Below are 115,343 nucleotides of genomic sequence, written 5' to 3' on the forward strand. Positions count from 1 at the left end.
GCGGCGGTGCCACTGGGGTGTACGAGGTCGCCGTGTGCGTAAGGAAGTTGTACCGGCACTCCTCGCAGAACGGCGCCATGGCCTCGCGCGGGGTGCGGCACTGCGGGCACAGCTCGGCCTGCGCCGTCGTGTTCGGATCGGACGGGCCCGGATAGCCGTAACCGGGCGGCGGTGGCGGCGGCGGTACGGCACCCGAGGGAGCGCCGGGAGGAGCCATGCGGTGGCCGCAGACCTCGCACCAGTCGTCGGAACCCGACTGGTGTCCGTTCGGGCAGGTCGGCATGTCGGCGCGTCCCCCTCTCCTTCATCCGGCCCCAGGGCCGTTTCACTGCGTGCTCTTGCGTGCTTACTTCTTGACGCGAACCGTCTTGGTGGAGCGCGTTTCGAGAGTCATCTCGTCCGCGTCCGCGACCTTCGCCTTCAGTCGCACAGTACCTGTCGCCGCATCGACGACGTCCACCACCTTCGAAAGCAGTTTCGCAGTGTCCTGGTTTCCGGAACGCGCCGCCAGCTGCACCGCGCGTCCCAGTTTTGCCGTCGCCCCGTCGAAATCGCCCGACTTGCGGGCCTCGAGTCCCTGCTGGATCACCTCCGCCAGCTCGGCCTGACCTGTGTAATGCGCCACTTGCCGATTGATCGCCGTCGAGGCCGCCATGTCATCGGTCCACACCGCACGGACGAGTCCGTGCGACAGCGCCTCGGGAGCGCCGCCGTCCGCCGCCGGGACGATCAGCGAGGCCCTGGCCGCCAGCATCTCCTGGCCGATTCCGGCCTGCGGCACCTGCACACAGATGTGGTAGTCGCGGGACTCGTCGCCCCAGGAGCCGGTCGGATAGTCGCCGGCCCGCGGTCCTGCCTCGGTGCGCCTCCCGCTGAGGTCCTCGACGGTCGGCGCGACCTGCTTGACGTACGTGATCTCCACACCGACCGGGGTCCACAGCCGCAGCGCCACGTCCGCGACCTCCTTGCCCATCGCGTTCTCCATCATCTGCGTGAAGTCCGCCGCCAGGCCGCTGGGATCGGCCACGATGTCGGCCGTACCGAGCAGCGCGGACGCGATGCCGGTGACCTCCTTGACCTCCCAGTCCGTGCCGACCCCGCGGGCGTCGCAGGTGAAGCGGCCGACGCAGTCGTCGAGTGCGGCCCGTAGATCCTGCGGGGACTCGTGCTCGTTGCGGCCGTCGGTGAGCAGGATGCCGTGCCGTATCGCCGCGTCGGAGGAGGAGAGCAGCCGGTCGGCGAGACGCAGCCAGGTTCCGATGGCGGTGCCACCGCCGGCCGTGAGCGCCCGCAGCGCGTCCTTGGCCCGGGCGCGGGTCGTCGGATCCGCGACGGCGAGCCGCCCGCCGCCCGGATAGACCTCGAGCGCCTTGTGCGTGCCCGCGACCACGGCGAAGGCGACGCCGTCGCGCAGGGTGTCGATCGCGGCGGCCGTGGCCTCCCGCGCGTTGCGCAGCTTCGTCGGCGGGTAGTCCATCGAACCGGAGCAGTCGACCATGATCACCACGCCGGCGCCGGACTGCAGGTCCGGCACGGCGGAAGGGGACGCGCCGGCGCCGTGCAGGGGCGCCCCACCGGTGGTGCCGCCGCCGGTGGAGGTGACCGTGACGATCGCGTTCACCTCACGGCCGCCCTCCGGGAGGTATTCGTTCTGGTACACCTCGACGGAGAACTGCGGCACCTGGGACTTCGAGAAAACGGCCATCTGATCGGCTCCTTGTGGCTCCGCCCGGCTCCGCGGGCGGAGCGAGGTGACAGCACGGGCGGGGGTGGGCAGGGGCTGACAAGAGCGGGCAGCGGCGGACAGCAGTGGTCGGTTCAAGCCGTGTCTAGGCCGATCCTGCCCCTTGCTCAGGAACGGCGAACGGCAGTACCGCCACTGTTACGTTGTCGTGGCCGCCGCCGTCGAGCGCGTGGCCGACCAGCATCTGCGCGCTGTGCAGGGGCCGTTCCGCGGCGTCGGGGGGGATGGCACGGGCCATGTCCTGCGCGCCCTCCGCGTAGTTCCACAGCCCGTCCGTGCAGACCACGACCACACCGGGTCGGTCCGGCTTGAATGCCGCGGTGTGCGGCTCCAGTTCGTACGCGTCGGCGCCGAGCCAGCCGGTGATGGCGTGGGCGCGCTCGTCCGCGTACGCCTCCGCCTCGTTCATCAGACCGGCGGCCACCATCTGCGCGGCCCAGGAGTCGTCCTCCGTCAGCCGCGCGGGCGGTCCGGATCGGTCGTCGGGCACCCAGTAGGCGCGGCTGTCGCCGACCCAGCCGACGACCAGCAGTCCGCCCGCCGCCACCGCGCCGACGATCGTGCAGGCCGGCGCGTTCTGGTGGCGGTGCGGATCGTCGCCCTCCCTCGAAGGGGTCTGTTCGGCCAGGGAGTTGACCGCCTCCGAGGCGGCGACGATCGCCTCGTGCATGGCCTGCTGGGGGTGGGTGCCGCGAGGCAGCGCCGCCAGCAGCCGCTCGTTGGCCGTGCTCGCGGCCGCCGCCGAGGCCTCGTCGGGGCGGGTCGCCGAGGAGACGCCGTCGCAGACGACGGCGACGACGGCCGGCGAGCCGTCCGGCAGGGCGGTGGAGGAGACGGCGAACGCGTCCTCGTTGCGGTGGTGCCGCAGACCGCGGTCGCTGACCGCGGCGACCGAGCCGAGCTCCTGCTCCATGTGGTCGCGTTCGCGGGGCTGGGCGTGGCCGCAGTTCTCGCAGTAGCCGTCGTCGTCCACCCGGCCGGCGCGGCATGCCACGCAGACCTTGGCCTGCGGCGCCGGGGGAGGAGCAGGCTGCGCGGCCGCGCGAGGGTCGGGGGCGCCCGGGACGGGCGCGGCGAGCTCGAAGTCGCCGGGGGGCGGGTTGTCGAACCGCACGCCGGATACGGGCGGTTGGCTGCCGCTGCCGCTGCCGCTGCCGCTGCCGCCGCCGGGGACGGGGTCGGGGCCTGCGGCCGCGGCCGGGCTCATGCCGTCGCCGGCGCGCTCGTGGTCCTCACGGCCGGTGGCCCCTTGCGGCTGCGATCCCGCTGCCGGTCCCGCGCTCGGTCCTGCGGCCGCCGGTACGGCTGACGGTCCTGCGGCCGGGACCGGGGGTCCTTCGGCCGCAGGTCGTTCGTGTCCGTGGTGGTCCGGGGCGTAGCCGGGTGCGGCCCCCGGCCCGGAGAATGTGCCGTGGCCGGTGCCGCCGTGGCCCGCCGGTCCCCCGGCGGCCGCTGCGCCGGCGGCGCGGGCCGGCCCATCTGCCTGTCCCGAGGCCGTGCCCGGTTCGCCCGCGGGCCGATGATCCCCGCCACCGGATGCGCCGACCGGGGCGTGCGAGGGCTGCGGCGGTACGCCGGGAGCCGCGTCCGGCGGTGACAGCTCGCCGCCGTCGGAGTCGGTGCCCCGCACATCGGCGGCGCGCTGGGTCGGGGTGGGTGTGCCCATGGTGTCGGTGCCGGTCGCGGCCGGCCACTCGACTCGGGTGCCGATGGCCACGGTGGGGCGGTCCGGCGACGCGGCGGGCACGGCCGACAGGTCGTACCCGCACGCCCCGCAGAACCGGTCACCGGGCTCCAGAGGTTCGTCGCAGCCCGGGCAGGTCGACCCGGCAGCCGGCTGGTGCTTCTGCGCCATCAATCACACCCACGTCCGGGGGCGGTAGCGGTTCGCCCGCTCCACCAGCTCTATCCGCTCCTCGCCGCGCTGGGCGAGCCGGGCGAGCACCCGGAAGGAGCGTTCCAGTCCGAAGCGCAGGCCGCGTTCGTCCAGCGCGCTGCCGAGAAGCATGGTAGGTGCACTCGGCGCGGTCGGAACGGACGGCCCGCTTCCGGGACTTCCGGAGAGTACCCAGTCGAGCGCTGTGCCGAGTACCTCTGTGGACAACTGCTCGCGCCGCACCGCGTCCAGGCCGAAGTCCGCGAGTGCTGTCACCTGCGCGGCGGCGGCCGACAGGTCCTCCAGCAGCGGCTCGTGCGCGGCGCGCCGCCGCAGCCTCGCCCGTACGGCGGCCACCCGTGCCGCCGTGTAGTGGATCGACGACTCGGGCACCGACTCCAGGGTCCGTACCGCTCCGGCCCGGTCGCCCGAGGCGAGCTGCACCCGGGCCAGCCCGAACGCCGCGCTCACATGGCTCGGATCGGTCGTCCACACGAGCCGGTAGTAGTCCGCCGCGTTGTCCAGCTGGCCGAGCACCTCCGCGCACAGTCCGAGCGCCAGCTTGGGCGCGGGCTCGCCGGGGAACGCGTCGTAGATCGCGTCGAAGGACAGCGCCGCGGCCTCGTGGTCGCCGGTCACCAGCGACGTGACACCGCGGTACCAGACCACCCGCCAGTCGTCCGGCTGCTGCTGCTCCATCGTGGCGAGCGCTCTCGCCGCGGCGGTCAGGTCGCGCATCTCGAGACGCGCCCGCAGTTCCCGCAGCCGGGTCTCCGGCGAGCTCGCGGCCGCCGCGTGCAGTGCCGCGACCAGCTCGGCGGGAGCCGAGGCCATCAGTCCGGCCAGGAAGCCCGCGTTGGGGTCGGTCGGGTCGACGCGCGGCACCGGCAGGGCGAGCGAGGTCGCCCGGGTGTCGAGAACGGCGAGATGCGGGGCGAGCGCCAGGGCTGCCGGCGCCGGGTCGGTGAGGGGCCCTGCGGGCGAACGGGGCGCGGGGACGGCGGCCTGTGGCGCGGACCCGGCGGGGCCCGGCAGTCCCGGCGGGGCCGCGCCGGCCGGCTGCGGTGCGGTGGCCTGCGCCGGGACGCGCCCCGCCGCACCGCGCTTGCCGCGCGCGGCGGCCCGAACGCCCAGGCTCGAGACGTCATCGGCCAGCTCGGCGAACAACTCCGTGTCCGTCACGCGCAGTTCCGGGCCGAACAGCGTCGACAGGGCGGGCCGAGGGCGGCCCGTCTGCATGGCGACGACCTCCCTGAGCACGCCCGTCAGCTGCTCGGCCATCTCCTGCGCGGAGGCGAACCGCCGGGCGGGGTCCGGGTCCGTGGCCCGCACCAGCAGCCGGTAGAACGACTCGTAGGTCGCGAAGACCTCGATGTTCTCCGGGTTCGGAAGACTGTCCACGAAGACGTTCGTGTAGCCCTGGAAGTCGAAGGTCAGCACGGCCAGCGTCCGCGCCACCGTGTAGAGGTCGGAGGCGACGGACGGGCCGACCTCCGCGACCTCCGGGGCCTGGTAGCCGACCGTGCCGTAGATCGCGGACTCGTCGTCGTCCATCCTGCGGACCGCGCCCATGTCGATCAGCTTCAGCTGGTCCTGCTGCTGGATGGCGTTGTCGACCTTGAAGTCGCAGTACAGAAGGTTTCTGCTGTGCAGATGGCCGAGTGCTTCCAGCGCTTCGATGCCGTACGCGCAAGCCTGATCGACCGGCAGCGGGTCGCGCCGTCCGTCCGGCCCGCGCCGCTCGTTGGCGATCTCCTTGAGCGACTTGCCGCCCACGTACTCCATGACGATGTACCCGTCGAGGGAGCCGGTGCGCTGGTCGAGGTGCTCGACGAAGTTGTAGATCCGGACGATGTTGGAGTGCTCGATCTCGGCGAGGAAACGGCGCTCGGAGATCGCGGCGGCCATCGCGTCCTGGTCGCCGGTGTCCAGCAGGCCCTTGAGCACCACCCACCGGTCGGAGACCGCCCGGTCCACGGCGAGGTACACCCAGCCCAGTCCGCCGTGCGCGAGACAGCCCACGACCTCGTACTGGCCGTGCACGATGTCGCCGCCGTTCAGCTTCGGCACGAACGAGTACGGGTGGCCGCACTTGGTGCAGAAGCCCTCCGTGCGGCCCGGCCGGTCGCCACGCGCCCGCCCGACGGGCGCGCCGCAGTCGGAGCGCGAGCAGAACCGCTTGCGCTCCGGCACCTGCGGGTTCGCCATGACCGCGGAGCGCGGGTCGGGGCGCGGAACGTCCGGCACGGCCACCAGTCCCGCACCGAGCCGGTTGCGGGCCGACGAGGCCGTCGAGGAACCCGAGCTGCGGACCGAGACCGACCGCGCGGAGGTGCTGCTGCCGGAGAGCGTGCGCGACAGCCGCCCCGACACCGAGCGGCGCGACGACGCCGAACGCGACGAGGCCCGCGAGGAGCGGGAACTGCCGCGCGCCGACGAGGAGCCCCGGCTGCCGACCGCGATGCCGGTGGGCGGCGACGAGACCAGGCCGGTGGACGACACCACCGGCGCCAGACCGCAGGTGTCGCAGTACAGCTCGCCGCTGCCCATGTCCTCGTACGAGCCCTCGCAACCGGGGCGCTGGCAGTTCTTGTTCCCGCTCATGAATCCCCCCTGCGGTCGGTGGGCCCCGACTCCGGTCCGGCCGCTCTGGGCACCAGGACCTCCGCCGCGGCGTGCTGGTAGCGAAGGACCGCCTGCTCGGCGGCGCGCAGATCGCACGGCGCGCTCCACAGCATGCGGCGTGCCGCGTCGTACCGCTCGATCAGCAGTGGGTCCTCCCCCATGCCGTGCCGGGCGACCTTCGCCTTGTACGCGTCCAGCCGGCCGCGCAGCTCGGCGCGGACCGCGAGCGGCGCGGTGACGGCCGTCAACGACTCCCGGGCCCGCAACAGTTCGTCCTCGGCCTCCCGTTCCAGCGATTCGAGCAGGGGCGACAGCCTGTGCCACCGCGCGTGACGGCGGTGCTCTGCGGCCGTGGCGAGGCGCTCCTGCAACGCGGTCGGCGGTCCGCTGACGGCGGGCACCTCGGACGCGGCGATCTTCGCGAGGACCTCGCCGCGCGCCGCCCGGGCCTCCGTCAGCGTCCGGTCGGCGCGCGAGAGCACGTCCCGCAGCCGCAGCAGCCGCTCCTCCGAGTCCTGCCGGACCTGGAGGACGGCCTCGATCTCGCGGCGCACGTCCTCCAGGGCGCGCGCCGCCCGGTCGTAGCGCTCGGTGTCGGGGTGTCCGCCGCCGGGCGCGGAACTGCCCGCCGCCGGCTGCCAGAAGGCGAGCGGGTCCGACACGACCTGGGCGCGCAGCGCGGACAGATCGTGGGTGATGGACTCCAGCTCGTCACCGGACGGGTGCTCGCCCGGTCGTACCCCGACGGAGTGCGCGAGTGAACGGGTGCGCTGCAGCTCGGCGGAGAGCAGATCGATACGGGCGGGCAGCGCCGACCACACCACGTCCGCGGCGACCACCACGTCCAGCGAGGACGCGTACAGCTCGTTCATCCGGGCGACGAGCTCCTCGAGGCTGAACTCCTCCGAGAGCTTCGCGGGTCCGGTGATCTGCGGCGCGGCGTGGGCAGCCGCGCTCGCCACGGTGACGCTGCGCCCACGCAGCCGCTCGGTCAGCTCGGCCAGGTCCTCGCGGCTGGACCATCGCCGGCGGGCGCGCAGCTCGCGGATGTCGGTCAGGGCGGCGGTGTAGGCGTCGAAGTAGCCCCACAGCAGGGTGATCTGCTGGTCGGTGGTGGCCCAGCGGTCCTTGGTGACACCGGTCAGCTCGGCGCCTTCGAGCAGCCTGCGGCCCGCGTGGTCCTGCAGCGCCAGCAGCGAGGTCTCGACCGCCTCGTGCTCGGCGTCGAGCCGTGCCAGCGCACGGTCCACCTCGTCCCGGTCCATCACCGGCCCGTGCGGTCTCCCCGCCGAGCCGGGGAGGGGTCCCGCGACGCCCATCGATCACCTCTCCGTTCCGCTTGGCTGCCTGTAGTGCCTGTGATGCCTGTAGTGCCTGTGTGCGGCGCTCGCCCGAGGGCCCTTCGGCCTACCCGTCCCGGTACTTGGGCTGCGGCGGGCCGGCTGTGCCCGGCAGGTCGGCGGCGAGCCACTTGTCGTACGCCTTCTTCCAGGCGTCCTTGCGGTAGTCGACCAGGACCTGGTTCACCCGCCGCACCAGGTCGTCGTTGCCGAGCTTGGTGGCCACGCCGTAGTACTCGGTGGTGAAGGGCGCATCGCCCTTCAGTTCGACCGCCGGGTCCTGCGCCGCCTGGCCGGCCGCCAGGGCGTTGTCCGTCACGATCGCGTCGACCAGGCCCTGCTGGAGCCTGACCAGGCAGTCCAGCTGGTTGGGCACCGTGTACACGTCCTCGTCCGCGCTCTGCCCGTCGAACGTGTCCTTGAAGGTCGCGCCGAAGCTGTTCTTCTCCAGCACCTCGTATGCGGTCGAGCCCTCCGCGGAGCAGATCCGCTTGCCGGTGAGGGACTTGTCGTATCCCGTGATCCTCGAGCTCTTCGGGGCGAGCACCTGCTGGCCCGCCTGGAAGTAGGCCGTGGAGAACGCGACCTGCTTGATACGGCTGCAACTGATCGTCATCGTGCGCACCACGATGTCGACCGTGCCGTTCTCCAGGGCGGCGATGCGCTGGTTGGTGGGGATGGCGCGGAAGATGACGGCGTCCGGGCTGCCGAGGATGTCCTCGGCGATGGCACGGGCGAGGTCGATGTCGAAGCCCTCCAGGCCGCGGTCGGCGGGATTGCGGTAGCCCCAGCGGTAGCTGTTCTGGTCGACACCGACGACCAGCTTGCCCCGCTCCTTGATCGCGTCGATGTTCGGCCCGTCGTCGGTGGACGGCGTCAGGGAGGCCTCGGGGTCCTCGCAGGTGTCCGCCTTGGCGGGCACAGCCGAGGCCACACCCTGGCCGTGGTGCTCCGGCAGTGCGTCGGCGCCGTCGTGGGACAGCGGCAGCAGGGTGACGGCGGCGGTCAGCGCGCATGCGGCGGCCATCCCCGCGACGCCGCCCCAGCCGCGCAGCCTGCGCGGAGTGCGCCGGCCGCCGGGACGAGTCCTGGTGTCCGTCATCGCTCCCCCTCTCACCGGTACTCCGAAAGCCTGCGGTTGATCCCGACGATCGCGCCCACGGCGCCCAGCACGCCCAGGGCGGCCGCGCCGATCGGTAGCGCGGCCAGCGCCCCGCGCCCGTCCTTCGCGGCCTGAGTGAACTCGCGCTGCTCGTGCGCCAGTGCCTTCTCCAGAGCCGCGTCCACCCTGTCGAACGACTCGCCCGTGGAGCCCTTGGCCCCGATGACCTTCCGGACCGCGCCGTCGTAGTCACCCGACCTGTCGGTCGCGGTGACGTCTTTGTGGCGCTCCTGCCACTCGGTCACACCTTCGGCGGCGTCCTGGACCGGCTCGCGGCCCTCGCCGTCGTCGGCCAGCCGCTCCGCCCGGTGCAGCTGCTCGCCGAGTTCCTTCATGCCGGTCGCGTAGTCCGTCTCGTACTTGTCGCTCTTGCCGTCGTTGGTCAGCACGGCGCCTCGCGCCACGAGGGTCAGGTTCTCGTTGGCGCGTGCCTTCAGGGAGTTGATCCGCGCGTCGTTGAGGACCTTGAGGGACTGCTGGCCGTGCACCTCGGCGTCGTTCAGCTGCGCGCGCGCCACCGTGTGTCCCACGGCGAGCCACAGCAGCACCACCGTGGTCGCCGCCGTCGCCGCGACCAGGCCATGGTTGAACACGCGGTTCGTACGGCGGTAGTTGCGCCGCTGCGCCCACACCAGGGCCGCGACGGCCACCGCACCTGCCGCGAGCGAGAGGACTGGCCAGAACCGTGCGTCATCGTCGTCCTCGACGAGTCGCGCCGTCTCCGCGTCGTACAGCTTCTGGGCGGCGGGCAGCAGATCCTTGGTCATCTGCTCGTTCGCGAAGCGGAGATACGCGCCGCCCAGCGGCCGGCCGAGCCGGTTGTTGGCCCGAGCGGTCTCCATCAGGCCCGTGTAGCGCGGCAGCGCCTCGTTCAGCCGGGCGATCTGCCGGCCCGACTCGCTCGAACTCTCGGTGTTCGTGGCGGCCTTGACGAGCAGACGGGACGCGCGCGCGATGTCCCTGTCGTACCTCTCGGCGACCTCGCGCGGCTCCTCCGTACCCGCCAGGAAGCCGCTGGAAGCCGTCGTGTCCGCGTCCGCGAGCGAACGGTAGATCGAGGCGGCGTCGGCGCTGAGCGGCTGGCTGCGGCTCACCACGTCGTCCGCCGCGCCGGCGCGGGCCGAGATCTCGAAGGCCGCCACCGTGCCGAACGCCAGCACCAGCGCCGCCAGCACGGCGCCGATGATCTGCAGCCGCCCCGGTTCCGTCGTCGCCGCGACACGCAGCCGCCGCCGGCCCTCGGCCCAGGCGCCGCGACCCGCGGTCGGCCGGCCCGGCGGCTGTACGGACGCGTGCCCCTGAGCCGACGGAGGCGTCGCTGTGCGCACGTTCGGCGGGTGTGTCACGTGACCTCCCCCTTGGTCGCTGACGTCGGCCCGCCTCCCCCGGCGGGTCGTGGGACTACTCCCGGCCAGCAGTATGGCCGCAGGGGACCTTCTCACACCACAATTGACCCGATCTTGCCGTCCCCACCATGTATACGCTCCCCGACCTGGATCGGTTCCCTCGGCGGAACCCTCTCCGCGGGTGCGGAGCGTGCTCCCTCGTCGGCGCTCCGCCCCGAACTCCCCACGGCCCGTCGGCCCGTGGCAGCCTCCGCCGGGCCCGCCAACGTTCGGTGGCGCCGCGCGGAGCGTCTTGCGGGCCCGGGGCTTGCTCCCCACGCGCCGGAGCCGCACATCGGTACAGCGCGAAGAGGAGGGGGGATCCCCCCCGCGGCGGTCCCGCCTCCCCACGTCTACCCGTAATGGGCCCGTAGCGTCGCCCGTGACGTCGACGGCGCTCCGATGTGGTCCAGTCCCAGCAGCGCCGCCCCCAGTACCGGCGCTGCCGTCACCACCTCGACCACGGCCTTCGGTGCCACGGCCGCCAGCAGTTCGCGGATGCGCCCGTCCAGGTCCGGGTGGCGTGCGGCCAGCACGCTGCCGCCGAGCAGTACCGGCACCTCCTCGTCGAGGAGTTCGAGGCGGCGCAGCGCCACCGTCGCCATGGCCACGACCTCCTCGGCCTGCCGGTGCACCAGCGAGCGGGCCACCGGGTCGCCTTCCGCGCTCGTCGCGAACAGCACGGGGGTCAGTTCGTGCTTGCGCGACGCGGCGACGCGGCCCAGGTGCAGTGCCTCGATCAGCTCGTACACCGAGCCCAGGCCGAAGTGCGCGGGCAGCGTGGCGGCCAGGGCCGTCGGGGCGCCGCGGCCGTCCTCGGCGCGTGCCGCGGACCACAGTGCCTCCTCTGCGAGGCCCGCGCCGCCGCCCCAGTCCCCGGAGATCTTCCCGATCGCGGGGAAACGGGCCGTGCGGCCGTCGGGCAGCATGCCCACGCAGTTGATGCCCGCGCCGCACACGACGGCCACGCCACGCGGCTCGTCCACACCGGCGCGCAGGATCGCGAAGGTGTCGTTGCGCACCTGGGTCGTGCGCCCCCAGTCACGGTTGTGCAGTGCGGTCGTCAAGTCCCGTTCCTCGACGGGCAGATCAGCGTTGGCGAGACACGCGGAGACATGCTCGACCGTGCCGGTGACGCCGGCCTCGGCCCTGGCCTCCTCGACCGTCGAGGCGAGGATGTCGACGGCCACCGCGACACCGACCCGCGGCGGCTGGAATCCGGGCCCCCGGCTCGAGGCGAGCACGGAGCCGTCCGAGCCGACGAAGGCCACGTCGGTCTTGCTGTTTCCCGCGTCGACGGCGAGTACCACCGGGGGCACCACGGGCGGTCCGGGGCGGCTCCCCGCGGGAACTTCGGTCACGCCCACGCGAGGTGCTCCTGGTTGTGCGCGATCAGCTGATCGGTGAGCTTCTCGGCGTACTCGTACTGGCCGATCAGCGGATGCGAGAGCAGCGCCTTGAAGACCCGGTCGCGTCCGCCGCGCAGGGCGGCCTCCAGCGCCAGGTCCTCGTACGCGGTCACTCCCGCGAGCAGCCCGGTGTACAGCGGGTCGAGTTCGTCCACCGGCAGCGGTGTCGCCCCCTTGGTGCCGACCGCCGCCTGCACCTCGATGACGGCGTCGTCCGGCAGGAAGGGAAGCGTGCCGTTGTTGTACGTGTTCACCACCTGGTACGGAGATCCGGCGCCGCCGAGCAGCGAGGCGGCGAGGTCCACGGCCGCCTCCGAGTAGTACGCGCCGCCGCGCTTGGCGAGCAGCTCCGGCTTCTCGTCGAGTGCCGGGTCGCCGTACATCTCCAGCAGCTGCTTCTCCATCTCCGCGACCTGTGCCGCCCGCGACGGCTTGGTGCGCAGCTCCCGTACGACCTCGTCGTGGCCGTAGTAGTAGCGCAGGTAGTACGAGGGCACGACGCCGAGGCGGTCGATCAGATCCCTCGGCATGTGCAGATCGGCGGCGACGGCGTCGCCGTGCTCGGCGAGCAGCCGCGGCAGTACGTTCTCGCCTTCCGGCCCGCCCAGCCGCACCGCCCTCTCCCAGGTGAGGTGGTTGAGCCCCACGTGGTCCAGATGGACGTCGGCGGGGGCCACGTCCAGCAGCCGGGCGAACTTCCGCTGGAAGCCGATGGCGACGTTGCACAGGCCGACGGCCTTGTGTCCGGCCTGCAGCAGTGCGCGGGTGACGATGCCCACCGGGTTGGTGAAGTCGATGATCCACGCGTCGGGGTTGGTGCGGCGCACGCGTTCGGCGATGTCCAGGACGACGGGCACGGTGCGCAGCGCCTTGGCGAGACCGCCCGCGCCGGTGGTCTCCTGGCCGACACAGCCGCACTCGAGCGGCCAGGTCTCGTCCTGGTTGCGCGCGGCCTGCCCGCCGACGCGCAGTTGCAGCAGGACGGCGTCGGCGCCGGCGACACCCGTGTCGACGTCCGAGGTGGTGACGATCCCGCCGTCATGGCCCTGCTTGGCGAAGATGCGCCGGGCGAGGCCGCCGACCAGTTCGAGCCTTTCGGCAGCGGGGTCGATCAGGACGAGTTCCTCGATGGGCAGCGTGTCGCGCATCCGCGCGAATCCGTCGATGAGTTCGGGGGTGTAGGTTGAACCACCCCCCACGACAGCGAGCTTCATGTCTGACTAGCCCTTCACTCCGGTCAGTGTGACGCCCTCGATGAAGGCCTTTTGTGCGAAGAAGAAGACCACGATCACCGGTGCCATGATCATCACCGTGGCGGCCATGGTCAGGTTCCAGTCGGTCTGGTGGGCGCCCTTGAAGGACTCCAGGCCGTAGCTCAGGGTCCAGGCGGCCGGGTTCTCCGAGGCGTAGATCTGCGGTCCGAAGTAGTCGTTCCAGCAGTAGAAGAAGTGGAACAGCGCCACCGCCGCGACGGCCGGCCTGGCCATCGGCAGCACGATCCGCACCATCGTGCGGAACTCGCCGCAGCCGTCGATCCTGGCCGCCTCCGTGTACTCCTTCGGGATGGTCAGCAGGAACTGCCGCAGCAGGAAGATGGTGAAGGCGTTGCCGAAGGCGAACGGGATGATCAGCGGCCACAGGGTGCCGGCCAGGTCCAGCTGCTTCGCCCAGAAGAGGTACATCGGCACGACGACGACCTGAGGCGGCAGCATCATCATCGCGATGACCATCATCATCGCCAGATTGCGGCCGCGGAAGCGGAACTTGGCCAGCGCGTACGCCACGGGGATGCTGGAGCCGACGGCGAGCACGGTGCCGAGCCCCGCGTACAGCAGCGTGTTGCGCCACCAGGTCAGGAATCCGGGTGTGTTCCAGACGGTGGCGAAGTTGCCCCACTCCCATGTGCGCGGCCACAGATCGCGGGTGAGGGCCTGGTCGTCGCTCATCACGGCGGTCAGGAACACGAAGACGAACGGCAGCAGGAAGAACAGTGAGGCGGCGATCGCCAGCGAGTGGATCGCGATCCACTCCAGCGCCGCCCGGCGCCGCGCGGAGCGCCGCGCGGCGGTGCTCCTGGGGCGCTGCGCCGCCGAGGGGTACGCGGTCGGTGTCATGGTGGTCATGATTCAGTCCTCCGCCGACATGAAGCCGGAACGCCGCCGCATCAAGAACGCCGTGAAGGCCATGGCCAGGACGAACAGCACCAGGGCGACCACACAGGCCGCGCCGGTGTCGAAGCGCTGGAAGCCGAGGTTGTACACGGTCTGCGGCACGGTGAGCGTGCTCTTGTCGGGGTAGCCGGGCTCGAACTGCTGTCCGGAGCCGCCGATCACCCCGCTCGCCACCTTCGCCGCCACCAGCGGTTCGGTGTAGTACTGCATCGTCGCGATCACACCGGTGATCACGGCGAACAGCACGATGGGCGAGATGTTCGGGAGCGTGACGTAGCGGAACCGCTGCCAGACTCGGGCCCCGTCCAGCTCCGCCGCCTCGTACTGCTCCTTCGGTACGTCGAGCAGCGCCGCCATGAAGATCACCATCAGGTCGCCGATGCCCCACAGGGCCAGGATCGTCAGCGACGGTTTGGACCAGGCCGGGTCGGTGAACCAGCCGGGGGCCGGCAGCCCGATCCCCTCGAGGATCGTGTTCGCCGGTCCCGTGCCGGGGTTGAGCAGGAAGACGAAGGACATGGTCGCGGCGACCGGCGGGGCCAGGTAGGGCAGGTAGAAGAACGTCCGGAAGACCCCCGCCCCCGTCTTGATCTTCGTGATCAGCAGTCCGATGCCGACCCCGAACACCACCCGCAGCGACACCATGACGACGACCAGCCACAGGGTGTTGCGCAGGGCGGGCCAGAAGAAGGGGTAGTCGGTGAAGACGTACGACCAGTTCTTCAGTCCCACCCATGTCGGTGGGGCGAACCCGTCGTACTTCATGAAGGAGAAGTAGACGGTCGAGACCAGCGGGTAGACGAAGAAGACCGCGAATCCGATCAGCCACGGGGAGAGGAAACCGAGTGTGCGCAGTGCCGACCTGCGCCGCCTCGTCCGCAGGGCGCGGCCGGCGTCGAGGGCGGTGGCGGCCATCAGCGGGCCTGCTCGTTGTCCTTGTCGACCTGGGCGTCGGTCTTCCGCAGGCCCGCGTCGAGGTCCTTCTCCCGCCCCGCCTCGTAGCGCACACCCAGGTCCTGCGCGGTGAGCAGGAACGCACCGCCGTTGACGGACGACGGTGCGTGAGCGCTCTTGGGGTGCTGCGCGATGTCCACGAACGTGCGGTACAGCGGATCGTCGTTCAGCTCGGGCGACTTCAGGGCCGCCACGGTCGAGGGCACGTTGTGTATCGCGTTGGCGAAGGAGACGACCGCGTCGGTGTCCGTGGAGAGGTGTTTCACCAGCTCCCAGGCGGCGTTCTGTTTCTTGCTCACGTTCGCGATGCCGAGGATGGTGCCGGAGAGGTAGCCCTTGCCGTAGTCGGCCGCCCGGTCGTCCGGGACGGGGAAGGGCGCCGCGCCGATCTCGAACTTCAGGTCGGCGTCCGTGGCCATCTTCCCGCGCCACTCCCCGTCGAGTTGCATGGCCACCTGGCCGGTGTGGAACGGGTGCTTGGGGCCCCACTCGTCGCCCAGGCCGGTGCGGTACTTCTCCAGTTTCCTGTATCCGCCGAGCTTCTCGGCGAGGTTCTTCTGCCAGACGAACAGTTCCTTGGCGGCCGGGTCCTCGGCCAGGTTGGACTTCCCCTCGGCGTCGAAGTACTCCACGCCGAACTGCGAGGCGTAGTGCTCGAACGTCGTCTCATAGCCCTGGAAGTTGGGCATGAAGCCGAGCTGCTCGTAGCTGTCGCCCTTGGCCTTGGTGAGCTTCTTCGCGACCTCGTCGAACTCGGAGAGGGTCTTCGGAGGGGCGGCGATCCCAGCCTCCTCGAACGCCTTCTTGTTGTAGTAGAGGCCGTACGCGTCGCCCAGCAGCGGGACCGCGCACCGCTTGCCGTCGTGCTCGGTGTATTTGGCCATCTGGGGCAGGAAGGTCTTCGCCGGGTCGATCTTCGACTTCTCCAGGAACGGCTTCAGATCGGCGAGCGCGTTGGTGGTGCAGAACCTGCCCACGTTGTCGGTGGTGAAGGAGGAGACCACATCCGGCGCGTTCGAACCGCCCGCGCGCAGCGCCTGGTTCAGCTTGTCGTCGGTGATGCCCTTGACGGTCTTCACCTTGATGTGGGGGTGCGCCTTCTCGAACGACCTGATGTTCGCCTCGATGGCGGCGACCTCGCTCGGCGCCGACCAGCCGTGCCAGAAGGTGAGCGTCGTCTCGGCGTTCGGATCGTCGGAGGCAGTGTTCTGCGCCTGGCCGGTACAGGCCGTTGCGAGCAGCGATATCGCGGCGGTCGCGGCGAGTGCGGCGGCCGTGGTCCGGGGGTTTCGGGGCATGACGGTGCCTCCCTGTGACAAGGACGGGTCGGGGGAAGGGGCGTAGGGGGTGGTGCGGTCAGCGGGAGGTGTCGAAGACCTCGTCGCGGGTGGTGGCCAGCGCGCTCTCCAGCGCCCCGCGCAGCACCGGGTGCTTGCGTACGGCCCCGAGCACGAGGCGCGGCCGGGAGGCGGCCAGCTCGGCCAGCTCGGCATGGACGCGCGTCCGCAGCGGTTCCCCGCCCGCTGCGATGACTTCTCCGGACAGGACGACCAACTCGGGGTCGAGCACGGCCACCATGGACGCCAGACCGGTCGCGAGCCCGGTCGCGTACGCGTCGAGCAGCTGCCCGTACGGCCCCGAGTCCGTCTCCGCGGCCCTGGCGACCAGCGCGGTCGCGACCTCGGCATGCGGGCCGCTGCCCAGGTCCTCGAGGCCGAGCTCGCGTGCCAGCCGGGGGAGCGCCTGCGCGCCGGCCAGTTCCTGGAAGCCGCCGCTGTTGGCCTTGGTCACCTGGCGGACCAGCGGCGTGCCGGGCACGGGCAGGAAGCCGACCTCGCCGGCGCCGCCGGTGAATCCGCGGTGCAGCCGGCCGCCGATGACGACGGCGGCGCCGAGGCCCTCCTCGTTCCACAGGAGCACGAAGTCGTCGTGGCCGTGGGCCGCGCCGACGCGCTGCTCGGCGACCGCGGCGAGGTTGACGTCGTTCTCGTACTCGACGGGCATCGGCAGCGCCGCCGCGAGCTCGTCGAGCAGCGTGGGCGAGTGCCAGCCGGGCAGGTGGGACGCGTACCGCAGCCGGCCGGTGGACGGGTCGAAGGCGCCCGGCGTGCCGATGACCAGGCGGTGCAGGTCCGAGCGGGTGAGGCCGGCGGCCTTCACGGCCCCGTCGAGGGCGTCGGTGACCTGCCGTACGACGCTGTCGGAGCGCCGCCCGGGGGTGGCGAGCTCGAACTCTCCGACGGTCGTGCCGGTGATGTCGGCGACGGCGGCACGGATGCGCTCCGGGGTGACGTCCAGGCCCGCGGCGTGGGCCACGCGCCCGTTGAGCGCGTACAGCTGGGCGCTCGGGCCCGGCCGCCCCTCGGTGGTGCCGGTGACGACGACCAGCCCCGCGGCCTCCAGACGGGCCAGCAGCTGGGACGCGGTGGGCTTGGACAGGCCCGTGAGCTTGCCGATCCTGGTCCGGGAGAGGGGGCCGTGCTCCAGCAGCAGATCGAGCGCGGCACGGTCGTTCATGGCGCGCAGGACGCGCGGGGTACCGGGCGTGGTTCCGGCCACGGCGGATGCACCTGCCTCTCGGCTCCGGCCTTGCGACCTGGACTGTTAGGAAAGTTTCCTATTCCGTAGGAGGAAAGTAGGCCGCCCGCGGACACCCGTCAATGGCAAACGCCCCCTGGGCAACCAAAGCGTTACCGAGGGGGCGTTGCGTGAGAGTGGCGACGGCGCCGATGGCCGCTCGCGGTCAGCGGCCGGCGCTCGCGGCCGTCACTTCGAAAGATTCGCCGGCGGCGGTATCGGCGAGGCGGCCACCGACTGCGGCGACACGGACGAGGCGAACGCCGACGGGGCCGCCATGCCGGCGGTCGGGTCGGCCGCGGCCTCGTCGGCCTGCTGCGGCAGCCCGCCGACGATGCGGATGCCCGCCGCGTCGAAAGCGCGCTTGATGCGCCGGCGCAGCTCCCGCTCCACCCCGAGCGACTTGCCCGGCATCGTCTTCGCGGAGACCCGGAGCGTCATCGAGTCCAGGAGCACCTCGGTCAGCCCCAGTGCCTCGACCGGGCCCCACAGCTGCTCGTTCCACGGCTCGGCCTTCGCGAGGTCGTCGGCGACCTCGCCGATGACCGCGTTGACGTGGTCCAGGTCCTCGCAGGAGCGGACGGTGACATCGACGGCCGCCGTCGCCCAGCCCTGGCTGAGGTTGCCGATCCGCTTGATCTCGCCGTTGCGCACGTACCAGATCTCGCCGTTGTCGCCGCGCAGCTTCGTGACCCGCAGCCCCACCTCGATGACCTCGCCGGAGGCGACGCCCGCGTCGATGGAGTCACCTACGCCGTACTGGTCTTCCATGATCATGAAGACGCCGGACAGGAAGTCGGTGACCAGGTTGCGCGCTCCGAAACCGATCGCGACACCCGCCACACCCGCGGACGCGAGCAGGGGCGCCAGATCGATCTTGAAGGCGCCGAGGACCATCAGGCCCGCCGTGCCCAGAATTACGAACGAGGCGATCGAGCGCAGTACGGAACCTATGGCCTCCGAGCGCTGGCGGCGCCGCTCGGCGTTGACCAGGAGGCCGCCGAGCGCCGTGCCCTCCACGGCCTGCGCGGAGCGGTTCATCCGGGCGATCAGCTTCGTCAGCGCCCGGCGCACCAGCATCCGCAGCACCAGCGCCACGACGAGGATCAGCGCGATACGCAGTCCCGTGTTCAGCCAGGTGGACCAGTTCTGCTCGACCCATCCCGCCGCGTCCTCGGCTCGCCTGGCGGCCTCGTCGAGGGTGACGGGAGTGGGCGAGGGCGCGGTTTCCAGCAGGGCCGACGACCAGAAGGCGGTCACGAAATGAACCTCCAGGCTTGCGAGGGGAGACCAATAACCCTAACCGGGCATCCGGCCCGATCCGGCTTCCTCGGCGCCCAAGAGACAAGGTTCACCGGCCCGCCCGGAAGGCCCGCCGCGGTCGTCCGAGGCCCGCGCGGGGGCACGCCGGACACCCTGTGGCGGAAAACACCTCGAGCCCGTTACGCGTACGTGGTGGCGCCAGGAGCGGCCATGAGGCGAAACTGATGACAGATCGTCCCGGCGCGAGCCACGCGCCGCCGGCGTACAAGGAGGCATCCACCGTGCCGCACGTCCTGGTCCTCAACGCGTCGTACGAGCCCCTCGGCGTCGTACCGCTCCGCCGCGCGCTCGTCCTCGTCCTGGAGAACAAGGCTCTCTGTCTCGAGGAGTCCGGCGCCTTCATGCATAGTGCGACCCGTGTCATCGCCGCGCCCAGCGTCGTGCGACTCAAGCGGTTCGTGCGGGTCCCCTACCGGGGGCCCGTTCCTCTTACCCGCAAAGCGCTCTTCGCCCGCGACGGCGGGCGCTGCATGTACTGCGGTGGCGTCGCAACCAGCGTCGACCACGTCGTTCCGCGCAGCCGCGGGGGTCAGCACGCCTGGGACAACGTGGTGGCCGCGTGCCGCCGCTGCAACCACGTCAAGGCCGACCGGCACCTGCGGGAGCTGGGCTGGCGGCTGCGCCACCAGCCGGCACCGCCGAGCGGGCTCGCCTGGCGCATCATCGGCACCGGCCACAGGGATCCGCGGTGGCTGCCGTACCTGCAGCCGTACGGCGCGGACGACGCGATCACCCGCATCGACGGCATCTCGGTCGACGGCATCTCCGCGTGACGGACGTGCGCCTCGATCACCGGACGGGTCGGAGCCGCCGGGCAGCTCCGGCGGCCCGGGCGCGGGCACCGCGGCAGCGCCCTCGGCACGGCCGCGCGCCCTGAGCCCCGAGGCAGCAGGCCGCGCGCCCTGAGTGCCGAGGCAGCAGGCCGCCGCTCTCAGTCCTCCGCCACCGCGTACGCCTCCACCGAGAACAGGGAGTATCCGAAGTCGGTCACCCGCTCGTCTCCCTGCACGCGGATGAAGCGGGTGTCCTTCGCGTCCATGCCCACGAGCTCACGTCCGCCGCCGCCGTCATTCACCGTCGCCGCGGTGCGCCAGACCTTGCCGTCCGCGGAGACCTGGATGCGGTACCGCGTCGCGTACGCCTCCTGCCAGTGCAGCACCACCTCGCCCACCCGGGCGGGGCGGTCCAGTTCCACCTGCCACCATGCGCTCGGCCCCAGCGGTGAGGCCCAGCGGGTCGTGGCGTCGCCGTCGACCGCGGCGGCCGCCGGATAGTCGGGCGTCTCGTCTCCCGACGACGAGGCCTTCGCCCCTTCGGCACGTGCCAGGTCCGCCCCGGCGGTGCGGGGGAAGGCCCGCACGGTGAGCGTGCGCTCCTGCCCGGCGAAGGAGACCGGCACGCGGTACTCACCGGCCGGTGTGTCCTCGGGGACCGACACCTCCACGGGGACGGTCGTGCGCAGCCCGCGCGGCACTGTCGTCTCCTTCGGGACGCTCACCTGGATGCCCGCCGGGGCCTTCGCGGTGAGGGCGCCGCGCACCTCCGCCGGGCGCTGCGCGGTCAGCCGGACCTGAGCACGCTGCGGACGGCCGCCGATCTGGGCGCTGGTCGTCTCGCGAACGAGATCGAGCCCGGCCGCCGGTTCGTCCGCGAACCACGGCACCAGGGACTTCACGGCCACGTCGCCGCCGTCGGCGGTCGTCACGCGCACGGCGTCGGCCCGCAGGCCCTTCGCGTCGGCCTGTGTCCAGCCGCCCGCCGCCAGCGGTCCCAGCGAACGCCAGCCCTCGCCGGGCACATGGGCCTCGAGCCGGCCCGCGGACTCGGCGGAGCGGGGCGCGCCGGTCGCGGGGGCGGTCATCGCGGTCACGGCTGTGAGCGGCCGGGGCCGTTCCAGGCGTACGACGTCCTCGCCGGGCTGTCCGGCGGCGGCCTGGTCGGCTCCCGTCCAGGCCCGCGACTCATTCGCCGCCCGGTCCAGGAACGGGGTCAGTACGCCCTTGCCGACCGTGGCCCGGCTCGCTCCCACGGCCGTGCGCAGCGGCTCCAGGGCCAGTGAGGCGCGCCATGCCGCCTCGCCGTCGCCGCGGGCCTGGGCCTGCAGCATGTCCACCGCCAGTTCACCGGCCTGCCCGTAGCGGGCCAACTGGGTGAGCCACGGCCGTACTTCGCCGGCCAGCCGGCCGTCGGCGGTCCCCGAGAGCCGCTCCGGCGACCGGCGCATCACCGTGAACGCCGCGCGCAGGGAGGCCGCGGTGCGGTCCCTCGCCTTGGTGTCCGAGGTGGTGCGCGAGCGCCAGAACTCGTCCAGCAGCGGCCGCAGATACGCCGACTCGGAGTCGGGGCTCAGTATCGAGGACGTGTCGTTGCCGGCGAGGGCGTGCAGCGCCTCACGGGCCTTCGCGTCACCGCCCGCCAGGTCGTCCAGCGCGGCCTGCCACGACTGCTCGGGCCGGTAACCCTTCGGGTTCCAGGCGTAGTCGGCGGCGGTGAACAGGGGGATGCGGGAGGCAGAGGCCTGCTCCATTGCGTTGGCCAGGAGCGCCGCCGAACCGGTCGCCACGGCGGGCTCACGGCCCGTGTACGGGCCGAGGAAGATCCGGTCCTGGGCGTAGTCGTTGACGGGGTAGTTGTCCATGGTGACCAGCGGATGCTCGAAGGCCTCCCGTGCGCCAGCGAGTTCACGGCCGGTGATGGTGCGCGGCACCACGCCGACCCCTGTCCAGGCCACGCGGACCCTGTTGTCCAACTGCTCCGCGAGCGCACGCCGGTAGTCGGTGGCGCCCTCCTGGTAGAACTCCGTCGGCATCACGGACAGCGGCTCCGCGCCCGGATGGCGCTCGGCCAGGTGACGCGCCAGCTGTCCGGCGACCCGCGCGTGCGCCTTCGCCGCCGCCTCAGGGCCGGAGCCGAAGGTCGCCGCGTCCCTGGAGCAGTGCCACTCGCTGTAGCTGACGTCCTGGAACTGCAGCTGGAAGGAGCGGAACCCCAGCGCCCACATGGCGTCGATCTTCCGCGTCAGCGCCTTCACGTCGGCGTTGTCGGCCAGGCACATCGACTGCGCGGGCGCGACGGCCCAGGCGAGGGTGACGTGGTTGCGGCGCGCCCGCTCGGCCAGCTCGCGGAACTCGGCGCGCTGCGCCGCCGGATAGGGGTCGCGCCAGCGGGCCTGACGGAAGAGGTCGTCGCCTGGGGCGTAGAGGTAGCGGTTCTGCTTGGTCCGACCCATGAAGTCGAGCTGTGCCAGGCGCTGCTCGCGGTCCCAGGGCTGCCCGTAGAAGCCCTCCGTCATGCCGCGCACGGCGGTCCCCGGCCAGTCGCGCACGACGACGCCCGCGACGGTCCCGTCGTCCGCGCCCGCCGCCACGAGTTGGCGCAGCGTCTGCACACCGTGGAACAGGCCGTCCTCGCCGACGCCGTCGATGGCGACCGTGTAACGGTCCGCGACGCGTCCGACGGCGAGACGGTAGCCGCCCGAGGGCAGGTCTGCGCGCTCGGGCGCGCGCAGTGCGCGCAGTGCCGACTGGGCTTCGCCGCCGCCGAGATGCACCACGGGGCCGCGTCCGGGCAGTGCGGTGTGCACGGTCCGTACGCCGGCGGCGCGAAGCGTCTCCTTCAGGAGTTCGACCGCGTACGGGTCGGCGGAGGGGTCGGCGACGACGGTCGCCTCGTCGCCGAGCCGTACGGCCTCGCCCTGTGCCCGCAGCGACTGGGGGCGCGGCCACACGGCGGGGGGCGCGGAGTCGGTTTTCGGGTCCTGTGCGCTGCCTGCGGGGGAACCGGGTTCCTGCGGCTGTGCGGGCGCGCCGTACGCCCCGCCCGCCCCGCCCAGCAGGCTGCCGATGACGGCGACCGCGACTGCTGCCGCCGTACGCCTCCTCGCCCCGAGCCGCACGGCTGTCTCCCCTCGATGTTCCCCGTCATTCCGGTCGGTTTCGAGCCCACCACCACCACCGTCGGGGTGTCAATGTGCGTGGCCGTTGTGCACCTTTTGCCTGCGGTGGTGAATGATCGGAGACAATTGGCGGACGGGGAACGGAATGTGACACGGAACACGTTGACGGATCGAGTACGTCTGCGGTCGCGCCCGCTGGGTAGGGCTGCTGTAACCCCTCACATCCCATTGGAGTGATCGACGTGGCCGCATCCGCGCACCTGCTGCTCTCCGCCCTGTCCAAACAGGTCCCGGGCCAGATTCCCGGCCGGGTTCCGAGCCGCCGCAAACCGGCTCAGGCCGCCTGCCTGCTCGCCTCCGAGGTCCCGCTGACCAGTGAGCCGCCGCTCGCCTACGACGCCCCCCTCACGAGCGAGCCGCCGCTCGCTCACGCCGCCCCCCTCACGAGCGAGCCGCCGCTCGCCGACATCGCGCCCCTCACGAGCGAGCCGACCGCCCACGGCACGGCGGGCGGTACGGAGTCGCCAGGGGTCTAAGGAGTCCGCATGGCCCTTGCCCGGCTTGCCGAGCTGCACGGAGTCGCCACCACGTTCGCGCCTTCCCAGGGCGTCACCGTCGCAGTCCCGGACGCCACTGTCGTGGCCGTACTCGCCGCGCTGGATGTCGACGCGTCCACGCCGCAGGCGGTACGCGCCGCGGTCGACCGCGCCGAGCGGGCCGCCGCGGAGCGGCTGCTGCCGCGGACGGTGGTTCTGTGGCGGGGCCCCGCCGGCGACGGCCCTGCCCTCCCGCCGCCCCTCGCCGCCCTCCCGGCCGGCACCGCGCTGCGGGTGACCACGGAGTCGGGCGACGCCCTCACCTGGACGACCCCGCCACCGGCCGCCCCCACCACCGCGGGCCGCCGCCGCCCGGGCGCGAGACCGGAGCCCTCGAGAGGTGCCCCGGACCAGCCAGGCGCGGCCGAGCGGCCCGCGGCGGCCGGCGGCCCGAAGACGCTCTGGTCGCGACTGCCCCTGGGCGTGCACCGGCTGCGCGCAGAGGCGGCCGACGGGCGCACCGCAGACGTCGCCCTGGTCGTAGCGCCTGCAGAGGCGCCCTTGCCCGAGGGGCGTGCCTACGGCTTCCTGGTCCAGCTCTACTCCCTTCTCTCCGCCCGGTCCTGGGGAATGGGCGACCTCGGTGATCTCGCGGAGCTCGCCACCTGGTCGGGGCGGTCGCTCGGCGCATCCTTCGTACAGGTGAATCCGCTGCACGCCGCCGTGCCGGGCGCCCCCAGCGACCCCTCCCCGTACCGCCCCTCCTCCCGCCGTTTCCCCGACCCCGTCCATCTGCGGATCGAGGACGTCCCCGAGTACGCGTACGCGGACCCGGCCGCCCGGCAACGGCTGGAGGAACTGCGTGAGGAGGCGGCCCGGCTGCGTGAATCGGTGCTGGCGAAAGGTGCGTTGATCGACCGGGACGCGGTCTGGGAGCTCAAGCGCGAGGCGCTGGAGATCATCCACCGCATCCCGCTCGGCCCCGGACGCCGCGCCGCCTACGACGCCTTCCTCGCCGAGCAGGGCCGGGCGCTGGAGGACCACGCCACCTGGTGCGCGCTCGCCGAGGTCCACGGCTCCGAATGGCACGGCTGGCCTGCCGGGCTGCGCGACCCGCGCTCGCCGGAGACGGCGGCGGCTCGGAGTGAGCTGAAGGACAGGATCGACTTCCACAGCCGACTGGTCTGGCTGGTCGACGAGCAACTGGCCGCCGCCGGGCGCGCGGCGCGCGAGGCCGGCATGGCCGTCGGCATCGTCCACGACCTCGCCGTCGGCGTGCACCCGGGCGGGGCCGACGCCTGGGCGCAGCAGGACGCGTTCGCCGCGGGGATGTCGGTCGGCGCCCCGCCCGACGCGTTCAACGCACACGGCCAGGACTGGGGCCTGCCGCCGTTGCGTCCCGACGCGCTCGCAGCGTCCGGCTTCGCTCCGTTCCGCGGACTGCTGCGCGGCATCCTGCGCAACTCGGGCGCGCTGCGCATCGACCATGTGATGGGCCTGTCCCGGCTCTGGTGGGTGCCGGTCGGCAGCCCTCCCACCGAGGGCGCGTACGTGCGCTACGACGCCGAGGCGATGCTCGCCGTCCTCGTGCTCGAGGCGCACCGCGCGGGCGCCGTCGTCATAGGAGAGGACCTCGGGACGGTCGAGCCGGGCGTACGGGTTGCCCTCGCGCGGCGGCGCGTGCTCGGCACCTCGGTGCTCTGGTTCGAAAGGGACTGGGGCGGCGACGGACTGCCGCTGCCGCCGGAGAAGTGGCGTGAGGGGTGCGTGGCCACCGCCACCACGCACGATCTGCCGTCCACGGCGGCCCGGCTGACCGGCGGGCATGTGGAACTGCGCCACCGGCTGGGCCTGCTGGCCCGCCCCCTGGAGGAGGAGCGCACGGAGGAGACGGCCGATGTCACCGAGTGGCTCGGCGTGCTCGCCCGCCTCGGTCTGCTGCCGGAGGGGGCGGGCGACGAGGAGGGCGGCATCCGGGCGGTGTACCGCTTTCTGCTGCGCACGCCCGCGCGCGTGGTCGGCATCTGGCTGCCGGACGCCGTGGGCGACCGCCGCCCGCAGAACCTGCCGGGCACGTGGGACCAGTATCCGAACTGGCGGCTGCCCGTCTCCGACGCCGAAGGTCGCCCCATGAGCCTGGAGGAGCTGGCCGCCTCGCCCCGTTTGCACCGGTTGATGGCGGTCTTCGGCGCCCGTACGGCACCCCCGGACGCGCGGCCGTCGTAGCCGTTCGCTACGTTGGGGCCCGTGGACAAGAAGAACGCCTTGCGCGCCGGCGCCGTCGCGGCCGGTACGACGCTGATGATGCTGCTCATGTCGTCCCCGGCGCTTGCGCTCACGCCGGACGACGGCGACGACCCGGGTCCCGGCCTGAGCGTGGCCGAGACCCTCGGGCTCTACGTGGTGGCGCCGATCGTCCTTTTCCTGGTGATCGCCGGCCTGGTGATGGTGCTCGACAAGTCCAGGAAGCAGAGCTGACGCAGGGCTGATCCGGCCTTCGGGCGCCCCGGGTGCGTGACGCACCCGGGGCGCCTTTGTCATGCTCCGACCGCATGCGGCCGGCGGACCTGTCCGGCGAGCCGTGGATCTTCGGCGGCAGCGGGCCGTGGTCCGAGATCACGCTCACGGCGTGCGAGGCCGCCGGCTTCGTGCCGGAACAGGCGCACTCCGCGGCCTGCTGGACGGCGATCCTGGCGATGGTGGAGGCGGGGATGGGAGTGGCGCTGGTTCCCCGCATGGCGGCGGAGCGCCGGGACGGGGGCGTGATGCGCGCCCTCGGGACCGGCGGCGGCACGGACCGGCCGCGGCGGCATGTGATCGCCGCCGTACGCCGCGGATCGCAGGCCGCGCCGGGCGTGGCCAGGGTGCTGGACGCCCTGCGGGACGCGGCGGCCGCACGGCGGCCGGACCGACACGAGGTCCGCCCGGACACCCTTGCGGTGGCGTTGACTTCGTCCACTCACGTGCCACCGCAGAGCCCTCCCAGGCGGAGCGCCGAGCCCTAGGCGGAACGCTGGGACGGCACGGGTCCGCGGGCGGCTGAGGTGCCGTCGGCGAGGAGATCCCACCACCAGGAGATGGCCGGGATGTCCAGCGGGTCTGTACGGTCGTCGGTCGGGACGTCCGTGAACACCGACGGCATGCTCGCCGGGTCGTCGGGTGTGGTGTAGCGCACCGAGCTGATGCCCCAGTCCTGGGCGCCGCGTATGAAGCAGCGCAGGCTGTGCAGGTACTGCCGAAGCTGGGGGCTGCCCTGCGCCTCCAGGTGCTCGCTCACCCTCGTGAACAGGCACATCACCCGGTCGCGCTGGGAGATCGCGAGGTCCAGCGCCCGGGCCGGGGTCAGGCCGCGTTCCTGTTCCAGTACCCGTAGCGCGTTGAGGTAGTAGCCCGACCCCCTCCGCTCCTTGTGGTGGGAGAAGATGTCGTTGTCCCACGTGATGACGAAGGAGGCCATTTCGGCCACCGCGCGTACCGCGGTGTGGTCCCGCTCGTGCGGCTGCAGTTCGTAACCGTGGCCCATCTCGAGCATGGGGAGGACCACCGACGTGGCGCCGTCGTAGAGGCGCATCAGGGTGTAGTCGTTGAGGTCGGGAACGGTGCCCGCGCGCCGGTGCGCGGCCTCCCACACCACGGAGAAGAAGTACTCCCGCAGCGCGTCCACCCAGCGGGCCGTCTGGCCGGCCGTTCCGTAGCGGTCCACCCGCAGCCGCAGGTCCCGCAGGCCCGCGGCCAGCGGGTCGTCCTTCATCATCGGCGCCTCCGGGTTCTGCGCCACCCGGATCAGGCGGTGCAGAAGACCGGCAAGGTCGCCCGGCCGGTGCCCGAGCTCGCCTTCCTCGCAGTGGCCGTCGTCGACGCCGAAGAGCCAGAGGATGAAGTCGGCGAGCAGGGAGACGACCTCCTCACGGCCCTCGGGCAGTATGCGGGCGGAGAACGTACCGATGTCCTGCATGACCAACTTGCCACGCAGTTCCTCGGATCCGATGCGAAACGTTTCCGCCCAGGCCGCCGTCTGGACGTCTATGTCCGCGTGCCGAGGGTGGATCGCCTGGGGGATGGGAGAGAAGAGCGGTGGAACGGTCAGCTCGGGCTCCACTGCGGGCCTGCCTCTCGATGCCGGGTGCCGTGCGTCAACGCCTTGGCCACACACGCAACTTGCAGCTCAGATGATCAACTACGGGGCATCGTACTCAGCCACTGTGGCCGATCCAATAGGACGATCTCCGTGCAAAACCGGTCAGGTTTGAACTTTCAGCGGCCGGAACGGAGCATGGACCTCCATGTACCGCCGGGGCGGCGGGCAGTGGTCATGACGCCTCCTGCGTCGTGGCGAGGGTCTGGAGATAGCGCATCAGCGTCATCAGGACGTCACGGCTGGAGCCGCGCTGCCGCGCGTCGCACAGCACGATCGGCACCGACTCCGGCAGGTCCAGCGCGCCGCGCAGCTCCTCGAGGGGGTGATCGGGCGCGTCCGGGAAGGAGTTGACGGCGACCACGAACGGCACGCCGCGCTCCTCGAGCCGGCCGATGACGTCGAAGCTGACCTCGAGCCGGCGGGTGTCGACGAGCACCACGGCACCCAGCGCGCCCTCGAACAGGCCGCGCCACAGGAACCAGAAGCGCTCCTGGCCGGGGGTGCCGAACAGATACAGCACCAGTTCCTCGTTGATGCTGATGCGGCCGAAGTCCATCGCGACGGTCGTGGATGTCTTGCGCTCCACGCCCTGGGTGTCGTCGACGCCGACCCCGGCCTGGGTCATCGTCTCCTCGGTCGTCAGCGGCCTGATCTCGCTCACCGAGCCGACCAGTGTCGTCTTGCCGACGCCGAAGCCACCGACGATGACCACCTTGACGGCGGCCGTGGCCGTCTCCGGCAGCACGTCCTCGCTCCGCGGGCCCACGGCCTGCTCAGAGCTTCTGAAGTCCATCGATCACTGCCTCAATCAAAGCGCGGTCGGGGAGACGGGCGGCCTGGACGGGTGCGCGGGCCAGCACCTTGTCCTCGGCCATGAGGTCGCTGAGCAGCACGGTCACGACGCTCACCGGCAGGCCCAGATAGGCGGAGATCTCCGCCACGGAGAGCGGCGCGTTGCAGAGGCGGACGATCGCCGCGTGCTCCGGCTGCATACCGGGTTTGGGCCCCGACCTGGCCACGATCAGCGTGACCAGGTCCAGGGCACTGGGTGCGGAGGAGCCGCTGCGGCCGCCGGTGATGACGTAGAGCCGCTCGGGACTGCTCTCTTCCCAGTCCGCGCCCGCGTCGCTCACGCGGTCTGTCCTTCGTGCCGCGGCGGCGTGCTCAGGTGCTCTCCGATCCGCAGCACGAGATCCCGCATCCGCTGGCCCATCAGCCCGGCGTCGACTCCCTCGTCGGCGAGCACCGCGAGATACGCGCCGGCGCCGGCCGCCATCAGATAGAAGAAGCCACCGTTCATCTCGATGACGACCAGTCGCATCTGCCCGTCGCCGTGCGGCAGTTCGGAGGCGACGGCGGCGGCCAGAGACTGCAGGCCCGCGCAGGCGGCGGCCAGCCGGTCGGCGGTGTCGGTGTCCGCCCCGTACTGGGCCATGCGCAGACCGTCGGCGGACAGGACGACGACGTTACGGGTCTGCGGAACGCCCTCCGCCAGGTCCTTGAGCATCCAGTCCATATTGGTCTGGTTGGACTGCCGCTGAATCATGGCTGCTGGTTCCCCTTGCTTGGCTGGGTGGTGTCACCGGACAGGCCGTTCTGGAACGCGGCCAGCCACATGCCGGGCTGCACCGCCGGAGCGGGCTCGGACTCCGAAGCGGCCGAGGGCGCGCCGGAGCCGGACACGGACGCTGTCGCACCGGCGGCGGCAGGCGCGGCGGCGGAGGGTGCGGTGGGCTCGGCGGGTGCGGTCGCGCGGGCCTTGCGGCGCCGCTGCGGCAGACCGTTCGAGGTCCGCTCGGTCACGACCGGCAGGTCGTCGGCCGGTACCGAGGCCGTCGGGCCGGTGGCGGGCCTGGGCAGCTGCTCGTGGGTGTCCGGGTCGGCCGGCCGGGGGCCGGAGGTCGTGCCGATGCCGTGCGCGAGCCCGGTCGCGGAGGACGCCGTGGTGATCAGGTCCTGCGGCACGACGAGTACGGCACGCACACCGCCGTACGCCGACGAGCGCAGCGAGACCTGGAATCCGTACGCCTGGGACAGCCTGCCGACCACTGCGAGGCCGAGCCGAGGGGTTTCGCCGAGGTCGTTGACATCGATCCCCTGCTGCGCCTGGCGGAGCATGCGTTCGGCCCGCAGACGGGCCTCCTCGCTCATGCTGACGCCACCGTCCTCGATCTCGATGGCGATGCCCGACTGCACGTCGACGGCGGTCAGATGGACCTTGGTCTGCGGCGGCGAGTAGCGGGTGGCGTTGTCGAGCAGCTCGGACAGCGCGTGGATCAGCGGCTCGACGGCGGTGCCGACGACGGCGACCTCGGAGACCGAGTGCAGTTCCACCCGCTGGTAGTCGATGATCCGCGACATCGCGCCACGCATCACGCTGTACAGCGGCACGGCCCTGCTCCACTGGCGGCCCGGGCTGGCGCCGCCGAGGACGGCGATGGAGTCGGCGAGCCGGCCGATCAGCGCGGTGCCGTGGTCGATGCGGAGCAGGTCGCCGAAGACGCTGGGGACCTGGCCGTGCCGGTCCTCCATCTCCCGCAGTTCCTGCGCCTGCTGGTGGACGATGGCCTGCACACGCCGGGCGATGTTCACGAAGGCCCGCTGGGCGGACTCGCGCAGGTCCTCCTCGGCGCTGACCGCCTCCACGACCGAGCGGAGCACCGCCTGGTGCTCGGCGGAGGCGTCGAGCGAGGCGAGCACGTCCTCCGGGAACTCGCCCTTGCGCAGCTGCTCCACCACGTGGGGCAGCAGCTCGCCGGCGAGGCGGGTGGTCTGTGCGGCCTGCTGCGCGAGCGCCGCGTCCTGCTGTGCGACCGTGTGCCTGAGCTGGGCCACGAGTCTGCCGCGCCGCATGACCTCGGCGCAGGCGACGGCGATCGCGACGACCGCGACGGCGCAGATCACGACCACGGGAGTGCGGGCCGAAGCGGGGACCAGGGACACGGCCGCGATCGCGGCCGCGACGGTCGCGGCGACGGGCAGCTGCCAGACAAGACTGGCCGGGGGCCGCGGACTTCCGGTCGACGTTCCCTGTCGAACCATCAGCATCCTCAGAATCGAACGTGGAAGATCATATGACGACGGGCGGGAGCATATCCCGGTCCACACACGGGGTTTGACGCAGGGTCACCGCTTGTCGGGTATGTCTGCGACGCAAAAAGCAAAGAGGCGCGCCGGGCGCTCGCCCGGCGCGCCCCCAGGGCCTGTTCGGCTACTCCGCGGCCGCGTCCGCTGCCTGCGCCTTCAATGCACGCTCCACGCCGGCCCGCGACTCGGAGACCAGGCGGCGCAGGGCCGCGTTCGGCTCGGCCGACGCCAGCCAGGCGTCCGTCGCGTCCAGCGTGGCCTGCGAGATCTGCAGCGACGGGTAGAGCCCGACCGCCACCTGCTGTGCCATCTCGTGGCTGCGGGACTCCCACACGCCCTTGACCGCCTCGAAGTACTTCTCCGTGTACGGGGCGAGCAGTTCGCGCTGGTCGGTCTGGACGAAGCCGGCGATCGCCGACTCCTGCATCGAGTTGGGGAGCTTGTCGCTCTCCACCACCGCGGCCCAGGTCTCGGCCTTGGCCTCCGGGGTCGGCCGCGCGGCGCGCGCGGTCGCGGCGTGCCGCTCACCGGCGGACGTCTTGTCCCGCTCGTACTCCCCGGCGATGTCGTCCTCGTCGTACACACCCACCGCGGCCAGCCGCTCCACGAACGCCCAGCGCAGCTCGGTGTCGACGGCCAGGCCCTCGATGGTCTCCGTGCCGTGCAGCAGCGACTGGAGCAGGTCCAGCTGCTGCGGCGTGCGCGCCGTGGCGGCGAACGCCCGCGCCCACGCCAGCTGGTGGTCGCTGCCCGGCTCCGCCGCACGCAGATGCGCCAGCGTCGCGTCCGTCCACTGCGTCAGACCGGCCTCGCGCCATGCCGGCGCCGCGTACAGGTCGAGGGCCAGCTTGACCTGGCGGTGCAGCGACTGGACCACACCGATGTCGGACTCCTTGCCGATCCCGGACAGAACCAGCGACAGGTAGTCGCGGGCGGCGAGCTCGCCGTCGCGGGTCATGTCCCAGGCGGAGGCCCAGCACAGGGCACGCGGCAGGGACTCGGTGAAGTCGCCCAGGTGCTCGGTGACGTTCTTCAGGGACTCCTCGTCGAGGCGGACCTTGGCGTAGGACAGGTCGTCGTCGTTGAGCAGGACGACGGCGGGACGCTGCTTGCCCACCAGCTCGGGCACCTCGGTCAGCTCGCCGTCGACGTCCAGCTCGACGCGCTCGCGGCGCACCAGCTTGCCGGCGTCGTCCAGGTCGTAGAGGCCGATCGCGATCCGGTGGGGGCGCAGCACAGGCTCGCCCTTGGCGCCGGCGGGGAGCGCCGGCGCCTCCTGCTTCACCGCGAACGCGGTGACGGCGCCGGAGCCGTCCGTGGTGATCTGCGGACGCAGGACGTTGATGCCGGCCGTCTCCAGCCACGCCTTCGACCAGGTCTTCAGGTCCCGGCCGCTGGTCTCCTCCAGCGCGCCCAGCAGGTCCGACAGGCGTGTGTTCCCGTACGCGTGCGCCTTGAAGTACGCCTGCACGCCCTGGAAGAACTCGTCCATGCCCACATAGGCGACGAGCTGCTTCAGGACCGACGCGCCCTTGGCATAGGTGATGCCGTCGAAGTTCACGAGAACGTCGTCGAGGTCGCGGATCTCGGCCATGATCGGGTGGGTCGAGGGCAGCTGGTCCTGCCGGTACGCCCAGGTCTTCATGGAGTTCGCGAAGGTGGTCCACGAGTGCGGCCACTTGGAGCCCGGCGCGTACGCCTGGCAGGCGATCGAGGTGTAGGTGGCGAACGACTCGTTCAGCCACAGGTCGTTCCACCACTCCATGGTGACGAGGTCGCCGAACCACATGTGGGCGAGTTCGTGCAGGATCGTCTCGGCCCGCACCTCGTACGCCGCGTCCGTCACCTTCGAGCGGAAGACGTACTGGTCGCGGATGGTGACGGCGCCGGCGTTCTCCATCGCCCCGGCGTTGAACTCCGGCACGAACAGCTGGTCGTACTTGGGGAACGGGTAGGGGTAGTCGAACTTCTCCTGGAACCAGTCGAAGCCCTGCCGGGTGACGTCGAAGATCGCGTCGGCGTCCAGGAACTCCGCCAGCGACGGACGGCAGTAGATCCCGAGCGGGACGGACTGCCCGTCCTTCTCGTACGAACTGTGGACGCTGTGGTACGGACCGGCGATGAGCGCCGTGATGTACGTCGAGATCCGCGGCGTGGGCTCGAAGACCCAGACGTTGTCCTTCGGCTCCGGTGTCGGCGAGTTGGAGATCACCGTCCAGCCCTCGGGGGCCTTCACCGTGAACTGGAACGTGGCCTTGAGGTCGGGCTGCTCGAAGCTCGCGAACACCCGGCGCGCGTCAGGGACCTCGAACTGCGTGTAGAGGTACGCCTGCTGGTCCACCGGGTCGACGAAGCGGTGGAGTCCCTCGCCGGTGTTGGTGTACGAGCAGTCGGCGACGACCTTCAGCTCGTTCGCGCCCTCGTGCAGGTGCTTCAGCGCGATCCGCGAGTCCCGGAAGGCCGCGGCCACGTCCAGCGACTTGCCGTTCAGCACGACGTCGTGCACGGCGGGCGCCACCAGGTCGATGAACGTCTCCGCGTTCGCCTCGGCGGACGAGAAGCGCACGGTGGTCACGGACCGGTAGGAACCGCCTTCCTGCGCCCCGGAGAGATCGAGGTCGATCTCGTACGAGTCAACGGTGAGCAGGCGCGCACGCTGCTGCGCCTCTTCACGGGTCAGGTTTGTGCCAGGCACCCGGTCATCTCCTCGGTATGTGATGTTTGCGCTCATCCTTCCACGGGCCGGCCGCCCTTCGCCCAGGAGAATCGGCCCGGCGACGGGTGCCGCCGCGCGGTGGTGTCAGCCGCCGGCGGTGATCCGCCAGCGACCGCCGCCACGCACCTGGATCGGACCCGGCTGGATCTCGTGCCGGCCGGGGCCGGTGGCAATCCTCCGGTCCGGCGCGAAGTGCTTGTCCAGCAGCCACAGTTCGACCGGGTGGTCCTCGCCGCAGTCGACGCGGACCTCGCCGGGGCGGCCCGTGTAGTGGACGACGTCGTACCCGTGGCCCTCGATCGACTCGGCGAAAGGCCGCGGCCCGTCCGCCCCTGTCAGCCCCAGTGTCCAGCCCACGCCCTCGCAGCGGACGGTGACGTACGCGGGAACGCCCGGCTCGCCCGGGACCGGGCCGCGCGCGGGACGACTGCCGGACGCCTCCAGCACCGGCGCCGGGCGATGGCGTCGGCGGCCCCCGCCTCGACCCGGTAGGAGGGGGCGCGCCCCGCGCTGCCCGTCAGGGAGACGACGGACGCGCCGCCCCGGTGCACCAGCACGTCCGTGCCCTTGCCGCGGACGCCTTCCACCAGTGGCCGGGCAGACTCCAGCGGCAGCAGCCGCAGTGCCCAACGCGCCACGGACCGGATACGCACCCGGGTGGCGGCCCGGCCGTCGGTGAACAGCAGCACTCGTCCGCGCATGCCGTCCCGGCGCGCGAACAACAGGGCGCGCTCCTCCCCGTACTCGTCGGTCTCGGTCGCCTCGTAGAATCGCGATGTCAGGCCCGCGACCAGGTGGTACTCGAGGATCACCGGCGAGCCCGGAAGCGGGTTCACGATCTCCACGGGAGCGCCGGCGCGCCGGCCGCTGCCGTACTCGGCGAGCGCCGGCGGACCGGACGCGGCGTTCAGCGACCAGAAGGCGCGGCCGCGGACCTGGAGCAGTGCGGGGCCGGGCAGGCGTACGACCCCCGTCGCAGTGTTGCCGGCGGCCTCGGGGGCCGGGGCGTCGTCGGGTCCTCGCCGGGGAAGACGGCACCGAGCGAGAACGCGGTGTCGGCTCCGTCGGTGGCGTCGACGCGGTAGTGCAGGTCGTCGGCCGGGCCGTCGTAGCGCAGCACGTCGAGGTCGTGGCCGTGGGCGTGGCCCGTGAACGGCTCGGCGTGCGAGACCGGCATCAGCTTCACCGCCCACCGGCGGCTCGCCCGGACGCCGATGCGCAGCGGCCGGTCCTCCGGCACCTGTACGAGGAATCGGGCCCTGCTCCAGTTCCGGTCACCGCGCCACAGCTCATCGCCCCGGGCACCGGTCTCCCCGAGCAGCTTGACCTGCACCCGCCCGCCGTCGTCCTCGAGCTCCACCTGCAACAGCGCGGGCTCCGCCGGCACGGTCCGGGGTACGGCGAAGGTCTTGTGCGCATGGCCTTTGAGGACGAAGGGCACGAAGTCGGGGCCGAAGCCGGCGCCGGCCTCGCCGCCCGCACCGTGCGGGCCGTCGGCCACGACGGGGGCGCTGCCGCCGGGCGGCGGCGCCGTCCGCTGTGGCCCCGCCGGCCCGGGGTGGGGTGAGGGCAGGGCGGGACCGGGGACGGCGGCGGGGGCGCCGTTCGGGGGTGGGTCCGTGTCCGCGACCCCGACGCCGAAGTCCGTCGCGAGACCGTGCAGGCCCGTCGTCCAGCCCTGGCCCACCGCCCGGAACTTCCACCCGCCCCGGTGCCGGTAGAACTCGCCCAGCACGAACGCCGTCTCCGTCGTCGCGTCGTCGACGCCGAAGTACGCGACCGGCGCGCCCGTCATCGTCGTCACCCGGATGTCCAGGCCCGGCACCCGGCCGAACGGGCCGCCGTCCGCCGATGCCGCGACGACCACGCGATCGAGCCCCGGCTCGACTCCCGCCAGGTCCAGCCACAGCCAGTCCGCCAAGAGCGGTCCGCCGTCGTCCGGGGCCGTGCCCAGGTGGCGTACCGCGCCGCTCGGGTGGTGCGGCCGGCCGGCGAAGACGAGGTCGGCGTCACCCCGCACTCTGCCGTCCGCGGCGACGAGCAGCGCGGAGACGTCCACGGCGGGAGCGCCGGGGGACTTGCTCCGGCACACGGCGATCTGGAGCGGCTCGACCGGCGCGGACACGTTGGCGCCCTTGACCATGCGTGTCATGCCCGGCAGCTTGCCATGTCACGCACAAGGGGGCGATCACCTTCCGGTGATCGCCCCCCAGGCACTGATCGGGTGTGTCAGCCGCGCAGCTCGTCCGCGACCAGCTCCGCGATCTGCACCGCGTTCAGCGCGGCGCCCTTGCGCAGGTTGTCGCCCGAGACGAAAAGCGACAGGCCGTTGTCGACGGTCTCGTCCACCCGGATACGGCCGACGTAGGAGGCGTCCTTGCCCGCCGCCTGGAGCGGCGTGGGGATCTCGGAGAGCTCCACGCCCGGGGCGTCCTTCAGCAGCTCGTAGGCGCGCTCGACACCGAGCTCGTTGGCGAATCGGGCGTTGACCTGGAGCGAGTGGCCGGAGAAGACCGGGACGCGCACGCAGGTGCCGGAGACCTTGAGCTCGGGGATCTCGAGGATCTTGCGGGACTCGTTGCGGAGCTTCTGCTCCTCGTCGGTCTCGTGGGAGCCGTCGTCGACGAGGTTGCCCGCCAGCGGGATCACGTTGAAGGCGATGGTGCGCTTGTAGACGCCGGGCTCGGGGAAGGCGACCGCCTCACCGTCGTGGGTGAGCTCCTTGGCACGGTCCGCGGCCGCTCTGACCTGGTCGTCCAGCTCGGCGACGCCCGCGAGGCCGGAGCCGGAGACCGCCTGGTAGGTGGTGGCGACCAGCGATACCAGCCCCGCCTCCTGGTGCAGCGGCTTGAGGACCGGCATGGCGGCCATCGTGGTGCAGTTCGGGTTGGCGATGATCCCCTTGGGGCGGTCCTTGACCGCGTGCGGGTTGACCTCGGAGACCACGAGCGGCACCTCGGGGTCACGGCGCCAGGCGGAGGAGTTGTCGATCACGACGACGCCCTGCGCGGCGACCTTCTCGGCGAGCGCCCTCGACGTCGCGCCGCCGGCGGAGAACAGGGCGATGTCCAGGCCCGTGAAGTCGGCGGTGGAGGCGTCCTCGACCGTGATCTCCCGGCCTTCCCACTCGATCGTGGAACCGGCGGACCGGGCCGAGGCGAACAGGCGCAGCTCGTCCACCGGGAACTTCCGCTCGGCGAGGATGTTGCGCATGACCGTGCCGACCTGCCCGGTGGCTCCGACGATTCCGACCTTCACGGGGACTCCTCCGTACGTACTTGCGGCCCTGATGCCGTTCCATGATGCGTATGTCCGGGTCCGCCTTGTCCAATCGATTGTCCGAGTGGCGGGACGTGTGACAAGGAACATGCGGGCGGGGCGGGTGCTCGAAGAGCGCCCGCCCCGCCGTCCTACTGCCTTCTACGGCTACTCGGTGACCTTGGCGATCACCACGCTGCCGGCGCCCGCGACCGTGCCGCGTGCGTTCAGCAGCTGGACCTCACCGAAGAACTGACGTCCCTCGGGAGCCGCACCGGCCACCACGACCTCGGCGCCGACCTGCGCCGACGCCCCGTTGTCGAGCGTGACCGGCTTGCCGGAGTCGACCTTCAGCGAGCCGAGCGCCGGGGAGAAGAACACATCGCGGTAGTCGTACTCGGTGGTGCCGGCCGGGACCGAGTAGCCGTCGACCACGATGGTGTAGGTGCCGGCGGCCGGCTTGACGAGGCTCACGGCCTCCTCGGAGTCGCCGTCCGCGGCCTGGCCGACCTGCACGCCGTCCTTGAGGACCGTGAGGTCCAGGTCGGCGCCGTTGTCGGAGGGTGAACCGATGGCGACGTCGAGTCGCTCCACGCCCTCACCGATGGTGACCGTGGACCGCTGCTGCTCGCCGTCCTTGATCGACGGGCGGGCGACCTTCGCCGAGCCCAGGGAGCCGCCGGCCAGCTTGCCGTCGATGGCGGCGAAGGCGTTGGTGACGTTCCACTCGACGGGGGTCGGCGTGCCGATCTTCGCCTCGGGAAGTGTCCTGACCGCCGGGTCGAAGTCGGCGCCCAGCACCGTCACGTCCAGCTCGAACGGGTTGTCGAGCAGCGGAGACGTACGGCGGGACTCGACCTCGATCTCCCAGACGCCCGGCGCCGGCTCCGGGTAGGAGCGCACGTCGGGACGGCAGGTGTTGGCCGGGTTGTCGTAGTTCGGGTAGCAGTTGATCGTCGAGCTGTCGTCGACCGGCAGACCGTACGGGTGGATGCCGATGAACCGGGTCTGGCTGCCCTTGTCCAGCCCGCCGAGCGCGACCTCGAGGTTCTTGGCGCCCTCGGGGACGGTGACGAAGTACGACTTGTGGCTGTTGCGCTGCACCGTGTCGGACGTGGAGACCGTGAAGCCGGGCTTCGCGAGAGCGTCGGAGACGACCACGGTGGCCAGGATCTGCTTGTCCACGCCCACTGTGCGCCGGTCATCGGCCTCGAGAATGGCGCTGTGCACGCCGGCCGTCTTGGGCCGTGCCTGGACGGTGACGGTGACCGGCTGGTTCAGCGGGAGCCGGACCTTGGAACCGCCGAGGAGGCGGAAAGTGCCGTCGTTGTTCTTCCAGCGCAGTTTGTGCTCGACCGCCCTGTCCGGGCCGGTCGTGCGGGTGACGGTGACGTCGTAGGTCCGGCTCTTGCCGGCCTGCAGGCCGCCCTCGCGGTCGTACAGGCCGGTGCCGAAGCCCGGCGTCTTCAGCGCGAAATCTATGGCCGTGTCGACCGGCGCCTTGACGCTGTACTCGTGGGCGTCGGCGCCGTGCGTGATCGCCTTCCACGCGTCCACGACGTTGATCAGGCCCGCGCCCTGCTCGTGCGCCTTCACACCGCTGATGTGGTGAGCGGTGCTGGTCAGCGCGGTGCGCAGCTTCGCCGGGGTGAGCTCGATGTCACGCTGCTTGGCCGCGGAGAGCAGCAGCGCGGCAGCACCAGCGGCCTGCGGCGAGGACATCGAGGTGCCCTGCATCATCGAGTAGCCGGCGGGCAGCGCGTAGCCGGCCTCCTTGACCGGGCCGCCCGGCGACCAGGTCTGGGTGGTGTTGACGGCGGCGCCGGGCGCGGTGAGGGTCGGCGTGAAGCCGCCGTCCTCACGCGGACCGCGGGAGGAGAAGGGCAGCATCGCGTACTTCTTCTCGACACCGGAGCCGTAGTTGGACGCCCAGGTCTCCCTGGAGATGGACGCGCCGACCGAGATCACCTTGTCGGCGACTGCCGGGTCGCCGAGCGTGTTGGTGCCCGGCCCCTCGTTGCCGGCCGAGATGACAAGCTGGACGCCGTAGGTGTCGATGAGCCGGTTGTAGAGCTCGGCACGCGCGTTGTTGCCGTCGTTCAGCGGGGGCAGACCGCCGATGGACATGTTGACGATGTCCACGCCGCGGTTGATGACCAGGTCGGCCATGCCCTCGGTGAGCGCGATGTTGGTGCAGCCGCCGCTCCAGGTGCAGGCACGCGAGGAGACGATCTTGGCACCGGGGGCGGCGCCGTTCATCCGGCCGCCGAAGAGGCTGTTGGCGGCGGTGATGCCGGCCACGTGGGTGCCGTGCGAGCCCTCGATGACGCCGATGCTGACGTAGTCGGCCGTGGCGCCCGCCGCGTTGTACACGACGTCCTTGCGGACCTCGATGACGAACGGGATGCGCTCGACGACGTCGGTCGCCGGGTTGTCCTTGCCGAAGTAGCCGACCTGGAAGCCGTTCTTGTACGGCTTCATCAGGGTGTCGTTGCGGAAGTCGGCGTCGTTGTCCAGATCGACGCGCGCGGTCCGGGTGCCCTCGTCGTAGAGCACGCCCCAGACGTCGGTGGTGTCGCCGTCCCGGTTGAGGTCGCCCGCCATGTCGCCGCCCTTGGTGGCGGACTCCTTGAACAGGCTGAACCGGTGCGCGCCGGCCGGGGCGGAGTACGTGCGGCCGCCCGACACGAAGGTCGGACCGCTGACGGCCGTGTTCATCCGCAGCCAGGTGCCGTCGCCGTCCGCGACGGGGTCCGTGGCCGTGACCCAGTCGACGATCTTGCGCTCGCCGGTGGTGGTCTTCTGCAGCGCCGGGTGGGCGACGTCCACGCCGGAGTCGAGAACGCCGATGGTCACCCCGCGGCCGTCCGCCGTGGGGTTCTTCTTGACGAAGTCGACCGCGCCGGTCTCGAAGGACGGGTTGTACGGGTTCTTCGCCGGCGTGTGCTTGCCGGGCGCGGGGTACTGCTCGACCTGGGCCTGAGCGGTGCCCGCGGCGCGGGTGGTGTCACCGGCAGGCGTCGGGTCGTCGAGCTCGACCTCGTGCTTCAGATCGATGCCGTGGACGCTGGAGAGCTTGGCCGCCGCCTTGAGCGCGGCTTCGGCCTTCTCAGTGGGAAGGGTGGCCCGCACATAGCCGAGCTCGTCGAAGGTCCTGCCGACGACCGAGCCCTTCACGGCGTCCAGCTGGTCCGCGACCTGCTCGGTCGCGCCGGGCGCCGTGGCCACCATGACGGTGACGGTCTTCTCGCCCGTGGCCTCCGCCTCGGCGAGCAGTTCGGCGTCGGCCGAACCCAGCTTGTCAGCGGGCGCCTTGGCAGCCTTGACTTCCGTGCTTCCCGCCGGGTCGTCGGCGGGGGTCGCCGCGACGACTGGAGCGACGCCGGCGGCGACGAGTGCGGCCACCATGGAGGCGGCTGCCGCGACGCGCGCCACGCGTCTGTGACCGGGCGTCGAGCGTCCTGTTGTGGAGCTCTCGGTTTCGGGGGTCATCACTATCCCTGTTTGTGAAAGAGAGGGTCCGGAATACGGTGCCGGATGACCGCTCAGCCTTTCGTAAATGACAGGGGTTTGTGGAGGGTTGATTAAGTCGTGATGCACTCATGGCGTACATCCGCCACCGCGCGACTTGCGCCATGCGGCACGAATGGGTGCGTTTCACCCGGCCGGCCGCGTCGGCCGTCTCAGCCGTACCGGTCGTCTCACTCTTCTCATTCGCCTCAACTGCCTCAGTGACCTCGCCGGTCTCAGAGGTGCCTACGAGTGGCTTCGAGTGGCTCCGGGTTGCCGCTCGCCTGCACCGGAGAAGCCTCGTCGGTAACCTCACCGAATGAACAAGGAGTTGAGGGTCGCGGCGTACGCCGTGTGCATACAGGATGAACAGGTCCTGCTGGCCCGCTGGGTCGCGCGCGACGGCGCGAAGAAGTGGACGCTGCCGGGCGGCGGCATGGACCACGGCGAGGATCCCCTCGACACCGTCGTCCGCGAGGTCGAGGAAGAGACCGGCTACCTCGCCGAAATGACCGCGCTGCTCGGTCTCGACTCGGTACGCCGCCGCTACCCGCGCAAACTCGGCTCGTTCGCGGACTTCCAGGCGCTGCGCATCGTCTATGAGGGCCGGATCACCGGCGGCGAACTGCGCAACGAGACCAACGGCTCCACGGACCTGGCAGCCTGGCACCCGCTCGACGCGGTACCGGGACTCGACCGGGTCGAACTCGTCGACATCGGCCTGGAACTGTGGAGCTCCAGGCCCGTGCTCGGGCGGGCCGCTCAGCGGGGCAGCACCACCACGTAGGCGGCCGGCTCACGGTCCGCCGCGGCCATCAGGGCCGTACGCACCACGGTCGCCTGCTGCTCGGGCGCCTCGCGCAGCTTGCGGGGCGTCAGATGCACGACGGTGATGCCGAGGCGCTCGAGATGCTCCCGCTTGCGGGCGTACTGCGTCCACTCGGCGTCCTCGTCCTGACGGGGCGCCCGGGTGTCCAGCTCCACGGCGACGGCCTGCTCCGGCCAGTACGCGTCCACGCCGCCGAGGTGAGGGCCGCCGGGCATCCGCAGATCCACGTTCCACAGGGGGTCGGGGAGCCCGCCGTCCCGCACCAGGTCGTACAGCCGCCCCTCGGCCAGCGCCCGGCCCTCCGCGAGCAGATCGTCGACGGCGCTCACGACGTGCGGCCGGTCCAGCAGCCGGGCGTCGTTCAGCTCGCGGACCAGAGCGGCCGGTTCGCAGTGGTCGCCCCGCACCGCCTCCGTCAGCAGCCGGCCGATCAGCTGCGGGTCGTCGAGCTGCGCCACGGCGTCGGCGACCGCACGGGGCGCCGGGGCGACGGGCACGCCGGTGATCTCCTGCGCCCGCGGCAGCGCGTGCCCCCGCACCAGCCGGGCGCACCCAGCCGACCGCAGCCGCCTGGTCCGTGGCACAAGGACGTCGATCAGCTCGAGCGCCATCAGTGGCGGCGCGGCGGAGAATCCGTGCAGCGCGAGGGCGGCGAGCCCGGTGATCATGGCTTCGCCGTACGGCGCGGACTCCTGCCGCGGGGCCGGCAGCACGGGGCGGCCGGCGTACAGGAGGGCGGCGTGCAGCCGCTCCTCGCTGGTGGGCGGGCCCGAGTGCAGGAGGTACACCCCCGGCAGCAGCAACTGCCAGGCCCCGCCTGGCCTGCACTGCTCCGCGACCCGCGCGGGCGCGACGCCCTGCGTCCGCAACTGTGCACCGGACACGACCCGGCGGCGGACGTCGGCGAGCCGGACGAGGGGGAGGGGGGAGGGGGAGAGGGGAGTGTTGCGCTGTGTCATGCGAAGGGGATGCCCGCGGGGCGGGACCGGGCTAACCGCTGTTACAAGCCTGTCGTCATTTCAGGACAAGCCTGCACTAAAGTACGCACGTTCGACTGCCGATCAGGACCCCTGCGTCGGGCCCGCTCGTGGGCCCGTCTCGTGCTCCGCGCGCTGGTGCCCCGAGGGGGCTGAACTCAGGTTCGCGAAACGGCCCGCCGACGGGGCCAACTCAAGCCCCGCTGGGGCTGCTTCCCACGGCCGCCGGGCCGTAGGGGGAGATCGAGGCGCGGGGGTTCGGGGCGGGGCCCTGGCAGGATCGGCCGGTCAGGCTCCCGCTGGGGCGGCCGGGGGCGGCCGGGGGCGTTCGGCCCCCACGACTGCCGACGCCGGCGGGGACAGCTCAAGGCCCGCCGGCAACGGAGGCGCCGGCATTCGGTGGCAGAGCCCCGACAGGACCGGCCGCGCCCGCTCGGGCAGCCGCGGGTCCCGGGGGCGGCGCCCCGGGACCCGAAACGTCATCGCGCGTCGCGCTCCTGCGCGCGAGCCGCCCTCGCGAGGTCGTCGCGGGACTCCGCGACCAGCCGCCGCAGCGCCGGCGCCGCCGCCTCGTGCGCGGCCAGCCAGGCGTCCGTCGCGGCGAGCGCCGAGGACGGGTCCTGAAGCGACGGGTACAGGCCCCGCACCACGTCCATACCGATCTGGATGGACCGCTCCGACCACACCCGTTCGATCGCCTCGAAGTACTTCGGCGCGTAAGGGGCCACCAACTCCCGCTGCGACGGCTGCACGAAGCCCGAGATCGTCGCCTCGACCAGCGCGTTGGACAGGGCGTCCGACTCGACGACCGCCGCCCACGCCTGGTCCTTGACCGCCGCCGACGGGCGGGAGGCCAGGCACCGCACCTCGTGCCGCTTGCCGGACGCGGTGTCGTCCCGTGCCAGTTCCGCCGCGATCGCTGACTCGTCGGCCACCCCGTGCGCGGCGAGCGGCTCCAGGAACGACCAGCGCAGCTCTTGGTCGACGTCCAGGCCGTCGATCTTCGCCGTGCCGTCGAGCAGCCCCGTCAGCAGCTCGAAGTCCGTGTCGGACGCGGCGACCGACGCGAAGAAGCGGGCCCACGTCAGCTGGTGCTGGCTGCCCGGCTCCGCGGCCCGGAGTTCGCGCAGGGCCCCGGCGGCCAGCAGCCGGCCGCCTTCCTCGCGCCAGGCGGGGGCCGCGTAGTGGACGAGCGCCGACCGGGTCCACGTGTGCAACATCTGCAGCACACCGATGTCGGATTCGCGTCCGGCGAACCGCAGTACCAGGCCGATGAAGTCCCGCGCCGGCATCAGCGCGTCCCGTGTGAGGTTCCACAGCGCCGACCAGCAGAGCGCCCGCGCCAGGGGGTCCGTGACGGACCCGAGCGACGACCGCAGCGTCTCCAGCGACGCCTCGTCGAAGCGGATCTTGCAGTAGGTGAGGTCCTCGTCGTTGACCAGGACCAGGCCCGGCCGCTCGGCGCCGGCCAGCTCGGACACGACGGTCCGCGCCCCCGTGACGTCCACCTCGGCGCGCGCGTACCGCACGAGCTCCGAGCCCTCGGTCCGGTACAGGCCGACGGCGATCCGGTGCGGCCGCAGGGTGTCGCCGTCCTGGAGCACGGCCAGTTCCGCGAGCCGGCCGTCGTCGCCGTACGAGACCTCCGGTGTCAGCGAGTTGACGCCCGACGTCTCGAGCCAGGACCGCGACCAGGTCTTCATGTCCCGCCCGGAGGTCTCCTCCAGCACGGACAGCAGGTCGCCGAGCCGGGTGTTGCCGTACGCGTGCCTCTTGAAGTAGCGCCGCGCGCCTTCCAGGAACGCGTCCCGACCCACGTACCCCACCAGCTGCTTCAGCACCGAGGCGCCCTTGGCGTAGGTGATGCCGTCGAAGTTGAGCTTGGCGTCCTCCAGGTCACGGATGTCGGCCGTGATGGGGTGGGTGGACGGCAGCTGGTCGGCGCGGTACGCCCACGCCTTGCGGTTGTTGGCGAAGGTGACCCATCCATTGGTGAAGCGCGTCGCCTCCACCAGCGAGAGGGAGCCCATGAAGTCGGCGAAGGACTCCTTCAGCCACAGGTCGTCCCACCACTGCATGGTGACCAGGTCGCCGAACCACATGTGCGCCATCTCGTGCAGGATGACGTTGGCCCTGCGCTCGTACGACGCCTGCGTCACCTTGCCGCGGAAGACGAGCTCCTCGCGGAAGGTCACACAACCCGGGTTCTCCATCGCGCCGATGTTGTACTCGGGCACGAACGCCTGGTCGTACTTGCCGAACGGGTACGGGTAGTCGAAGTGCTCGTGGAAGAAGTCCAGACCCTGCTTGGTGACGAGGAAGATGTCGTCCGCGTCGAAGTGCCTGGCCAGCCCCTTGCGGCACATCGCGCCGAGCGGGATCCGCAGCGTCGTCCCTCCCCCAGAGCCTTCGGCCTGGGAGGTACCCCCGGGCAGCTCGCGCTCGTACACGTCGGTGACGTAGTGGTACGGCCCGGCGACGACCGCCGTGATGTACGTCGAGATCGGCGCGGTCTCCGCGAAGCGCCACACCCCGTCCTCGGTGCGCGCCCCCTCGCGGTTGCTCCAGACCGTCCAGCCCTCCGGGGCCGTCACCTCGAAGCGGAACGGTGCCTTCAGGTCGGGCTGCTCGAAGTTGGCGAAGACCCGGCGCGCGTCGGCCGGCTCGTACTGGGTGTAGAGGTACACCTCGCCGTCCTCGGGATCGACGAAGCGGTGCAGGCCCTCGCCGGTGCGGCTGTACGCGCACTGGGCGTCCACGACCAGCACGTTCTCCGCGGACAGACCGTCGAGCGCGATCCGCGAACCGTCGAAGACGACGGCCGGGTCCAGCTCCTCGCCGTTGAGGGTGACGGCCGACACGGCAGGGGCCAGCAGGTCCACGAACGTCGACGCGCCGGGCTCGGACGTGCGGAAGCGGATCGTGGTCACCGATCGGAACGTGCGCGGCCCGGCCAGATCCTCGGGCTCCCCGACGGCGGAACGCACATCGAGGGCCACCTCGTACCCGTCGACGGACAGGAGTCCGGCCCGGGTGCGGGCCTCGTCGCGGGACAGATTCTCACCGGGCACAAGCACTCCTTCGTGTCTCGTTCGAACAGAGGCGATCCTCCCACGGGAATCGCGGGGACCGACGGCGGCGTTGCCTCCTACGAGGCGCGCAGGGCGCCGCACCCCTTCTTGAGGAGTGATATGTCGCACAACGGCAAGACGCCCGTCGACTTCTGGTTCGACCCGCTGTGCCCGTGGGCCTGGATGACCTCCCGCTGGATGCTCGAGGTCGAGAAGGTCCGCGACGTGGAGGTGCGCTGGCATGTGATGAGCCTCGCCGTGCTCAACGAGGACAAGCTGGACGAGCTCCCCGAGGAGTACCGCGACATGCTGGAGAACAGGGCGTGGGGCCCGGTGCGGGTCGTCGTCGCCGCCCAGCAGGAGCACGGCGACGAGGTGGTCGGCAAGCTCTACACCGCGCTCGGCACCCGCTTCCACAACGAGGGCCAGGGCCCCGTCCGCGAGGCCGTCGTCGCGGCGCTCAAGGACGTCGGCCTGCCCACCTCCCTCGCCGACTTCGCGGACAAGGGCACCTACGACGCCGAGCTGCGCGCCTCCCACAAGGAGGGCATCGAGAAGGTCGGCCAGGAGGTCGGCACACCGGTCATCGCCGTGCCCGGCGCCGACGGCGAGCAGATCGCCTTCTTCGGCCCGGTCGTCACTCCCGCCCCCAAGGGCGAGGAGGCGGCCAAGCTCTGGGACGGCACGCTGATGGTCGCGTCGATCCCCGGCTTCTACGAGATCAAGCGCACGCGTACCCAGGGGCCGATTTTCGACTGACCCGCCCGTGTGCGAAACCGAGTGCCCCCGCGAGTCATGTCCTCGCGGGGGCACTCCTTCTTCCGCCTGCCCGGTGAAGGTTGAGAAGACGATCACGAGCAGGACGTCTCCCGGATGTCGGGGTCAGGGGGCGATCAGTGGCGTGCGGTCCTTCGCCTCGGCGTAGCGCTTCGCCACGTCCTGCCAGTTCACGACCTGCCACATGGCGTCGATGAAGTCGACCTTCTGGTTCTTGTACTGGAGGTAGAAGGCGTGCTCCCAGGCGTCGAACACCAGGATCGGCACCGTGCCCTGGCCGACGTTGCCCTGGTGGTCGTAGACCTGCTCGACGATCAGCCGGCCGCTGACAGGCTCGTACGCCAGCACGCCCCAGCCGGAACCCTGCGTCGTGGCCGACGCCTTGGTCAGCTGGGCCTTGAACTTGGCGAACGAGCCGAACGACTCGGCGATGGCGTCCGCGAGGTCGCCCACGCCGTCCTTCTCCAGCGGCTCGCCGCCGCCTTCGCCGGTCATGTTGTGCCAGTAGATGCTGTGCAGGATGTGGCCGGAGAGATGGAACGCGAGGTTCTTCTCCAGTCCGTTGATCGAGCCCCAGGCTTCCTTGTCGCGCGCCTCCTCGAGCTGCTCGAGGGTGTCGTTGGCGCCCTTCACGTACGCGGCGTGGTGCTTGTCGTGGTGGAGCTCGATGATCTCCGGGTTGATGACCGGCTCGAGCGCCGCGTAGTCGTACGGAAGTTCAGGAAGCGTGTAGATGGCCATGGTCCGGTGGTCCCTCCGACTGCCAACTGCTTATTGCAAACCTTATGCAACTGCACATTAGCAGCAGAAGGTCCGAGGTTGATCAGGCGTTGGTCCTAGGTCCTGGCCTCGGCCCTACGCCCTGCCCAGGTGCTCACGGCGCGCGATCACCGCCAGGTCCGGGAAGTCGGTGACCACCGCGTCCACGCCGAGCCCGTACTGCAGTGCGTGTCAGGTGTCAGGTCAGGCGCGCCCGCGAGCGCGCCGTCGCCAGCCGGTCGAGGTGCTCCTCGTAGGCCTTGGCGTAGAACGCGGCCCGCTTGGGGTCCGGCGCGACCACGGCCGTGGGGGCCGTCCAGGCAGCGGCGTCCAGCTCGACCCCGTGCCGCCGGGCGGAGGCCAGCACCGCGCCGCGGGCGCCCACTTCGCCCTCCACGATGCGCAGTTCACGGCCGACGGCGTCGGCGAACAGTCGCATCCAGGCGGGGGAGCGGGTGCCGCCGCCGCAGATCGCGAGGGAACCGGTCAGGCCCGCCGCCTCAAGGCAGTGCCGGGCGGCGAAGGCGATGCCCTCGCAGGTCGCGCGGATCAGGTCGGCCTTGGTCGACTCAAGGCTGACGCCGGAGAGTTCGGCGCGCAGACGGGGTTCGACGAAGGGGGCCCGTTCGCCGGACGGGGCGAAGTACGGCAGCACCCGCACGCCGTGCGCCCCGGGCGGGGTTTCGGCCAGCAGCGCGTCGACGTCCGCGTGCCGTACGCCGGTGGTGGTGAGCACCCAGTCGAGGGCGGCCGTGCCCACCATGGCGGGCATCGCGCGCAGGAAGTGCTCCGGACGGTCGGTCGAGATGTAGAGGCCCGCGGGCTCGCCGTCCAGATCCACCTCACGGGTCGCGACGAGCGAGGCCAGGCAGGTGCCGACGATCAGCAGGCCGTCGCCGGGCTCGGCCACCCCCGCGCCGAGCGCGCAGGCGGGCAGGTCGTAGGGGCCGTTGGCGATCGGGGCCCCCGACGGCAGAGTGCCGGTGGCGAGCGGGTCGCTGACGGGGGCGAGCAGCGAGCGCCGGTGGGCGAGGCCGAGCGTGTCGACGACATCGTCCGCGTAGCGACGGGAATGCGGCTCGAGGAACGGCATCGACGCGTCGGAGACATCCGTGGCGCGGACGCCGGTCAGCCGCTGGAACACCATGTCCTTGCAGTACAGGGCGGTGGCGGCGGCATCCAGCGACTGCGGCTCGTGGCGCTCCAGCCAGGCCAGCACAGGGCCGGGACAACCGGGGAACATCGCGCTGCCGGTACGCCGGAAGACCGTCTCGAACACACCCGACGCGAGCCATTCGTCGACGAGTTCATGGGCGCGGCCGTCCATCCAGGAGATCGCCGGGCGTACGGGGCGGCCTTCGGCGTCGACCAGCCACACTCCGTCGCCCTGGCCGGTGAGCCCCACCAGTTCGACGGGGCGCCCGTCGGACGTCAGGGCGTTCAGGACCTCCTCGACCGCTCCGAACACCTCGTCCATGTCCTGCTCGACATGACCGCCGCGGATCTCCAGGCCCACCGGCCGTGACTCGACGGCCAGCGCCGCACCGGTGGTGTCGAAGGCCGCGGCCTTCACCATGGACGTGCCCACATCGATGCCGATGAACATGCCGCAGTTCTCCTCACGTCAAGCTCGCGTGCGGGCCCGGCCGGCCTCGGGGCCCGGCCGGGGTCGGTTCAGGTCAGGCAGTGCGCGAGCGGCTCTCCTCGCGCATAGCGCTCCACCTCCGCCGCTGCGATCGCCGCAGCCTTGTGGGCCACGGCCCTGCTCGCGCCGCCCAGATGCGGCGTGAGCACCAGGTTCGGTGTCTTCAGGAGCCGGGAACCGGGCGCCGGCGGCTCCTGCTCGTAGGTGTCCAGCGCGGCGGCCGCCAGCTGCCCGCTGTCCAGGGCGTCGCACAGGGCGTCGGTGCGTACCAGCCCGCCGCGCGCCGCGTTCACCAGCACGGAACCCTTCGGCATCAGCGCCAGTTCGCGGGCGCCGATCAGCCCGCGGGTCTCGGGTGTCAGCCGTGCGTGCAGCGTCACGACACGGGAGCGGGCCAGCAGCGCGTCCAGGGAGGCCGCGCGCATGCCGTGCACATCGCCGCGCACATACGGGTCGTACACCTCCACCTCCGCGCCGAACGCGGACAGCACCCGGGCGACCCGGCTGCCGACCGCGCCGTAGCCGATCAGCCCGACGGGGGTGTCCTCCAGCTCGGGTCCGCACCGGTCGTACGTGTAGTACGAGGCGTCCCACAGGCCCTGCCGGGCCAGGGAGTCGTGGGCATCCGGGATGCCGCGCAGGGCCGCCAGCATCAGGCCGATCGTGAACTCGGCGGTCGCCGCGGCATTGCGCCCCGGCGCGAAGCAGACGCGTACATCCCTGGCCTGCGCCGCCGAGAGGTTCACATTGACCGGCCCGCCGCGGCACACGGCGATCATCCGCAGGGCGGGCGCGGCGGCGAGCACCCGCTCGGTGAACGGTGCCATCTGGGTCACGCACACCTCGACGCCGTCGAGGGCCTCGATCAGCGTGTCCTCGGCGTCGCTCGCCTCGTCGACCTCGGCGACCTTGCCGAACGGCTCCAGCGGCCAGGGCAGGGAGAGCTCGGACAACTGCAGGGGCGTGTCGTCGAGCCTGCGGCGCAGGGCCTCGGCGATGAGCGTGTTGAGGACGAAGTGGTCACCGGCAGCAAGGACCTTCATTGCAGGGCGTCTCCCGTCTCGGCGTCGAAGACATGCGTGAGCCGGCGGTCGGCGGTCACATGGACGGCCGCGCCGCGTTCGAGGCGGACCTCGGGTCCGGTCTGCACCACGAGCGGCGGGTCCACACCCGCCAGGGCGAGCGTGGCGAGGCCCGCCTCCAGCAGCGGCTCATGGGCGCTGACGGTGGCCCGCACTCCGTCGTCCGTCAGACGCAGATCCTCGGGCCGCACGCCGAGCACCACGGAGCGGCCGGCCGGCAGCGGCCGTGGCAGCGGCATGCGCACCGCGTCGGAGAGCCGCAGCCTGTCCTCCTCGACGACGCCCGGCAGCAGGTTCATCGCCGGCTCGCCGACGAAGTCCGCGACGAACAGGTTCGCTGGCGCGTCGTAGATCTCCTGCGGGGTGCCCAGCTGCTGGATCACCCCGTCGTTCATCACCGCGATCCGGTCGGCCAACGACAACGCCTCCTCCTGGTCGTGGGTGACCAGGATCGTCGTGTGCCCCAGGTCTTTCTGGATCCGCTTGAGTTCGCGGCGGGTCGTGTCGCGCTGCCCGGCGTCCAGATGGGACAGCGGCTCGTCGAGCAGGAGCACGTCCGGCTCCCTGATCAGCGCCCGGGCCAGTGCGACCCGCTGCTTCTGTCCGCTGGAGAGCCCGGCGGGGCGGGCGGCCAGCAGAGCGGAGATGCCGATGCGTTCCGCCATGGCGGTCACCCGGCGCCCGATCTCGTCCCGACCGAAGCGGCGTCGCGCGGACAGGCCGAAGGCGAGGTTCTCCGCGACCGTCAGCGGCGGGTAGAGCGCGTAGTTCTCGAACGCGACCCCGATGTTGCGCCGCCTGGCGGGGAGGTGGACCACGGACGTGCCGCCCACACGGATGTCGCCGGCGGTGACCTGCTCGAGGCCCGCGATCATCCGCAGTGTCGTGGACTTGCCGCAGCCCGACGGGCCGAGCAGTCCCAGCAGTTCGCCGGAGCGCAGCCGCAGATCGATGCCGCGCACCGCGTCGACCGACGGCCGCCCTCTGGCGGCGTACGTCTTGCGCAGCTCGTGCAGGGCCAGTTCAGTCATGTCCGGTCACCGCCCACCTCGCACACCTGGTAGGGAACCTTGTGCTCGTCGAGCTCGCGCAGGGCGTCGGCCGGCGCGCCGCCGTCGACGAGCACCAGGTCGAACCGGGAGAGCGGGGCGAGCCGGTGCAGTGCCACCCGGCCCAGCTTGGAGTGGTCGAGGAGCAGTACGTTCTTCGCGGCCGAGTCGAGCATGGCGCGCTTCACGGACACGATGTGCTGCTCCTGGTGGTAGGCGAAGCCTCCGGAGACGGCGGAGGTGGAGGTGAAGCAGATGTCGACCTGCAGCGACTGGACGGCCTCCACGCAGGACACGCCGAGGAAGGACGAGTGCAGCGGGTCGTAGTCGCCGCCGAGCGCCATCAGATGGATGCCGCGTTCGGTGGAGAGCAGGGTCAGCGCCTCGAGGAAGTTGGTGACGACGGTCAGCGGGGTGATCGCGCCGAGCAGGCGGGCGATCTCCAGAGTGGAGGTCGAGTCGTCGAGCATCACGGCCATGCCGGGTTCGATGAGGGTGAGGGCGTGCGCGGCGACGGCCGCCTTCTCCTCGCGCATCGTCTTCAGCCGGTAGGCGACGTTCGACTCGAAGACGCCGGACGGCTGAGCGGTCACGCCGCCGCGGAACTTCCGTACGATACCCTGCCGTTCGAGCTCGTCCAGGTCGCGGTGGATGGTCATCAGACTGACGTCGAACCGTTCCGCGAGCTCGGCCGCGGTCCCCTCGCCCTGGGCGAGGACGTACTCGGCTATGGCCGCCTGGCGGGGAGCGGGGCCGCGCTGCGCTTGGGTGCTCATGAGATGTTTCCTTCGATCCTTCGTCCTGGTCCCTGCGGCCCGTCGGCCTCGAACAGCAGCAGGTTCTCAGGCCGTGCGGCCGGCCGGACAGGATCGTCGGGTCGCAGTCCCACGGCCTCGGACCGCGGCACGACGAGCGACACGTGCTGCGCGCCGACGCGCACGGTGACCTCGACGGCCCGGCCGAGCGTCTCGGTGACGTAGACGGTGCCGGTGAGCCGGAAGTCGGAGCCGGAGCCGTCGAGCGTGAGGTCACGCGGCCGTACGCCGAGCTGTACGGGGGTGCCGGGCGGTGCCGCCACCAGCGGCGCGCCCTCGCAGTCGCCGTCCACCGCCCGGAACCGTCCGTCGCCGCCCACCGTGCCCGGCAGCAGATTGATCCGCGGCCGGCCGAACGACCGGGCGACGAAGGTGTCGTGGGGCCGGTGCCAGATGTCCTCGCGTGTCCCGCTCTGCACGATCCGCCCGTCCCTGATCACCCCGATCCTGTCGCCGAGCGCCAGCGCCTCCACCGAGTCGTGGGTGACGTACAGGGTGGTCGTGCGCTGCACGGCGCCGATCGCCCTGAGCTCGGCGCGCATCGCCTGGCGCAGCTTGGCGTCCAGGTGGGAGAGCGGTTCGTCGAGCAGGAACGCCCGGGCGGGCCGGACCAGCACCCGGCCGAGGGCCACCCGCTGGCGCTGCCCGTTCGACAGTTCGCCCACCGGGCGGTCCAGCAGCGCGGCGATGCCGAGCAGTCCGGCGATCTCCCCGATCCGCTCGCGGGCCTGGGTCGCGGGCAGGCGGTGGCGCGGCGAGCGGAGCGGGGAGGCGAGATTGTCGTAGGCGGTCCGGTGCGGGTACAGGGCGTACGACTCGAAACACATTGCCACGCCCCGGTCGTACGGCTCGACGCCCGTCATGTCCTCGCCGTCGAGCTCGACCCGGCCGGCCGTGGGCTGCTCGAGACCCGCGACGGTCTTGAGGGTGGTCGTCTTGCCCGCGCCCGACGGGCCGAGCAGGCAGTAGAACTCGCCGGGCGCGACGTCGAGTTCGAGACCGTCCAGGGCTTTCGTACGCCCGTACGTCTTGCTGACGCCTCTCAGCGCGATCGCGGGCGGGGTCCCCGTCCCTGCGGATGCCGTCATGACTTCACCGCCCCGAAGGACAGCCCGCGCACCAGATAGCGCTGGATGGTGAGGGCGAGCAGCAGCGGCGGGACGACCGAGACGAGCGCGGCGGCGGCCGTCAGGTTGTACTTGGGGCGGTCGCCGCCGAGGAAGGACAGCGCTCCGACCGTCACGGTCTGCGCCTGTGACGAGGTGAGGATCAGCGGGAAGACGAAGTTGTTCCAGGCGAAGATGAACGCGAGCAGTGACACGGCCGCGATCCCCGGCTTCACCAGTGGTAGCGCCACCTTGAAGAACGCCTGCTTGCGGGTGTAGCCGTCGAGCAGCGCGGCCTGCTCCAGTTCGGGGGAGAGGTCGGAGAAGTAAGAGCGCATGATCCAGACGATCAGCGGCAGGGTGACCAGCTGGAGCACCCACACCATGCCGACGTACGTGTCGAAGAGCCCGAGCTGCTGATAGAGCACGAACAGCGGGATGATCACGGTGAGTTCGGGGGCGAAGCGGAACGAGAGCAGCGTGAACATCAGGTTCTCGGAGCCCTTGAAACGCCAGCGGGCGGCGGCGTACGCGGCAGGCAGCCCGATCGCCAGGGACAGCAGCACCGCGCCCAGCGACACCACGAGGCTGTTGACGAAGAACCGCACGAACGGCACGCCCTGGTCGTCGCCCGCCCCCAGCACCGTGCGGTACGAGTCGAGCGTCGGGGTGAAGGAGAAGTAGGTGCTGAACAGCTCTTCCGCCGGCTTCAGCGACAGGATCACCATCCAGGCGACCGGGAACAGCGCGAAGACGAAGTAGAGGATCAGCGCGCCGTCCGCGGCCACGGCGACGAGCCTGCGTTTCAGGGTTCCCCGATCGGTGCTCACTCGGTCACCTCCGCGGCGCGGCTGTTGATCCGGCCGAGATAGCGCACCAGCACCATGGCCGCGATGTAGACCACGGCCCACAGCACGATCGTGTAGCTGATGCCGAAGGAGTAGCGCTGGAAGCGGATCGCCTCCAGGTACGCGCGGATCTGCAGGACCACCGTCGAGTCGCCGGGACCGCCCTCGGTGAGCGCGTAGATGATGTCGAAGACCTTCAGCGAGTCCATGAACCGGAAGATCACCGCGACCAGGACGTACGGCCACAGCATCGGCAGGGTCAGCTTGCGGAAGGTGAACCACCAGGTGGCGCCGTCGACGGCGGCGGCCTCGAACGGAGAACTCGGCAGCGAGCGCAGCCCGGCGAGCGCCAGGATCGCCACGAACGGCGTGTACACCCAGGTGTCGACGGCGATCGAGGTCAGCAGCGCGCCGGTCGGGGTGTCCGTCCACTGCACCCCGCCGAGCCCGAAGGGCTTCAGCAGGTAGTTGATGACACCGACGGACGGCTGGAGCATCAGCTTCCACATGATCGCGGCGATGACGGGCGCGATCATCAGCGGCAGGATGAGGATCTTCTCCAGTACCCGGCCCACCAGGGTGGAGCGGTGCAGCAGCAGCGCCACCCCGACCCCGAGCACCGTCTCGACGGCCGCCGCGCCCACCGCGTACAGCAGGGTGACCCGCGCCGAGTCCCAGAAGGCGCTCTGGGCGAAGATCCGCCGGTAGTTCTCGAGGCCGACCACGTCGGGCACCGGCTTGCTCGCCGAGAAGTCGAAGACCGTGTAGTAGAGGCCGAGTCCGAACGGGTAGAGGATGCCGCCGGTCACCAGCAGCGCGGGCACGATCAGCAGATACGGACGCAGCGAGCGGCGCCAGCCGGGCACGCTGCGCGCCGCTCGCTTCACCTCCTCGCGCGAGGCCGCCCCGTGGCCGGTCTCCGACAGCGAGGACACCTGTCAGCCCACCTTCGACGCCAGGTCGCCGGCGAGGCCGTTCAGTACGGAGGCGGCGTTCTTGCCGCCGTAGATCTCCTGGAGGGCGGCGGCCCAGCTGGTCGTCGCGTCGAAGAACTGTTGCTGAGGAGTGAACTGGATCTTGGTCTGGTCCACGACCGTCTCGAAGGTCTCGATGAAGCCGGGGATCGCCTTCATCTTGTCCTTGTAGGCGGCGTCCTGACTGACCGACTGCCGCACCGGGTCGATGTGGTTGTACCGCACGGCGCCCTTGAGTAGATGCTCTTTGCCGGTTGCCCACTGCAGGAAGAGCCAGGCCGGCACCTTGTTCTTCGACTTGGCGTTCATGCCGAGCGACCAGATCCACATGTTGGTGGCGAGCGAACCGCCGGGGCCCTTCGGGCCGGGGTGAAAGGCGATCTTCCCGGAGGCGGGGGAGGCGCCCTTCACGGCCTGGAAGTAGGCGGCGGTGTCGGCGTCGAACAGCATCCCCGCCTTCTTGGCCCCGAGGTCGCTGGAGCACTGGTACCAGGTGTACGAGGTCCAGGACGGCGGGCCGCCCTTCTTGACCATCTCGGCCCAGTCCCGGGTGAAGGCGATCGCCTCCGGCGAGTTCATCGCGGGCTTCACCTTGCCGCCTTCGACCGTGAAGTCCTTGAGGCCGTTGCGGGCGTACATCGTCATGAAACCCGGGTGGATGGTGGCCCAGCTGCGCGACCCGCGCACCGCGACCCCGTACATCCCGTCGAAGCCCGCGCCCGGAGCCTTGCGCTTGATGGTCCCCGCCAGCTCGCGCAGTTCGTCGAACGATTCGGCGGGCTTCAGGCCGAGCTTGTCGAACACCTCGGTGTTGTAGGCGACGACATTGGTCTCCCAGCCCCACGGCAGCGCGTACTGTCCGCCCTGGCCGAGCGGGGCGCCGGCCTGCAGGGACCACTGGTCGGCCTGGAGCAGGTTGGGGAAGAAGTCTGCCTGGTCCCATTCGGCGCCGGTCGCGGACGCGTTGCGCATCCACGGCCCGAGGTCCTCCAGCCATCCGGGCGGGCCGTACTGCCACACCATGTACGCACCGAGCATGAAGACGTCGTAGGACGCGCGGCCGCTGGAGAGGTCGACGGTCAGCTTGTCGAAGTAGTTGTCCTCCGGGAAGACGTCGTACTCGACCTTGATGCCGGTCTTCTCGGTGAACGACTTGAGGTCCGCGATCAGCGCGTCCGTGTACGGGTGCTTGTTGAGCAGCGCCTTGACCGTCTTGCCGTCGGACCGCTTCCAGTCGAAGGACCCCGTGACGTCGTCGGCCGCCGAGCCGTCGCTCTTCTTCCTGTCCTCGCCGAATCCGGCACCGCACGCGGTGAGCAGCGGCGCCGCGGAAGCCGCAGCCGTCAGGGCGAGGAACCGCCGCCGGTCGTGTCCGCGCATGTCCATCCCGACCTCCGCAGTGTCTTCTGGGGCGCTCCCGGCCCCTGGCAGGGGAGCTTCAAACACGTTCAGCCGACTGGTTAACAGAGCTTGTAACAGCGCCAGTTGGGCGTCAATCCCTCGCGCAACGGAAATTCTCGGTGCACAGTGAGAACTTCACAGAAGGAGTCGGTATGTGGATGGGAATCGATCTCGGCACACAGGGCGCCCGCGCGGTGCTCGCCACCGACGACGGGGACGTCCTCGGCAGCGGGTCCGCCCCGCTGACCGGCAGACGCGACGGCGTGTGCCACGAACAGTCGCCGGAGGACTGGTGGGCCGCCGTCTGCGCCGCCACCCGCGAGGCCCTGCGCGACCGGCCGTGCCCTCGCGCCCTGGCCGTCTGCTCCACCTCGGGGACGGTGCTGCTCTGCGACGCCGCCGGCCGGCCCCTCACCCCGGCCCTGATGTACGACGACGGCCGCGCACCCGGGCGCGGCCCGGGCAAGGCGCAATGGCTCCTGCGGCGCTACGGCGCCGGGGAAGACGCCCGCGTCACCCACCAGGCCGACCTGATCGTCTCCCGGCTGGCCGGGCGCCCGCTGCCCACGGACTCGAGCCATGCCCTGAAGACCGGCTACGACCCCGAGTCCGGCGCCTTCGGCGACGGCGACCTGCCGGACGGGGTGCTGCCCGACGTGGTCCGTTCTGGCAGCGGCCTCGGCCAGGTGTGCCGGGCGGCAGAGGAGGAGACCGGCATCCCCGAGGGCACCCTGATCGTGGCGGGCATGACCGACGGCTGCGCCGCGCAGATCGCCTCCGGCTCGCTCGCCGTCGGCTCCTGGAACTCGGTCCTCGGCACCACGCTCGTCCTCAAGGGGGTCACCGCCGAGCCCCTGCGCGACCCCGCAGGGGTGGTGTACAACCACCTCTCGCCCGACGGCAGTTGGCTGCCGGGCGGAGCGTCCGGCGTCGGCGGCGGCGCGCTGCGCACCGCCTTCCCCGACGCGGACCCGGCCCGTCTCGACCTCCTCGCCCGGGCCCATGAGCCGGCGGGCGCGGTCGCCTATCCGCTGGCGTCGCGCGGCGAGCGCTTCCCGTTCCTCGCACCAGAAGCCGAGGCCTTCCTGCTCGGCAGCCCCGCGTCCGAGGCCGACCACTGGGCGTCCCTCCTGCAGGGCGTGGGCCTCGCCGAACGGCTCTGCCTGGACTACCTCGACCACCTCGGCGCGCCCCTGCACGGGCGGCTGACCTTCACCGGCGGGGCGGTGCGCAGCGACTACTGGACCCGGCTGCGCGCCGACATCCTGGGCCGAGCCGTGCACATCCCCCGCTCGGCGGAACCGGCGCTGGGCATGGCCGTCCTGGCGGCCTACGGGGCGGGCGCCGCCCCCACGCTGGCCGCGGCCGCCAAGCGGATGGTCCGGCTGGACCACGTGGTGACCCCGCGCCGCAGTCACCGCTTCACCGAGCCGTATCTGACGATGGTGAGTGAACTGGAGCGGCGCGGCTGGCTTCCCGAGCCGGTCGCCGCGCACGCCCGCGCCCGTACGGAGGAGATCTCGTGACCGCCACCCTGCTGCTCGCACGCCACGGCCGGACCGTCTGGCACGCGGAGAACCGCTACGCGGGCGTCAGCGACATCGCCCTGACCGACGAGGGACGACGCCAGGCCGAAGCCCTCGGCGCCTGGGCCGGCCGGTACCCGGTGGCCGCGATCTGGACGTCCACCGTCTCCCGCGCGATCGAGACCGCGGAACCCGCCTGCCGGGCCCTCGGCCTCCTGCCGCGGCGCGAGCACGAGCTGCGTGAATGCGACTTCGGGGTCGTCGAGGGGCGCACGCTGGCCGAGTTCGCGGCCGAGGACCCCAAGGCGGCCGAGGACTTCCGTACGGACCCCGTGGCCCACCCGTTCCCGGACGCGGAGGACCCCCGGGCCGCTGCGGCCCGGGGGTCCGGTGCACTGCGTCGTATTGCCGGCGCGCACGAGGGGGAGCGGGTGCTGGTGGTCGCCCACAACACCCTGCTGCGGCTGGTGCTGTGCGAGCTGCTGGGCATCCCGCTCCGCGACTACCGCAGGGTCTTCCCGCAGCTGCGCAACGTCGCGGTCACCGAGATCCGGCTGGCCGGCGACGGTGGGCCGGCCGCGCTGCTCGGACTCAATCTGCCGTGCTGACCTCAGCCGCGGCCCGGGACTCGCGCACCTTCTGGAGCGCGAAGCCGGCAACGGCCAGCAGCAGGGTCAGACCGCCGGTCCACACCAGCTGGACCCGGGTGCCCGGTTCCCGCGCCATCAGGACGAACACCGCGGCCATGCCCAGCAGCGCCACCCAGGTCAGACCGGGGTACAGCCACATCTTCACGACCAGCTTCTCGGGCGCCTCGCGCTCGGTGCGGCGGCGCAGCAGCAGCTGGGAGGCGGCGATGAAGATCCAGACGACCAGGATGATCGCGCCGATCGTGTTGAGCAGCCACTGGAAGATGTCGTTCGGCCGCCAGTAGCTGAGCAGTACGCACAGGAAGCCGAAGACGGAGGAGGACAGCACGGCGATGCGCGGCACGCCGCCGAAGATCCGTCCGAGCGCCTTCGGTCCCTGCCTGCGGGCCACCAGCGAGCAGGCCATGCGGGACGCGCCGTAGATGTTCGCGTTCATCGCGGAGAGCAGGGCGACGAAGACGACGACCTGGAGCACCGTGGCGGCGCCGGGGATGTCGAGGTGGTCGAGCGTGGTGACGTACGGGCCCTTGTCCGGGTTGGCGACGTCCGGGTCGTTCCACGGCACCAGCGTCACGATGACCGCCATCGAGCCGATGTAGAAGACGGCGATACGCCACATCGCGGTGCGCACCGCCTTGGCGACGCCCTGCACCGGGTGCTCGGACTCGGCGGCGGCGATGGTGACCGTCTCCAGACCGCCGTAGGCGAAGACGGAGGCGAGCAGTCCGACGACCAGTCCCTCCGTGCCGTTCGGCATGAAACCGCCGTCGCCCGTGAGGTTGGCGGTCCCAGGGGCCTCCGTGCCCGGCAGCACACCCACGATGGCGAGCACGCCGATGCCCAGGAAGACCACGATCGCGCCGACCTTGAGGGCGGCGAACCAGAACTCGAACTCGCCGAAGTTCTTCACCGCGGCCAGGTTCGTGCCGCAGAAGACCAGCATGAACAGCGCGACCCAGGCCCATTCCGGAGTCCCCGGCAGCCAGCCCGTCATGATCTTGGCGGCGCCGATGCCCTCGAGGCCGACCGCCACGCAGAGCAGGAACCAGAACGCCCAGCCTGCCGTGAAGCCCGCCCACGGGCCGATGGCCCGCTCCGCGTGCACGGAGAAGGAACCGGAGGCCGGGTTCGCCGCCGACATCTCGCCGAGCATGCGCATCACCAGCATGACGAGCAGACCGGAGATGGCGTAGGCGACGACGATCGAGGGGCCGGCCGCGGCGATGCCCGCGCCGGAGCCGACGAAGAGCCCGGCGCCGATGACACCTCCGAGGGCGATCATCGACAGATGGCGTTGTTTGAGCCCGTGCGTGAGCGTGGCGTCGGCCTGCTGGTCGACGGGCGCTGGCGCGGTGGTCCGAGACATGGGCATGCCCTGTTCATGAGCCGAGACGGGGGAGCGGCCCAGTCTGGTCACGTGACCGCTTACGTGGAACAGATGTCCGCTATACGGTCACGATGTTCACACAAGGTCAACAGCCGCACACAATCAGCCCACGACTCGGTGGCGCCGTGTACGCATCTCCCGCCCGGCCGAAACCAGGAGGACGAGGGCGGTCGCGCCACCCGACCACAGCACCTGCGGCCGGGCCTGGGCGTCCGTCAGCATCAGCACCAGAACGGCCGCCATCGCCACCAGAGCCGCCCAGGTCAGCCACGGGAACGCCCACATCCTGAGGGTCAGCAGCTCCGGTGCCTCCCTCTCGAGGCGTCGGCGCAGCCGCAGTTGGGCCACGGCGATGAAAGCCCACACGAACAGCAGCACCGCGCCGACCGAGTTGAGCATGTAGAGGAAGACGGAATCAGGCCAGCGCAGATTGAGCAGCACGGAGACGAAGCCGAACGCGACAGAGGCGAGCACCGCCCGGCGGGGCACGCCGCCGCCGGTGACCTTCAGCAGTCCCTTCGGCGCCTCACCGCGCTCCGCGAGCGAGAAGACCATGCGGGAGGAGCCGTACAGATTGGCGTTGAGCGCGGACAGCAGCGCCACGAAGATGACGATCTCCATGATCCGGCCGGCGCTCGGCACGCCGATCGAGTCCAGCACCGCGACATACGGGCTCAGGCCCGCCTTCTGCGCGGTCCACGGCAGCACGGTCACGATGACCAGCATCGAGCCCACATAGAAGAAGAGGATGCGGACCACCGCGCTGCGCACGGCGCGCCCGACCGCGTGGGCGGGGTCCTCGGTCTCCGCGGCGGCGATCGTGACGACCTCCAGGCCGCCGAAGGCGAAGACGACGACGAGCACGCCGGAGACCACCCCGGACCAGCCGTTCGGCAGGAAGCCGCCGTCGCCCGTCAGATGGGTCAGGCCGACCGGTTCCGTGTCGGGGAGCAGCCCGAAGATCGCAAGCGTTCCCAGCGCCAGGAAGAGGACGATCGCGCCGACCTTGAGGGCTGCGAACCAGAACTCGAACTCGCCGAAGTTCTTCACGGCCGCGAGGTTGGCGACGGTGAAGGCCACCATGAAGACCAGCACCCAGCCCCACTGGGGAACAGCAGGCACCCAGCCGTGCGCGATCCCCGCCGCCCCCGTGGCCTCCACCGCGAGCACGACCACCAGCAGGAACCAGTAGAGCCAGCCGACGCTGAACCCGGCCCAGCGGCCGAGCGCCCGCTCCGCGTGCACGGAAAAGGAGCCCGAGGCGGGCATCGCCGACGACATCTCGCCGAGCATCCGCATCACCAGCATCGCGATGGTGCCCGAGATCAGATACGACAGCACGATGCCGGGACCGGCGACGGAGATGCCCGCGCCGGACCCCACGAACAGTCCGGCACCGATCACCCCGCCGAGTCCCAGCATGGTCAGATGGCGCTGCTTGAGCCCGTGGCTCAGGGGTTCGGCCTCTGCGGCCAGCGGCGGGGGCGGTGCGTCGCGCATGTGCTGGAGAACTCTCGGCTCACTCTGTACGAGTCATGGGGCGAGTTATGGGGTCTCCACAGTCTCCCCGAGCAAGGCTCGCCGACGCAAAACGGGCCTCGGGCCCCGGACCTCAGTGACGAGTGTCACGTCAACGTCGGCGTGATTCCTGCCCTTTGTGAAAACCCCACCAAGCCGTCAGCCGCCGCTTTGTGGGCGGCTGCTGGTGATCGAGCGATTCTCTGTGGGCTACGGTCAGCCTGTTCCGAACTGCCCTCACCTTTTTGCGGAGTCCCGATGAGCACTGCTGCCGCCCCCGTCCGAACCGGAGCGGTCCTCGCCGACCTGCTGCCCGCATCCCGAGTCCGGGACATCACCCTCGTCGTCGGCGGTGCCGCCCTCACCGGCATCGCGGCCCAGATCGCCGTTCCGGTCCCCGGCTCCCCGGTCCCGGTCTCCGGCCAGACCTTCGCCGCCCTGCTCGTCGGCACCGCCCTCGGCGCCCGCCGCGGCTTCCTCGCCCTCGGCCTGTACGCGGTCGTCGGCATGGCGGGCGTGCCCTGGTTCGCCCAGGCGACCTCCGGCTACGCGATGCCGTCCTTCGGCTACATCCTGGGCATGCTGCTTGCCGCCACCGTCGTGGGCGCCCTCGCCCGCCGCGGCGCCGACCGCTCCGTGCTGCGCATGGCGGGCGCGATGGCCGCCGGCTCCGCGATCATCTACGCGGTGGGCGTGCCATACCTGGCCCTCGCCACCGGTATGTCCCTGGGTGAGGCGGTCGCCGCGGGCCTGGTCCCGTTCCTCATAGGTGACGCGCTGAAGGCCGCCCTGGCGATGGGCGCGGTGCCCACCGCCTGGAAGCTCATCGGCCGCCGCGGCTGACGCCGGGCCCTCGGCCCTCAGCTCTCATCCGCAGAAGAGGCTCGCCGGGTCGTACAGCGACCTGAGACCGGCGAGCCTCTTCTGCGTTTCCGGCTCGTGCAGCCCCCTACGCTCGCCGCCGCCGAACGCGCAGTGGGCAGAGCGGCCCGACATCCGCGGCTCCCTCACCTCGAACGCCCGGGCGTGCAGGGTGCGGACGGCGTCCATGCCGGTGCCGTCCGGCGGATTGAGCACCCGCACCAGATGCCGGGCCGAACGGAACGGCACCGCGTTCGCCTGCTCCTTCGCCGGCGCCCCACCCAGGTGGTCGATCTGCACCACCGACATCGTCGGATCGTCCGGACCGGTAAGGGCCGCCAACTCCCGCGCGCGGGCAGGCTCCAGGTCGTCCGGCACCAAGCTGTCGCCGTAGTACGCGTGCGGGAAGTCCGGGTCGCTGTGGATCGTGTGGCTCTGCGTGAACCCGGCCGGTCAGCCGGCGTACCCCTCGTCGCAGGTCAGGACGGTGGGGGGAGTGGGAAACATGAAGGAGGCTCTCCGTTCGTTCCTTGTGGGACGTACGGAGAGCCTCCCCGGATTACCTGACATGCGCCGCGAGGTATCCCCCCGGCATGGGCATGCGGCTTCGATCAGGCGCCGGACACCGGTGCCTGATCACGATCCTCCGCCGCGACAGCGGCCTTGGCGGCAGGCTGCGGGAAGAACTTCTGGCGGACCAGCGCGATGGCGAGGACGACGGCCGCGACGGCGATCGACAGCAGTGCCACCTGGCGGTTGGCGTCGTCATAGACCATGTAGCCAAGCACGAAGATGATCATGGCCGCGGTCGCCCAGGTGAGATACGGGAAGAGCCACATCCTCACCGTCAGCTTCTCCGGCGCCTCGCGCAGCAGGATCCCGCGCATCCGCAGCTGGGTGAAGCAGATCACCAGCCAGACGAACAACGCCACCGCACCCGAGGAGTTCAGCAGGAACAGGAAGACCGTGTCCTTGAACACGTAGTTGAAGTACACGGCGACGAAGCCGAAGACCACGGAGGCCAGGATGGCGGCGGTCGGGACGCCCTTGGCGTTGGCCTTGGCGAACGCCTTGGGCGCGTCACCGCGCTCACCCAGCGAGAAGGCCATGCGGGAGGCGGTGTAGAGGCCCGAGTTGAGACAGGACAGGACGGCGGTCAGGATGATGACGTTCATGATCTGGCCCGCGTGCGCGATGCCGATCGAGTCCAGGGCCGCGACGTAGGAGCCCTTGTCGGTGATCGACTTGTCGTTCCACGGCAGCAGTGTCAGGACCACGAAGATCGAGCCGAGGTAGAAGAAGCCCACCCGCCAGATCACGCTGTTGGTGGCCTTGGTGACCGCGCGCCTCGGGTTCTCGGACTCGCCCGCGGCCAGCGTGACGATCTCGCTGCCCATGAAGGAGAAGACGACCAGCAGCACACCGGCGAGGATCGCGCCCGCGCCGTTGGGCATGAAGCCGCCCGCGTCGGTCAGATGGGAGAAACCGGCGCCAGGGTTCTCGGAGCCCGGCAGCACGCCGAACACGGCGAGCAGGCCGATGATCACGAACGCGCCGATGGCGACGACCTTGATGCCCGCGAACCAGAACTCGAACTCGCCGTACGACGAGACCGACACCAGGTTGGTGGCCGTCAGCACGACCATGACGATCAGCGCCCAGCCCCACTGCGGTACGGCCGGTATCCAGCCCTCCAGGATCTCGGCGCCGGCGGTCGCCTCGACGGCCAGCACGACCACCCAGAAGAACCAGTACAGCCAGCCGATGGAGAAGCCGGCCCAGCGGCCGAGCGCACGGTCGGCGTAGGCGGAGAAGGAACCGGAGTTCGGGCTGGCGGCGGCCATTTCGCCCAGCATCCGCATCACGAAGACGACCAGCATGCCGACGAGGGCGTACGACACGAGGATCGCGGGGCCCGCGGCAGCGATGCCGGAGCTGGATCCGACGAAGAGGCCGGCGCCGATGACACCGCCAATCGCGATCATGGAAAGGTGGCGGTTCTTGAGACCGGCCTTGAGACCTTCGGGGGAATTCGGCTGCCCGGGGGTTTCGGACTGGCCGCCTTCCTTTGTGAGGGTCGTCTGCGACGTCATGGACGAATCCTTATGTCTCGGTGTCGCTCGGGTTACGAACCTGGGCATTCAAGCCCAGTACCTTCCGGTACGGAAGAGGCGACTCCGTTTCGTTGTACTCATCACGCCGAAACGCTGGGAGCCGGGCCCGGGACCGGGTGCGCCTTCCCCGCATGCCACACTCGAACCATGCGCGTGTACCTCGGCTCGGACCATGCCGGCTTCGAACTCAAGAACCACCTCGTCGAGTGGCTCAAGGCCCACGGCCACGAGCCTGTGGACTGCGGTCCCCACATCTACGACGCACAGGACGACTACCCGCCGTTCTGCCTGCGCGCCGCCGAGCGGACGGTCACGGACGAGGGCAGCCTCGGCATCGTGATCGGCGGCTCCGGCAACGGCGAGCAGATCGCCGCCAACAAGGTCAAGGGCGTGCGGGCCGCGCTGGCGTGGAGCGAGCAGACCGCCGCGCTCGGCCGTGAGCACAACAACGCCAACGTCATCGCGATCGGCGGCCGGATGCACACCGTGGAGGAGTCGACGAAGTTCGTCGAGATCTTCCTGAACACTCCGTACTCGGGTGAGGCGCGTCACACCCGCCGTATCGAGATGCTCTCCGCGTACGAGGCCACCGGCGAACTCCCGCCGATCCCGGCCCACCACCCGCAGCAGGACTGACCCCACATCCCTCGTGCCGCCGGGTTTCCCCGGCGGCACAGCCATGCCGTCCAGGAGCCGCCGCCCATGCCCGAGGGGCACACGATCCACCGCCTCGCCGAGGACTACCTCCACCGGTTCGCGGGGTGGAGCGCGCGCGTCAGCAGCCCGCAGGGCAAGTTCGCGGACAGCGCCGCCCTCCTCGACGGCCGGGTCCTGGACGCCGCCGACGCCCACGGCAAGCACCTCTTCCTCGGCTTCGAGGACATCGGATGGGTCCACATCCACCTCGGGCTCTTCGGCAAGCTGGGCTTCGGCGAGACGCCCGCCCCGCCGCCGACCGACACCGTCCGGCTGCGGGTCCTGAACGAGGACCACTATGCCGACCTGCGCGGTCCCACCACCTGCACGCTCATCACCGAGCCCGAGAAGCGGGCGATACACGACCGCCTCGGCCCCGACCCGCTGCGCCCCGCCGACGACCCGGACCGGGCCTGGGTACGCGTCTCGCGCTCACGCACGACGATCGCCGCGCTGCTCATGGACCAGAAGATCATCGCGGGCGTGGGCAACGTCTACCGCGCAGAGGTCCTCTTCCGCCACGGCATCGACCCGTACCGGTCGGGCCGGGACCTCACCCGCAGGCAGTGGGACGCGATCTGGCACGACCTGGTCGGCCTGATGCGCGAGGGCGTACGCAACAACCGCATCGACACCGTCCGCCCCGAGCACATGCCCGAGGCGATGGGCCGCGCGCCACGTGTCGACGACCACGGAGGCGAGGTCTACGTCTACCGGCGGGCGAACATGCCGTGTCACGTCTGCGAGTCCGAGATCCGCACGGCCCCCATGGCGGCGCGCAACCTCTTCTGGTGCCCCGGCTGCCAGATCCCGTCCTGACCGGGGCGTCCCCGGCCCCGGCACGACGCCCGGCTCAGAACCCGTGCGGCAACCACGGCGCGACGTCCGACCCGAACGCCACCGACGCCTCCGCCAGCGCCCCCTTGCGCAGCTCCCGTACCCGGCCCGCCGCCGCCAGCGACGACAGCGACACGCCCCCGAGGTACGCCGCGCCCAACTCCCGTACGGAGACTGCCAGATCCGCCGCGTCCCGGGTCCGCTCGCACGACGCGCCCTTCGCGTCGCCCGTCAGGCGCCAACGTCCCTCATTCCAGGGGCAGAACGCGTCCTCGACGTCGAGCACCACATCGACCGGCGCCGTGTAGCGGCGCGCTGCCAGCGCGGCCCCCACGTCGACGAGACGTACATGCAGCGAGTCCCGTACGCGCACGCCGCAGCGCCGGATGTCCGTGACCAGGTGAAGCAGCGGGTCGTCGACCGGACGGTTGTGGGACCGGACCGTCGACGTCAGGTCGATCTCGCACAGGAACCGCCACAGCACCGCGTACGCCGCCGGGTCCAGCGCCTCGACGTGCCGGACCGAGATCGAGCCGTCCGCTCCGGCCGCCGCCCATGCGGGCTTGTTGTGGAAGCGGGCGTAACCCACGACCCGGCCGTCCCGTTCGGCGAGTACGCACTGCATCGGGGACGCGCCATCGCGCTCGCTCGTCGGGTCGAGCAGCGGCAGCCGCTCCCACCCCGTGCCGCGCGCGAGCATCCCGGGCCGCGACCCGATGGTGCGCCGGTACACCTGCTCGCACGCCTCTGCGCCCTCGGCGACCGGCACGAACCGCAGCCGTACGTCCTCGGCGCCGGGCGGCACGGCGACACGCACCCGCGACGAGTCGATCTCCAGGGACATCTGGTGGGTGGCGATGCCGTAGCCGAAGCGGCCGTAGATCACCGGCTCCGAGGCCGTCAGCACCGCGAGCGGTTCACCCCACGAGCGGACGTCGTCCAGCTGACGCCGCATCATCGACCTCAGGATTCCGCGCCGCCGGTGGGTCGCCGCGACACTCACCATGGTCACGCCTGCCGCGGGTACGAACGTGCCGCCCGGCGCGGACACGGAAAACGTGAACGCCCCGGCGGTGCCGACGCATTCGTCACCGTCCCAGACGCCGATGGAGCGCTCGATCTCCGCCAGCTCTTCCCAGAGCTTCCGTTCCGCCGGGGACTCGTCGACGCCGCCGAACGCGAGCTCGAGCCTTCCGTACCAGTGGTCCCACTCGGACTGCTGCAGCACCCGTAGTTCTGTCGCCATGTGCCATCCCTACCAGGCGCGCACGGCCCGTCGCGACCCGATTTCGAACACAATGTCATGGGGTCCCCCTGCACGCCGGGTCGGCGGGTGGATAGGGTCCACGACAATGGCCCGCGGCTCTGCAGCAGACTCGTTCACGGCCCGGTTGCGCAAGGCGATGCACCGGGCGCGCATCGCGCTGCGCAAGTCCGCGGTCGACTACTTCCGCGGCGACGGCTCCGACTGGCTTGCACTGGCGGCTCTGTTGTTCACCGTCCCGGCGATCACCTGGGGCACCGTCGTCGCGCCCGTGTGGTGTTCACCGGTGGCGCTGGTCCTGCCGATCGTCGCGGGCGGACTGCTGCTTCGGCCCGCGAGCCTGCTCGGTCTCTACGCGGCGGCCGCGGCTGCCCTGATCGTCGAGACCATAGCGCTCGGCCCGTACGCCGAGGGTCCGGCCAGGGTCACTCCCGGAACGGTGCTCGTGGTCGCGGCGTGCGGCCTGTTCGGTCTGCTGATCGCCCAGTTCCGTGCCCGGGTCGGCGTGCCGTGGCGGCGCGGCGGCACAATGCTCTTCGACCTGCGGGAACGCATCAGGGTGCAGAGCGCCCTGCCGCGGCTGCCGCAGGGCTGGCACCGGGAGATGGCGCTGCGCCCGGCCGGGGGCCAGTCGTTCTCCGGCGACTTCGTGGTCGCCGCCCGTACGAGTGGCGGCCGCACCCTGGAGGTCGTCCTCACCGACGTCTCCGGCAAGGGCATGGACGCGGCCTCGCGTGCGCTGCTGCTGTCCGGCGCCTTCGGCGGGCTGCTGGGCTCGCTGCCGCCGCACGCCTTCCTGCCGGCGGCCAACGGCTATCTGCTGCGGCAGGACTGGGACGAGGGCTTCGCGACGTCGATCCATCTTGTGCTCGACCTCGACTCCGGGGACTACGAGCTCCTGTCCGCCGGCCATCTGCCCGCGCTCCAGCTCCACGCGGGCAGCGGCCGCTGGGAGGAGAAGGCCGCGGAGGGCCCGCTCCTCGGTGTCTACGACGGGGCGCAGTTCGACCCGGTGAAGGGTTCCCTGCGCCCCGGCGACGTGCTGATGCTGTTCACCGACGGCTTGGTGGAGGCGTCGGGCCGGGACATCAGCGAGGGCATCGACCGCCTCACCGGCGAGGCCGACCGCTATGTGCCCTCCGGTTTCGAGGGCGCGGCCTGGCATCTGATCGAGGCGGTCGCCAAGGACGTCAACGACGACCGGGCGCTGCTCCTGCTGTGCCGTCAGGCGTGAGGGGTACGAGCCCTTCCGCGTCCGGGCCCCAGCCGCGGCCTCAAGTCAAGAGATGGTCAAGAAAGCGCCAGTAATTAGTTTACCAAACGATTACTTGCGCAACTTTTCGACACCGCTCGAGGCGGGTCCGGTGCGCGTAGAGTCGTGCCATGCCGCAGCAGATGCTGACCCTGGACGAGATCGAGGCGATCGCCCGCGAGGCCCACTCCGGCCAGAAGGACAAGGCGGGGCGCCCCTACGCCGAACACATCGCCGCCGTGGCCGAGGGGGTGCGCTCACGGGGCGGGAGTGACGACCAGATCGCCGCGGGCTGGCTCCACGACACCGTCGAGGACGACGTGTTGAGCCGCGAATGGCTGGAAGAGGCCGCGCTGCCGCGGTCCGTGAAAGACATGGTTCTCGCCCTCACCAGAGGTGAGGACGAGGACCTGGAGGTCTACACGCAGCGCATTCTGGCCACTCCCGGCGCGCTGCTCGTCAAACAGGCCGACCTGGCCCACAACGCCGACCCCGCGCGCCTGGCTGTACTGGACGAGGCGACACGGGACAGGCTGGCCGCCAAGTACGCGAAGATCCGTCGGCTGCTCGGCCTGACGCAGGACGAGAGCTGACCGGCGGGCCCCCTGGGCCCGCCACGCCCGCCCGGTTCCCCGAAGTCACCGGTCCATGAAGCCGCCGGTCTGTGAGTCACCGTGCAATGAAGCCACCGGCCTGTGGGTCACCGGTGCACGAAGCCACCGGTGCACGAAGTCACCGGGCCGCGAAGTCACCGGCGCGGGCCCAGCTCCGAGACGTCCCGGTGGAAGGCCCACTTCATCTCCGGCTCCGTCACGCACTTCAGCGCCCGGCGCACCGGTGGCGTGCACAGCAGCGTCACCGCGCCCGCCGCGCCCACCGTCACCACGATCAGGCCGAGCGGACTGCCCAGCCACGGGTTGCTCTCGAACAGGCCCCAGTAGTCACCGGCCTTGACCAGGAAACCGTGCAGCAGGTAGCCGCAGATGGTTCCGGTGCCCAGCACCGTGAACCAGCTCCTGCGACTCGGCACCCAGGCGAGGAACGCCACGGTCAGCAGCACCGCGCACCCGAAGAAGGCGAAGGTCATCACGGCCCCCGACCACCACGGCACACCGAGCTCCTGCACGCTGCTGGAACGGTAGAACCAGCCCAGCTTCATCCGCGGCGCCGCCCAGTACCCGACGAGCAGGGCGGCCGCGACCACCGGCAGCGACAGCAGCCGTACCTCGCGCCGCCTGACGAGCTGGAAGTGCTCCGGCTTCAGGCACAGACCGAGCACGAAGAACGGCAGGAACTGCAGCACACGCTGAAGGTTCAGGTCTGCCCCGATGTCCGGCGTCAATGTGGCCAGAACCGCCAGCACCAGCGAGATCGTCAGCGGCCACCGCACCGTCCGCCACAGCGGGGTAGTCAGCCGCCAGATGAACAGCGCCGCCAGGAACCACGTCAGATAGAACGGGTCGAGCAGGCTGATCGGTTGCCCCGGATCGTCGTTCGCGTATCGGGCGAACAGCGAGTAGGCCACCTCGAAGACCACGTACGGCAGGGCGATGCCGGTCAGCAGTCGTCTGAGCTGATGCGGTTTGCCCTGGTAACTCCGGGAGAAGTAGCCGGAGATGAGGATGAAGGCCGGCATGTGGAAGGTGTAGATCACCATGTAGAGGGCACGCGTGGCCCGGCTGCCGTCCATCACCGGCTCCCAGGCGTGCGCCATGGCCACCAGCACGATGGCCAGATACTTCGCGTTGTCGAAGTAGGCGTCGCGTCCGGTGGCCTTGGGGGCCGGCTGCGGGGCGGACTTCAAGCCACTCGTGGCAGGGGCGAGAGCGGTCGCCGCCTGCGTCGTAGGGGTGGGCTTCGGCTCCTCGGCCTCGGGCCGCCGGGCCGTCTCGTATCCATGCGCAGCGTGGAACATTCAAGGCACCCTAGCCGGGCCTATTCAATTTCGTAAAACACGCCGGGCAACTGGGCTATTCGAATCTGACACCGCCCCCAACCGACCGATATGCCCTAGTTAATCCGCCTTAAATAGGGCATATCGGCCCGTGCGGTGGGAGTCGTGAATTGCCTCACGCCACCCCTTCGAATTTCTCGTGACCAAAGTGTGGGGACAGTGAAACGATCAAGTCGAATTGACGCCCGCATTTCACTCCGCTGGACCACCCGCCGCGCCGGTGCCGGGTGCGTCGCGGGCCGCGGTTGGCGTGATCTTGTCCAGAACGGTTCGTCACCCGGCAACAGGGGCAGAGGGGTTGGTGGCACGATGGTGCAGGCGGGAGTGTGCTGGGCCGTGCGCTCCCGGGCCGGCAAGGCGGACCGACCGAGGGTGTGATCAGTTGTGGCCATTTCACTGTCAGTGGTGCTTCTGTTGGCGATCGTCCTCGTGGTGCTGATCCGCGGCGGCTCCATCAAGGCCGGACCCGCCATCGTGGCGGTGCTCTTCGGCTTCTTCCTCGCCTCGACGGGCATGGCGCCGTCGATCAGCAGATTCATGAACTCGATAGCGGAGACGATCAATCAGATCAGTTTCTGACGCCGCGCCCGGCGCGGCCGCCCGCTGGACGACCCTGAATGCCTCTGAACGACCTCGGGCCCGGTCCGGTGAGTGATCACCGGACCGGGCCCGAGGTCGTTCAGAGAGCGGGCGACGGGAATCGAACCCGCGTAGCTAGTTTGGAAGACTAGGGCTCTACCATTGAGCTACGCCCGCAAGCTCGCACCGCAGGTCACGAGGGCCGCGGCACGAGAAGCATCGTAGCGGGTCCGGGGCGCTCGACGCACACCCCATTCCGTACCCCGGTAAAGGGGCAGGGTCACGCCCCGCGGGCATGTACCCTACGGTTCGCACCGACGGGGTGTGGCGCAGCTTGGTAGCGCGTCCGCTTTGGGAGCGGAAGGTCGTCGGTTCGAATCCGGCCACCCCGACCAGCAAGATCGCGTTGTGAGGGTCCTCCTGCTTGCCGTTACTATGCAAGCTGCGTGCCCGTGTGTCTGATGTGCCGGGCCCCATCCGCTGGATTGCTGAATCACAGCGCCAGCGAACCCAAAGAAGTCAGCCACCAAGGAGACCGAACCGTGAAGAGCGCCGTGGAGACCCTGAACCCGACCCGGGTTCGGCTCACTGTCGAGGTGCCCTTCGAGGAGCTCAAGGACAGCCTCGACGCGGCGTACAAGAAGATCAACCAGCAGGTCACGGTCAAGGGCTTCCGTAAGGGCAAGATCCCTGCCCGAGTGATCGACCAGCGGTTCGGCCGTGGTGCGGTGCTGGAGGAGGCGGTCAACGACGCGCTTCCCAAGCTCTACACCGAGGCGGTCAACGAGGCCGAGCTGAACCCGCTCGGCCAGCCCGAGGTGGACATCACCGAGCTGAAGGACGGCGAGACGCTGGCCTTCACCGCCGAGGTCGACATCCGCCCCGAGATCGAGATCCCGGACTACTCCGGCATCGAGGTCACCGTCGACGCCATCGAGGTCACCGACGAGGACGTCGAGAAGTCGGTGGAGCAGCTCCGTGAGCGCTTCGCCTCCACCAACCCGGTCGAGCGCGCCGCCGCCGACGGCGACGTCGTGACGATCGACCTCGAGGCCAAGGTCGACGGCGAGGTCCTGCCCGACGGTGTCGCGGACGGCGTGTCGTACACCATCGGTTCCGGCGAGCTCCTCGACGGCATCGACGAGGCCGTCACCGGCCTGGAGGCCGGCAGCGAGGCCACCTTCACCTCGCAGCTGAAGGGCGGCACCGCCGAGGGCAAGGACGCCGAGGTCACCGTCAAGGTCACCGCGGTCGCCGCCAAGGAGCTTCCCGAGCTCGACGACGACTTCGCGCAGATGGCCAGCGAGTTCGACACCCTCGAGGAGCTGAAGGCGGACAGCCGCAAGCGCCTCGAGGACATGAAGCAGTACGACCAGGCCACCCAGGCCCAGGAGCGCGTCCTCGACGAGCTGCTGAAGCTGGCGGAGGTCCCGATCCCCGAGAAGCTCCTCGAGGACGAGGTCAAGACCCGCAAGCACAACCTTGAGCACCACCAGCTCGGCCAGATGGGCCTCGACCTGGGCAAGTACCTGGAGATCCAGGGCAAGACCGAGGAAGAGTTCGACGCCGAGACCAAGGAGCAGGCGGTCAAGGGCATCAAGACCCAGTTCATCCTGGACGAGCTCGTCAACAAGGAGAAGCTGAACGTCAACCAGGAGGAGCTCACCGAGCACCTCATGCGGCGTGCCCAGTCCTCCGGCATGAGCCCCGACCAGTTCGCCCAGGCCGTCGTCGAGGGCGGCCAGGTGCCGATGCTCGTCGGCGAGGTCGCCCGCGGCAAGGCGCTGGCCCTGGTCGTCGAGGCCGCCAAGGTCGTCGACACCAACGGCGAGGTCGTCGACCTCGAGGACGACGAGGAAGAGGCCGAGTCCGCCGCGGACGCGGCCGAGGCCGCCGTCGACGGTGAGGCCGAGGAGAAGAACGAGGCCTGAGCCTCGCGCTGACCCCGTACGGGCTCCGGACGCCACTACGCGACCGGAGCCCGTACGCGTACTCCCGGCAGTCCCCACAGGCCGTTCAGGGCCCGTGCGCGCGCAGCGACGGACGCCGGCCCCCGCGCCCCGACCTTGCGCTCCCAGCGAACAGTTCGGGAAGCGGGATGGCTCTGTCCGACCTGCGCGTTAGGGTCCATGAGTACGAGGGCAGGGGAGTCCCCGCCCCCAGTTACAAGACGCTGAGACGGTCGAAGCCGTCAGAGACGAGCAGGTGGACACGTGACGAATCTGATGCCTTATGCCGCCGGCGAGCCGTCCTTCGGTGGTGGCCTCGGCGACCAGGTCTACAGCCGGCTGCTCGGCGAGCGCATCATCTTCCTGGGCCAGCAGGTCGACGACGACATCGCCAACAAGATCACCGCGCAGATGCTGCTCCTTGCCGCCGACCCGGACAAGGACATCTACCTCTACATCAACAGCCCCGGTGGCTCGGTGACGGCCGGCATGGCGGTCTACGACACCATGCAGTACATCCCGAACGATGTCGTGACCATCGGTATGGGCATGGCGGCGTCCATGGGTCAGTTCCTGCTGACCGGCGGCGCCTCGGGCAAGCGCTTCGCGCTCCCCAACACCGACATCCTCATGCACCAGGGTTCGGCCGGCCTCGGCGGCACCGCGTCGGACATCAAGATCCAGGCCGAGTATCTGCTCCGTACGAAGAAGCGCATGGCGGAGATCACCGCCCGGCACTCGGGTCAGACCGTCGAGGCGATCATCCGCGACGGTGACCGCGACCGCTGGTTCACCTCCGAGGAGGCCAAGGAGTACGGCCTCATCGACGAGATCATCTCCGCCGCATCGGGCGTCCCGGGCGGCGGCGGCACCGGCGCCTGAGCCGTACCGCACCGAGCCCCAGCCCGCCGAACGCCACCAGGATGGTGAACACCCACATGAGCAACTTCTCCGCGAGCGGCCTCTACACAGGCCCCCAGCCGGACAACCGCTACGTCGTCCCCCGCTTCGTCGAGCGCACCTCCCAGGGTGTGCGCGAGTACGACCCTTACGCGAAGCTCTTCGAGGAGCGCGTGATCTTCCTCGGCGTTCAGATCGACGACGCCTCCGCCAACGACGTGATGGCTCAGCTGCTGTGCCTGGAGTCGATGGACCCGGACCGCGACATCTCGATCTACATCAACAGCCCCGGTGGCTCCTTCACCGCGCTGACCGCCATCTACGACACGATGCAGTTCGTGAAGCCGGACATCCAGACGGTCTGCATGGGCCAGGCGGCCTCCGCCGCGGCCGTGCTGCTGGCCGCGGGAACGCCCGGCAAGCGGATGGCCCTGCCGCACGCCCGCGTCCTGATCCACCAGCCGTCCTCGCAGACCGGCCGGGAGCAGCTCTCCGACCTGGAGATCGCGGCCAACGAGATCCTGCGCATGCGTGAGCAGCTGGAGGAGATGCTGGCCAAGCACTCCACCACGCCGCTCGAGAAGATCCGCGACGACATCGAGCGCGACAAGATCCTCACCGCCGACGGCGCACTCGCGTACGGCCTCGTCGACCAGATCGTCTCCACCCGCAAGAGCACGGCCGCAACGGCCGCCTGACCGATCCCGGCGGCCCTTGGCGCGGTACACGTCAATGTGAACCGCGCCAAGGGGGGCCCGAACGGGGGGCTCGGCAAGGTACCGTCGAATATGAGGCACCAGGAGCCGGCTGAACCAAGCCGCTCCCAGGCGAAGGGGAAGCACCTCGTGGCACGCATCGGTGATGGCGGCGACCTGCTCAAGTGCTCGTTCTGTGGCAAGAGCCAGAAGCAGGTGAAGAAGCTCATCGCAGGCCCCGGGGTGTACATCTGCGACGAGTGCATCGACCTCTGCAACGAGATCATCGAGGAGGAACTCGCAGAGACCTCCGAGGTGCGGTGGGAGGAACTCCCCAAGCCGCGCGAGATCTACGAGTTTCTGGAGAGCTACGTGGTCGGCCAGGAGCCGGCCAAGAAGGCCCTCTCGGTCGCGGTGTACAACCACTACAAGCGCGTCCAGGCCGGCGAGAACGGCGGCGCGCAGGGCCGGGACGACGCGATCGAGCTCGCCAAGTCCAACATCCTGCTGCTCGGCCCCACCGGGTCAGGCAAGACGCTGCTCGCCCAGACCCTGGCCCGCATGCTGAACGTCCCGTTCGCCATCGCCGACGCGACGGCGCTCACGGAGGCGGGGTATGTCGGCGAGGACGTCGAGAACATCCTGCTCAAGCTGATCCAGGCGGCCGACTACGACGTCAAGAAGGCCGAAACCGGAATCATCTACATCGACGAGATCGACAAGGTCGCCCGTAAGAGCGAAAACCCGTCGATCACCCGCGATGTCTCCGGCGAGGGCGTCCAGCAGGCCCTCCTCAAGATCCTTGAAGGCACCACCGCTTCGGTCCCGCCGCAGGGCGGCCGCAAGCACCCGCACCAGGAGTTCATTCAGATCGACACGACGAACGTGCTCTTCATCGTGGGCGGCGCGTTCGCCGGCCTCGAGAAGATCATCGAGTCGCGCGCCGGCGCCAAGGGCATCGGCTTCGGCGCGACGATCCGCTCCAAGCGCGAGATCGAGGCGAGCGACCAGTTCCAGGAGGTCATGCCGGAGGACCTGGTCAAGTTCGGCATGATTCCCGAGTTCATCGGCCGCCTCCCCGTCATCACCTCGGTCCACAACCTGGACCGCGAAGCGCTCCTCAAGATCCTCGTCGAGCCGCGCAACGCGCTGGTGAAGCAGTACCAGCGCCTCTTCGAACTCGACGGCGTCGAGCTGGACTTCGACCTCCCGGCCCTCGAGGCCATCGCCGACCAGGCCATCCTCCGCGGCACGGGCGCGCGCGGCCTGCGCGCGATCATGGAGGAGGTCCTGATGTCGGTGATGTACGAGGTCCCGTCCCGCAAGGACGTGGCCCGCGTGGTCATCACGGAGGACGTGGTCCACAACAACGTCAACCCGACGCTGGTCCCGCGGATCGTCAAGGACGACAACGGCCGCCACGAGAAGTCGGCGTAGCCGCACCCGAACGTGGAAGGGGCGCCCGGTCATTGACCGGGCGCCCCTTCCGTGTGGCGGTGGGTGTCACGCCTTGACGCGGACCTCGTTGCGGACCTTCGCAGCAAGTGCCGCGGTCTCGTCGATTCCCAGGCCCTTGCCCTTGTCCTGCGCCAGCACGAGGGCGATCGTGCTGTAGTCGGACCAGACGCACATCGCCTGGGAGACCATCTGCTTGGACTGGGCGTTCTTGCCCTCGATCATCTGGCACTTCATGAGCGCGCCATCGAGCCCGTCCGGTTCGACGGACTGCGGTGAGCCGACGAACTTCGCGTCGTCGTCGCCGGAGCTGTCCTTCTCGGCCTCCGCCTTCATCCCGGCGAAGAAGGTGTCCAGGGCCTTCTCCGGGTCGGAGATCTTGCCGAACACTCCGTTGAACGAAAGGGACTTGGCCGTCTGCATCTTGGCGGCGGAGGCCGGGTCCGTGAGGTCCAGCTCGCTGATGTCGATGTTCGTGTAGCCCGAGCCCACCGACTTGGTACCGGTCACGCCCACGGTGGCGAGCTGCTTGTCCAGGTCGCCGTCGGCCGCCTTGGGGGCCTGGTCCGGCCCCGCGCGCTTGTACTCCTTGAGCACCGTCGCCGGCGTCGTCAGCTTGTGCGGGCCGTCGTCCTCCAGGCCCCCGCCACCGCCCAGCAGCAAGTAACCGCCGCCGCCGAGGACCGCGAGCGTCACGACCACGGCGCCGATGATGAGGCCGGTCTTCTTGCCGCTGCCACCCTGGGCCGGCGGCTGGGGCGGGTAGCCGCCGGGCTGCTGGCCGTAAGGGCCGGGCTGCTGGGGCTGGCTGTACTGGCCGGGCTGCTGCTGCGGGTAGCCGTACGGCTGCTGCGGCGGGACGCCCTGGGGGGCCTGCTGCGGGTACCCGTAGCCGGGCTGCGGGGCCTGCGGCTGCTGGCCGTAAGGGCCCGGCTGGCCCTGCGGCTGACCGTAGGGCCCCGGCTGTCCGTACGGTCCGGGCTGCTGCGGCTGCTGCGGCTGCTGCCCGCCGTACGGGCCCGGCTGGTTGTAGCTCATTACGGGATTTCCCCTCGTGATGTTTATGTGTTCCGAACATCCTGGCCCAAGCCACGACCCCCCGGGGCGGCGGGGTCACACCGTTACGCAAGAATCGCGTTTCAGGACGACCCTGTGACACCCCAAAACTGGGCCCGTGACCGAGAAGACTCAACAGCCCACAGCGCCCACTTCCGAACTGCCGACCCAGTACGCGCCGGCCGAGGTAGAGGGGCCGTTGTACGAGCGCTGGGTAGAGCGCGGGTACTTCGAGGCGGACGCGAAGAGCGAGAAGCCTCCGTTCACGGTTGTCATCCCGCCGCCGAACGTCACCGGAAGTCTCCACCTGGGCCACGCCTTCGAGCACACGCTGATCGACGCCCTCACCCGCCGCAAGCGGATGCAGGGTTACGAGACGCTGTGGCAGCCGGACATGGACCACGCCGGCATCGCCACGCAGAACGTCGTCGAGCGCGAGCTCGGCAAGGAGAGCAAGTCCCGCCACGACCTGGGCCGTGAGGAGTTCATCGAGCGCGTCTGGCAGTGGAAGGGCGAGTCCGGTGGCCAGATCTCCGGTCAGATGCGCCGCCTCGGCGACGGCGTCGCATGGTCGCGTGAGCGCTTCACCATGGACGAGGGTCTGTCCCGGGCCGTCCAGACCATCTTCAAGAAGCTCTTCGACGACGAGCTGATCTACCGCGCCGAGCGCATCATCAACTGGTGCCCGCGCTGTCTGACCGCGATCTCGGACATCGAGGTCGAGTACCAGGACGACGACGGCGAGCTAGTCTCCATGAAGTACGGCGAGGGCGAGGACACCATCGTCGTCGCCACGACTCGCGCCGAGACGATGCTCGGTGACACCGCGGTCGCCGTCCACCCCGACGACGAGCGCTACGCGCATCTCATCGGCAAGCAGATCAAGCTGCCGCTGACCGACCGTACGATCCCCGTCGTCGCCGACACGCACGTCGACCCCGAGTTCGGCACGGGCGCGGTCAAGGTGACGCCGGCTCACGACCCGAACGACTTCGAGATCGGGCAGCGGCACAACCTGCCTGCCCTCGCGGTCATGGACGAGCGCGCGGTCATCACCGCCCATGGCCCCTTCCAGGGGCTGGACCGTCTGGAGGCGCGCAGCGCCATCGTCGGCGCGCTGCGCGCGGAAGGCCGGATCGTCGCCGAGAAGCGACCGTACGTCCACTCCGTCGGGCACTGCTCGCGCTGCAAGACGACCGTCGAGCCGCGGCTGTCCATGCAGTGGTGGGTCAAGGTCGGTCCGCTGGCGAAGGCCGCCGGTGACGCGGTCCGCGACGGGCGGGTCAAGATCCACCCGCAGGAGATGGAGAAGCGCTACTTCGACTGGGTCGACAACCTCCACGACTGGTGCATCTCCCGCCAGTTGTGGTGGGGCCACCGCATCCCGATCTGGCACGGCCCGAACGGTGAGATCGTCTGCGTCGGCCCGGACGAGGAGCCGCCGACCGGGGAAGGCTGGACCCAGGAGACCGACGTCCTGGACACCTGGTTCTCCTCCGGCCTGTGGCCGTTCTCCACGCTCGGCTGGCCCGAGCAGACCGAGAGCCTCGCGAAGTTCTATCCGAACTCCGTCCTCGTCACCGGCTACGACATCCTCTTCTTCTGGGTCGCCCGGATGATGATGTTCGGCCTGTACGCGATGGACGGCACGCCGCCGTTCCACACCATCGTCCTGCACGGCATGGTCCGCGACCAGTTCGGCAAGAAGATGTCGAAGTCCTTCGGCAACGCGGTCAACCCGCTGGACTGGATGGACAAGTACGGCTCCGACGCCCTGCGCTTCACGCTCGCGCGCGGCGCCAACCCGGGCGTCGACGTCCCGATCGGCGAGGACTGGGTCCAGGGTTCGCGCAACTTCGCCAACAAGATCTGGAACGCCACCCGCTTCGCGCTGATGAACGGCGCCACGGTGGAAGGCCCGCTCCCCGCACCCGAGGAGATGTCCTCCACGGACCGGTGGATCCTGTCACGGCTGAACAAGACGGTCGCCGAAGTGGACGCCTTCTACGAGGACTACCAGTTCGCGAAGCTCTCCGAGGCCCTCTTCCACTTCGCCTGGGACGAGGTGTTCGACTGGTACGTCGAGCTGTCGAAGACGACATTCTTCGCGGGCGGCGAGCAGGCCAAGGTGTCCGGCCGGGTCCTCGGTGAGGTTCTGGACGTCACGCTGCGGCTGCTGCACCCGTTCGTCACGGACACCCTGTGGACGACGCTGACCGGAGTGGGGTCTCCCCAGCGCGAAGCGCGAGGGGAGGAGTCGCTCGTCGTCGCCGACTGGCCGACCGACAGCGGCTTCCGCGACGACGCCGCGGAGCGGGAGATCGAGCTCGTCCAGCGGGTCGTCACCGAAGTCCGCCGGTTCCGTTCCGACCAGGGCCTCCAGCCCGGCCAGAAGGTCCCGGCCAAGCTCACCCTCGACGGCACCGCGCTCGCGCCGCACGAGCCCGCGATCCGGCAGCTGCTGAGGCTGCAGCCGGAGGGCGAGGGATTCCACGCGACGGCGTCCCTCCCGGTCGCCGGGGCGACGGTCGCCATCGACCTGTCGGGCACGATCGACGTCGAGGCCGAGCGCAAGCGTCTGACGAAGGACCTGGGCGCGGCGCAGAAGGAGGTCGCGCAGGCGACGGCCAAGCTCGGCAACGAGGCGTTCCTCGCCAAGGCGCCGGACAACGTGGTCGACAAGATCCGCACTCGGCTCGCCAAGGCCGAGGAGGGCATCGCCCGGATCAACACCCAGCTGGCGAATCTGCCGCAGGGCTGATCGCGGCGGGCAGACCGAGGCCCCGGGGATGCCCCCGGGGCCTCGGCCGTTCTTGTCGGCGCCCGTCCGTAGACTGGACCCGTGAGTGAGCACCCCGAGCCGTTCGACGAGTCCGATCCCTCCGACGAGCCCGATCGTTTCGAAGAGATCGTCGACGCCGAGACCGACCGTGACCCCGACCTGGCGGTGATCGAGGCCGGAAGCCGCACCCTGCGCGCCCAGGCCGGGTCGCCGCAGAGCGACGTGCCGGCCCGCCCGTCGGACCCGGAGGTGGACCGGGCGCTGCGGGCGGTCGAGGCCGACCTGGCGACGCGGTGGGGAGAGACCAAGCTGGAGCCCTCCGTCGCCCGTATCGAGGCGCTGATGGACGTGTTGGGCGAGCCCCAGCGCGCCTACCCCTCCATCCACATCACGGGCACGAACGGCAAGACGTCGACGGCCCGCATGATCGAGGCCCTGCTCTGCGCGTTCGAGCTGCGCACCGGCCGGTACACCTCGCCGCACGTGCAGTCGATCACCGAGCGGATCAGCCTGGACGGCGCGCCGATCGAGGCGGAGCGGTTCATCGAGACGTACAACGACATCAAGCCGTACGTCGAGATGGTCGACACGAGCCAGGACTTCCGGCTGTCCTTCTTCGAGGTGCTCACCGGTATGGCCTACGCGGCCTTCGCCGACGCGCCCGTCGACGTGGCGGTCGTCGAGGTCGGCATGGGCGGCAGCTGGGACGCGACGAACGTGATCGACGGCTCGGTCGCCGTCGTCACCCCCATCGACCTGGATCACACCGACCGGCTGGGCGACACGCCCGCTGCGATCGCCGGTGAGAAGGCCGGAATCATCAAGCAGGGCGCGACCGTGATCCTGGCGCAGCAGCCGGTGGACGCCGCGCAGGTGATGCTGAAGAAGGCCGTCGAGGTGGACGCGACGGTCGCCCGCGAGGGCATGGAATTCGGCGTCGTCTCGCGCGAGATCGCGGTGGGCGGGCAGTTGCTGACGCTGCGCGGTCTGGGCGGCGAGTACGAGCAGATCTTCCTCCCGCTGTACGGCGCGCACCAGGCGCACAACGCGGCGGTGGCGCTCGCCGCGGTCGAGGCGTTCTTCGGTGTGGGCGCGGGCGAGGCCCGCACACTCGACATCGACACCATTCGCAAGGCGTTCGCCTCCGTGGCCTCGCCCGGCCGTCTGGAGGTCGTGCGCCGCAGCCCCACTGTCGTGCTGGACGCCGCGCACAACCCGGCGGGGGCGCGGGCGGCGGCCGCCGGTGTCACGGAGTCGTTCGGCTTCTCCCGGCTGATCGGTGTCGTGGGCGCCAGTGACGACAAGGACGTGCGGGGCTTCCTTGAAGCGTTCGAGCCGATCTTCCACGAGATCGTGGTGACGCAGAATTCCAGCCACCGCGCGATGAACGCGGACGAGCTGGCCGCGGTCGCGGTGGAGGTCTTCGGCGACGAGCGGGTGGTCGTCGAGCCGCGGCTCGACGACGCACTGGAGGCGGCGATCACGCTCGCCGAGGAGGAGTCCGAGTTCGCCGGCGCGGGTGTGCTGGTGACGGGTTCCGTGATCACGGTCGGCGAGGCCCGGCTGCTGCTGGGGAAGGGCTGAGATCCCGTGCGTACGCTCTGTGCATCGACGCTGATCGGCGAGTTCTTCGTCATCGGCTTCGCCGGTCTGGTCGCCATGAAGTCGGACGACGCCTCGATGGCGGTGGTCTGGACGGTCTGCGGTGTCGCGATGCTGCTGTCGCTACTGCTGTGCGGCATGATCAGCCGTCCCGGCGGGATACAGCTCGGCTGGGCGCTGCAGATCGCCCTGGTCGCCAGTGGGTTCGTGGTGCCGGCGATGTTCTTCCTCGGCGTCCTCTTCGCCGGTCTGTGGTGGGCGTCGGTCCACTACGGTCGCAAGATCGACGAGGCGAAGGCGAAGTGGGCGGCGCAGGCGGAGACGGCCGAGCGTTGAGGACCCGCGGCGTCCGCGTCGCGGGAGGTCTGCCGGGTCTGCCGCCCGTGGCGGCCGGGGCGGGTGACGCCCTGTACGTCACACCCGGTAATGTCGGCCCAACCGCACACACCTGGCCTGCAAGGAGCCGCACACCATGACTCAGCGCACCCTCGTCCTGCTCAAGCCGGACGCCGTCCGTCGTGGACTCGTGGGCGAGGTCATCGGCCGCATCGAGCGCAAGGCCGACTGGAAGATCGCCGCGCTGGAGCTGCGCACGCTCGACCGCGCCACCCTGGAGCAGCACTACGCCGAGCACGTCGGCCGGCCGTTCTATGAGCCGCTCGTGGAGTTCATGCTCTCCGGCCCGGTCGTCGTGATGGTCGTCGACGGCGAGCGCGTCATCGAGGGTGTACGCCGCCTGGCGGGTCCGACCGACCCGATTGCCGCCGAGCCGGGATCCATTCGGGGCGACTTCGGCACGATCGTCCGGGAGAACCTCATCCACGCCTCGGACTCCGAGGAGTCCGCCATTCGGGAACTGAAGATTTTTTTCCCGGGTCTTTCCTGACAGCGCGTCAGCCGAACAGCGCTCTTGTCCTGGGGCGACCGATGGAATTTCGGTCGCCCTTCGGCATAGGCATGGGTATTGCGGGAACGCATCGCTCCGACGCATCGTCACCATAAACAGAGGTGGACCACCGCGCGGTGTCCGTGCAGGCGGCACTACGATGTAAGCCACCACGCCACAGCACCCACCTCGCCATCCTGAAAAGCCATCAATGCTCGATTTGGGAAGGCCAGACGCATCCTCATGGGGAACAACATGTCGTTCATCGGCCGTGACATGGCTGTCGACCTCGGGACCGCCAACACGCTGGTGTACGTCAGAGGCCGGGGGATCGTTCTCAACGAGCCGTCCGTCGTCGCCATCAACACCAACACGGGCGGCATTCTCGCGGTCGGCGCCGAGGCGAAGAAAATGATCGGCAGGACACCGGGCAACATCGTTGCCGTCCGGCCGCTGAAGGACGGCGTGATCGCCGACTTCGAGATCACCGAGCGGATGCTCCGCTACTTCATCCTGAAGATCCACAAGCGTCGGTACCTCGCCCGGCCCCGCGTTGTCGTCTGTGTGCCCTCCGGCATCACGGGAGTCGAGCGCCGCGCGGTCATCGAGGCGTCGACGCAGGCCGGCGCCCGGCAGGTGCACATCATCGAGGAGCCCATGGCCGCCGCCATCGGCTCCGGTCTCCCCGTCCACGAGGCCACCGGCAACATGGTGGTCGACATCGGCGGCGGCACCACTGAAGTCGCCGTGATCTCGCTCGGCGGAATCGTCACAGCACAGTCCATCCGCGTCGCCGGCGACGAACTGGACAACGCGATCATCCAGCACATCAAGAAGGAGTACTCGCTCCTCCTCGGGGAGCGGACCGCCGAAAGCATCAAGATCACCATCGGCTCCGCGTACGAGATGGAGAAGGACGAGCACACCGAGATCCGCGGCCGTGACCTCGTCTCCGGTCTGCCCAAGACCGTCGTCATCTCGGCCGCGGAGGTCCGCAAGGCCATCGAGGAACCGGTCAACGCGATCGTCGACGCCGTGAAGACGACGCTCGACAAGTGCCCGCCCGAGCTCTCCGGCGACGTCATGGACCGCGGAATCGTCCTCACCGGCGGTGGGGCGCTGCTGCGCGGCCTCGACGAGCGGCTGCGCCGCGAGACGGGCATGCCGATCCACATCGCGGAGGACCCGCTGGACTCGGTCGCGCTCGGATCCGGCAAGTGCGTCGAGGAGTTCGAGGCGCTCCAGCAGGTTCTGGACGCCCAGCCGCGTCGTTAGACGGTCGGACAATACGCCGAACGGGGGCTCTGACGCCCCCACATGGGGTCCTCCCCGCCCCCGACACGGGGGAAGGACCGTTGCTCTACCGATACGACCATTCCTACGAGGAAGGCACGGCCGCCGCACGTGAGGGACACAAAGGAGAGCCGGCTGCTCCTGGTGCTGCTGATCGCCATCGCGTTCGCCTTGATCACGGTGGACATCCGCGGCGGTGAGGAGTCACCGGTCGACGGCGCCCGGCAGGCCGCGGCCTCGGTCTTCGGGCCCGTCGAGAACGGCGTCGCGGCCGCCGTCGACCCGATCGGCAACGCGATCGGCGCGGTCCGGGACTCCGGTGACCGCCACGACCGCATCAAGCAGCTCCAGCTGGAGAACGCCGAGATGAAGCAGCGCCTCGGCAGCGACGACCGCAACCGCAGCCGACTGCGCCAGCTCGACGGCATGATCAGGACCGCGGCGGCCGGCCAGTACGGCATCAAAGGGGCCGAGGTCATCGCCATAGGAGCCGCCCAGGGCTTCTCCTGGACGGTGACCATCGACATCGGTGCCGAGGACGGCATCAAGCGCGACATGACGGTCATCAACAACGAAGGGCTCGTCGGCCGGGTCACCACCGTCGGCTCCCGCACGTCGACCGTCCTGCTCGCCAGCGACCCGGACTTCACCGTCGGTACCCGCATGGAGAAGACGGACGAGCTGGGCTTCGCGACCGGCCAGGGCGACCGGCCGCTGCTGGTCCAGCTCCTCAACGGCAAGTCGAAGGTCAAGAAGGGCGACCGGCTGGTGACCTTCGGCTCGCAGGCCAACAAGCCGTTCGTGCCGGGCGTCCCGGTCGGCGAGATCGTGCGGGTGGACCCGGCCCGGGGCGACCTCACCCGGAACGTCTATGTGCGCCCCTACGTCGCCTTCAGCAAGCTCGACGTCGTCGGTGTCGTCGTCCAGGCGCCCCGCGACGATCCCCGCGACACCGTGCTGCCGCCCAAGCCCGAGGCCCCCAAGCCCACCCCCACCGTCACGGTGACGGTCACCCCCGGGGCGTCGCCCGACGGCGACGAGGCGCAGGGCGAGAACAACGGCCAGGCGGAGGAAGACAGCCAGGCGCAGGAAGACGGTCAGGCGCAGGACGAGCAGGATCCCGGCGCCGGCGACGGTGACGCCACAGGCCAGAACGACGACAACTAGGAGCTGATCCGTCATGCGTTTCAACCGGATGCTGCTCTCGACGGCGCTCGTCGTGGTCGCCCTCGTCCTCCAGGTCTCCGTCCTCTCCCGCCTCCAACTGCCGGGCGCCGTCCCCGACCTCATGCTCCTCGTCGTCCTCGGACTCGCGATGGTCTACGGACACATGGCCGGCGCCTTCATCGGATTCGGAGCCGGCCTGCTCGCCGACCTCGCCCCGCCCGCCGACCACGCGGCCGGACGCTACGCGCTCGTCCTGTGCGTCATCGGCTACCTGGCCGGTCTGGTCCGCCCCGAGAACGGCCAGCCGCTGCGGTCCGCCACCGGCCCGATGGCCGTCGTCGTCGTCGCCGCTGTCGGCTCGACGCTGCTGTACGCCATGGTCGGCGCTCTCGTCGGTGACACCGCCGCCCGCCATGTGGGTCTGACGAGCCTGCTGCTCACCGCCGTCGTCTACGACCTGCTGCTCGCACCCTTCACCGTGCCGCTGATCATGTGGCTCGCCAGACGCAGCGACAACGATCCGCTCGCCGACAGCCAGAGTTCCCACGGCACCGATGTCGCGGCCGGCTGGCTCGCCTCCGGTACGGGGCTGCGCATCGGCGGCCCCCGCGGGGGACTGCGCCTCAAGGCGGCGAAGACACGGGCCGCCCGCGCCGGGCGCATCAAGGGAGTGAAGCGACTGTGACCGAGGGGCCAGCGGTATGAGCAACATCCCGGAGACCGGGCGGACCCCCCGGGTCCAGATCCGTCTTGTCATCATCCAGGTACTCGTCTTCTCCCTCCTCCTCACCCTCGGCGGCCGGCTCTGGTATCTCCAGATCCGCAACGGCGAGGAGTACACCGACGAAGCGAAGAGCAACCACGTGCAGCGGGTCGTCCAGCCCGCCGTCCGCGGCTCGATCCTCGACGCCCGCGGTGTGCCACTGGCCGACAACGAGACCCGCCTCGTGGTCTCCGCCTCCCGCACCGCGCTGATGAAGATGAAGGACGACGGCAAGGCCGTCCTCACCCGGCTCGCCGGCGTTCTCGGCATGAAGCCGCAGGAGGTCATGGACAAGGTCCGGCTCTGTGACTCCGAGACGCCTCAGCCCTGCTGGAACGGCTCCCCGTACCAGCCGATCCCGGTCACCGACGAGGCCACCACCCAACAGGCCCTGCAGATCCGCGAACGGACGGAGGACTTCCCCGGCATCACCGCGGAGCCCGCCGCGGTCCGCCGCTACCCGGCGCCCCTCAAGGCGCGGAGCTCGCAGGTGCTCGGCTATCTGTCCCCCGTCACCGACGAGGAGATCCAGAAGGCCAAGGACAGCGACTCGCCGTTCCTGCGCTCCGACCAGGTCGGCCGTTCGGGCCTGGAGCGCAGCTACGACGAACAGCTGCGCGGCAAGGCGGGCGTCACGTCGTACGAGGTGGACAAGCTCGGCCGGGTCATGGGCCAGGCCGAGGCGGACCCGGGTGTCCCCGGCTCCCACCTCGTGACCAGCATCGACGCCCGTGTCCAGGCCGTCGCCGAACGCGAGCTCCACCAGGCGATGAAGACGGTCCGGCGGGAGACCGACAAGGTCACCGGCCGCAGGTACGAGGCCGACGCGGGCGCCGTCGTCGTCATGGAGTCCAAGACCGGCCGTGTGGTCGCCATGGCCTCCCAGCCCGACTACGACCCCAACGCCTGGGTCGGCGGCATCTCCGCCAAGGACTACGCCAAGCTCACCGGCAAGAGCTCCAACTACCCTCTGCTCAACCGGGCCATCCAGGGCCAGTCACCCGCCGGCTCCGTCTTCAAGGTCGTGTCGGCGAGCGCGGCCGTGCGCGCCGGCCACCCCTTCGACGGCCGGTACAACTGCACCAGTTCCTACAGCATGGGCAACCGGAGTTTCGCGAACTTCGAGTCCAAGGGGCACGGCCCGATCTCCCTCGGTGACGCCCTCAAGTTCTCCTGCAACACGGTCTTCTACCGTCTCGGCCACGAGGAGTGGAAGCGCGACGGCGGCCTCAAGCCCAAGAAGAACGCCCACGACTGGTTCTACCGGACCGCCCACGACTTCGGATTCGGCGCCGAGACCGGCGTCGACCTGCCGAACGAGGTCACCGGGCGTATCCCCGACCGGCAGTGGAAGAGGAGCTTCTGGGAGGCCAACAAGGACGCCTGGTGCAAGCAGGGTAAGAAGGGCGGCTCCTATGTCGAGCAGATCGCCTACGAGAGCTGCCTCGAAGGCAATCAGCTGAAGGCCTTCGACAGCATCAACTTCGCGATCGGCCAGGGCGACGTTCTCATCACCCCCATCCAGCTGGCCACCGCCTACGCCGCCATCAGCAACGGCGGGACCCTCCACGACCCGACCATCGGCAAGGCCGTGATCAGCCCCGACGGCAAGAAGATCGACGAGATCAAGCCCAAGGCCCACGGCAAGCTGCCGGTCGACGCCGAAACCGTCAAGGACCTCGACAAGGGCCTGCGCTCGGTCGTCGAGCCCGGCGGCACCGCCGCCTGGAGGTTCGGCGGCTGGCCCCAGGACAAGATCCCGATGCGGGCCAAGACCGGTACCGCCCAGGTCTACGGCAAGCAGACCACCTCGTGGTTCGCCACCTACACCGACGACTACACCATCGTCATGACGATCTCCCAGGGTGGTACGGGCTCCGGCGCCTCCGGCCCCGCGGTGCGCAACATCTACGACGCGATGTACGGGCTGGACAAGGAAGGCAACCAGGACCTGAAGAGGGCCCTGCTCCCGAAGCCGCAGCAGACACTGCCCAAGATCTCCCCCGACGGCTCGATCGAGGCCCCGGAGGTCAAGCCCTACGTGCCTCCGAAGCCGAAGGACACCGAAGAATTGCTCGCGGGCCCGCCCGCGTGGAGGGACTGAGCCATGGCCACAGGCGGCTTCACCGTCTCCGGTTACGGCCCCGAGCGCGGCGGGCTCTGGAGCAGACTCACCGCCCGCGACTCCGTCGTACGCAGGCTCGACTGGCCGATCCTGCTCTCCTCGATCGCGCTGTCGCTGCTCGGGGCGCTGCTCGTGTGGTCCGCGACGCGCGGCCGCACCGAGCTCAACCACGGCGATCCGTACTACTTCCTCGTCCGGCACCTCCTCAACACCGGTATCGGCCTGTTGCTGATGATCGGGACGATCTGGCTCGGACACCGGACCCTGCGCGGCGCGGTCCCGTTCCTGTACGGGCTCTCCGTGGTGCTCGTGGTGCTCGTGCTCACCCCGCTGGGCGCCACCATCAACGGTGCGCACGCCTGGATCCAGCTGGGTGGCGGCTTCTCCCTCCAGCCCTCGGAATTCGTGAAGATCACGATCATTCTGGGGATGGCGATGATGCTCGCCGCCCGGGTCGACGCCGGCGACCAGGTCCATCCCGACCACCGCACCGTCGCCAAGTCGCTGTGCCTGGCCGTGCTGCCGATGGTCATCGTCATGTTGATGCCGGACCTCGGCTCGGTCATGGTGATGGTGGTGATCGTCCTCGGCGTGCTGCTGGCCTCCGGGGCGTCCAACCGCTGGGTCTTCGGGATCATGGGAGCGGGAGCGGTCGGGGCGGTCCTCGTCACGTTCCTCGGGCTCCTCGACGAGTACCAGCTCAACCGCTTCGCCGCGTTCGCCAACCCCGAGTTGGACCCGGCGGGCGTCGGCTACAACACCAACCAGGCGCGGATCGCGATCGGCTCGGGCGGACTGTACGGCGAAGGCCTGTTCAACGGCCACCAGACCACGGGCCAGTTCGTGCCGGAACAGCAGACCGACTTCATTTTCACCGTCGCCGGAGAGGAACTCGGCTTCCTGGGAGCCGGACTGATTCTCGCGCTGCTGGGCGTCGTGCTCTGGCGCGCATGCCGCATCGCCCGCGAAACGACCGAGCTGTACGGCACGATCGTCGCCGCCGGGATAATCGCCTGGTTCGCCTTCCAGTCCTTCGAGAACATCGGCATGACCCTCGGCATCATGCCCGTGGCTGGTCTGCCGCTGCCGTTCGTCTCGTACGGAGGCACCTCGATGTTCGCGGTCTGGATCGCGATCGGACTGCTCCAGTCGATCCGCGTCCAACGCCCGATAAGCGCATGACGCCCGGTCCCGCCCGGGGCGGGACCGGGATTCGGTCGTACCGGTCGACCATGTGGGCTGCCGCGGAGTCGATTCAGCGACTAAATTCGGGTCATGGCGGACACCAAGCGCGAGATCGAGCGTAAGTACGAAGCCACCCCCGGCACGCCCCTGCCGGATCTGAGAAAGGTCTCGGGGGTCTCGGACGTCGTCGGCAAGGGCGTTGCCGAGCTGGACGCGGTGTACTACGACACGGCCGACCTGAGGCTCGCCGCCGCTGCGATCACGCTTCGGAGGCGGACCGGCGGCGCCGACGCCGGATGGCACCTCAAACTGCCGGTCGCCCGCGGCGTGCGCGACGAGATCACAGCGCCCCTCTCCGACCTGCTGCCCGACCGTCTCGCCGCCCTCGTGCGTGCGCACACCCGCAACGCCGATGTCGTGCCCGTCGTACGGCTGTTGTCCTCCCGCGACGTGCTCCACCTCGTCGACGCCGACGGTGCTCTCCTCGCGGAACTCAGCAGGGACGCGGTCGTCGCGAAGCGCCTCACCGACGGCAATCGCACGGCCCAGTGGGACGAGATCGAGGTCGAGCTCGCCGACGGAGGAGACCCGGCCTTCCTCGACGCGGTCGACAAGAAGCTCCGCAAGGCAGGCGTCCTGCCGGCCGACTCGCCGTCCAAGCTCGCCCGAGCGCTCGCGGAGACGGGCTCCGTGCCCGAGGAACGCCCGGCGGCCCGAGCGCCGAAGGCCGCCGGCGACCACGTGCTCGCCTACCTCCGCGACAAGCGGGACGCCCTCGTCGCCAACGACCCCGGTGTGCGCCGGGACCTGCCCGACGCGGTGCACCAGATGCGCGTGGCGACCCGCCGCCTGCGCAGCGCCTTCCGCAGCTACGGGAAAGTAGTCGACCGTGCGGTCACGGACCCCCTGGCCGACGAGCTCAAGTGGCTGGCCGCGGAGCTGGGGGTCGCCCGCGACCACGAAGTGCTCAGCGAGCGGCTGCGTTCCCGAGTGGACGCACTACCCGACACTCTCGTCCTCGGCCCCGTGCACGCCCGGCTGCGCATCCGCTCGGCCGGAGGCGGCGCGGAAGCGCAGAAGCGAGCCGTCGCCGCCCTGGACAGCGAGCGCTACCTTGCGCTGCTCGACGCCCTCGACACGCTGCTCGCCGACCCCCCGCTGCGGAAAGCAGCCTCCCGGCCCCCCGAGGACGTGATGGCGAAGGCCGTCCTGAAGGACTACGCCCGCCTGTCCACCCGGGTCGAGCACGCTCTCGACCTGCCCCCCGGCAGGGAGCGGGACCTGGCCATGCACGACGCCCGCAAGGCCGCGAAACGCGCCCGCTACGCGGCCGAGGCCGCCAGGCCCGCGCTGGGAAAGGCGGCGAAGCGGTTCGCGAAGCGCATGAAGGCAGTGCAGAACCTCCTCGGCGAGCACCAGGACAGCGTCGTCGCACGCGAAGTGCTGCGGGACCTGGCGATCCAGGCACACGCGGCGGGGGAGACGGCCTTCACCTGGGGCCTGCTGTACGGGCAGGAGCAGGCGGGCGCCGCGGACAGCGAGCGCGAGCTTCCGGAGGTCTGGCAGCGGGCGTCCCGCCCGAAAATGCGGGCGGCCCTGGCAGGCTGAGCACCAAGGTACGCTTGAGGGTCACCCCTGCCAGCTCATGAAAGTCGCGTAGATGTCTGCCGAGTCGGTCTTCCCACAGCTCGAAGCGCTGCTCCCGCATGTGCAGAAGCCCATCCAGTACGTCGGCGGTGAGCTGAACTCCACCGTCAAATCCTGGGAGTCCTGCGATGTCCGCTGGGCGCTCATGTACCCGGACGCCTACGAGGTCGGTCTGCCCAATCAGGGCGTCATGATCCTCTACGAGGTACTGAACGAGCGGGAGGGCGTGCTGGCCGAGCGTACGTACAGCGTCTGGCCCGACCTCGAGGAGCTGATGCGCGAGCACAAGGTCCCGCAGTTCACCGTGGACAGCCACCGTCCCGTCGGCGCCTTCGACGTCTTCGGGCTCAGCTTCTCCACCGAACTCGGCTACACCAACATGCTCACGGCCCTCGACCTCGCGGGCATCCCGCTCGAATCGAAGGACCGCACGGTCGACCACCCGATCGTCCTGGCCGGCGGCCACGCCGCCTTCAATCCGGAACCGATCGCAGACTTCATCGACTGCGCCGTCATCGGCGACGGCGAGCAGGCCGTCCTCGACATGACGGAGATCATCCGCGCCTGGAAGGCCGAGGGCCGTCCGGGCGGGCGCGAGGAGGTTCTCTTCCGCCTCGCGAAGACCGGCAACGTCTACGTCCCCGGCTTCTACGACGTCGAGTACCTGCCCGACGGCCGCATCGGCCGGGTCGTGCCCAACAAGTCCGGTGTGCCGTGGCGGGTGTCCAAGCACACGGTCATGGACCTCGACGAGTGGCCGTACCCGAAGCAGCCGCTGGTCCCGCTCGCCGAGACCGTCCACGAGCGGATGTCCGTCGAGATCTTCCGCGGCTGTACCCGCGGCTGCCGTTTCTGCCAGGCCGGCATGATCACGCGCCCCGTGCGGGAGCGGAGCATCACCGGCATCGGCGACATGGTCGAGAAGGGTCTCAAGGCGACCGGCTTCGAGGAGGTAGGCCTGCTGTCGCTGTCCTCCGCGGACCACAGCGAGATCGGCGACATCGCCAAGGGCCTCGCCGACCGGTACGAGGAAGACAAGATCGGCCTGTCGCTGCCGTCGACCCGTGTCGACGCGTTCAACGTCGACCTGGCCAACGAGCTGACCCGCAACGGCCGCCGCTCCGGTCTCACCTTCGCCCCCGAGGGCGGCTCCGAGCGCATGCGTAAGGTCATCAACAAGATGGTCTCCGAGGAGGACCTGATCCGTACGGTCTCCACCGCGTACGGCAACGGCTGGCGGCAGGTGAAGCTGTACTTCATGTGCGGTCTGCCGACGGAGACCGACGAGGACGTGCTGCAGATCGGCGACATGGCGGTCAAGGTCATCGCCGAGGGCCGGAAGGTCTCCGGGCAGAACGACATCCGCTGCACGGTGTCCATCGGCGGGTTCGTGCCCAAGCCGCACACGCCGTTCCAGTGGGCGCCGCAGCTGAGCGCCGAGGAGACGGACGCGCGCCTGGAGAAGCTGCGCGACAAGATCCGTGGCGACAAGAAGTACGGCCGCTCGATCGGATTCCGGTACCACGACGGCAAGCCCGGCATCGTCGAGGGCCTGCTCTCGCGCGGTGACCGCCGCGTCGGAGCCGTCATCCGCGCGGTCTACGAGGACGGCGGCCGCTTCGACGGCTGGCGCGAGCACTTCTCGTACGACCGCTGGATGGCCTGCGCCGACAAGACGCTGCCGGACTTCGGCGTCGACGTCGACTGGTACACGACGCGAGAGCGCGCCTACGAGGAGGTCCTGCCCTGGGACCACCTGGACTCCGGTCTCGACAAGGACTGGCTCTGGGAGGACTGGCAGGACGCGCTCGACGAGACCGAGGTCGAGGACTGCCGCTGGACGCCGTGCTTCGACTGCGGTGTGTGTCCTCAGATGGACACGCACATCCAGATCGGCCCGACGGGCAAGAAGCTGCTGCCTCTGACGGTCGTCAAGTAGCGCAGCAACGCTCGGGGGGAGGGCCCGGCCATGGGGAGACCCCTGGCCGGGCCCTCCTCCGTTCGCGAGAACCTCGGGCGAAAAGCGCAGGTGGTGGATCCGTACGGGCCCGGGCTGCGTCATTGCTGACATGGACTTGGAAAAGCCGTCGCAGACACCCGCCGACCAGCGCTACGGCGCGCCCGTGGCCCCGCGGGACTACGAGCCGGGCGACGGCTGCCTCGCCGAGGTCATCAGGATTCCGGTACGGATCGTGGTGGTCCTCGTCGTCCTCCCGGTGCGGATGCTCTGGGACGTACTGATGATCTGCGGGCGGGCCGTGCAGAACGTCCTGCTGCGCCCGCTCGGTCGGGCCATCGGCTGGTTCTTCGAGAGGGTGGTCGCCCCGATCGCGCTCGGCGTCGCCTGGCTGGCCGGCCTCATCGGCAAGCTGCTGTTCGTCTGGCCATGGGTCGGTCTCTGGCGGTACGTGGTGGTGCCGGTGGTGAAGTACGGGCTGGTCGTCCCGGTGGTGTGGGTGTACCGGCAGCTGCTGACTCCACTCGGCCACGGCATCGCCTGGCTCGTCGAGCACCTGCTCGTCGCACCGGCGCGATGGACCTACCGCGCGCTGCTCGCCCCGCTCGGCCACGGCATCGCGGTCGTGCTGAGCTGGCTGGGCAAGGCGCTGTTCGTGTGGCCCTGGGTGGCACTGTGGCTCTACGTGGTGGTGCCGGTGGTGAAGTACGGGCTGGTCGTCCCGGCGGTGTGGGTGTACCGGCAGCTGCTGACCCCGCTCGGCCACGGCATCGCCTGGCTGGCACGCGGCATCGGGTACGGCATCACCACCGTCCTGCGCGGGCTGTGGGCAGCAACCGTGTGGCTGGTCACGACCCTGCTCGTCACCCCCGCGGCCTGGCTGTACCGGTACGTCCTCGCCCCCTGCGGCCGGGAGATCACCGCGGCCGTCGGCATCGCCTGGCGCGTCGCGGGCTACATCTCCCGCGCCGTCGGCCGGGGCCTGAAGTGGCTCGCCCGGAACCTGGTCGGCCGGCCCGCCCGCTGGTTCTACCTCGACGTGCTCACCCCCGTCGGCCACTTCGTGCGTGACACCGTCTGGCGGCCCGCCAGGAAGGCCGCCGTCGAGACCGGCCGGGCGACGCGCGCGGCGCTGCACCGGGCCGGCGAAACCGTGCGCCAGGCGCGGCGCGACGTATGGCGTGCGCTGGGCGGCACGCCCCGCGAGCCCCGGTCCGTGGCGGGCTTCGGGGGCCAGGCGCGTAACCTGGGTGGCGGACAACAAACACAGACCGTTCCCGGCGTGGCGGCCGAACCCGAGATCTCCCTGCACAAGCGGGGGTGAACCGGTCGGCCCCCGGGGAGCACCCCGCACTTGAGGACGGCGCGCCACCCGCGCCCGTCCCGCACCGAGGAGAAGAACCACTGGGCAAGCGACAGCCCGAAGGCCCGCCGCCCGCACCTGCGGTGCAGCGCATCCGACTGCGCTACACCAAGCGCGGCCGCCTCCGGTTCACCAGCCACCGTGACTTCCAGCGCGCCTTCGAGCGGGCTCTGAGGCGTGCCGAGGTGCCCATGGCGTACTCGGCGGGTTTCACCCCGCATCCCAAGGTGTCGTATGCCAATGCCGCACCCACCGGTACGGGCAGCGAGGCTGAGTATCTGGAGATCGCCCTCACCGAGCACCGCGACCCGGACAAGCTGCGTGAGCTGCTCGACGAGTCGCTGCCGGGCGGGCTCGACATCACCGACGCGGTCGAGGCACGTACCTCGGGCCTCGCCGACCGGCTCACCGCCTCCGTGTGGGAGCTGCGCCTGGACGGTGTCGGGATCGAGGAGCTCAAGAGCGCCGTTGCCGCCTTCCTCGCCGCAGAGACCGTGGAGGTCCAGCGGAAGACGAAGAACGGCATGCGGACCTTCGACGCCCGAGGCGCCGTCGCCGCCCTCGAAGCGGCTCCGGCGGCGTCCGATAGGCCCGGGGACAGCCCCTGTGCGATACTGCGCCTGGTTGTTCGGCACGTAACACCTGCCGTGCGACCCGACGACGTCCTGTCCGGTCTCCGAGCTGTGGCCGACCTGGCGCCGCCGGTCCCCGCAGCGGTGACCAGGCTGGCGCAGGGGCTCTTCGACGAGGAGTCCGGCACGGTGACCGACCCGCTCGCGCCCGACCGCGAGGCAGTCCTGGCCGCACCATCCACGGCCGCCGGGACCGCCCCTGCGACGGCGCCGGAAGGTCCCGCCGCGTAAGGACGGTCGTCGAGCGCAGCCCTGGCACTCGGGAGCCACCTGGGTCGGGCAGCGCAATGACACAGGAGACTTTCGCCAGGCCGTACGTACATCGCGTACGGAACCGGCGAGCCAGACATCAGCTCCCGTGCGGCGCCCGCGCCCCGGACGGCGGCACCGCGCACATCACGCGGGCCGCGGCCGGACCGGAAACAGGCGCGGCGCCCGGGAGCGCGACGGGAGAACCGCCCGCATGCTCGAGCCGAACGAATCCGGCACCGCCGGAAACAACGACAACGAACAACACAACGACTCGCCCAGCGACACGCTGCCGCCGCGCCGTAGGCGCCGCGCCGCGTCGCGCCCCGCGGGCGCGCCGAAGACGGCAGAGGCCGCCAGGACCGGAGAGGCCACGCAGGCGCAGGCCGCGGAGGCCGCCATCCCGGCAGTCGCCGATGTTGGCGCCGTGGTGGCCGGATCGGCCGAGGCGTCCGACGCGCAGCCCGCGGCCGACGCCGCGGCCGCTGAGGAGGCGCAGGTCGCCCAGGCCGTGACCGCCGCGCCGCGAGCGCGCCGTCGTGCCACACGCAAGGCGACGGCCCCGGCGGGCGCGCCGCAGGCCGCCGAAGAGGCTGCCGCTCCGGCCGAGGCTGCCCCTCCGGCCGAGGCCGCCGCGGCCGAGGCGCCCGCTCCGCGCGCCCGCCGCCGGGCCACCCGCAAGGCCACCGCTCCCGCCGGGAGCCCGCAGGCCGCTGAGGCTGTGACGGTCGCATCGGACTCCGGTGCCGCAGACGTTGCAGAGCCGGTCGTCGCAGAGCCGGTGGCCGAAGAGGCAGCACCGGCCCCGCGCCGTACCCGCCGTCGCGCATCCGCTCCCGCGGGTGCGCCGGAGGTCGTCGAGCCCGCCGAGGAGACCGCCGCTCCGGCCGAGGTCACCGAGGCCGTCGCCGCGGCCGAGGCGCCCGCTCCGCGGACCCGCCGCCGAGCCACCCGCAAGGCCACCGCTCCCGCCGGCGCTCCGCAGACGGCCGCACCGACCGCCGACGAGGCCGTCGAGACGCAGCCCGCGGTGGCCGCCGAACCGGAGAGGACCGAGGCCCCCGCGGCGACGGAAACCGCAGCCCCGCGCCGGGCGCGTCGCCGCGCGTCCGCGCCGGCCGGTGCGCCGAAGGCCGTCCAGGTGTCGGAAGACACCACTGCGCACGAGGCCGTGCAGACCGCGGCCCACGTCGCAGAGTCCGACGAAGAGGAGACCGCCGTGGCCGCTGTGAACGAGGAGCCCGCGCCGCGCCGTACCCGCCGCCGCGCATCAGCACCCGCCGGCACGCCCAAGGCCGAGGCCGAGGCCGCCGGGACCACCGAAGAGGTCCCGGCCGCCGAGACCGAGGAGCCGGCACCGCGCAGCCGCCGCCGGGCGACCCGTAAGGCGACTGCTCCCGCCGGTGCGCCGAAGGCGGCCGAGGAGGAGACCGCGGAGGCCGGCGAGAGCCTGCCCGAGAGCGCCGTCGCCCAGATCGCCGCCGACGAGGCCGAGGTGGCCGCCGCGGGGAAGGCGGCGACCCGCGGGCGTACGCGCCGCCGCGCGGTCTCGCCCGAGTTCACCGCGCAGCCGGCCGCCAAGGCGGAGCAGGCCGAGGAGGTAGAGGAAGCGCCCGCCCGTGGCCGTCGTGCCGGGCGGCCCGCGGTGCCCACCTTCCGGGCGCCGGTCTTCACCGAGCCGATGTTCCAGACTCCGGAGACGGCTGCCGCGGCTGCCGCGGCCACCGCCCCCGAGCCGGAGGAGGACGAGGAGGCCGTCGAGGCTCCCGTCGCGCAGGCCACCGCCCCCGAGCCCGCCGGACGTCGGCGCCGCCGCCGTCGGGGCGAGCCCGCCGAGCCGGTCGAGGCGCCCGCCGCCGAGGCCGCTCCGGCCGAGGACGAGACGGAGCCCGAGCAGGCGGAGGGCGCGGAGGACGAGGACCACGACGAGTACGAGGACCGTCCGTCGCGCCGCCGCCGGCGCGGAGGCCGTCGTCGTCGCCGTGGCGAGGCCGCCGACGCGGACGAGTCCGCGGAGGAGCCGTCCGAAGAAGCGGACACCGCTGCCGAGGAGGCCGACGAGGAGGCCGAGGAAGAGGACGAGTCGGAGACGCCGTCGGCCGCCGGTACCAGCAGCAGCCGTCGCCGCCGTCGTCGTCGCCGTCGCAGCGGTGACGCCGGTACGGAAGGCGAGCAGGGCACCGACGACCCGGAGCGCACGGTCGTCAAGGTCCGCGAGCCGCGCAAGAAGGAAGAGCCGAGCGACGAGGTCCAGTCCATCAAGGGCTCGACCCGTCTGGAGGCGAAGAAGCAGCGCCGCCGTGAGGGCCGCGAGCAGGGCCGCCGCCGCGTGCCGATCATCACCGAGGCGGAGTTCCTGGCGCGCCGCGAGGCCGTCGAGCGCGTCATGGTCGTCCGTCAGAGCGGCGAGCGCACCCAGATCGGCGTGCTCGAGGACAACGTGCTCGTCGAGCACTACGTCAACAAGGAGCAGGCCACCAGCTACGTCGGAAACGTCTACCTGGGCAAGGTGCAGAACGTTCTGCCGTCCATGGAGGCCGCGTTCGTCGACATCGGCAAGGGCCGCAACGCGGTCCTGTACGCCGGTGAGGTGAACTTCGAGGCGCTGGGCATGGCCAACGGCCCGCGCCGTATCGAGGCCGCCCTCAAGTCCGGCCAGTCGGTCCTGGTCCAGGTGACCAAGGACCCGATCGGTCACAAGGGCGCTCGGCTCACCAGCCAGGTGTCGCTGCCCGGCCGTTACCTGGTCTACGTGCCCGAGGGCTCGATGACCGGCATCAGCCGCAAGCTGCCCGACACCGAACGCGCCCGGCTGAAGACCATCCTCAAGAAGATCGTCCCCGAGGACGCGGGCGTCATCGTGCGCACCGCCGCCGAGGGCGCCAGCGAGGACGAGCTGCGCCGCGACGTCGAGCGTCTGCAGGCGCAGTGGGAGGACATCCAGAAGAAGGCGAAGAGCGGCAACGCGCCGACGCTGCTCTACGGCGAGCCGGACATGACCGTCCGTGTCGTCCGCGACATCTTCAACGAGGACTTCTCCAAGGTCGTCGTCAGCGGCGACGAGGCGTGGGAGACCATTTACGGCTACGTCTCGCACGTGGCGCCCGATCTCGTCGACCGGCTGCAGCGCTGGACCAGCGAGACCGACGTCTTCGCGGTCCACCGGATCGACGAGCAACTGATGAAGGCGCTTGACCGCAAGGTCTGGCTGCCGAGCGGCGGCTCGCTGGTGATCGACAAGACCGAGGCCATGATCGTGGTCGACGTCAACACCGGTAAGTTCACCGGCCAGGGCGGCAATCTCGAGGAGACCGTCACCAGGAACAACCTGGAGGCGGCCGAGGAGATCGTGCGCCAGCTGCGGCTGCGGGACCTCGGCGGCATCGTCGTCGTCGACTTCATCGACATGGTGCTGGAGTCCAACCGCGACCTGGTCATGCGCCGGTTGCTGGAGTGCCTGGGCCGTGACCGCACCAAGCACCAGGTCGCCGAAGTGACCTCGCTGGGCCTGGTCCAGATGACCCGTAAGCGGGTCGGCCAGGGCCTGCTGGAGTCCTTCTCCGAGACCTGCGTCCACTGCAACGGCCGCGGCGTGATCGTGCACATGGAGCAGCCGACGTCCCTCGGCGGCGGTGGCGGCAAGCGCTCGAAGAAGCGCGGCCGTGGCGGCGCGCAGGAGCAGGGCGAGGCTCAGCCGGAGACCACCGGCATCGAGACCGAGGCCGAGATCGAGACCGAGGAGGAGGTCGCCGCTGAGGTGGCCGCCCCCGCGGCGCTCGCCGAGCCCGCCTTCGTACCGGACGAGGAGCTGTACAGCAGCGCGGCCGAGGCCGAGGCGGCAGCCACGCGCGGGCGCGGCCGGCGGCGGGCGACCCGCAAGGTGTCGGCCCCGGCCGGTGCGCCGAAGCCCGTCGAGGTCACCGCGGAGCCGCAGGTCGAGGCCCCGGCTCCCGTGGCCGAGCCTGCCGCACCGGCGGAGGAGGCGGCCCCCACGGGTCGTGTCCGGCGCCGGGCCACTCGGAAGGTGTCCGCTCCGGCGGGTCCGCCGGTCACGTCGGAGCCGACCGTTCTGGAAACGACGGTCGAGGCGCCGGCCGAGCCGCAGCCCGAGGCGGTTTCCGCGCCCGTCGCAGAGGCGCCGGTCGTGGAGGAGGCGCCGGTCGCGGCTCCGCCGCGAGCGCGCCGCCGGGTGACCCGCAAGGTCACCGCCCCGGCTGGTTCGCCGTCGGGCGCGGAGGACGCGGCGATCGTCGTGCTCGCCACCGAGCCCAAGGCCGAGCCCCAGGCCGCTGAGCCCGAGGCGAAGGAGCCCAAGCCCGAAGAGGTCGAGGGCGAGGCTCCGGCAGCCAAGAAGGCGGCCCGCAAGACCGCCAAGAAGGCCACGGCGAAGAAGGCCGCCGCCAAGAAGACGACGGCCAAGAAGACGACGGCGAAGAAGACGACCGCGAAGAAGGTCTCCAAGAAGACCGCGGCTGCCGAGCAGGCCTCTGCTCCGGGAGTCTCCGCGAGCGCCCCTGAGGCGTAGGTCTCGGGTGCCGTGAGGGCACCGACGGTTGCGGCCCGCCCCTGGTTCTCCGGGGGCGGGCCGTGCTTGTGCGCAGGCGCGGTCCCACGGGCGGTACGCGGGCAGGGCAGACGCCAGAGGCATGCGAAGGGCCCGTTTCACCGGCCGACCGGTGAAACGGGCCCTGTGGTCCGCCGTGGACCGGTGCTCAGGTCTTTGCGGCGAGCCGCCGCAGCCGCCTGAGGACCGCTTTCACGATCGCGACCCGGCCCACGCGCAGCACGAGCCGGCTGCGACTGGCCGGCGCCGCGTACCGAAGAAGGCCGCCACGGAACCAGCGGGTGTTCTTGAGGTCGGACTGCGACGTGACCGGCTTGGACCAGGCGGAACCGCGCTGCGAGGGCAGCCACAGCGACACCGACCAGGAACCGGGGGCGAGGCCGTCGACCGAGACGTTTGCCTTGAAGCTGTTCGCACCGCTCGGCGTGACCGGGACGGTGAGGGTCCGGCCGCGTCCGCCGTCGAGCCGTACGGCGAGGGCGGAAACGGGCAGGGCCGCCAGCTTCCAGCTGCCCTCGACCTCGAGCTGCGAGGGGATCTCGGTGGACCAGCGCGTGCGTTCGACGTGCAGCTTGTCGGCCACCTTGTGCTTGTTCTCGCCGACGTCGAGGGTGAGGTTGTTGTAGGGCTGCGTGTAGTAGAGGGCGGCGGCGAAGTTCTCCTCGCCGTCGGCGACCACGTACGTCTCGGTCTTCTCACCGAAGCCGGGGAGACGCTTGTGGCCGAAACGAATCTCCTTGACGTAGTCCTGGATCCGTACGGCGACGAACACGTCCCACAGCCCCTTGGGGAGCCGGCCGCCGTCCACGGCCTTCGTCAGGTCGATCTCGGTGGAGAAGCCGGCCATGGGGTAGCTGTACTTCCCCCGGTCTTCCTTGGCACCGAGGTCGGGGGTGGCCACGGCGGTCGTCGGGAAGCGGTGCTCGACCTTGGTGTCGCGTTCGCGCAGCACCAGCTCGGTGGTGGCGTCCTCCTGCGGGAGGCCCCGCAGGTAGGCGTGTCCGGTCATGGCCAGCCGGCTGCCGTCGATCGTGACGGAGTCCAGCCGGTGACGGTCCTGGACGGCCTTCGTGACGTCGTAGATCTCGTCCGGGACACCGCGCTCGGGGTCGCGGAAGAACGGCAGCCGGGTGTAGGCGCGGTCGCCCTCGACGAGCACGTCGGGCTGGGTGCCGGCCGACCTGTGCCGACGGTCGACGTTCTCCAGCTCGATGGTCTCCTCGAGCATGTCGCGCAGGATCAGTTCGCAACGCAGCCGCGTGATGGCGTTGACCCTCGCCTTGAGCGAGTCCGGGTAGGAGCGCTTCAGCAGGGCGCGCAGCTCGTCGTAGTTCTTGCGCTGGAGCTCGGGGTCGCTCTCCCTGGCCAGGTGGATCAGCGCGTGGAACATGTCGACGGTCAGGTGACGGTTCATCAGTCCGTCGCGGTCGGGACCGGCCGGAACGTGCTTCTCGACCAGGTCGACCATCAGCTCCAGCACGCGGATGCGGACCTCTGCGCCGCGGGTGGAGGTGGTGGTGTTGCCGCCGTCGTCGCGCTTGACGATGTACAGGCAGTCGTAGTCGGCGACGACCGAGATGCCGTCCGCCTTCAGGTAGAGCATGCCGGTGAAGAGCTGGTCCTCCGCGGTCTTGTAGCCGAGCGGGAAGCGCAGCTTGTGCTTCTCGATCAGCTCGCGCCGGATCAGCTTCAGCGGGTTCAGCGTCCAGTACACCCGGGACTTGAAGACATCGGTGCGGGGCTGGTTGCGCAGAAACATCGAGCTGGGGGCGCCGCGGCCGTTGACGCCGACCATCTTGCCGAGCACGACGTCGGTCTTGTTCCTCTCGGCCATGGTGAACATGCGCTCGAGCGCCTCTTCGCCGAGGTAGTCGTCGGCGTCGAGGAAGAAGACGAACTTGCCGCGCGCGTGGTCCAGCCCCTTGTTGCGGGGGGCGGAGGGGCCGCCGGAGTTCTCCTGGTGGAACACCTGGAAGAGGCCGGGGTACTGCGCGGCAAACCGTTCCAGCTCCTCGCCGGTACCGTCGGTCGAGCCGTCGTTGACGGTGATGATCTCGATACGGTCCCGTCCGATGGACTGCTCCACCACGGACGTGAGCGTCTTCGTCAGATACGGCATGGCGTTGTAGGCGCCGATGATCACGGAGATGTCAGGCGTGGTCAAGGTCGATTCCGTTTCGCGTGCAGCCCGAGCGCTGGTCGCTGCACCGCAGCCCCCCCTGTCGACTCGACGGCCACTATTGAGGTGTTGAGAAAGTCCGCACCAATCCTACAAACCGCTTGATGCTGTGGAGACCGTGTGGCCATCACGGTTCTGTGACGGGACGTCCGGGGAAGGTTTGAGGTGCGGGGGAGCAGGCTCGGTTTGACCCGCCGGAGCCCGGTCCGTAACCTTGACCCTCGGCGTGTTTCCGTATGCGCCCACCCCTGAGCAACTCCCTCCCGGTCCTCCGGGAGAGGCCGCTTGTCCATTCGGATCATCCGGGCCCCGGCCCGCGTGAGCGGCTGGCATCAGAGGTTTCGTTCCGAGCGAGAGAGAGATCCGCGTGTACGCCATCGTGCGCAGCGGTGGTCGCCAGCACAAGGTTGCTGTCGGCGACATCGTTGAGGTTGACAAGATTTCCACTGCCCAGGTTGGCGACACGGTCGAGCTCTCGACCCTGCTCGTTGTCGACGGCGACGCCGTGACCAGCGACCCGTGGGTGCTGGCCGGTATCAAGGTCACGGCCGAGGTCGTGGACCACCACAAGGGCGCGAAGATCGACATCCTTCGCTACAAGAACAAGACCGGCTACCGCCGCCGCCAGGGTCACCGTCAGCAGTACACGGCGATCAAGGTCACCGGCATCCCCGCGGCTGCGAAGTAAGGGACTGAGGAGAGATGGCACACAAGAAGGGCGCATCGTCCACCCGGAACGGTCGCGACTCCAACGCTCAGCGGCTCGGCGTGAAGCGCTTCGGCGGTCAGGTCGTGCTCGCCGGTGAGATCCTGGTCCGCCAGCGCGGCACCCACTTCCACCCCGGCGCCGGTGTCGGCCGCGGTGGCGACGACACCCTGTTCGCGCTGCAGCCGGGTGCGGTGGAGTTCGGTACGCACCGTGGTCGCAAGGTCGTGAACATCGTTCCGGTCGCCTGACCGGAAATCTTCACGAGGGGCGGACCTCACTTCCCGTACGGGAAGCGGGTCCGCCTTTCGTGTGTTGAGAGACAGACATTTACGTACGTACGTCACACCGTTTACTGGAGGCACATCCATGACCACCTTCGTGGACCGCGTCGAGCTGCACGTCGCCGCGGGTAACGGAGGCCACGGCTGCGCCTCCGTTCACCGGGAGAAGTTCAAGCCGCTCGGCGGACCCGACGGCGGCAACGGCGGCCGTGGCGGTGACGTGATCCTGGTCGTCGACCAGTCCGTCACCACGCTCCTCGACTACCACCACAGCCCGCACCGCAAGGCCACCAACGGCAAGCCCGGTGAAGGCGGCAACCGCTCCGGCAAGGACGGACAGGACCTGGTCCTGCCGGTCCCGGACGGCACCGTCGTCCTCGACAAGCAGGGCAACGTCCTCGCCGACCTGGTGGGCCAGGGCACCACCTTCGTGGCCGCCGAGGGCGGCCGCGGCGGCCTCGGCAACGCCGCGCTCGCCTCCGCCCGCCGCAAGGCCCCCGGCTTCGCGCTGCTGGGCGTGCCCGGTCAGTCCGGCGACGTGGTGCTCGAGCTCAAGACCGTCGCCGACGTCGCACTCGTGGGTTACCCGAGCGCCGGCAAGTCGTCGCTGATCTCCGTGCTCAGCGCCGCCAAGCCGAAGATCGCGGACTACCCGTTCACCACGCTGGTGCCGAACCTGGGTGTCGTCACCGCGGGCTCCACGGTGTACACCATCGCGGACGTCCCCGGCCTCATCCCCGGCGCCAGCCAGGGCCGTGGCCTGGGCCTCGAGTTCCTGCGGCACGTCGAGCGCTGCTCGGTCCTGGTGCACGTCCTCGACACCGCGACGCTGGAGTCCGACCGTGACCCCGTCTCCGACCTCGACGTCATCGAGGAGGAGCTGCGGCAGTACGGCGGCCTGGAGGACCGGCCGCGGCTCGTCGTCCTCAACAAGGTCGACATCCCCGACGGCCAGGACCTCGCCGACATGATCCGCCCGGACCTGGAGGCGCGCGGCTACCGCGTGTTCGAGGTTTCCGCGGTGGCGCACAAGGGCCTGAAGGAGCTGTCCTTCGCCCTGGCCGAGATCGTCGCCGAGGCGCGTGCCGCCAAGCCGGTGGAGGAGGCGACCCGCATCGTCATCCGCCCCAAGGCGGTCGACGACGCGGGCTTCACGGTCACCCCGGAGGAGGACGGCCTCTTCCGCGTGCGCGGCGAGAAGCCGGAGCGCTGGGTGCGCCAGACCGACTTCAACAACGACGAGGCCGTCGGCTACCTCGCAGACCGCCTCGCCCGCCTCGGCGTCGAGGACCAGCTGATGAAGGCCGGCGCACGCGTGGGCGACGGCGTCGCAATCGGCCCCGAGGACGACGCGGTCGTCTTCGACTGGGAGCCGACGGTGATGGCAGGCGCGGAGATGCTCGGCCGCCGCGGCGAGGACCACCGCTTCGACGCGCCGCGTCCTGCTGCGCAGCGGCGGCGGGACCGTGATGCGGAGCGTGACGAGGCGGAGAAGGAGTTCGAGGGTTTCGACCCGTTCTAGCCCGGCGCTCTCCGGCGCGGTGGCTCGGCCGGTCCCGGGTCGTCGGGCGGAGTCCGGCGCAGCCGCCCGAAGCCCGGCGACCCGTCCGGCGCGGCGCCTGGCCGGGACCGGTCCGGAGGAGCGTGACCCCGCCTGTGGGGCGAGACCCGAGAGGGTGCCCGCCCCACAGGCGGGGTCTTCTTGTTGCCCGGAGCGCGCAACCCGGCGCCCGGCTCTTCCGTCAGACATGGTTGAAGGCGGGCGTTCACCCGGAATCGATGCAACCTTGGTCGAGTGGGTGATATCCGGCATACCGTGAATCGTGGGGCCGGGCTGCCTCGTCAGGACCCGAGCCGTCGAGACCTGTGAACGGAGCGCCGATGAAGATCTCCTTCCTCATCCACACCATTTACGGAATCGGCGGCACGATCCGAACGACGCTGAATCTGGCCGAGGAGCTGGCGAACCGCCACGAGGTCGAGATCGTCTCCGTCTTCCGGCACCGGGACGACTCCGCGTTCGCGCTGGACCCGCGCATCACCGTCGTACCGATGCTGGACACCAGGCAGGGCAGCGCCGACAGACGGGACCCCCTCTTCGCCGAGCCGGCCGTCGCGTTCCCGCGGGCGGAGGCCCGGTACAAGGAGTACAGCAAGCTCACCGACGAACGCGTCCGCGCCCACTACGCAGTCTCCGACGCCGACGTGGTCATCGGCACCCGGCCCGGTCTGGTCGCGTACGTCGCCCGGTTCGCCCCGCCCACCGCCGTGCGCGTCGGCCAGGAGCACATGACGCACAACCATCACCGGGCGGCCCTTCGGGAGGAGATGTACGAGCATCTCGACGTCCTCGACGCCTTCGTGACCGTCTCGGAGGGTGACGCCCAGGTCTGGCGGGAGAAGATGCCGCTGCCCACGACCCGTGTGCTCGCCATCCCCAACAGCGTCCCCGAGCCTTCTGTGGCTCCGTCCGACGGCACGGGCAGGACCGTCGTCGCGGCGGGGCGGCTGGCCGCGGAGAAGCAGTACGACGTGCTGGTGGATGCCTTCGCCGAGGTCGCGGCGGTTCGCCCCGACTGGTCACTGCGCATCTACGGCTCCGGCGACCAGCGCGACCGGCTCCGCGCCCGCATCGACGCGCTCGGCCTGTACAACGCCGTCCACCTCATGGGCCCGCACTCGCCGATCGAGCCCGAATGGGCCAAGGGCGCCATCGCCGCCTCGACTTCGCGGCACGAGTCGTTCGGCATGACCCTCGTGGAGGCCATGCGCTGCGGGGTCCCGATGGTCAGCACCGACTGCGACTACGGGCCGCGCGAGATCATTCAGGACGGCGTCGACGGGCTGCTCGTGCCGGTCGGCGACGTGCGGGCGGTGGCCCGCGCGCTGCTGCGCCTCATCGACGACGAGGACCTGCGGCGCAGCATGGCCGCCGCTGCCGTGCGCAACGCGCGCCGCTTCGACCCGGGCGTGGTGACCAAGCAGTACGAGGCGCTCTTCGACGAGCTGGCCGCGGAAGCGGCCCAGCGGGTCGACATCCCGGGGATCACCCCGGTCGCGGACTGCACCGTCGCCCCGGACGGCTCGCTCGACGTCACCCTGGCCGCCCCGCTGCCCAAGGGCTTCGAGCGGGGCGCCCGGCTGGTGTGCACCCGTACCGGCGCGCACACCGAGATGCGGACGTACGACTTCGACGCCCGCGGCTCCGCGACGGTCCCGGCAGGCGAGGCGTTCTCCGAGGGCGTGTGGAACGTCTTCATGGAGCCGGTGGAGTTCGGCTCCCGCGGGCGCGTGTCGGCTCGTGTGGTCGACCAGCGCGGCGCGCTGCACGCCGCGGAGCGGCTCACCCCCGGCGGGGCCGTGCGCAACCTCGTGCCGTACGAGGACAAGGCCAAGGGCGGCGCGCTGATGCTGCGCGCCTGGCACCGTCCGATCCACGCAGAGGCGGCGGACGTCCAGGTGGAGGGCGCGAAGGTGACCCTGTCCGGCAGGCTGCTCGGCCCGGCGGCGTTCACCTGTGAGCCGACTCTGGTGCTGCGCCGCCGCGGCAGGCCCTCCGACGAGATCGTCTTTCCGGGCGTGCGGGTCGGCGAGGACGGGTTCCGCTTCACCTTCTCCTCGAGGGTGCCCGCCGCGTCGCAGATCACCTCGCACGACGTCTGGGACGCATTCGTCCGCCATTCGCCCGACGCCCCGCCCGTCAGGATCGGTCGCCTGCTGGACGACGTCGTGACGAAGCAGCAGATCTATGTCTATCCCCATACGGTGATGGCGAAAAAGCGCCAGGACAGTGTGGCCCGTGCCGTCGCCAAGCGGGTGCTGGGCAGACCGCGCAGAAAGGTACGCGTGCGCGTCTACTACACGCTCTCCAACGACGTCGCACTCAATGTGGTGGACCTGTAGCAGCGCCATGTCCCGCTCATGGGTGGTTCACGCCACTCGGATGTGTGGTGTCTGTCACTCGCCATGGCCCGTCCGGTACCGTCGAACCCCCCTGATCGCACGGTGAACAGGAGGTTTCTCCATGCCGTGGGGCGGGCGTCACCCGCCTTGCGGGACGGTAACGGAGAGTGCAACCATCAGTTCCGTCCCCCAGCCCTCGCAAGGTAGGTCGTCTGTGTCTGTGCAGCACATAGCCAAACCCCGAACCACAGCTGTCGTGCTCGCCGGTGGAACCGGTCAGCGCGTGGGCCTGTCGATCCCCAAGCAGCTGCTGAAGATCGCAGGCAAGGCGGTCATCGAGCACACTCTGTCGATCTTCGAGCAGGCGGACTCCATCGACGACGTCATCGTGCTGATGGCGCCCGGCTACGTCCCCGACGTCGAGAAGATCGTCGCGAAGGCGGGGCTGACCAAGGTCACCAGGGTCATCGAGGGCGGTTCGACACGCAACGAGACCACCGAGCGCGCCATCGCCGCGCTGGGCGAGGGGCTGGCCGAGGGCGAGGACCGCAACGTCCTGTTCCACGACGCCGTGCGTCCGCTGCTCTCCGAGCGGGTCATCAAGGACTGCGTGGACGCGCTGGACCGCTACCAGGCCGTCGACGTCGCCATCCCGTCCGCGGACACGATCATCGTGACCCGCACCCACGGCGAGGACGGCGAGTTCATCACCGACGTCCCGGACCGCTCCCGGCTGCGCCGCGGCCAGACGCCGCAGGCCTTCAAGCTCTCCACCATCCGCCGGGCCTACGAGGTCGCCGCCGGCGACCCGAACTTCCAGGCCACCGACGACTGCTCGGTCGTGCTCAAGTACCTGCCGGACGTGCCGATCTACGTCGTCGCGGGTGACGAGTACAACATGAAGGTCACCCAGCCGGTCGACGTCTTCATCGCCGACAAGCTCTTCCAGCTCGCCTCCACGGCGGCCCCGCGCCAGGCCGACGAGGCCGCCTACCGCGAGCTGCTCGCCGGCAAGACCCTCGTCGTCTTCGGCGGCTCGTACGGCATCGGCGCGGACATCGCCTCGCTCGCCGAGTCCTACGGCGCCAAGGTGTACGCGCTGGGCCGCTCCACCACCGGCACCCACGTCGAGAACCCGGAGCACGTCGACGACGCCCTCTCCAAGGCGTACGCGGAGAGCGGCCGTATCGACTACGTGATCAACACCGCGGGTGTGCTGCGCATCGGCAAGCTGGCGGAGACGGACAACGCGACCATCCAGGAAGCGCTGAACGTCAATTACCTGGCACCGGTCCAGATCGCCCGGGCCTCGCACAAGTACCTCGCGGAGACCAAGGGCCAGCTGCTGCTCTACACATCCAGCAGTTACACCCGCGGTCGCGCCGAATACAGCCTCTACTCCTCCACCAAGGCCGCCATGGTGAACCTCACTCAGGCCCTGTCGGACGAGTGGGCCGGCGACGGCATCCGCGTGAACTGCGTGAACCCGGAGCGCACCGCGACCCCGATGCGCACCAAGGCGTTCGGCGCCGAGCCCGCCGGTTCGCTGCTGTCGTCGGAGGCCGTGGCACGTACCTCCCTCGACGTGTTGCTGTCCGAGCTGACCGGCCACGTCATCGACGTCCGCCAGCAGGACCCGACCCGTGGCGCGTCGGAGGCCTCTGGCTTCGAGCAGGCTCTGGCGTCCGTGCTGGACCGTCAGGAAGATGTGTAATACTTCTGGACATTCGAACATTCGGGCCTCTGTAGTCGCCGTTCAGCGCACTGCGGGGGCCCGAGTCCGTGGAGCGCGTTCTTCACACGTCCTTCGCATGGCATCTCGCAAGGCAAACAGTCGGTACCCCCTGGAGCAGGTTCTTCCGTGATTTCCAAAGCCATTCGTATGGCTCGCGTGGGCAGCGGATCAGAGCTGGCCGCCGCACTCCTTCTGATGCTGGGATTCCCCTGTGTCATGGTCGCGGCGATAATTCCCAATCTCTGGTTCTTCGCCGTGGCCGTCGCCGTGACGTATCTGTCGGACCAGTTCCTGCATCAGCGGTCCAGCTATCTGGTCAACAGACTCGCCAAGGTCCGTGCGGGTCTGTCGATCCGGTTCCTCGTCCGCCAGCTGCTGCTGGTGCTGCTGCTGGCCCGCATGGGCTACGCGGAGGAAGCCGTCTTCTATGTGACGGTCGCCTGCCTCCTCGGCTTCTACGGCCTCCAGGCCCCGCACGGCGCGATGGTCACGCTGATCCGGCTGCGCCGCAAACTGCCCGTGGTCACGCGCAACATCGACCTGAGCGGTGTGCGCATCCCGGACGCGCCGCCGCGTTGGCTGCTGGACCGCTCCGCCGAGAAGATGCTCCACCTCGACGTCTTCTCCTTCATCGGCGTGCTGATCGCGATCGCCACCGACGCGAACGTCTTCGCCTACGCCGGCCTCGGTCTCACCGTGGGGCTCGCGCTCGTCTACCTGGCGATGCTCCTGCCCCACCTGCGTCCGGGACGTCTCGTGGCGTCGCCGGACCAGGTGCTCGCGGGCGTCGACGCGTGGCTGCGCGAGTACAAGCCGACCGTGATGCTGTACTTCTCCGGCTCCAAGGAGTCGGCGTACCAGGTCAACATGTGGCTCGAGACCATGGCGAAGGTCAACGGCCGGCCGTTGATCTTCCTGCGTGAGCGCAACATCGTGCCCCAGCTCGGCACCACCTCCGTGCCGGTCGTCTGCGTGCCCGGCGGTGTGCACCTGATGAACCTGGACCTGTCGACCGTGCGCGTCGCGCTCTACGCGGCCAATGTCGGCAAGAACATCCACATGCTGCGTGTGCCGACCATGAAGCACGTCTTCATCGGCCACGGCGACAGCGACAAGCTGGCCAGCGTCAACCCGTACAGCAAGGTCTACGACGAGGTCTGGACGGCCGGCCGGGCCGGCCGCGACCGGTACGCCCTGGCCGACGTGGGCGTGCGCAGCGAGGACATCGTCGAGGTGGGCCGCCCCCAGCTCGCCCCCATCAAGCCCTGGACGGGCGCGCCGCAGAAGCCCATCCCGACGGTGCTCTACGCCCCCACCTGGGAGGGCTGGGACGACAACCCCGGCAACACCTCGCTGCTGCTGGCCGGCGAGAACATTGTCAAGCGGCTGCTGAACGCGGAGCAGCCGGTGCGGGTGCTCTACAAGCCGCACCCGTTCACCGGCACCCGCAGCGCCAAGGCGAAGGCCGTCGACGCCCGGATCACAGAGATGATCGAGCAGGCCGCCGCCGCCCGCGCGAGCGAGCCGCGGTGGGTGGAGGAAGCCGCCGCGCACGCCGCGGACCAGGCTGCCGCCCGCGCCGAACTGCAGCGCATCGAGGCGCGTCTCGCCGAGCTGTCGGGCGCGTCCAGCATCGCCAGGGACGAGGCGGAAGAGGCCCGCGACTCGATCGCCGACCCCGCGCGCGAGGCCGAGATCGTATCGCTCAAGAACGAGTGGAACGCCGCGTACTGGCGGTCCTTCGGCTGGTGGGAGCACAAGGTCATCACCGGCCCCGAGCCCCGGCTGTACGACTGCTTCAACGAGTCGGACGGCATGGTCTCCGACATCTCCAGCGTGGTCTCCGACTACATCGCCAGCGGCAAGCCGTACGCGGTCACCGACTCCGCGGGCCTGGGCGAGGCGGAGTTCAGGCGCCAGAACACGGCCGTACGCGCCGCGGTGATCCTGTCCAACAGCGCCGCCGAGCTCGACGAGCTGCTGCCGGCCGTCACCGACCGCGCCCGGGACACGCGCGCCGAGGCACGGCACGAGCTCAAGGAGTACCTGCTCGGACCGGACGAGCCGACCTCCATGGAGCAGTTCGACGCGGCGGTCCAGGCACTGGCCGCCAAGGCGGAGGCGCGCAACGTGGGCCTGCAGCAGCGGCTCGCGGTGGAGCCCGAGCAGGCGCCGGGTCTGGACGACTCGACCGTCAGCGGCTGACGCGGGCGGTTCGCACAGCAGCACAGAGCACAGACGGCCTGGCGGCGTCCCTTGCGGGGGCGCCGCCAGGCCCTTTGCCGTCCAGGGCGGCTCAGACGCCCAAGTCTGTGAACTCCGGCGGCCAAGCGCGCAACAAGGGACCCTTTTGCCCGGAGAGTCGCTCGATGCAATCTTTGCGGCGATCGGGTTGTCTTGTGTCTCTATGAGTGACCATCCTGTGCCCGACGTCACGGTTGTCGTTGGAGCCTACGAAGCCATGCCGTACCTGGTCCGGTGCCTCGAGTCGGTGGAGTCGCAGACCCTGGGCGCCGACCGCATCGAGCTCGTCGCCGTCGACGACGGGTCGACCGACGGCACGGGGGAGTATCTGGAGGAGTTCGCCGCCAGGTCCAAGATCCCCACTCGTGTGGTGCACCAGCCCAACTCCGGCGGCCCCAGCGGCCCGCGCAACGTCGGCCTGGGCCTCGCCCGGGGCCGCTACGTCTTCTTCCTCGACGCCGACGACTACTTCGGCGACGAGGCGCTCGAGCGGATGGTCGCCATGGCGGACCGCGCCGGGACGGACGTCGTGCTCGGCAGGATGGCCGGCGTGGGCCGCGGGGTGCCCCGGTCGATGTTCACCCGCACCCTGGAACACGCCGAGGTGCACACCTCCCGGGTGATCTACGCGCTCAGCGCCCAGAAGCTGTTCCGGCGCTCGCTGCTCTCCCGGCTGGACCTGCGGTTCGACGAGACCCTGGCGACCGGTGAGGACGCTCTCTTCACCATGGAGGCGTACCTCTGCGGCAACGGAGTCTCGGTCGTCGCCGACTACGACTGCTACTACCTCGTGGGCCGCGAGGACGGCAAACACGCGACCCGCAGAGGCGACTACGCCACCCGCTTCGAGGCGATCCACGCCCTGATGCGGCTGATCGCACGGCTCGAGCCGCCGGGCCGGAAGCGGGACCTGCTGATGGTCAGGCCCTTCACGGTGGGACTGCTGCAGCAGTTCGGGCCCGGGCTGCTGCGGCAGCCGGAGGCCGACCGGCGCCGCAAGATGGAGCTCGCCGCCCCGATGACCGAGGCGTACTGGACCGAGGGAGTCGCCGCCCAGATGAAGGTCGGCGAGCGGCTGGTCCTCACCTGCGTCGCCATGGGCCGGCTCGACCTGCTCCAGGAAATGCTGGAGTTCACCGCGCGGGGCACCGCGCCGGAGGTCGTCCACCTGGGGCGCGCGGCACGTCCGCACCTCGCCCATCCGCACTTCCAGGACCGCCGCACGGGCATCCCCGACAGCGTCTACGCCGTGACCGTGCCCGACTGGTCGGGCGACCGGCGCGTGTTGCCGCCGAAGCCGAGACCGCCTTTCGCGCGGCGCGCGGTGAACGGGATCCGCAGACGGGTGCGGCGGTTGCACGGGAAGGTGCGATCCGGAAAGAGGAAAGCAGAACGTGGGACGTAGGTAACATCGAGGTGCCGGTGCGGAATCCGCTCGGGGAACACTTTTCCGACTCTAGGGCAGGGACAGTGAAGGCACTCGTACTTTCCGGAGGAGCAGGAACACGGCTCCGTCCCATTACGCACACCTCGGCCAAGCAATTGGTCCCCGTCGCGAACAAGCCGGTGCTCTTCTACGGCCTGGAGGCGATTGCCGAGGCCGGGATCATCGATGTGGGCGTCATCGTGGGCGACACGGCGGAGGAGATCCGAGAAGCAGTCGGGGACGGTTCCCGTTTCGGTGTGAAGATCACATATATTCCCCAGGAGAAGCCACTCGGCCTCGCGCACGCGGTTGCCATTTCCAGAGACTTCCTCGGTGAAGATGATTTTGTGATGTATCTCGGCGACAACTTCATCGTCGGCGGCATCACCGGTCTCGTCGACGAATTCCGCGCCGAACGGCCCGACGCGCAGATTCTGCTCACGAAGGTTCCCGACCCGACCTCTTTCGGTGTCGCGGAACTCGACGGCAACGGCCGCGTGGTGGGTCTCGAGGAGAAGCCGAAGGAACCGAAGAGCGACCTGGCACTCGTCGGCGTCTACCTCTTCACCCCCGCCATCCACGAGGCCGTCCGCTCCATCGAGCCGTCCTGGCGCGGCGAGTTGGAGATCACGCACGCCATCCAGTGGCTCATCGACCAGCAGCGGGACGTCCGGTCCACGACCATCGCGGGCTACTGGAAGGACACCGGCAACGTCACCGACATGCTCGAGGTCAACCGCTCGGTGCTGGAGGTCATGGACGCGGGGGACGAGGGATCCGTCGACGACAGCAGCGAGATCATCGGCCGGGTCCGTATCGAGGAGGGTGCGCGCATCAGTCGGAGCCGGATCGTCGGGCCCGCCATCATCGGCGCCGACACGGTCATCAAAGACTCGTACGTCGGTCCGTTCACCTCCGTCTCGGAGGGCTGCCGGATCGAGGACAGTGAGATCGAGTACTCGATCGTTCTGCGCGGAGCGTCGATCACAGGAGTGCGGCGCATCGAGGCCTCGCTGATCGGCCGGGACGTCGAGGTCACCCCGGCCCCCCGCAATCCCGCCTCCCACCGACTCGTGCTCGGCGACCACAGCAAGGTGCAGATCTCCTCATGACAACCAAGATCCTGGTGACCGGTGGCGCCGGTTTCATCGGTTCCCACTACGTCCGCACGGTGCTCGGCCCAGAAGGCCCGGGCGACGTGGGCGTCACCGTGCTGGACAAGCTCACCTACGCGGGCAACCCGGCCAACCTCGACGAGGTCCGCGACCATCCGGGCTTCGACTTCGTGCAGGGCGACATCTGCGATCCCGAACTCGTCGGGAAGCTGATGGCGGAGCACGACCAGGTCGTGCACTTCGCGGCTGAGTCGCACGTGGACCGTTCCATCGACGGCGGCGCCGAGTTCGTCCGCACCAACGTCGTCGGCACCCATACGCTGGTCGACGCCGCCCATCGGGCCGGCGTGCGGACCTTCGTGCACATCTCCACCGACGAGGTCTACGGCTCGATCGACAACGGCTCGTGGCCCGAGACACATCCGCTCGAGCCCAACTCGCCCTATTCGTCGGCCAAGGCGTCCAGCGACCTGATCGCGCTGTCCTACCACCGCACCCACGGACTGGACGTCCGGGTCACCCGCTGCTCCAACAACTACGGGCACCACCACTTCCCTGAGAAGGTCGTCCCGCTGTTCATCACCAACCTGCTGGACGGCAAGAAGGTGCCTCTCTACGGCGACGGCGGCAACGTCCGCGACTGGCTCCACATCGACGACCACGTCCAGGGCATCGAACTGGTCCGCACCAAGGGCCGGCCGGGCCAGATCTACAACATCGGCGGCGGCACCGAACTGTCCAACAAGGAACTCACCGGTCTGTTGCTCGAGGCGTGCGGAGCCGACTGGGACACCTCCGTGGAGTACGTCACCGACCGCAAGGGCCACGACCGGCGCTACTCGGTCGATTGCACCAAGATCCGCGCGGAGCTCGGCTACGAGCCGCGCAAGGACTTCGCGACCGGACTCGCGGAGACGGTGCGGTGGTACCGCGAGAACCGCGCCTGGTGGGAGCCACTGAAGGAGCGTGCGGCGCTGTGAGCACCTGGCTCGTCACGGGCGCCGGCGGCATGCTCGGCCGGGACGTCCTCTGTCGGTTGGCGGTCGACGGCCTCCCCGCTGTGGGTGCCGCTCGTGCGGACCTCGACATCACCGACCCGGACGGCGTGCGCTCCGCCATGGCGGCGCACCAGCCCGACGTGGTCGTGAACTGCGCCTCCTGGACGGACGTCGACGGCGCGGAGGAGCACGAGGACGCCGCCCTCGCCGTCAACGGCACGGGTCCACGGGTCCTGGCCGAGGCCTGCAAGGAGAGCGGCACGGTGCTGCTGCACATCTCCACCGACTACGTCTTCGCGGGCGACGCCGTCCGGCCCTACGCGGAGGACGCTCCCACCGCGCCGCGCAGCGCCTACGGGCGCACCAAACTGGCAGGGGAGCGGGCGGTGCTCGACCTCCTGCCGGAGACCGGCCATGTGGTCCGTACGGCCTGGCTGTACGGGGTCGGCGGCCAGAACTTCGTCCGTACCATGATCAGGCTGGAGGGCGTCAGAGACACCCTCGATGTCGTCGACGACCAGCGCGGACAGCCGACGTGGACCGCGGACCTCGCCGGACTGCTCGTGCGGCTGGGGCTGGGCGCGCTGGCCGGGACCGTGCCGGCGGGCGTCCACCACGGCACCAGCCGCGGCGAGACGACCTGGTACGAATTCACCCGGGAGATCTTCCGGCTGCTCGGCGCCGACCCCGGCCGGGTGCGCCGGACGACCAGTGACGCGTTCGTCCGGCCCGCGCCCCGCCCTTCGTACAGCGTGCTCGGGCACAAGGGCTGGCAGGGCACTGACATCGAACCCATTCGCGACTGGCGGGAGGCGCTCGCAGAGGCGTTCCCCGCACTGCTCGCAGCGGAGCGCGGAACGGGTGCTACCGGCGGGTAGACATTTACGTATGGCCTGCGTACACGCTAACTTCGCTGGGAATCAATCAATTTGATTCCCAGCGAAGGGCTCCACCGGTGGACCGCCACGGCTTCCTGCGTCAGCTGCACCGCATCTACAAACCCCGCAACTATCTGGAGATCGGGGTCAACGACGGGCGCAGTCTGGCACTGTCCCGCGTTCCTTCCGTCGCGATCGACCCCGCATTCCGGGTCGTGACGAGCATCAGTTGCGATGTGCATCTGGTCCGGGCCACCAGCGACGACTTCTTCGCCCGCAAGGACCCACTGGTTCATCTGCGGACGGGCCGCAATCCATTTCGCGCTCTCGCCCGCAGGGATCCGATGAACGTGCTGGGCGGCGAGCCGAAACTGGAGCTGTCGTTCATCGACGGCATGCACCTCTTCGAGTTCGCGCTGCGCGACTTCATGAACGTCGAGCGGCATTCCCGCTGGTCGAGCGTGATCGTGCTCGACGACATGCTGCCGAGGAACGTCGACGAGGCCGCGCGGGACCGGCACACCAAATTCTGGGCCGGCGACGTCTACAAGGTCGCCCAGGTATTGCGGAAGTACCGGCCGGACCTCGTTGTCGTCGAGGTGGACACCGCCCCGACGGGCGTGCTGGCCGTCTTCGGCGCCAACCCGGAGAGCACCGTCCTCAAGGACGCGTACGACAAGATCATCGAGGATTTTGTCGTACCGGACCCGCAGGATGTCCCGGACGAGGTGCTCGTCCGGAAGAACGCCGTCCAGCCCGAGGCGCTGCTGGGCGCCGACTTCTGGCCCGGCCTGATCAGGGCGCGAGCCTTGCGCCGCCCACGCGCGGCTTTCGCGCCCGTGCGCAGGAGCCTCGAGAAGCTCACCGGCTGAGGGGTCTCGTCACCGGCTGAGCGGTCGCAGCGAACGCCCCAGGTCCAGCGGATTCTGGGGCGTCCTCGTGCCGTGGGGCGTTCTCGTGTCTCAGCCCCGCGCGCGCAGCTGGGTGTCGAAGGCCGCGCAGTCCTCGTACCGCGGCAGCAGCCCCCGGCGCTCCGCCTCCGCGAGAGACGGCGCCTCGGCGTCCTTGTCGGACAGCAGCGGGGTGACGCCCGCCGGCCACTCGATGCCGAGATCCGGGTCGAGGGGGTGGATACCGTGCTCACGTTCAGGGGCGTAACCGGTGGAGCAGAGGTAGACAACCGTGGCGTCGTCCGTCAGGGCCATGAAGGCGTGGCCGAGGCCCTCGGACAGATAGACGCTGTGGTGGTCCACGTCGTCCAGCCGGACCGCCTCCCACTGCCCGAACGTCGCAGAGCCGACCCTGATGTCCACGACGACGTCCAGGACGGTGCCCCGGACGCACTTGACGTACTTGGCCTGGCTCGGCGGGACGTCGGCGAAGTGGACGCCGCGGAGCGTGCCGCGGCTGGAGACCGAGCAGTTGGCCTGGGCCAGGCGCAGGCGATGGCCCGCGGACTCGACGAAGTCCGGTTCCCTGAACCACTCGTGGAAGCTTCCCCGGCTGTCCTGGAAGACCTTCGGCTCATGCACCCATGCACCGGTGATGGAGAGCTGCCGCATGTGATCACGTCCTCGTTCCGGTCACGTATCGGAAGCCGACCCGGCGGATCGGCCGGGCGTGTCGGCCGCGCGGGTCGGCGGGGTGGAGCGGCCGGTCGGTCCGGCCGCAGGGGCCGGCCCGAGCCGGGGCGGCTCGGGCGGGTCAGCCGAGCAGCTTTGCCGCGAACCGGCGCACCTTCTTGCGGCCGGCCGACGGCAGCCGGCGGACGACCGGTCCGGCAACGGCCCGCGCGGCAGCGCGCAGCTTCGCCCGGCGTCGCTGCGCGGTGATCTTCCGCAGCAGCCCGGGATCGGGCGCGGCGAGGCTGTCGTCCAGCCGGATACGGCCGTTGCCGTCCACGTCCGCCGTGCACAGAGGCAGGGGAC

At 70.5% G+C, this 115,343-nt stretch carries 90 protein-coding genes, 2 tRNA genes and 1 pseudogene (2 of these 93 only partly in view); 45 read left to right on the forward strand and 48 right to left on the reverse strand.

Annotation, left to right across the window (positions count from 1 at the left end; all coding sequences use genetic code 11):
- The 14 genes from ACIQ7Q_RS13325 to ACIQ7Q_RS13390 form a co-directional block, all read right to left on the reverse strand.
- Nucleotides 1-283 carry the start of an FHA domain-containing protein gene (locus ACIQ7Q_RS13325; protein ID WP_403859781.1) on the reverse strand. The gene continues 1,031 nt to the left of window position 1, outside the view, so only the first 283 of its 1,314 coding nucleotides appear in the window; the start codon lies at nucleotides 281-283; its stop codon lies off the left edge, out of view.
- A gap of 63 nt (nucleotides 284-346) precedes the next feature.
- Nucleotides 347-1,705, reverse strand: a complete 1,359-nt coding sequence (locus tag ACIQ7Q_RS13330) for a VWA domain-containing protein (RefSeq protein WP_403859783.1) — start codon at nucleotides 1,703-1,705, stop codon at nucleotides 347-349.
- A gap of 124 nt (nucleotides 1,706-1,829) precedes the next feature.
- Complete coding sequence (locus ACIQ7Q_RS13335; protein ID WP_403859786.1) at nucleotides 1,830-3,599, reverse strand: protein phosphatase 2C domain-containing protein; 1,770 nt, start codon at nucleotides 3,597-3,599, stop codon at nucleotides 1,830-1,832.
- Between the two features lie 3 nt (nucleotides 3,600-3,602).
- On the reverse strand, nucleotides 3,603-6,224 hold the full coding sequence (locus ACIQ7Q_RS13340) for a tetratricopeptide repeat protein (RefSeq protein ID WP_403859789.1): 2,622 nt from the start codon (nucleotides 6,222-6,224) through the stop codon (nucleotides 3,603-3,605).
- Nucleotides 6,221-7,564, reverse strand: a complete 1,344-nt coding sequence (locus ACIQ7Q_RS13345) for a hypothetical protein (protein WP_403859791.1) — start codon at nucleotides 7,562-7,564, stop codon at nucleotides 6,221-6,223. Before ACIQ7Q_RS13345 ends, ACIQ7Q_RS13340 begins: the two co-directional genes overlap by 4 nt.
- Nucleotides 7,565-7,652: 88 nt before the next feature.
- Nucleotides 7,653-8,687, reverse strand: coding sequence for a glutamate ABC transporter substrate-binding protein (locus ACIQ7Q_RS13350; protein WP_403859794.1), 1,035 nt, complete (start codon nucleotides 8,685-8,687; stop codon nucleotides 7,653-7,655).
- A gap of 11 nt (nucleotides 8,688-8,698) precedes the next feature.
- Complete coding sequence (locus ACIQ7Q_RS13355) at nucleotides 8,699-10,093, reverse strand: hypothetical protein (protein ID WP_403859797.1); 1,395 nt, start codon at nucleotides 10,091-10,093, stop codon at nucleotides 8,699-8,701.
- A gap of 392 nt (nucleotides 10,094-10,485) precedes the next feature.
- Nucleotides 10,486-11,493: an N-acetylglucosamine kinase gene (locus ACIQ7Q_RS13360; RefSeq protein WP_403859800.1), complete on the reverse strand. Its 1,008-nt coding sequence runs from the start codon at nucleotides 11,491-11,493 to the stop codon at nucleotides 10,486-10,488.
- Nucleotides 11,490-12,755 (reverse strand): 6-phospho-beta-glucosidase, encoded by a 1,266-nt coding sequence (locus tag ACIQ7Q_RS13365; RefSeq protein WP_403859803.1) that lies wholly within the window; start codon nucleotides 12,753-12,755, stop codon nucleotides 11,490-11,492. Before ACIQ7Q_RS13365 ends, ACIQ7Q_RS13360 begins: the two co-directional genes overlap by 4 nt.
- A 6-nt stretch (nucleotides 12,756-12,761) precedes the next feature.
- Nucleotides 12,762-13,664, reverse strand: coding sequence for a carbohydrate ABC transporter permease (locus ACIQ7Q_RS13370; RefSeq protein ID WP_403859806.1), 903 nt, complete (start codon nucleotides 13,662-13,664; stop codon nucleotides 12,762-12,764).
- A gap of 3 nt (nucleotides 13,665-13,667) precedes the next feature.
- The gene (locus ACIQ7Q_RS13375; RefSeq protein WP_403859809.1) at nucleotides 13,668-14,627 is read right to left on the reverse strand and encodes a carbohydrate ABC transporter permease; all 960 of its coding nucleotides are present in this window, start codon (nucleotides 14,625-14,627) and stop codon (nucleotides 13,668-13,670) included.
- Nucleotides 14,627-15,964 (reverse strand): ABC transporter substrate-binding protein, encoded by a 1,338-nt coding sequence (locus tag ACIQ7Q_RS13380; RefSeq protein ID WP_403859812.1) that lies wholly within the window; start codon nucleotides 15,962-15,964, stop codon nucleotides 14,627-14,629. The genes ACIQ7Q_RS13375 and ACIQ7Q_RS13380 overlap by 1 nt, the downstream gene beginning before the upstream one ends.
- 58 nt (nucleotides 15,965-16,022) lie before the next feature.
- Entirely contained in the window at nucleotides 16,023-17,225 is a 1,203-nt protein-coding gene (locus ACIQ7Q_RS13385; RefSeq protein WP_403859815.1) for an ROK family protein, read from the reverse strand.
- Between the two features lie 207 nt (nucleotides 17,226-17,432).
- Nucleotides 17,433-18,503 carry a mechanosensitive ion channel family protein gene (locus ACIQ7Q_RS13390; protein ID WP_403859818.1) on the reverse strand — a complete coding sequence of 357 codons (1,071 nt, stop codon included), beginning with the start codon at nucleotides 18,501-18,503 and terminating at the stop codon, nucleotides 17,433-17,435.
- A gap of 284 nt (nucleotides 18,504-18,787) precedes the next feature.
- On the opposite strand from ACIQ7Q_RS13390, the gene ACIQ7Q_RS13395 reads away from it, so the two are divergent.
- On the forward strand, nucleotides 18,788-19,339 hold the full coding sequence (locus ACIQ7Q_RS13395; RefSeq protein WP_403860554.1) for an HNH endonuclease: 552 nt from the start codon (nucleotides 18,788-18,790) through the stop codon (nucleotides 19,337-19,339).
- Nucleotides 19,340-19,497: 158 nt separating this feature from the next.
- On the opposite strand, the gene ACIQ7Q_RS13400 is transcribed toward ACIQ7Q_RS13395, so the two are convergent.
- Nucleotides 19,498-22,461: a beta-N-acetylglucosaminidase domain-containing protein gene (locus ACIQ7Q_RS13400; protein WP_403859821.1), complete on the reverse strand. Its 2,964-nt coding sequence runs from the start codon at nucleotides 22,459-22,461 to the stop codon at nucleotides 19,498-19,500.
- A 242-nt stretch (nucleotides 22,462-22,703) separates the two neighbouring features.
- Here ACIQ7Q_RS13400 and ACIQ7Q_RS13405 point away from each other — a divergent pair, with 242 nt between their 5' ends.
- The 4 genes and pseudogenes from ACIQ7Q_RS13405 to ACIQ7Q_RS13420 form a co-directional block, all read left to right on the forward strand.
- Nucleotides 22,704-22,997 (forward strand): hypothetical protein, encoded by a 294-nt coding sequence (locus ACIQ7Q_RS13405; protein ID WP_403859824.1) that lies wholly within the window; start codon nucleotides 22,704-22,706, stop codon nucleotides 22,995-22,997.
- A 9-nt stretch (nucleotides 22,998-23,006) separates the two neighbouring features.
- Nucleotides 23,007-25,223, forward strand: coding sequence for a 4-alpha-glucanotransferase (malQ, locus tag ACIQ7Q_RS13410; protein WP_403859827.1), 2,217 nt, complete (start codon nucleotides 23,007-23,009; stop codon nucleotides 25,221-25,223).
- Between the two features lie 21 nt (nucleotides 25,224-25,244).
- On the forward strand, nucleotides 25,245-25,475 hold the full coding sequence (locus ACIQ7Q_RS13415) for a hypothetical protein (protein WP_403859830.1): 231 nt from the start codon (nucleotides 25,245-25,247) through the stop codon (nucleotides 25,473-25,475).
- A gap of 47 nt (nucleotides 25,476-25,522) precedes the next feature.
- Nucleotides 25,523-25,891: pseudogene (locus ACIQ7Q_RS13420) on the forward strand (LysR substrate-binding domain-containing protein); the annotation flags it as partial.
- Nucleotides 25,892-25,998: 107 nt separating this feature from the next.
- On the opposite strand, the gene ACIQ7Q_RS13425 reads toward ACIQ7Q_RS13420, so the two are convergent.
- The 11 genes from ACIQ7Q_RS13425 to ACIQ7Q_RS13475 form a co-directional block, all read right to left on the reverse strand.
- Nucleotides 25,999-27,096, reverse strand: coding sequence for a selina-4(15),7(11)-diene synthase (locus tag ACIQ7Q_RS13425; RefSeq protein ID WP_403859833.1), 1,098 nt, complete (start codon nucleotides 27,094-27,096; stop codon nucleotides 25,999-26,001).
- A 211-nt stretch (nucleotides 27,097-27,307) separates the two neighbouring features.
- Nucleotides 27,308-27,928, reverse strand: coding sequence for a GTP-binding protein (locus ACIQ7Q_RS13430; protein WP_403859835.1), 621 nt, complete (start codon nucleotides 27,926-27,928; stop codon nucleotides 27,308-27,310).
- Nucleotides 27,909-28,268, reverse strand: coding sequence for a DUF742 domain-containing protein (locus ACIQ7Q_RS13435; protein ID WP_403859838.1), 360 nt, complete (start codon nucleotides 28,266-28,268; stop codon nucleotides 27,909-27,911). The genes ACIQ7Q_RS13430 and ACIQ7Q_RS13435 overlap by 20 nt, the downstream gene beginning before the upstream one ends.
- Nucleotides 28,265-28,681 carry a roadblock/LC7 domain-containing protein gene (locus ACIQ7Q_RS13440; RefSeq protein WP_356638092.1) on the reverse strand — a complete coding sequence of 139 codons (417 nt, stop codon included), beginning with the start codon at nucleotides 28,679-28,681 and terminating at the stop codon, nucleotides 28,265-28,267. The genes ACIQ7Q_RS13435 and ACIQ7Q_RS13440 overlap by 4 nt, the downstream gene beginning before the upstream one ends.
- Nucleotides 28,678-30,177, reverse strand: coding sequence for a sensor histidine kinase (locus tag ACIQ7Q_RS13445; protein WP_403859841.1), 1,500 nt, complete (start codon nucleotides 30,175-30,177; stop codon nucleotides 28,678-28,680). Before ACIQ7Q_RS13445 ends, ACIQ7Q_RS13440 begins: the two co-directional genes overlap by 4 nt.
- Nucleotides 30,178-30,346: 169 nt before the next feature.
- Nucleotides 30,347-32,917, reverse strand: a complete 2,571-nt coding sequence (gene pepN, locus ACIQ7Q_RS13450) for an aminopeptidase N (RefSeq protein ID WP_403859844.1) — start codon at nucleotides 32,915-32,917, stop codon at nucleotides 30,347-30,349.
- A 105-nt stretch (nucleotides 32,918-33,022) separates the two neighbouring features.
- A complete protein-coding gene (locus ACIQ7Q_RS13455) occupies nucleotides 33,023-33,295 on the reverse strand; it encodes a hypothetical protein (protein ID WP_403859847.1) in 273 nt (90 codons plus the stop codon).
- Complete coding sequence (locus tag ACIQ7Q_RS13460) at nucleotides 33,274-33,774, reverse strand: hypothetical protein (protein WP_403859850.1); 501 nt, start codon at nucleotides 33,772-33,774, stop codon at nucleotides 33,274-33,276. The genes ACIQ7Q_RS13455 and ACIQ7Q_RS13460 overlap by 22 nt, the downstream gene beginning before the upstream one ends.
- Nucleotides 33,775-33,845: 71 nt before the next feature.
- Nucleotides 33,846-35,090, reverse strand: a complete 1,245-nt coding sequence (locus ACIQ7Q_RS13465; protein WP_403859853.1) for a TerD family protein — start codon at nucleotides 35,088-35,090, stop codon at nucleotides 33,846-33,848.
- Between the two features lie 77 nt (nucleotides 35,091-35,167).
- Nucleotides 35,168-36,196 carry an aspartate-semialdehyde dehydrogenase gene (locus ACIQ7Q_RS13470; protein ID WP_403859855.1) on the reverse strand — a complete coding sequence of 343 codons (1,029 nt, stop codon included), beginning with the start codon at nucleotides 36,194-36,196 and terminating at the stop codon, nucleotides 35,168-35,170.
- Nucleotides 36,197-36,364: 168 nt separating this feature from the next.
- Nucleotides 36,365-39,688, reverse strand: coding sequence for a S8 family serine peptidase (locus tag ACIQ7Q_RS13475; RefSeq protein WP_403859858.1), 3,324 nt, complete (start codon nucleotides 39,686-39,688; stop codon nucleotides 36,365-36,367).
- Nucleotides 39,689-40,025: 337 nt separating this feature from the next.
- Between ACIQ7Q_RS13475 and ACIQ7Q_RS13480 the strand changes: the two genes are divergently transcribed.
- Nucleotides 40,026-40,493: an NUDIX hydrolase gene (locus tag ACIQ7Q_RS13480; protein ID WP_403859861.1), complete on the forward strand. Its 468-nt coding sequence runs from the start codon at nucleotides 40,026-40,028 to the stop codon at nucleotides 40,491-40,493.
- Here ACIQ7Q_RS13480 and ACIQ7Q_RS13485 read toward each other — a convergent pair.
- Nucleotides 40,469-41,494, reverse strand: a complete 1,026-nt coding sequence (locus ACIQ7Q_RS13485) for a hypothetical protein (RefSeq protein ID WP_403859864.1) — start codon at nucleotides 41,492-41,494, stop codon at nucleotides 40,469-40,471. The two genes, ACIQ7Q_RS13480 and ACIQ7Q_RS13485, sit on opposite strands and share 25 nt — an antisense overlap.
- A 497-nt stretch (nucleotides 41,495-41,991) precedes the next feature.
- On the reverse strand, nucleotides 41,992-44,583 hold the full coding sequence (gene pepN / locus ACIQ7Q_RS13490; RefSeq protein ID WP_403859866.1) for an aminopeptidase N: 2,592 nt from the start codon (nucleotides 44,581-44,583) through the stop codon (nucleotides 41,992-41,994).
- Between the two features lie 120 nt (nucleotides 44,584-44,703).
- Here pepN (ACIQ7Q_RS13490) and ACIQ7Q_RS13495 point away from each other — a divergent pair, with 120 nt between their 5' ends.
- A complete protein-coding gene (locus tag ACIQ7Q_RS13495; RefSeq protein ID WP_403859869.1) occupies nucleotides 44,704-45,342 on the forward strand; it encodes a DsbA family protein in 639 nt (212 codons plus the stop codon).
- Between the two features lie 123 nt (nucleotides 45,343-45,465).
- Here ACIQ7Q_RS13495 and ACIQ7Q_RS13500 read toward each other — a convergent pair whose 3' ends face one another.
- From ACIQ7Q_RS13500 to ACIQ7Q_RS13540, 9 genes are all read right to left on the reverse strand, one after another.
- Nucleotides 45,466-46,101 (reverse strand): superoxide dismutase, encoded by a 636-nt coding sequence (locus tag ACIQ7Q_RS13500; RefSeq protein WP_403859872.1) that lies wholly within the window; start codon nucleotides 46,099-46,101, stop codon nucleotides 45,466-45,468.
- A gap of 217 nt (nucleotides 46,102-46,318) precedes the next feature.
- Nucleotides 46,319-47,725 carry an FGGY family carbohydrate kinase gene (locus ACIQ7Q_RS13505; RefSeq protein WP_403859875.1) on the reverse strand — a complete coding sequence of 469 codons (1,407 nt, stop codon included), beginning with the start codon at nucleotides 47,723-47,725 and terminating at the stop codon, nucleotides 46,319-46,321.
- 68 nt (nucleotides 47,726-47,793) lie between these two features.
- Nucleotides 47,794-48,807 carry a 2-hydroxyacid dehydrogenase gene (locus ACIQ7Q_RS13510; protein ID WP_403859878.1) on the reverse strand — a complete coding sequence of 338 codons (1,014 nt, stop codon included), beginning with the start codon at nucleotides 48,805-48,807 and terminating at the stop codon, nucleotides 47,794-47,796.
- Nucleotides 48,804-49,877 (reverse strand): ABC transporter ATP-binding protein, encoded by a 1,074-nt coding sequence (locus ACIQ7Q_RS13515; RefSeq protein ID WP_403859881.1) that lies wholly within the window; start codon nucleotides 49,875-49,877, stop codon nucleotides 48,804-48,806. Before ACIQ7Q_RS13515 ends, ACIQ7Q_RS13510 begins: the two co-directional genes overlap by 4 nt.
- Nucleotides 49,874-50,671, reverse strand: coding sequence for a DeoR/GlpR family DNA-binding transcription regulator (locus ACIQ7Q_RS13520; protein ID WP_403859884.1), 798 nt, complete (start codon nucleotides 50,669-50,671; stop codon nucleotides 49,874-49,876). Before ACIQ7Q_RS13520 ends, ACIQ7Q_RS13515 begins: the two co-directional genes overlap by 4 nt.
- Complete coding sequence (locus ACIQ7Q_RS13525) at nucleotides 50,668-51,798, reverse strand: ABC transporter ATP-binding protein (protein ID WP_403859887.1); 1,131 nt, start codon at nucleotides 51,796-51,798, stop codon at nucleotides 50,668-50,670. The genes ACIQ7Q_RS13520 and ACIQ7Q_RS13525 overlap by 4 nt, the downstream gene beginning before the upstream one ends.
- Nucleotides 51,795-52,646: a carbohydrate ABC transporter permease gene (locus tag ACIQ7Q_RS13530; protein WP_403859890.1), complete on the reverse strand. Its 852-nt coding sequence runs from the start codon at nucleotides 52,644-52,646 to the stop codon at nucleotides 51,795-51,797. Before ACIQ7Q_RS13530 ends, ACIQ7Q_RS13525 begins: the two co-directional genes overlap by 4 nt.
- Nucleotides 52,643-53,599: a carbohydrate ABC transporter permease gene (locus tag ACIQ7Q_RS13535; protein ID WP_403859893.1), complete on the reverse strand. Its 957-nt coding sequence runs from the start codon at nucleotides 53,597-53,599 to the stop codon at nucleotides 52,643-52,645. Before ACIQ7Q_RS13535 ends, ACIQ7Q_RS13530 begins: the two co-directional genes overlap by 4 nt.
- A gap of 3 nt (nucleotides 53,600-53,602) precedes the next feature.
- On the reverse strand, nucleotides 53,603-55,024 hold the full coding sequence (locus ACIQ7Q_RS13540; RefSeq protein WP_403859896.1) for an ABC transporter substrate-binding protein: 1,422 nt from the start codon (nucleotides 55,022-55,024) through the stop codon (nucleotides 53,603-53,605).
- Between the two features lie 167 nt (nucleotides 55,025-55,191).
- Between ACIQ7Q_RS13540 and ACIQ7Q_RS13545 the strand changes: the two genes are divergently transcribed.
- Together ACIQ7Q_RS13545 and ACIQ7Q_RS13550 are read left to right on the forward strand one after the other, a co-directional pair.
- The gene (locus ACIQ7Q_RS13545) at nucleotides 55,192-56,565 is read left to right on the forward strand and encodes an FGGY-family carbohydrate kinase (RefSeq protein ID WP_403859899.1); all 1,374 of its coding nucleotides are present in this window, start codon (nucleotides 55,192-55,194) and stop codon (nucleotides 56,563-56,565) included.
- A complete protein-coding gene (locus ACIQ7Q_RS13550; RefSeq protein WP_403859902.1) occupies nucleotides 56,562-57,173 on the forward strand; it encodes a histidine phosphatase family protein in 612 nt (203 codons plus the stop codon). Before ACIQ7Q_RS13545 ends, ACIQ7Q_RS13550 begins: the two co-directional genes overlap by 4 nt.
- On the opposite strand, the gene ACIQ7Q_RS13555 is transcribed toward ACIQ7Q_RS13550, so the two are convergent.
- Complete coding sequence (locus tag ACIQ7Q_RS13555; protein ID WP_403860557.1) at nucleotides 57,157-58,581, reverse strand: amino acid permease; 1,425 nt, start codon at nucleotides 58,579-58,581, stop codon at nucleotides 57,157-57,159. The two genes, ACIQ7Q_RS13550 and ACIQ7Q_RS13555, sit on opposite strands and share 17 nt — an antisense overlap.
- 123 nt (nucleotides 58,582-58,704) lie before the next feature.
- Entirely contained in the window at nucleotides 58,705-60,102 is a 1,398-nt protein-coding gene (locus ACIQ7Q_RS13560) for an amino acid permease (RefSeq protein WP_403859905.1), read from the reverse strand.
- A 276-nt stretch (nucleotides 60,103-60,378) separates the two neighbouring features.
- On the opposite strand from ACIQ7Q_RS13560, the gene ACIQ7Q_RS13565 reads away from it, so the two are divergent.
- Nucleotides 60,379-60,963 carry a biotin transporter BioY gene (locus tag ACIQ7Q_RS13565; protein ID WP_403859907.1) on the forward strand — a complete coding sequence of 195 codons (585 nt, stop codon included), beginning with the start codon at nucleotides 60,379-60,381 and terminating at the stop codon, nucleotides 60,961-60,963.
- Between the two features lie 24 nt (nucleotides 60,964-60,987).
- On the opposite strand, the gene ACIQ7Q_RS13570 is transcribed toward ACIQ7Q_RS13565, so the two are convergent.
- Both ACIQ7Q_RS13570 and ACIQ7Q_RS13575 read right to left on the reverse strand, forming a co-directional pair.
- Complete coding sequence (locus ACIQ7Q_RS13570; RefSeq protein ID WP_403859910.1) at nucleotides 60,988-61,362, reverse strand: hypothetical protein; 375 nt, start codon at nucleotides 61,360-61,362, stop codon at nucleotides 60,988-60,990.
- Between the two features lie 230 nt (nucleotides 61,363-61,592).
- The gene (locus ACIQ7Q_RS13575; RefSeq protein ID WP_403859913.1) at nucleotides 61,593-63,074 is read right to left on the reverse strand and encodes an amino acid permease; all 1,482 of its coding nucleotides are present in this window, start codon (nucleotides 63,072-63,074) and stop codon (nucleotides 61,593-61,595) included.
- 168 nt (nucleotides 63,075-63,242) lie between these two features.
- On the opposite strand from ACIQ7Q_RS13575, the gene ACIQ7Q_RS13580 reads away from it, so the two are divergent.
- Nucleotides 63,243-63,731, forward strand: a complete 489-nt coding sequence (locus ACIQ7Q_RS13580) for a ribose-5-phosphate isomerase (protein ID WP_403859916.1) — start codon at nucleotides 63,243-63,245, stop codon at nucleotides 63,729-63,731.
- Nucleotides 63,732-63,797: 66 nt separating this feature from the next.
- Nucleotides 63,798-64,610, forward strand: coding sequence for an Fpg/Nei family DNA glycosylase (locus ACIQ7Q_RS13585; protein WP_403859919.1), 813 nt, complete (start codon nucleotides 63,798-63,800; stop codon nucleotides 64,608-64,610).
- Nucleotides 64,611-64,644: 34 nt separating this feature from the next.
- Here the strand turns inward: ACIQ7Q_RS13585 and ACIQ7Q_RS13590 are convergent, their stop codons facing one another.
- Nucleotides 64,645-65,874, reverse strand: coding sequence for a GNAT family N-acetyltransferase (locus ACIQ7Q_RS13590; protein WP_403859922.1), 1,230 nt, complete (start codon nucleotides 65,872-65,874; stop codon nucleotides 64,645-64,647).
- A 106-nt stretch (nucleotides 65,875-65,980) separates the two neighbouring features.
- Here ACIQ7Q_RS13590 and ACIQ7Q_RS13595 point away from each other — a divergent pair, with 106 nt between their 5' ends.
- Both ACIQ7Q_RS13595 and ACIQ7Q_RS13600 read left to right on the forward strand, forming a co-directional pair.
- Nucleotides 65,981-67,126: a PP2C family protein-serine/threonine phosphatase gene (locus tag ACIQ7Q_RS13595; RefSeq protein ID WP_403859925.1), complete on the forward strand. Its 1,146-nt coding sequence runs from the start codon at nucleotides 65,981-65,983 to the stop codon at nucleotides 67,124-67,126.
- Between the two features lie 149 nt (nucleotides 67,127-67,275).
- On the forward strand, nucleotides 67,276-67,737 hold the full coding sequence (locus tag ACIQ7Q_RS13600) for an HD domain-containing protein (RefSeq protein ID WP_403859928.1): 462 nt from the start codon (nucleotides 67,276-67,278) through the stop codon (nucleotides 67,735-67,737).
- 155 nt (nucleotides 67,738-67,892) lie between these two features.
- On the opposite strand, the gene ACIQ7Q_RS13605 is transcribed toward ACIQ7Q_RS13600, so the two are convergent.
- Entirely contained in the window at nucleotides 67,893-69,059 is a 1,167-nt protein-coding gene (locus ACIQ7Q_RS13605) for an acyltransferase family protein (RefSeq protein WP_403859931.1), read from the reverse strand.
- A 423-nt stretch (nucleotides 69,060-69,482) separates the two neighbouring features.
- Between ACIQ7Q_RS13605 and ACIQ7Q_RS13610 the strand changes: the two genes are divergently transcribed.
- A complete protein-coding gene (locus ACIQ7Q_RS13610; RefSeq protein ID WP_403859934.1) occupies nucleotides 69,483-69,677 on the forward strand; it encodes a hypothetical protein in 195 nt (64 codons plus the stop codon).
- A 106-nt stretch (nucleotides 69,678-69,783) separates the two neighbouring features.
- Here ACIQ7Q_RS13610 and ACIQ7Q_RS13615 read toward each other — a convergent pair.
- Nucleotides 69,784-69,854: transfer RNA gene (locus tag ACIQ7Q_RS13615), tRNA-Gly, on the reverse strand.
- A gap of 141 nt (nucleotides 69,855-69,995) precedes the next feature.
- On the opposite strand from ACIQ7Q_RS13615, the gene ACIQ7Q_RS13620 reads away from it, so the two are divergent.
- The 5 genes from ACIQ7Q_RS13620 to clpX all read left to right on the forward strand — a co-directional run bounded on the left by ACIQ7Q_RS13620 (nucleotide 69,996) and on the right by clpX (nucleotide 74,658).
- Nucleotides 69,996-70,072: transfer RNA gene (locus ACIQ7Q_RS13620), tRNA-Pro, on the forward strand.
- Between the two features lie 147 nt (nucleotides 70,073-70,219).
- Entirely contained in the window at nucleotides 70,220-71,608 is a 1,389-nt protein-coding gene (gene tig, locus ACIQ7Q_RS13625) for a trigger factor (protein WP_403859937.1), read from the forward strand.
- A gap of 294 nt (nucleotides 71,609-71,902) precedes the next feature.
- Nucleotides 71,903-72,508, forward strand: coding sequence for an ATP-dependent Clp protease proteolytic subunit (locus ACIQ7Q_RS13630; protein WP_403860560.1), 606 nt, complete (start codon nucleotides 71,903-71,905; stop codon nucleotides 72,506-72,508).
- Nucleotides 72,509-72,549: 41 nt separating this feature from the next.
- Nucleotides 72,550-73,224 carry an ATP-dependent Clp protease proteolytic subunit gene (locus tag ACIQ7Q_RS13635; RefSeq protein ID WP_403859940.1) on the forward strand — a complete coding sequence of 225 codons (675 nt, stop codon included), beginning with the start codon at nucleotides 72,550-72,552 and terminating at the stop codon, nucleotides 73,222-73,224.
- 147 nt (nucleotides 73,225-73,371) lie between these two features.
- Entirely contained in the window at nucleotides 73,372-74,658 is a 1,287-nt protein-coding gene (gene clpX, locus ACIQ7Q_RS13640; RefSeq protein ID WP_403859943.1) for an ATP-dependent Clp protease ATP-binding subunit ClpX, read from the forward strand.
- 66 nt (nucleotides 74,659-74,724) lie between these two features.
- On the opposite strand, the gene ACIQ7Q_RS13645 is transcribed toward clpX, so the two are convergent.
- Nucleotides 74,725-75,714 carry a hypothetical protein gene (locus tag ACIQ7Q_RS13645; protein ID WP_403859946.1) on the reverse strand — a complete coding sequence of 330 codons (990 nt, stop codon included), beginning with the start codon at nucleotides 75,712-75,714 and terminating at the stop codon, nucleotides 74,725-74,727.
- Nucleotides 75,715-75,850: 136 nt separating this feature from the next.
- Here ACIQ7Q_RS13645 and ACIQ7Q_RS13650 point away from each other — a divergent pair, with 136 nt between their 5' ends.
- From ACIQ7Q_RS13650 to ACIQ7Q_RS13715, 14 genes are all read left to right on the forward strand, one after another.
- A complete protein-coding gene (locus ACIQ7Q_RS13650; protein WP_403859949.1) occupies nucleotides 75,851-78,493 on the forward strand; it encodes a valine--tRNA ligase in 2,643 nt (880 codons plus the stop codon).
- Nucleotides 78,494-78,574: 81 nt separating this feature from the next.
- Entirely contained in the window at nucleotides 78,575-80,098 is a 1,524-nt protein-coding gene (locus tag ACIQ7Q_RS13655) for a bifunctional folylpolyglutamate synthase/dihydrofolate synthase (RefSeq protein ID WP_403859952.1), read from the forward strand.
- Nucleotides 80,099-80,104: 6 nt separating this feature from the next.
- Complete coding sequence (locus ACIQ7Q_RS13660; RefSeq protein ID WP_403859955.1) at nucleotides 80,105-80,452, forward strand: DUF4233 domain-containing protein; 348 nt, start codon at nucleotides 80,105-80,107, stop codon at nucleotides 80,450-80,452.
- Between the two features lie 136 nt (nucleotides 80,453-80,588).
- A complete protein-coding gene (gene ndk / locus ACIQ7Q_RS13665) occupies nucleotides 80,589-81,002 on the forward strand; it encodes a nucleoside-diphosphate kinase (protein WP_403859958.1) in 414 nt (137 codons plus the stop codon).
- 255 nt (nucleotides 81,003-81,257) lie between these two features.
- Nucleotides 81,258-82,277, forward strand: coding sequence for a rod shape-determining protein (locus tag ACIQ7Q_RS13670; RefSeq protein ID WP_403860563.1), 1,020 nt, complete (start codon nucleotides 81,258-81,260; stop codon nucleotides 82,275-82,277).
- Nucleotides 82,278-82,406: 129 nt separating this feature from the next.
- Nucleotides 82,407-83,462, forward strand: a complete 1,056-nt coding sequence (gene mreC / locus ACIQ7Q_RS13675) for a rod shape-determining protein MreC (protein ID WP_403859961.1) — start codon at nucleotides 82,407-82,409, stop codon at nucleotides 83,460-83,462.
- A 13-nt stretch (nucleotides 83,463-83,475) separates the two neighbouring features.
- Complete coding sequence (mreD, locus tag ACIQ7Q_RS13680; RefSeq protein WP_403859964.1) at nucleotides 83,476-84,147, forward strand: rod shape-determining protein MreD; 672 nt, start codon at nucleotides 83,476-83,478, stop codon at nucleotides 84,145-84,147.
- Between the two features lie 16 nt (nucleotides 84,148-84,163).
- Nucleotides 84,164-86,329: a penicillin-binding protein 2 gene (gene mrdA, locus ACIQ7Q_RS13685; protein WP_403859967.1), complete on the forward strand. Its 2,166-nt coding sequence runs from the start codon at nucleotides 84,164-84,166 to the stop codon at nucleotides 86,327-86,329.
- A gap of 3 nt (nucleotides 86,330-86,332) precedes the next feature.
- Entirely contained in the window at nucleotides 86,333-87,532 is a 1,200-nt protein-coding gene (rodA, locus tag ACIQ7Q_RS13690) for a rod shape-determining protein RodA (RefSeq protein WP_403859970.1), read from the forward strand.
- A 93-nt stretch (nucleotides 87,533-87,625) separates the two neighbouring features.
- A complete protein-coding gene (locus ACIQ7Q_RS13695; RefSeq protein ID WP_403859972.1) occupies nucleotides 87,626-89,143 on the forward strand; it encodes a CHAD domain-containing protein in 1,518 nt (505 codons plus the stop codon).
- A gap of 52 nt (nucleotides 89,144-89,195) precedes the next feature.
- The gene (locus ACIQ7Q_RS13700) at nucleotides 89,196-91,121 is read left to right on the forward strand and encodes a TIGR03960 family B12-binding radical SAM protein (RefSeq protein ID WP_403859975.1); all 1,926 of its coding nucleotides are present in this window, start codon (nucleotides 89,196-89,198) and stop codon (nucleotides 91,119-91,121) included.
- Nucleotides 91,122-91,251: 130 nt separating this feature from the next.
- Nucleotides 91,252-92,463 carry a hypothetical protein gene (locus tag ACIQ7Q_RS13705; protein ID WP_403859978.1) on the forward strand — a complete coding sequence of 404 codons (1,212 nt, stop codon included), beginning with the start codon at nucleotides 91,252-91,254 and terminating at the stop codon, nucleotides 92,461-92,463.
- A gap of 122 nt (nucleotides 92,464-92,585) precedes the next feature.
- The gene (locus ACIQ7Q_RS13710; RefSeq protein WP_403859981.1) at nucleotides 92,586-93,365 is read left to right on the forward strand and encodes a TIGR03936 family radical SAM-associated protein; all 780 of its coding nucleotides are present in this window, start codon (nucleotides 92,586-92,588) and stop codon (nucleotides 93,363-93,365) included.
- A gap of 232 nt (nucleotides 93,366-93,597) precedes the next feature.
- Nucleotides 93,598-97,908 (forward strand): Rne/Rng family ribonuclease, encoded by a 4,311-nt coding sequence (locus ACIQ7Q_RS13715; RefSeq protein WP_403859984.1) that lies wholly within the window; start codon nucleotides 93,598-93,600, stop codon nucleotides 97,906-97,908.
- Nucleotides 97,909-98,095: 187 nt separating this feature from the next.
- On the opposite strand, the gene ACIQ7Q_RS13720 is transcribed toward ACIQ7Q_RS13715, so the two are convergent.
- Complete coding sequence (locus ACIQ7Q_RS13720; protein ID WP_403859987.1) at nucleotides 98,096-100,111, reverse strand: glycosyltransferase; 2,016 nt, start codon at nucleotides 100,109-100,111, stop codon at nucleotides 98,096-98,098.
- A gap of 382 nt (nucleotides 100,112-100,493) precedes the next feature.
- Between ACIQ7Q_RS13720 and rplU the strand changes: the two genes are divergently transcribed.
- The 11 genes from rplU (at nucleotide 100,494) to ACIQ7Q_RS13775 (ending at nucleotide 114,287) form a co-directional block, all read left to right on the forward strand.
- Nucleotides 100,494-100,814: a 50S ribosomal protein L21 gene (rplU, locus tag ACIQ7Q_RS13725; RefSeq protein WP_147986440.1), complete on the forward strand. Its 321-nt coding sequence runs from the start codon at nucleotides 100,494-100,496 to the stop codon at nucleotides 100,812-100,814.
- A 14-nt stretch (nucleotides 100,815-100,828) separates the two neighbouring features.
- On the forward strand, nucleotides 100,829-101,083 hold the full coding sequence (gene rpmA / locus ACIQ7Q_RS13730) for a 50S ribosomal protein L27 (RefSeq protein ID WP_005317677.1): 255 nt from the start codon (nucleotides 100,829-100,831) through the stop codon (nucleotides 101,081-101,083).
- Nucleotides 101,084-101,201: 118 nt separating this feature from the next.
- A complete protein-coding gene (gene obgE / locus ACIQ7Q_RS13735) occupies nucleotides 101,202-102,638 on the forward strand; it encodes a GTPase ObgE (protein WP_403859991.1) in 1,437 nt (478 codons plus the stop codon).
- A gap of 359 nt (nucleotides 102,639-102,997) precedes the next feature.
- Complete coding sequence (locus ACIQ7Q_RS13740; RefSeq protein ID WP_403859994.1) at nucleotides 102,998-105,019, forward strand: glycosyltransferase family 4 protein; 2,022 nt, start codon at nucleotides 102,998-103,000, stop codon at nucleotides 105,017-105,019.
- 214 nt (nucleotides 105,020-105,233) lie between these two features.
- Nucleotides 105,234-106,733, forward strand: a complete 1,500-nt coding sequence (locus ACIQ7Q_RS13745) for an SDR family NAD(P)-dependent oxidoreductase (RefSeq protein ID WP_403859997.1) — start codon at nucleotides 105,234-105,236, stop codon at nucleotides 106,731-106,733.
- Between the two features lie 168 nt (nucleotides 106,734-106,901).
- Complete coding sequence (locus tag ACIQ7Q_RS13750) at nucleotides 106,902-108,959, forward strand: hypothetical protein (protein WP_403859999.1); 2,058 nt, start codon at nucleotides 106,902-106,904, stop codon at nucleotides 108,957-108,959.
- A gap of 202 nt (nucleotides 108,960-109,161) precedes the next feature.
- The gene (locus tag ACIQ7Q_RS13755) at nucleotides 109,162-110,403 is read left to right on the forward strand and encodes a glycosyltransferase family 2 protein (protein WP_403860002.1); all 1,242 of its coding nucleotides are present in this window, start codon (nucleotides 109,162-109,164) and stop codon (nucleotides 110,401-110,403) included.
- A 65-nt stretch (nucleotides 110,404-110,468) separates the two neighbouring features.
- Nucleotides 110,469-111,536 carry a glucose-1-phosphate thymidylyltransferase gene (locus ACIQ7Q_RS13760; protein WP_403860005.1) on the forward strand — a complete coding sequence of 356 codons (1,068 nt, stop codon included), beginning with the start codon at nucleotides 110,469-110,471 and terminating at the stop codon, nucleotides 111,534-111,536.
- Nucleotides 111,533-112,519, forward strand: a complete 987-nt coding sequence (gene rfbB, locus ACIQ7Q_RS13765) for a dTDP-glucose 4,6-dehydratase (RefSeq protein WP_403860008.1) — start codon at nucleotides 111,533-111,535, stop codon at nucleotides 112,517-112,519. The genes ACIQ7Q_RS13760 and rfbB overlap by 4 nt, the downstream gene beginning before the upstream one ends.
- Nucleotides 112,520-112,548: 29 nt before the next feature.
- The gene (rfbD, locus tag ACIQ7Q_RS13770; protein ID WP_403860566.1) at nucleotides 112,549-113,415 is read left to right on the forward strand and encodes a dTDP-4-dehydrorhamnose reductase; all 867 of its coding nucleotides are present in this window, start codon (nucleotides 112,549-112,551) and stop codon (nucleotides 113,413-113,415) included.
- A 77-nt stretch (nucleotides 113,416-113,492) separates the two neighbouring features.
- The gene (locus tag ACIQ7Q_RS13775; RefSeq protein ID WP_403860011.1) at nucleotides 113,493-114,287 is read left to right on the forward strand and encodes a class I SAM-dependent methyltransferase; all 795 of its coding nucleotides are present in this window, start codon (nucleotides 113,493-113,495) and stop codon (nucleotides 114,285-114,287) included.
- A 90-nt stretch (nucleotides 114,288-114,377) separates the two neighbouring features.
- Here ACIQ7Q_RS13775 and rfbC read toward each other — a convergent pair whose 3' ends face one another.
- Complete coding sequence (gene rfbC, locus ACIQ7Q_RS13780; protein ID WP_403860014.1) at nucleotides 114,378-114,977, reverse strand: dTDP-4-dehydrorhamnose 3,5-epimerase; 600 nt, start codon at nucleotides 114,975-114,977, stop codon at nucleotides 114,378-114,380.
- A gap of 142 nt (nucleotides 114,978-115,119) precedes the next feature.
- Nucleotides 115,120-115,343, reverse strand: the final stretch of a protein-coding gene (locus ACIQ7Q_RS13785) for a glycosyltransferase family 2 protein (RefSeq protein ID WP_403860017.1). 1,846 nt of this gene lie beyond the right edge of the window; the window shows 224 of its 2,070 coding nt (coding positions 1,847-2,070); its start codon lies beyond the right edge, outside the window; it ends in the stop codon at nucleotides 115,120-115,122.

Origin of the sequence: Streptomyces sp. NPDC096176 (assembly GCF_044763255.1) — a bacterium.
Taxonomy (GTDB): Bacteria; Actinomycetota; Actinomycetes; order Streptomycetales; family Streptomycetaceae; genus Streptomyces.

What these genes read in the sequence shown, in the direction of transcription:
- ACIQ7Q_RS13555 (WP_403860557.1), bottom strand. Translation starts at nt 58,581, where the DNA reads ATGTCTCGGACCACCGCGCCAGCGCCCGTCGACCAGCAGGCCGACGCC.
- ACIQ7Q_RS13510 (WP_403859878.1), bottom strand. Translation starts at nt 48,807, where the DNA reads ATGAAGGTCCTTGCTGCCGGTGACCACTTCGTCCTCAACACGCTCATC.
- ACIQ7Q_RS13585 (WP_403859919.1), top strand. Translation starts at nt 63,798, where the DNA reads ATGCCCGAGGGGCACACGATCCACCGCCTCGCCGAGGACTACCTCCAC.
- ACIQ7Q_RS13755 (WP_403860002.1), top strand. Translation starts at nt 109,162, where the DNA reads ATGAGTGACCATCCTGTGCCCGACGTCACGGTTGTCGTTGGAGCCTAC.
- rfbB (WP_403860008.1), top strand. Translation starts at nt 111,533, where the DNA reads ATGACAACCAAGATCCTGGTGACCGGTGGCGCCGGTTTCATCGGTTCC.
- ACIQ7Q_RS13595 (WP_403859925.1), top strand. Translation starts at nt 65,981, where the DNA reads ATGGCCCGCGGCTCTGCAGCAGACTCGTTCACGGCCCGGTTGCGCAAG.
- ACIQ7Q_RS13695 (WP_403859972.1), top strand. Translation starts at nt 87,626, where the DNA reads ATGGCGGACACCAAGCGCGAGATCGAGCGTAAGTACGAAGCCACCCCC.
- ACIQ7Q_RS13475 (WP_403859858.1), bottom strand. Translation starts at nt 39,688, where the DNA reads ATGACCCCCGAAACCGAGAGCTCCACAACAGGACGCTCGACGCCCGGT.
- mreD (WP_403859964.1), top strand. Translation starts at nt 83,476, where the DNA reads ATGCGTTTCAACCGGATGCTGCTCTCGACGGCGCTCGTCGTGGTCGCC.
- ACIQ7Q_RS13740 (WP_403859994.1), top strand. Translation starts at nt 102,998, where the DNA reads ATGAAGATCTCCTTCCTCATCCACACCATTTACGGAATCGGCGGCACG.
- ACIQ7Q_RS13700 (WP_403859975.1), top strand. Translation starts at nt 89,196, where the DNA reads ATGTCTGCCGAGTCGGTCTTCCCACAGCTCGAAGCGCTGCTCCCGCAT.
- ACIQ7Q_RS13330 (WP_403859783.1), bottom strand. Translation starts at nt 1,705, where the DNA reads ATGGCCGTTTTCTCGAAGTCCCAGGTGCCGCAGTTCTCCGTCGAGGTG.
- ACIQ7Q_RS13505 (WP_403859875.1), bottom strand. Translation starts at nt 47,725, where the DNA reads ATGTTCATCGGCATCGATGTGGGCACGTCCATGGTGAAGGCCGCGGCC.
- ACIQ7Q_RS13605 (WP_403859931.1), bottom strand. Translation starts at nt 69,059, where the DNA reads ATGTTCCACGCTGCGCATGGATACGAGACGGCCCGGCGGCCCGAGGCC.
- ACIQ7Q_RS13440 (WP_356638092.1), bottom strand. Translation starts at nt 28,681, where the DNA reads ATGATTCAGCGGCAGTCCAACCAGACCAATATGGACTGGATGCTCAAG.
- ACIQ7Q_RS13515 (WP_403859881.1), bottom strand. Translation starts at nt 49,877, where the DNA reads ATGACTGAACTGGCCCTGCACGAGCTGCGCAAGACGTACGCCGCCAGA.
- ACIQ7Q_RS13590 (WP_403859922.1), bottom strand. Translation starts at nt 65,874, where the DNA reads ATGGCGACAGAACTACGGGTGCTGCAGCAGTCCGAGTGGGACCACTGG.
- ACIQ7Q_RS13345 (WP_403859791.1), bottom strand. Translation starts at nt 7,564, where the DNA reads ATGGGCGTCGCGGGACCCCTCCCCGGCTCGGCGGGGAGACCGCACGGG.
- ACIQ7Q_RS13575 (WP_403859913.1), bottom strand. Translation starts at nt 63,074, where the DNA reads ATGACGTCGCAGACGACCCTCACAAAGGAAGGCGGCCAGTCCGAAACC.
- ACIQ7Q_RS13350 (WP_403859794.1), bottom strand. Translation starts at nt 8,687, where the DNA reads ATGACGGACACCAGGACTCGTCCCGGCGGCCGGCGCACTCCGCGCAGG.
- ACIQ7Q_RS13525 (WP_403859887.1), bottom strand. Translation starts at nt 51,798, where the DNA reads ATGACGGCATCCGCAGGGACGGGGACCCCGCCCGCGATCGCGCTGAGA.
- rodA (WP_403859970.1), top strand. Translation starts at nt 86,333, where the DNA reads ATGGCCACAGGCGGCTTCACCGTCTCCGGTTACGGCCCCGAGCGCGGC.
- ACIQ7Q_RS13560 (WP_403859905.1), bottom strand. Translation starts at nt 60,102, where the DNA reads ATGCGCGACGCACCGCCCCCGCCGCTGGCCGCAGAGGCCGAACCCCTG.
- obgE (WP_403859991.1), top strand. Translation starts at nt 101,202, where the DNA reads ATGACCACCTTCGTGGACCGCGTCGAGCTGCACGTCGCCGCGGGTAAC.
- rfbD (WP_403860566.1), top strand. Translation starts at nt 112,549, where the DNA reads ATGCTCGGCCGGGACGTCCTCTGTCGGTTGGCGGTCGACGGCCTCCCC.
- ACIQ7Q_RS13540 (WP_403859896.1), bottom strand. Translation starts at nt 55,024, where the DNA reads ATGGACATGCGCGGACACGACCGGCGGCGGTTCCTCGCCCTGACGGCT.
- ACIQ7Q_RS13635 (WP_403859940.1), top strand. Translation starts at nt 72,550, where the DNA reads ATGGTGAACACCCACATGAGCAACTTCTCCGCGAGCGGCCTCTACACA.
- ACIQ7Q_RS13520 (WP_403859884.1), bottom strand. Translation starts at nt 50,671, where the DNA reads ATGAGCACCCAAGCGCAGCGCGGCCCCGCTCCCCGCCAGGCGGCCATA.
- ACIQ7Q_RS13715 (WP_403859984.1), top strand. Translation starts at nt 93,598, where the DNA reads ATGCTCGAGCCGAACGAATCCGGCACCGCCGGAAACAACGACAACGAA.
- ACIQ7Q_RS13485 (WP_403859864.1), bottom strand. Translation starts at nt 41,494, where the DNA reads ATGACACAGCGCAACACTCCCCTCTCCCCCTCCCCCCTCCCCCTCGTC.
- ndk (WP_403859958.1), top strand. Translation starts at nt 80,589, where the DNA reads ATGACTCAGCGCACCCTCGTCCTGCTCAAGCCGGACGCCGTCCGTCGT.
- rfbC (WP_403860014.1), bottom strand. Translation starts at nt 114,977, where the DNA reads ATGCGGCAGCTCTCCATCACCGGTGCATGGGTGCATGAGCCGAAGGTC.
- ACIQ7Q_RS13630 (WP_403860560.1), top strand. Translation starts at nt 71,903, where the DNA reads ATGCCTTATGCCGCCGGCGAGCCGTCCTTCGGTGGTGGCCTCGGCGAC.
- mrdA (WP_403859967.1), top strand. Translation starts at nt 84,164, where the DNA reads ATGAGCAACATCCCGGAGACCGGGCGGACCCCCCGGGTCCAGATCCGT.
- ACIQ7Q_RS13705 (WP_403859978.1), top strand. Translation starts at nt 91,252, where the DNA reads ATGGACTTGGAAAAGCCGTCGCAGACACCCGCCGACCAGCGCTACGGC.
- ACIQ7Q_RS13500 (WP_403859872.1), bottom strand. Translation starts at nt 46,101, where the DNA reads ATGGCCATCTACACGCTTCCTGAACTTCCGTACGACTACGCGGCGCTC.
- ACIQ7Q_RS13380 (WP_403859812.1), bottom strand. Translation starts at nt 15,964, where the DNA reads ATGCCCCGAAACCCCCGGACCACGGCCGCCGCACTCGCCGCGACCGCC.
- ACIQ7Q_RS13645 (WP_403859946.1), bottom strand. Translation starts at nt 75,714, where the DNA reads ATGAGCTACAACCAGCCGGGCCCGTACGGCGGGCAGCAGCCGCAGCAG.
- ACIQ7Q_RS13335 (WP_403859786.1), bottom strand. Translation starts at nt 3,599, where the DNA reads ATGGCGCAGAAGCACCAGCCGGCTGCCGGGTCGACCTGCCCGGGCTGC.
- ACIQ7Q_RS13340 (WP_403859789.1), bottom strand. Translation starts at nt 6,224, where the DNA reads ATGAGCGGGAACAAGAACTGCCAGCGCCCCGGTTGCGAGGGCTCGTAC.
- ACIQ7Q_RS13600 (WP_403859928.1), top strand. Translation starts at nt 67,276, where the DNA reads ATGCCGCAGCAGATGCTGACCCTGGACGAGATCGAGGCGATCGCCCGC.
- ACIQ7Q_RS13465 (WP_403859853.1), bottom strand. Translation starts at nt 35,090, where the DNA reads ATGACACGCATGGTCAAGGGCGCCAACGTGTCCGCGCCGGTCGAGCCG.
- ACIQ7Q_RS13365 (WP_403859803.1), bottom strand. Translation starts at nt 12,755, where the DNA reads ATGAAGCTCGCTGTCGTGGGGGGTGGTTCAACCTACACCCCCGAACTC.
- ACIQ7Q_RS13430 (WP_403859835.1), bottom strand. Translation starts at nt 27,928, where the DNA reads ATGGACTTCAGAAGCTCTGAGCAGGCCGTGGGCCCGCGGAGCGAGGAC.
- ACIQ7Q_RS13565 (WP_403859907.1), top strand. Translation starts at nt 60,379, where the DNA reads ATGAGCACTGCTGCCGCCCCCGTCCGAACCGGAGCGGTCCTCGCCGAC.
- malQ (WP_403859827.1), top strand. Translation starts at nt 23,007, where the DNA reads ATGGCCCTTGCCCGGCTTGCCGAGCTGCACGGAGTCGCCACCACGTTC.
- ACIQ7Q_RS13750 (WP_403859999.1), top strand. Translation starts at nt 106,902, where the DNA reads ATGGCTCGCGTGGGCAGCGGATCAGAGCTGGCCGCCGCACTCCTTCTG.
- ACIQ7Q_RS13375 (WP_403859809.1), bottom strand. Translation starts at nt 14,627, where the DNA reads ATGGCCGCCACCGCCCTCGACGCCGGCCGCGCCCTGCGGACGAGGCGG.
- ACIQ7Q_RS13495 (WP_403859869.1), top strand. Translation starts at nt 44,704, where the DNA reads ATGTCGCACAACGGCAAGACGCCCGTCGACTTCTGGTTCGACCCGCTG.
- ACIQ7Q_RS13370 (WP_403859806.1), bottom strand. Translation starts at nt 13,664, where the DNA reads ATGACCACCATGACACCGACCGCGTACCCCTCGGCGGCGCAGCGCCCC.
- ACIQ7Q_RS13580 (WP_403859916.1), top strand. Translation starts at nt 63,243, where the DNA reads ATGCGCGTGTACCTCGGCTCGGACCATGCCGGCTTCGAACTCAAGAAC.
- ACIQ7Q_RS13545 (WP_403859899.1), top strand. Translation starts at nt 55,192, where the DNA reads ATGTGGATGGGAATCGATCTCGGCACACAGGGCGCCCGCGCGGTGCTC.
- ACIQ7Q_RS13480 (WP_403859861.1), top strand. Translation starts at nt 40,026, where the DNA reads ATGAACAAGGAGTTGAGGGTCGCGGCGTACGCCGTGTGCATACAGGAT.
- ACIQ7Q_RS13670 (WP_403860563.1), top strand. Translation starts at nt 81,258, where the DNA reads ATGTCGTTCATCGGCCGTGACATGGCTGTCGACCTCGGGACCGCCAAC.
- ACIQ7Q_RS13445 (WP_403859841.1), bottom strand. Translation starts at nt 30,177, where the DNA reads ATGGTTCGACAGGGAACGTCGACCGGAAGTCCGCGGCCCCCGGCCAGT.
- rpmA (WP_005317677.1), top strand. Translation starts at nt 100,829, where the DNA reads ATGGCACACAAGAAGGGCGCATCGTCCACCCGGAACGGTCGCGACTCC.